The organism is Pseudomonas sp. 2822-15 (assembly GCF_002742515.1).
GTDB classification, from domain to species: domain Bacteria; phylum Pseudomonadota; class Gammaproteobacteria; order Pseudomonadales; family Pseudomonadaceae; genus Aquipseudomonas; species Aquipseudomonas salomonii.
Window position 1 is genome coordinate 54,963 of sequence record NZ_LJRY01000182.1, and the last position, 94,640, is coordinate 149,602.

A 94,640-nucleotide genomic window follows, 5' to 3' on the forward strand; every position below is an offset into this window, starting at 1 on the left:
GAAGTTGGTGTCAGTGCCGGCAAAGGTCTTTGCGTACAACGCCCGCACGCTGCTGCCCTGGTGGGTTTGCCCGCGGGCCTTGCTGGACGAATGCGTGGTGTCCAGGGAAAAGGCGCCGAACGCGGTGTTCCTGCCGGCGCCGATCGACAGCGCACTGTAGTCCTCGCTGGCTTGCAGGCCGACGATGCCGCTGAGGTTGCTGGTCAAGCCATACGCCAGCGTACCGCTGAGAAAACGCGGGCTGCCCAGGCCGTCGGCATTGCTTTTGAACGTGCCCGCCGAGAGGCTGTACTTGACCTGACCTTCACGCACCATGATCGGCAAACTGGAGAATGCCTGCATCGTCACCCGCCGGCTGCCGTCGGCTTCGATCACGGTGATTTGCAAGTCGCCGTTGGAGCCGCTGGGGTAGATGTCGTTGATCTCGAACGGGCCGGGCGCGACGTTGGCGGTGTAAAGGATGTAGTCGTTCTGGCGGATCTCTACGGTCGCGTTGGTCTGCGCCACGCCACGGATCACCGGCGCGTAGCCGCGCTCGCTGTCGGCGCGCATGCCGTCGTCGGAGGCCAGTTTGAGGCCGCGATAGCGCACGCTGTCGAACAGGTCGGTGTCGGAGAAAATCTCACCGGCGCTGAACTGGCCCTTGATCGCGGTCATGTCGTGCTGGACGTAGGTGCGGTTGCTGGTGAAGGTGTTCGAGCGGTCGGTGCCGCTGCTCATGTTCGATTCGTTGCGCAGGCGCCAGGCGCCCAGGTTGATGCCGTTGCGCAGCCCGAGGTTATTGGCGATGCGGGTTTTATAGTCGCCGGCGGTGCGGCTGCTGTTGAGCTGGTAGTTGATGAACGCGGCCGGCACGCCGTCGTCCCACAACTGCGGGTCGACATACCCGCGCAGGCCGCGCTGCATGGCCACTTGCGGAATGCTCGCCAACAGGCGCAGGCGGCTGCTGTCGTAACGCACGCTGGCGTCTTCGATCATGTCCGCGAGGGCATAGCACGCCTGCGGTTGCTGCGGGTCGAGTTTGCCTTCGGCTTGCAAACGGCTCATGTCGACGCCCAGCTGCTTGAGCAGGTCGAGGGTCAGGCAGGCTTCGACCCGGCCGTTTTTCGGGTTGCGCTTGAAGTCGATATCACGGCGGCCCACCAGCACTTCGTTGCTGTACAGGTCGACCCGGTAATTGCCCGGCAGCACGCTGTTGGCCGAGAGCAGTTGCTGCAAATCGACCGGCGACTGCGAGCCCTGCAGGAACGTGGTGTTGAAGCTTTGCGCAGCGTCATCGGCCACCGCCCAGGTCGGCAGGCTGGCAGCCATCGCGAGCGACAGCGTCTTCAACTTCAGTACGCCACGTGCGGGCCTGTTGCTGGAAAGAAAAGACATGCGAGGACCTATGACATCCCTGATTGACGGACAGCCGGGCACGCAAACACGCACGCGAAGTGAGCCTGTAGGTAGGCGAAAGTGCTTAGGGTTTCAGGCGCGATTCAGTCGCGTGCGCAGGTAGCGCAGCGCCGCTGGACAGAGGCGCGCTGTAGTGGTTTTGCGCGCCATAGTCATTGATGCTGGAAAACGACAGCTGCACCGGGCCGTTGGCAATTGCCGCGCTCAGCGGGAACTGTTTTTGTTCGCCGGGCGCAATCATGGTGGAATCGCTGGCCAGCACCGCCTGCACTTTTATGTCGGCCATGGACACGTGGTACAGCGTTGGGTTTTTCACCTGCAACAGGGTTTGGCCGGCGTGTTTGGCCAGTGTCCACTCCAGTTGCGCAGGGGCTTGCAGCGCGCTGCCGGTGAGGCCGGCAGGGCGGTAAAAAATCTTGATGCGCTGGCGGATAGCCAACTGCAAGGTGTTCTCGGCGGCGCTGGCCTTGGGGATTTCCTGCACGTTAAGCCACACCACCGATTCGCGGTCCGTGGGCATGCCTTTGCCTTCGTACAGAATGCGCAGCAATTGCTGTTCCTTGGCGAATACCCGCGCCAGCGGTGGCGTGACGGCAAACGGCGCGCGACTGGCGCTGGCGTCGTTCATGTCGACCCAGGATTGAATCAACACATCCTGGTTGCCGTTGCGCACGGTGATATTGGCTTCCTTGTGGTCGCCATCAAACACGATGCGGGTGGCATTCAACGAAATGCTGGCGGCGGCCTGGGTAGCCATAAGCATGCCCAGCAGCGCGAGGCTCGCGGCGATAGAACGAGGCGGCATGAAGGTTATCCGGTGTAATCAAAAGACAATGGCGAGGCCGCAGGGCCTCGCGCGTTCGGTGCCGGGGGCGCCGAGTTATTCGTATTGCAGGATGAACGGCAGGGTGGCATCACCGCGACCGGCGGTGGACGAACCGGCGGCTGCGGTGGTGACGTAGGCGGCCGCGAAGCTCAGGGTGGCGTCGCCGCCAGTCGTGCCGGCGCCGTGCATGGTGCTTTCGATGCGCGCGGTGCTGGAAGAGCTGAGGTCGATCAGGCTGCCTTTGCTGTCGAGCAGGGCGATACCGACGTTCTGTGCAGTGGCCGAACCCGGGTTCAGGGCCAGGACTTTTTTGCCGGTGACCAGGCCCGAACCGCCGTTGTTGGCGTCGAAGATCATCGCGACTTTGGTGCCCTGGTTGCAGTTGACGTTCAGGTTGAAGTCTTTGGCGGTGACACGGCCTGCGGTTGGGTTTTCGGCGGTGCCCATGTCCTTGATCGACACGTTGCCCATGTCCACCGAAATGGTGCGGTCGGAGTTGGCGCCGTCGACGGAGCAGGCGTCGTTGTTGATCACGCCGGTGAAGGTGATTTTACCGCTGCCGCCCAGGGTCGGCGTGGGTGCCGGGTCGGCGGCAAACGCACTGCCGGAAGCGGCGATAATGGCCGAGGCGATAACAGCCAGGGAAAACTTCTTCATGATGATGTCCGTTAGTGTTAGTTGGAAAGTGCTGTTGTTGAACTGCGAGAGGAGAATAAGCGGCGAGGGCGGGCGAGCGAATAAGACGATTCTTATAAGTCAGGAAGCAGGCGGTTTAGAACGGCTGGAGGGCGCGTGAATACCCGGAAAATAAAGGGCGAAGCCATTGTTTAAATGGCTTGCTAGTGGTGGGTTAGTTGAAAATATTGCGCGCCAGGCAATAAGCGAGCAGGTCCTGATCGCTGCTCACTTCAAGTTTGCGCATGGCCGATATTTTTTGCGCGCTGATGGTCTTTGAACTGCGGTTCTGACGGCGAGCTATATCACTGACGCTCATGCCGGAAATAAATAAACGCAGGATCTCGAACTCTTTGGGCGACAAACTGGTAAAGCGCTCGTCAATAGCCGTAAGGGTCTCGACCACCGAGGTTTTTGGCGGTTCCAGGCTGCGATAGGCGCTCTGCTGGGCGATCGCCTTGAGCGCCAGTTGAATCTCGGTGTGCAACTGGCTTTTCTGGATGATGCCGACCACACCCAGCTCTTGCAGGCGGGTGAGGATCAGGTGATTGGAAATCATCGTCAGGATCAGGATCTGCACCTGCGGAAAATGCCGCTTCAGGTACTCCACCAATTTGAGCCCGTCGCCGTAGGGCGAGTCGCCCGGCATGTTGTAGTCGGTGATCACGATGTCGGCACCCTGGTGCTGCAACAGCTCGATCAGGCCGGCCGAACACACAGCCTCGCCGACCACCTGGAAGCGTGTGTCGCGCTCCACCAACTCGCGAACACCCAGCAATACGATCGGGTGATCGTCCGCGATTACCACGTTGAATTTTTTCATAGAGGGCCGTCCGTAGTGCCAGTTCAAGTGAGTGAAGAGTGCCCGGGCTGGAGAGTCTCCAGAACGGCCGACAGACGCCGCATCACAGCCTTCACCTTGAGCTCAAGCGTTGTGTCGAGGCTGCCGCGGTTAAGTGCGCTTTCCAGTTCGATGCATGCCTGGGCCAGGCTGAGCGCCTGGACTGCGCCCAGGGCGCCGGCGACCGAATGCAGCAATTGGCCCAGGCCGTGGGCATCACGTTGCACCAGCGCGGCATCGATACGCTGCAAGTCCTGCTGCACGCTGCTGATGAACAGCGGGCGCATCTTGTCCGACAGCTGCACGCTATCGTCGCAGGCCGCAGTGGCAGGTTCCGGCGGCGGCTTGACCTTGCACAGCTTGATCAGCTGACCACGCAGGGTTTGCAGGCTTAACGGCTTGACGATCCAGGCGTTCATGCCGACCGCCAGGCAGCGCACGCCTTCCTCGCGCATGGCATTGGCGGTCACGCCGATAATCGGCAGGTGCGGGTCGTGCTCGCGCAGGGTCCTGGCCAGTTCATAGCCATTCATCAGCGGCATATTCACGTCGGTCAGCACCAGGTCAAAGGCCTGCGGTTGCCACAGTTGCAGCGCCTGCTCGCCGTTGGCGGCCAGGCTCACCGAACAGCCGAGCGCTTCGAGCTGTTCCTTGATGATCGCCTGGTTGACCGGGTTGTCCTCGGCCACCAGGATGCGCAACCCCAGCTGCCCGGCGCTTCGTGGTCGCGCGGCTGCGGGTTGCTCATGCTTGCCGTGCTGCGCCAGGGACACGGTGCTGGCGATGCTGCGCACATCGTGCAGATCGACCACCCAGCCTTGCGCCGTGTGCAGCGGCGGGCTGTGCGCGCCCGGCAGGCACAGCACGCGCTGGCCGGGCCATGGCTTGGGGGGCTCGCTGGGCAGCAGGTCCACCAGCACCGCGTGGCGGCTGTCTGGTTCCTGAGCGGAAGCTGCCAGCGCCGCCGCGATGCCCAGGCGGTTGAGCCAGTCACTCATCGACTGCGCCAGTTCGCGCACCGGCGCCTGCACATACACCGGCGTCGGGCTGGGCTCGATCAGCGGCAAGTTGGTCAGCGCGCCGCAGCACAGCGGCAGGCGCATTTTCAGGGTGAAGCTGCTGCCCAGCCCCGGCTCACTGACCACGCGGATTTCGCCGTCCATCATCTGCGCCAGCCAGCGGCAAATCGGCAACCCCAGCCCGGCGCCGCCTTCGCCGGCAGTGTCCGGCGCCTGGTAGAACAGGTCGAACAGCTTGGCCTGCTGCGCTTCGGGAATGCCGACGCCGGAGTCGGTGACCTGCCATTCCAGGTCGACATGCTCGGCGTCCAGCGCCATGACCCGGGCACGAATCACCACACGCCCGATGTCGGTGAACTTGATCGCGTTGCTCACCAGGTTATTGAGGATCTGGCGGATGCGCATCGGGTCGCCCATCAGGCAGTCCGGTAAGCGCGGATCGATGCAGCTGTAGAGCTGCAAACCCTTGCGCTGGGCGAAAGCGGCGTAGGTGTGCAGGGTGTCTTCGAGCATGTCCAACGGGCAGAAGTCCACGGCTTCTATCGCCATTTGCCCGGACTCGATCTTCGACACATCCAGCACATCGCTGATCAGCTGGAACAACGTGGCCGACGAGCGCTGGATGGTGTGCAGGTAGGTTTTCTGAGGCGCGTCCAGGTCGGTCAGGCCAAGCAGTTCCAGGGTGCCGAGCACGCCATACAGCGGCGTGCGGATCTCGTGGCTCATGGTCGCCAGGAACAACGTCTTGGCCTCGTTGGCGGTATCGGCGGCGTGACGTGCCTCTTCCAGCGCCTGGGCGTCTTCGATGTGCCGGGTAATGTCGTTGAAGGCATACAGGCGCACGTTCTCGGCCTGATAGCGGGTCGACACAAAACCGATTTGCAAGTGCCGGCCTTCGATCTCCAAGTGGCTTTCGCCGCTCTCGACGCTGTCATGTTGACCGGCCATGGCCGCCACCAGGCGTGCGGTGCCCGGCCATTGCTGGGCGCGCTGGTTTTCGATCAGTACCTTGCCGTCGCTGCGGCGCACCACGCACAAGCCGGTGGGCGCGGTGTCGATGATCACGCGGCTGAACGCCACGCTTTCGGCGATGCGCTCGTGGGCCAGGCGCGCCGGGGTGATGACTTGGCGCCGATACCAGCGGCTGCCGGCCCAGCCCAGGGTTATCAGGCTGACCAGCAGCAGCGCCAGGGTGCTTAGCGGCCACAAAGCCGAGTGGAAGAAGTGCGAGTAGTTCAGGCCATAGACCGCGCTCCAGGGCTGGTCGCCGGGCTGGGTAATCTTGAATTCAAAGCCATTGGCCGTGAAGTGCACGCCATCGCTGAGCGACGCCTCGGTGGCTGGCCCGACCAAACGGGGGCCGTCGGGTGCAAACAGGGTGAAGCGATCAAAGGCCGAGTGATCCAGCGCGCGCTGCACATCGTCGACCTGCGACAGGTCGAGCAGAGTGCCGATCACCGTCTGGCCCTGGCCGTCGAGTGACAGGCCGATGTAGGCCAGCAAATGTTCGGGCTCCGGCCCTGCTTTCCAGTGCACCCACTCCTGCTCCAGCGGCTGCGGCGTCTGCGCGAGGGTTTGCTGCACAGCGTTGACCAGCGCCACCTGGTTGCCGGTCTCTTCAGTGTTTTCGCGACGCTGATAGCCCACGGAGGGAATGGTGATGGTGTAGTTCGTTTGACGATTGAACAGATACGTTTGCGGCGCCTCATACGGCGACGAGGACCAGAAGGCGCTGTAGTAGCTGGTCAGGTGCGCGCCCAGGGCAAAAATCGGTGGTCGGGCAGCAACGCCGACCTGTTGCTCATCGAACTTGACGTCAAACGGCACCGAAAACGAGTACTTCTGACCTTCGTATAACGTGCGGCGGTTCTCGACCATGCGGCTCTTGAGGCTGACCTGCACGTGGGTGGCCCGCAGCAATTCGGCCTGGATGCCTGGGTGTGTCAGGCTCTTGAGATAGGTCTGCTGCTCGCTGAGGTTTTCCATCAGCCGCGCAAAATGAAAGCGCGTGGCGCCATAACGGGTTTCGATCCCGCGTTGCAGTGACCAGTAGTTGGTGAGGAGCAGCAGCAACGCGATTCCAATCAGCACCATCAGGCCCTTGTTCAGGCGTACGGAACTGCGGGTAAAGGCTTCGAGTATCGCGTTGTTGTGCTTCATCAGGGGTTTCCGCAGGCGCAGGACAAATCGGCACTGGATAGAGCTTGCTCCTTGTAAAAGAGCAAATAATCCGGGGCCTCCAGCTAGTGAGATGTCGCGGGGCCATCATTGTTCAGTAGCTGCTGAAATTGGTCCGAAGAGACCGCGTGGGAAATCAGGAAGCCTTGCACCTGATTGCAGTCGATTTTGCGCAGTAACGCCAATTGTTGAGGCGTTTCCACGCCTTCGGCGACCACCGTGAGGCCGAGCTTGCGGCCCAGTGCGATGATGCTCGCCAACGCCTGGGCGATGCCTTCGTTGTCGTGGCTGCCCTGCACCAGCGCCTGGTCGATCTTCAGTTCGGTAAACGGTGTGGAGACCAGGTTGAGGTACGAGCTGTAGCCCTTGCCGAAATCATCCTGGGACAAGCCGAAGCCTTTGATGCGCAAGCGGCAGGCGCCGGCGTAGAAGTTGCTGATGTCTTGGGGCACCGAGCATTCCATCAACTCGAAGCAGATCATCCCTGGGATGCCGTCGTGGTGCAGCACGAACTCCAGCAAGCGGTCCGCCAGGTCATGGCTGTTGAGCAGGTGGGTGGGCAGGTTGATCGCCACTGGGATTTCATAGCCGCGCTGGCGCCACTGCTCCTGGGCGTGAATCGCCTGTTTGAGCACCAGCCACAACAGCCGTTCTTCCAGCTCGAAGGCCTTGATCGCCGGCAGGAACGCGGCCGGCAGCATCACGCCTTGCTCGGGGTGCATCCAGCGCACCAGGGCTTCGGCGGCGACGATACGCCCGTTGGCGAGGGATTTTTTCGGCTGGAACCAGGCTTGCAACTGGCCACTGCTCATGGCCTGCACCAGCGTCTGGCGGTCGATGTCCAGGTGTTCGGGCAGTTCGGGGGAGGGCTTGCGCACGGTGTTCCTGAGCTGATCGACCAGGTTGCGTAACGCCTCGGCGTTAACCGGCTTGGAGATCAGCCCGATCACTTGCACATCAAGGTTTTTCGCCACCAGGCTGGCGGCCATCAGCATGCGCCGCGAGGCGGCGCTCATGATCGCCAGGGCCGGCTTGCAGCGCAGGTTGGCCAGGCACTGGATAAATTGCACGCCGTCCATGCCGGGCATCAGCAGGTCGGTCAGTACCAGGTCGAAATCGCGCTGGCGCAAACGCTCCAGCGCTTGCTTGCCGTCCTCGGCGCTTTCCAGCCTGAAATCCCCCAACTCACTGAGCAAGTGCTGCAGGTAGATGTGCTGCAGGGGGTGGTCCTCAACAATCAAAATACTAAGGGGCTTCATGGGTGATCCGTGCATAAGGCGCCAGGGAGTTGAATAGAGCCCGCAACGCAAAGGGTTTGACCAGGCAATGGTTCATGCCGGCGGCCAGGCACAGGTCGGCCTCGCCGCGCATGGCGTTGGCGGTGGCCCCGATAATCGGCAACGGGCAGCCTTGGCGGCGCAGTTCGCGGGCCAATTCATAGCCGTTGATGTGGGGCATGTTCACGTCCGTCAACACCACGTCGAAGTTACCGGCGGTGTACAGCTGCAACGCTTCCTGACCATCGGCCGCCAGCTCCACGGTGCAGCCGAGTTCTTCGAGTTGGTCACGCAAAATCAGCTGGTTGATGATGTTGTCTTCGGCCACCAGCAGGTGCAGGTTGAGTTTGTTCAGGTCGCGCTGGCGCGTGTGCTCATCGGCACGGGCCACCCACAGCCCTTGCGCCTGGCTCACGGCCTGATGAATCGCACCCAGATGGTTGAGGTTGACGTGCCAGGCACCGCCTTCGGCCTCCACGCTGGTGCAGGCATTGCTGCTCACGTGAATCACCGGCCCCGGCCATTCGGGCGCGAGCAGCGGGTCGACGCTGCCGGGGTGCACTTGCAGCAGCAGGTGGGTGTCCGGCAACGTCGGCAGGCCGGCCTGGGCCCTGGCGCCCCAGCGGCGCAGCCAGCCGCTGACCGAGTTGGCCAGTTCCGGGATCGGCGACGCCACGTAAATGGTCTCGGGCAACAGCGCGGTCATCGGCGTGGTCGGCGCTTCTTCCAGCGGCAGGATCAGGCTGAAACTGCTGCCCAGGCCCAGTTCACTGACCATGCGGATGTTGCCGTTCATCAATTCGGTCAGGCGCTGACAGATCGGCAGGCCCAGGCCGGTGCCGGCGACCACATTGGTGTTGCCTTCACTCTGGTAAAACGGCTCGAAAATCATCGCCTGGTCTTCCTGGGCGATGCCTTTGCCGGTGTCCGAGACCTGCCACAGCAGGCTGGAGCGTTCACCGTCGCGGCCCAGCACCTTGACCCGCAACACCACGCGGCCGTAGTCGGTGAACTTCACCGCGTTATTGAGCAAGTTATTCAGAATCTGGCGAATGCGCGTCACGTCGCCGATCAGCCGTTCGGGCAGCTTCGGGTCGAAGCAGGCATACAGCTGCAAGCCTTTGCCCTGGGCGGCAGCGGCATAGCCCTGAATGATTTCATGCACCAGCTCCAGCGCTGAAAACTCGCTCATTTCCAACGCCAGCTGCCCGGCTTCGATCTTCGACACATCGAGCACGTCGCAGATCAACTGCAACAAGGTCGACGATGAGCCTTCGATGGCGTGCAGGTAGTCCCTTTGCTGCGCATCCAGCTGTGTGCGCGCCAGCAGTTCGAGGGTGCCGAGCACGCCATACAGCGGCGTGCGGATTTCATGGCTCATGGTCGCCAGGAACAGGGTCTTGGCGGCGTTGGCGGCGTCCGCCGACTGGCGTGCTTCTTCCAGCGCGGCTTCGACCTGCTTGCGCGCACTGATATCGCTGAATGCGCAAAACAGCACGTCTTCGCCTTTATAACGGGTGGGCGCACTGCTCAGGTACAGGTGGCGGCCATCAATGGTTTCAAAGTAATCACTGCGTTCGCACGGGCCTTGGGCGAAGGCTTGCTCGATCCAGCCGGCCCGCAATGCCTCGCGTTCCGGGCCGTTGCCCAGCCATTGCTGGGCTAGGGTATTTTCCAGCACCACCTGGCCGTCGGTGCGGCGCAGCACGCAAAGGGCCACGGGCGCGATCTGGATCACGTCGCGGCCAAAGGCTTCGCTTTCGATCAACGCCTGGATGCGATGAATCGACGGAATAATGAAACGCTGGTCGACGCGGCGCATCACCAGCCAGATCAGCGTGAGGCTCATCAGGCAGAACAACAGCGAGCCGAGCAGCTGTTTCCACAGGCCGGTGACCACCGCGCGCAGGTCGATGGAATACATCAACTGCCATTCCGAGGACTTCAAGTGTTTGCGGATCACCAAGTGGTCGGGCAGCAAGCCGTTGCCGACAAAGCCGAAAAAGCTTTCTTCGCCGGGCCTTAAATGTTGCTGTTTGAGCTGCGTGTCGGTGCTGTTGGTGAACACCAGCATGCCTTGGGAGTTGAGCATCATGAACTCACCGGCACTCTGGTCGCTGAGGGTGATGGACACTTCACGGCTCTCCATCTCCAGGCCCAGCCAGCCGGAGTCGGGGTCGTGTTCGTCGAGGCGGCTGAAGAGGTACAGGTGCGAATGGCCTTCGGTGTTGTCGCTCAGCCACAACTCGTTGAGCGTGGCGGTGTCGTTGTGCTGCAAGGCCTTGAGGCGGTTGAGCATGCATTTGGAAATCGGCAGCACCTGTGGGGTGGCGTCATACAGCCGCGTCACCTGTGGGCTGGGGCCGGCGTTCACATACAGCAGGTTAAGTTGCTTGGCCTTGAGGTAGTCGCGCATGCGTGCGGTCAGCCAGATGCTCCACTGGTTGCCGGGTGTGCTGCCCAGCTCCAGGTGTTGTTCTTCCGCGGAGGAAGGGTAGACCCTGGACTGCTTGCGCACCGCCGACAGGCTCAGGCTTTGCAGCAGGGCCTCGCGGTTAGTGAAAAAGGTGTGGGCTTCGGCGATGGCGCTGCTCATGTAGCCGCGGCGCTGGGAAATGTCGTTGTTGAAGGTCGACAGCAGAAAGGTATAGACCCCGCTCAAGATGCCCACCAGCAGCACGCTCGCAAAAATACGAAGCAGCCTTCTGGCTGCTTCGGGTCGGGAGAGGACGGGGTTGATCTGGAGCAGATAACTTTTCAATCGCATCGGCGCAGAGTAGTGGCATATCGATGCCAACGGCATAAGACGATCCTTAAAGTCGTCGGCTACTTGTAAAACATGTCCACCACCACCGCGGCGTCGAAGGCCCCTGGAATCGGCAGGGTGCGCCAGCTCAGGTCGGCGCGAAAATCATTGCGTGCCTGGCCGGAGCCCATCAGTGTCTGCAACGTAAACCAGTCATTGAAGGGCAGGCGCTGATCGCTGTCGGCGCGCGACAATGAGATGCCCACCGAGCTGTTGTTGGCCGGCACCAGCAAGCCGTTGATGACACTGCCGCCCCCCGGGGTGGTGGCGAAGCGTGCATTGACGGTGTAGGGCGTGTCACAGACTTTGCGCAGGCTGAGGTTGAAGTTCGCGGTGCTGGCCACGGCGCCGACCTGCGCCTTGCGTGATGGGGTGGGGAAGTTGACCACACTGGGGGTAATGGTCAGTTCGGGGGCGCAGGGCACGAAGCGGATGTCGTTCATGCCGGTGACGATGTAGTTGAGGTTGCTGTTGGGGTTGGTGTTGAGCCCGCGTACGCCGTCGAGCTGGAACACGCGATATTGCGCCAGGGTGCTGGCTTGACCGCTGGGCGGCGTCTTGCCGTATTTTTCGATGAATACACTGAAGTTCAGGGTAAAGCGTGCCTTGTCCCAGCCTGTGCAATTGGACCAGTTGCAACCGCGGTCGGAGTAAAAACCGGTGCCGACCTTGCCGGTGCTTTGGGTGATGGGCGCGTTGTTGTAACGGATGCCTACGCGGATGCCTTGGCCGATGCTGACGTTGGCCGGGTTGACGTAGAAATACACTTCTTCGCGGCCGTGATTGCGGTCGTCCTTGCACAACACATTCGTGGAGCGTGGGCCCGACTCCCAGATGATCGTGCCGTCCGGTGCGTCAGCCGCGACCGCCAGGGAGGTGCCAAGCGGGTTGATATCGACATAGGCGCCGCTGCCATCTTCCACGCACGACAGCGCATAGCTTGTGGCAGGGAGGGCCGCGCAGCCGCACAGCAGCAGGGGCAGTAAACGTTTGGTGAGAGACATAAATGCAGGTTTCCCGCGATTGATCACTTGAGCACCGCGCTATGGCGGGCCTGTAAACCGATATCGTTGATGCTGGTGAAGTGAAGGGTGGACCCGGCAGGCAAGGCGGTCGCTGTACTCAGGCGCTTGCTCTCATGGGGTTTGAGCAGCAGGTAGTCGCTGAGCGGCTGGGTGTCCGTTTGCACATTGATCAACGACAGGTGGAATGCGCTTGGGTTGTGGGCGATGACGCTGTGATCATCGCGGCTCCACACCAACTGTTGCAGCGCCTCGGCCGAGCCACCCTTGAGCGCGGGTGGCCGATAGAACAGCTTGAGCCGTTGGCGTATCGCAAACTGCACGCTGTTGGGGTCGGCGGATTTGAGCGGAATCTCCATGATATTGAGCCAGAACAGCGATTCGCGATCGGCGGGCAGGCCTTCACCGGCATACAAAATGCGCAGCCTGTGATGCTCGCCGGCGCCCAATTGCACCAAGGGTTCGGTGGCAACAAACGGCACAGGGCTGCCAGGCGATTCGTCTTCAGCGGTGATCCAGGTTTGCACCACCACTTGCTGTGAGGCCGGGTTGACCACGCTGATGCCGGCGGCCTTGTCCTGGCCGTAATAAATCAGGCGTGTGCCTTCGATCTTCAGCGCCGCACTGGCCGGCGGGGGCGCGAGCACCAGCAGCCCGCCGGCCAGCAACATCATTCTGAGTAAAAACATGAACACAAAAATTCCATGGCAGCGTGTGGGAACGCAGCCATGGTAGGGGCGGGTGAGTGCGAGGGCTTTGAGGCGATTCTTAAAAGTGCACAGTTGCCGTTTCAGAATCGCCTTAAAGGCATGTTCGCGCCCCGACAGTTACCGTGTTCGACGTTGAATGATCGACGCTGATGCCCAACTGTCAGGTTTACCCTATGTCCAATAAAGCCTTACGCCTTTTGATTGCCGATGCAGACCTGCTGCAGCGGATCAAGCTGGAGAAAATGCTCAACCAGCTGGGCTACCACCGCATCGCCCCCTTGAGTTCGTTCGACGAATTGCAGGCGTTGACGCGCTCCGGTTGCGTGGCGTTCGACCTGTTGATCATCAACACCGCGCTGGTGCGTTCGCGGCAGGTCAACCTGTTGAAGTACTGCCATGACAACCCATTGATTCGCCATACGCTGATCTACGACGGGCAATGCGCACAGAGCTCGGTGGTGTCGGTGTCGGTGAGCCAGACCTTGCACCTGTCACTGTCGCAATCGCCGGACTTCAACTCGCTGCGCCGCTGCATGGAGATTGTCGACCCCCAGCATAGCCTGCCGACGGTTGAGCGACCGATGTTGCGCGCCGTCGACAGCCGGGTCGCTGCACCCACGACGGCTGCGCGTAGCGTTTACCTGGGCGACCCGGCAGTGATGGCGTGCGCCGTCGGGTTATCGCCCAAGCGCTGAGCCGGCCTCAGGTGCGCCACACCGGCAGCTTGTCGTGGGCCAGTGCCCAATGCGGCAGGCCAGGCTTGAGGCACACGCCGCCGACCCAGCGCTCATGCCCGGCGTGGTCCAACCAATAAGCCTCGCCGCCCAGCACTCGATGCCCCAATGGTGTCAGCGCCAACTCGCGGCGCGGCCAGTCGCGCTCGGTTGCGGTTTCTATCAGCAAGGGGTTCGGTCCGTCTATCAATGGCCGCAGCAGCGCATGGAACATCATGTCGCCCAGGAACGGCAGCGGCTCACGCTTGGCCATCAATTCAGCGAACACCCGGCCGAACGGCACCGGCCCGGTCTCGGCGATGTAGCGCAGCGACAAGCGTTCAGTCAGTGACAGGCCATCTTCAATGCCCGGCAATTCCTGTAGCTGACGCAGTAGCGCCGGGGCGAGAAGGGGCAGGGCCGGGTGGTTGCCGTGAGCCAATTGCGCAAGCGTGACCGGCGAGCTGTCGCAGTAAGCCGACCAGGCCTGTCGGGCCAATTGCACCGCTGCGTCGTCGATCAAGCGGCGCTGCGGCCATAACCACGCCAAGACATCGGGCGCCAGTTGGCCGATGCCGATAAAGCGTTCGACTCCCGGAATACGGTCAACCTCGATCAGCTCGAGCTTTTTCGGCGCGCGCTCAAGACCGGCCAGCGCGCGGACCAGAAACAGCTGATCATAGGCGTCCGCTTCGCACCACAACACGCTGTGATCGGCGCTGGCCAGGGCGTGCAGGTGGTTGTATTCATCATCGACGCGGTGGGTCACTTCAGCCGCGTTCAGTGCAAACGCCTGGCTGATAAAGGCACTGCGCATCGCGCGGAAATCTTCACTGGGCAAATCGCGTACCGGCCCCATGCACAACGGATCGGTGAGCATGCGCAACTGCCCCTTGAACCCGGCCAGTTGCAGGCTGTGGGCAATGTCGCTGCCGCAGCGCCAGTGGGTGGTGCGGGCTTCATCGCTGGCTGCAAAGTCGGGGTGGCGGGCGGCGAAGTCGATGGCGTCGACATGCGCCTTGAGCTTGGGCCAACTGCTGAAGCCCAGCTGTTTGGCGACCTGCCATTGGGCCTGGGACAAGGTGGCGAGCGGGTCGAGGGTTTTCAGCTGCGACAACAATTCCTTGGCGCGCTTGCGCTGCTGCTCAAGGTTGAGGCGGCCGTCGGTAGTCGAGGATGAGAGGCGTGGCGACATACGATCTCCTTGCACAAACCTTTTCCGCTTTCAGGTCGGGAGTCGTAGAAATGTGATATTCAGTCAGGATCCTGGGCGCAGCCCTTTCCGCGGAAGGTGGCGTGGAGTGCGCCAGGCACGAAATATAGGCAGTGGAGTTGTGGATTGCAAGCCGTCAAGCCGAGTACCGAGTTGATGACAGACACCGTATTGATTGAAACCTGCGCCCTCACGCGCAGAGACGAGCGGCGCCAAGTGGCGTTGCTGCAACCCACGGATTTCAGCCTGAAGCGCGCCGACCGCGTGTCCATCACCGGCTCCTCCGGCTCGGGTAAAAGTGTGTTCCTGCGCGCGCTGGCGTTGCTGGATGCGCCCACGTCGGGGCAGATCCTGTGGAACCACCAGCCGATTGCGAATGCGCAGATTCCCCACTACCGCAGCCGCATCAGCTACCTGTCGCAACGCCCGGCACTGCTTGAGGGCACGGTGGAGGACAACCTGCGCTTGCCATTCAGCCTCAAGACCCTGCGCACGCGCCGCTTCGACCTGCAAGCGGTGACCAAGCTGCTGGAGCATGCCGGTAAAAGCCCGGACTTCCTGGGCAAAAACGCCGGCGACCTGTCCGGCGGAGAGTCCCAGGTGGTGTCATTGATCCGCACCTTGCAACTGAACCCCGAAGTGCTGTTGCTGGATGAACCGACGGCCGCCCTCGACCCCACGTCCTCCCGTGATGTCGAGGCACTGATCAGCGCCTGGTATGCCGCCGACAACGCCCGCGCCTATATCTGGGTATCCCATGACCTCGACCAGGCCCGGCGCATGAGCGATATCCACCTGCACATGAGCGCCGGCGTTTTGAGCGGAGCGGCCCAGCCATGAATTATCAAAACCTCACCGCGCTCGACATGGGCATCGCCGCCTCGCTGATTCTTATCAACGGCGCGCTGTCGCTGTTGCTGCGTCTGGGCCTTGGCCGCCAATTGCTGTGGGCGGCCGTGCGTACCGTGGTGCAATTGCTGGCCATCGGTTACCTGCTGGGCTGGGTGTTCGCGTTCGCTTACTGGTATGTGGTGCTGCCGCTGATGTGTGCGATGACCCTGATCGCCGGGCTCTCGGCGGCGGGGCGCGGGCGCCGCACCTACCGTGGGCAACGGGTCGACAGCATTCTGTCGGTGTGGGGCAGTTCGTGGCTGGTCACGGCGGTGGGGTTGTTTGCGGTGATCCGTATCCACCCGTGGTACGAGCCGCAGTATGCGATTCCGATCCTCGGCATGATCCTCGGCAATACCCTCACCGGCGTGTCCTTGGGCATTGAGCGCATGACCCAGGAACTGACCTCGGGGCGCAACACCATCGAGATGATCCTGGCACTTGGCGGTTCACGCTGGGAAGCCGCCCAGGAGGCGATCCGTCAGGCCGTGCGCGCCGGGATGATCCCGACGCTGAACCAGATGACCGTGGTCGGCATCGTCAGCCTGCCCGGCATGATGACCGGCCAGGTGCTGGCCGGTGAGAGCCCGGTGGACGCGGTGCGTTACCAGATCGTGATCATGTTTCTGATCGCCGCCTCCTCGGCCTTGGGCACGGTAGGTGCGGTGCTGCTCACCTACCGTCGGTTGTTTTCCAACAGCCACCGGTTCTTGCGCGATCGGCTAGAGGAACGCGCTTGAACCTCAGGTGTTGTTGCAACCCTTGGCAATCGAGTCTTCATTGGAGGTGTACGGCCGCGACGCGCCATCCATGGCGCGGGGCGGCTAAACCGGCATCCCTGCCGGTTTACCCCCCAAATCACTGTCAGATTCCGGCCATCGTGTTTAACGGGGCGATTTCAGATCAAGATCAAGATCACAAGCGCAGATCAAAAGACCGCTGACTTCGTCATCGAAAAGGATGTAAGGGCCAGAGCAACAGCAACAGCAAAGCCATACTCGGTCAACTGTGGGAGCTGGCTTGCCTGCGATGGCATCAACTCGGTGAGCCTGATATACCGAGGTGTCCGCATCGCAGGCAAGCCAGCTCCCACATTTAACCGAGTAAGACCAGGGCGATGGAGGTTACTCCACGACCTCACCCTGCCCAAACGCCGCCACAACTGCGGCCAAGCTCAGTCGGTCACACCAAAATCCAGCACCACTTTCATCGCCTGGGTCTTGTCCGCCGCCAGTTCAAACGCCTGCACCGCCTGCTCAAACGGCACGGTATGGGAGATCACCGGCTTCACATCGATGATCCCGCGATTGAGCAAATCCACGGCCTGGGCAAACTCACTGTGAAAGCGGAAGGTGCCGCGCAAGTCGATCTCGCGACTGACCAGCAGGTTCAACGGCAACGACACATCGCCGCCGAGTCCGACCGTCACCAGCACACCCCGTGGCGCGATGCATTCCAGGCCATTGCGCAAGGCCTGGGCACTGCCGGAGACTTCGAACATCACCTCGAAATAGCCTTTTTCGGCGGTGTAGCGCTTGAGCGCATCCGCGCCGTCGGCAATGTTGTGGGTGCGCGTGGCGCCCATTTTTTCGGCGCAGGCGAGGGCGCTGGCGGACAGGTCCACGGCGACGATTTCACCGGCACCGGCGGCGCGCAGGCTGCCGATCAGCAGGTTGCCGATGGGGCCGCAACCGGTCACCAACACGCGTTTGCCGAACACCGCGCCGGCGCGTTGAATCGCGTGCAAACCCACCGACAGCGGCTCGGCCAGCGCACCTTCGGCCAGGCTCACGTGGTCGGCCAGCCGATGTGCCTGATGCGTCTCGATCACCAGGCTCTGGCGAAACGCGCCCTGAATATGCGGAAACGGCATCGCACTGCCGTAGAAACGCATGTTCAGGCAATGATTCGGCAGGCCTTGATGGCAGTAACGGCAACTGCCGCACGGGCGCGACGGCGATACGCTGATGCGCTGGCCAACCTTGAACAACCCGGCATCCGCACCCACGGCGTCGATCACCGCCGACACCTCATGGCCGAGCACCATCGGCTCGCGCAGGCGCACGGTGCCGAAGCCGCCGTGCTGGTAGTAATGCAGGTCCGAGCCGCAGATACCGCCACGGGCGATGCGCACGCGCAGTTGATCGGGGGCGAGGGGTTGCGGTTCGTCCTGGGGGTCGACCCGCAGGTCTTTGGAGGCGTGACAGACGATAGCGTGCATACAATTCTCCGGTTTACAGCGACGCGGTGATACCACCGTCGACGTACAGAATATGGCCGTTGACGAAGCTGGCGGCGTCACTGGCAAGGAACACGGCGGCACCGGCCAGTTCGGCCACGTCGCCCCAACGACGACTCGGCGTGCGTTGCACCAGCCAGTCGCTGAACTCGGGGTTGGCCACCAGGTTGGCGTTCAACTCCGTCTTGAAATAGCCGGGGCCGATGCCATTGACCGTCAAGCCATGGGGGCCCCAATCGATGGCCATGCCCTTGGTGAGCATCTTCAACGCGCCTTTGCTGGCCGCGTACGGCGCGATGCCGGGGCGGCCCAGCTCACTTTGTACCGAACAGATATTGATAATGCGCCCGCGCTTGCGCGGGATCATCGCCCGCGCCACGGCCTGCCCAACCAGAAAGGCACTGTCCAGGTTCGTGCTGATCAACTCGCGCCAGTGTTGCTCGCTGTAGTCCTCCAGCGGCCCACGCCGTTGCATGCCGGCGTTGTTCACCAGAATCTCCAGCGGGCCGAGGCGCGCTTCGATGTCCGCCACGGCGGCCTGGATCGCCGCGCTGTCGGTTACATCAAACGCCTGGGTGTGCACCGTCAACCCTTCGGCCGCCAGCAGCGCCGCCGCATCGCGCAAGGTGCTGCGGTTGCGCCCGTTGAGCACCACCTGCGCCCCGGCCTGGGCCAGGCCGCGGGCAATCGCCAGGCCGATACCGGCACTGGAACCGGTGACCAGCGCCAGCCGGCCATCAAGGCGGAAGTTGTCTAGAACGCTTTGCATGAGCTACCTCTCCTAACGCTTCACACTACCAACGACAGCAGCATGATGAACTCCAGGGCGACAAAGGGATGGACCTTGAGGTGGGTGATCAACAATATCTATCCGATAATCGTAACCCGCGCGACCAGCAGCCGATACGTGGGGTCCTTGTTCGGATTGTTATAGGCCACGCCCCGTCATATCGTGTATGAATTGGGCTTACTTCACCCCAGGCGCTGGGCAGCGTCCAATTTTCATTTGTGATCGGGTGATCACTCTTTGTGATAACCATTGCTGATAGCTGAGAGAATTTAATGGAGTTAAAGCACTTGCGCGCCTTCGTGGTGCTCGCCCAGGAGCTGCATTTCGGCCGGGCGGCGGCGCAGTTGTCGATCGTGCAGCCGGCGTTGAGCATGCAAATCAAGGGGCTGGAAAGCGGCCTGGGCGTGCGCCTGCTGGACCGTAACCGCCACTCGGTCACACTGACCGACGCGGGCCGTGCGTTCCTGCCTGAAGCCCAGGCCACCTTGCACCAGGCCGCTCGGGCGGCAGAGGCGGCGCGGGCGTCCAGCCGCGGTGAAATCGGCCGGGTGCGCCTGGGGTTTGTGTCATCGGTGCTCCCGCAATTGCTGCCGCAACTGATCCGTGCCGTGCACCAGCGTTACCCGCGCATCGAACTGGAACTCAAGGACATGCCCGGCCCCGACCAAGCCGCGGCGTTAAAAAATGGCCAGTTGGATTTCGGCCTGATGCGCCTGCCGGCCGCCCACCCCGGCGTGCAGACCCGGGCGGTATTGCGTGAGCGTTTCTGCGTGGCGCTGCCGATGGATCACCCTTTGGCGGCCCTGGAATCCATCCAGCCTGCCGACCTGCTCGCGTTGCCGGTGTATATCCTCGCCAGGCGTTACGCGCCGGGGTTCTACGATGAGTTTATCCAGGCGGTCGGCATGCCCTTGGACATCGCCAGCGAGCTGGGCGAGTTCACCACTATGCTCGCGCTGGTCTCGGCCGGGTTGGGCATCGGCGTATTGCCGCAGCAGGCGGCGCGGGCGTTGCCGGTCAATTGCGTGTCGCGGCCTTTGCAATTGGGCGGGTTTGAGGCCAGCACCGGGTTGGCCTGGGCCGAGTTGGACAGTGCAGTGAAGACCACCTTGTTCAACCTGATCGTGGAATTGTTTGGCGAGTGATTGTTTCATTGGGTGAAATGCTCGATTGTAAAGTCTGGTGATTCCATCGATCCGGGCAGCGGTGGAGTATGCGTGGTGTCAACCCCACCACTTTGGAGCCTCTGATGTCCCAGCCTGCGATCAAGCTGTATGGTTTCCCCTTGTCCGGCCATTCCCACCGGGTCGAGCTGATGTTGTCGCTGCTGGGTTTGCCCAGTGAATTTATCCTGATCGACCTCAAGCAGGGCGCGCAGAAAGCGCCGGACTTTATTGCCAACCTCAACCGCTTCGGCCAGGTGCCGGTGATAGACGATAACGGCACGGTGTTGGCCGACTCCAACGCGATTCTGCTGTACCTCGCCAACCAATATGGCCACGGCCAATGGCTGCCGAGTGACCCCGTCGGCCAGGCTCGCGTGCAGCGCTGGCTGTCGGCGGCTGCCGGCCCACTGCACGCCGGGCCCGCTGCTGCGCGGCTGGCGCTGGTCTTTGGTGCCGACGTCGATACCGTCACGGCCATCAGCCGTTCCCATGCGCTGCTCAAGCGGGTGGAGGAACAACTGAGCCAAAGCCGCTTTTTGGTCGGCGAGCGGCCGAGCATTGCCGATGTGGCGTTCTACACCTACGTGGCCCATGCACCGGAAGGCAATGTGTCGCTGGCCGACTACCCTCATGTGCGTGCCTGGCTTGCCGGCATCGAGGCATTGCCGGGGTTTGTCGGCATGCCGCGCAGTGCCGTGGGTCTGCAATCAAAGTAGTGTTCAAGAGGCATGCCGATGGATCGATTTCATGAGATGCAAGTGTTCGTGGCGGTGGCCGAGGAAGAGGGTTTCGCCGCAGCTGCGCGGCGCCTGAACACCTCGCCGCCCAGCGTGACCCGAGCGATTGCCGCCATGGAACAACGTATCGGCACGCAGTTGCTGGCACGCACCACCCGCAGCCTGCACCTGACCGAAGCCGGCCAGCGTTACCTGGAAGATTGCCGCCGTATCCTCGCCGAGCTCGATGAGGCCGAGGAAGCGGCGGCGGGCAGCTACGCCATTCCCGCTGGGCACTTGACGGTGACCGCGCCGGTGCTGTTCGGCGAGCTGTATGTGGCGCCGGTGCTGGGGGATTACCTGGACCGCTTTCCCTTGGTGAATATCAACGCCTTGCTGGTCGACCGCGTGGTCAACATGGCCGACGAAGGCGTTGACGTGGCCGTGCGCATCGGCCATCTGCAGGCGCCGGGGCAGCAGGCGATAAAGGTCGGAGAAGTGCGCCGGGTGGTGTGTGCATCGCCCGGTTACCTCGACCAGCATGGTCGGCCGCAGCGGCCCGAGCAATTGCGTGAGGCCAGGATCGTCACCTCATCATCCAGCCAACTGGTGAGTGAATGGGCCTTCGTCGACGCCGGGCGGCCATTGACGGTGCCCATCGAGCCGCGTCTGGTGGTCACGGCGAATAACGCGGCGATCAACCTGGCGCGCCTCGGCTGGGGCATGACGCGGGTGCTGTCTTATCAGGTGGCGGCCGCGGTGGCGGCGGGGGAGTTGGAGGTTGTGCTGGAGGATTTTGAAGCGCCTCCGCTGCCGATCCAGGTGGTGTTCCAAAAAAGCGGCCGTGTGCCGGCCAAGGTCCACACCTTTGTGGATTTCCTCACCCATCGCCTCGGGCAGGACGCCGCCCTGAACCCGGCGATGAAGCGGCGCGGCTGATGCAACGCTATCGCGACATGCAGCTGTTTGCCGCGCTGGCCGATCAGCCCAGCCTGGCTTCGGCGGCGCGCCAGGCCCAAGTCTCCGGGCCGACCCTGATCCGCGCAGTCGCGCGCCTGGAGACCCGCCTGCGGGTGCCGTTACTGCAACGCAGCACACGCGGCGTGAGCCTGACAGCAGCGGGCAGCGCCTATCTGGCTGACTGTGTGCGGTTGCTGGCAGCCGTCGATACCGCCGAGGCTTCGGCCAAAGGCTTGCACGTGCAGGCCCAGGGCAACTTGCAGGTGTACTTGCCGTTTCTGTTCAGCCGTTATGTGATGGCGCCGATATTGGCCGGCTACATGGACAGTTACCCCGACGTGCGCCTGGTGGCGCGCTACCACGACGACTACCCGAACCTGCACGAAGCGGGGCTGGATGTGGCGATTCTGGTCGGCGAATTGCCCAATTCATCGCTGATCGCCCGGCCGGTGGGGCAGGTGCGGCATATCCTGTGTGCCAGCCCCGATTACCTCGCCACCCACGGCGAACCCCGGCATCCGGTTGAGCTTAAACAGCATCGGCTGATTGCCGGTGCCGACCCGGTGGCCTGGGATTTTCAAGGCTTGCAGCTCAAGGCCCGTGCGCGCTTGAGCTGCACCACCGCGCAAGGTGAAATCAACGCGGCGGTGCAGGGTGCGGGGGTGACTCGTTGCCTGAGTTACCCGGTTCACCAGCACTTGCTGGACGGCCAGTTGCGCCGTGTGTTGCGTGACTTCGAACCGCCGCCGTTACCGGTGCATGTGGTGTACCGCGAGGGACGCAACGCACCGATGCGCGTGCGCAGTTTTGTCGACCATTGCGTGGCGGCGCTGCGTGAGCATCCGGCATTTCAGTTGGTGAAATAGTGGATTGCCCAGTGTGGGCATTCTCACCCTGGCAGGCAGGGCGCAGCATGGGCACCTCCAACCTGAGGTGCTCACCATGAACCCAGTCGAACAATCCCCGTGGCACGCCGGCGAACGGCACGTGCAGGCAAGCGCCGGCGCGGCTGAGCGTATGGCCGTGGTCGGGCCCAAAGTCATTCGCGATCACTTGCCGGAGCAGCATCGGGACTTTTACCCGCTGTTGCCCTACCTGATACTCGGCGTGGTGGATGCCCAGGGTGTTCCGTGGGCAACGATGCTTGAAGGTGCGCCGGGCTTTGCACATTCACCCGACCCACACACCTTGCAGGTCGACTGCTTGCCGTCCAAAAGCGACCCGGCGCTTGCCGCCTTGCACACCGGCGCCAGCGTAGGCTTGCTCGGCATTGACCTGAATACCCGGCGCCGCAACCGTATGAACGGCCGCCTTGGCAGCCTGGACCACGAAGGCTTTTCGGTCGACGTGGTACACACCTATGGCAACTGCCCCAAATACATCCAACTGCGCCCCGTTGACGGTATCGCCCGCAAGCCCGGCACCACGCTCGAGCGCCTCAACGGCCTGGACGCTGCGGCCCAAACACTGATCCGCAAGGCCGACACCTTCTTCGTCGCCAGTTACGCCGACGTGGACGGCGCACGCTCGGTGGACGTTTCACACAGAGGCGGCAATACCGGGTTTGTGCGGGTTGAAGGCAACGTGCTGACCATCCCGGATTTTGCCGGCAACCTGTTCTTTAATACCCTGGGCAATTTGCAGCTCAACCCGGTGGCGGGTTTGCTGTTTATTGATTTTGAGTCGGGCGATGTGTTGCAGGTTGCCGGGCGTACTTCGCTGATGCTTGAGGGGCCCGAGGTCGCCCGTTTCGAGGGTGCGCAGCGCTTGTGGACGGTAACGGTGGAGCAGGTCATACGCCGCCCGGCAGCATTGGCGTTGCGCTGGCAGAACTGATCGTTCCCACGCTCTGCGTGGGAATGCCGCCCCGGACGCTCCGCGTCCCGATGTCTGCGCATAGCTGAGCCTTGCGCAGTGTGACGCGGAGCGTGGGAACGATCGGTCCGCCGAAATGTTGCTGGATGTTGAATTACCAGATTGAGCAGCATCCCTGGGTTAGCTTTGTTTGCCTACCGACAACAAGGACAGGTCATGCAACGCAAAGTCATCAATCCCACCTCCGTGTTCAACTCCCTGCAATACGGCTTCAGCCAGGCCCTCGAAGTGCCGCCTGGCCGGCGCATCATGCTCTCCGGACAAGTGGGGGTGGATGTCGAGGAGCGTACCATCGGCCCAGGCATCGCCGAGCAGACCACCACCGCCTTGGATAATATCGAAAAGGTGCTGGCCGAGGTCGGCGGCAATCTGGCCGATGTGATCATGCTGCGTCTGTACATCGTCGAGTCCGTCCGTGAGCAGCAGGAGCCCATAGCCCAGGCGCTGCGTGAGCGCTTCCCGCACAACCCGCCGCCGTCTTCGTGGATTATCGTCAGCGGGCTGTCGTTGCCTGAGTGGTTGATCGAGATCGAGGCGGAAGCGGTGATTTGAAGACGGTTTTTCGAATGGCGAGCGGTGTTGCTCGTCAGCAGTAGTCAAACCGCGAATGCCCCCGTACCATTCGCCCCCTCGCAGTGACGCGAGGTGCAGCGCCAGGAAGGCTCATCCTATGTTTGCCCTGACCGCCTGCAGTTATTTTTTTGCCCGTGTTCAGGATCCGACATGTTTTGTTTCCCCAGGCCCCAGGCCTTGTTCTTAATGGCATTAGCCCTGACGGGGTGTGGCACTCAGTCCGCGTCGCTGGTCAGTCAACCGTTGCAACCTGGCCCTCAGGAACCGGTGGCTTATCTGGTCGGGTCAATCGGCCCACAGAACTTCAACGCTTCCCCCGCACCTAACCAGCGCCTGCTGTTTCGCAAGCGCGGTTCTGAGTTCGGCGCTGCGGCGGTATGGGTCGGTATGGGGCAGCAAACGCCTCAGGATGTGAAAGACGCAGCCGGTGCCGCCAGCGTGTTCGTGCTGGCGCTCAAACCTGGAGATTATGAATTTTACGATTTTCAGTTCTTCTCCAGTAACTATTCCCCCACCCTTGGCACCACCTACACCTCGGTCCAGGCGCGAGAAAAGTTCAACCTGCCGCTGCGCTTGCAGGCCGGCAAGGCCTATTACCTCGGAGAGTTTCGTTCGCTGTGCCTCGGTGCTTCCCTGTGCGCCTTTCGCTGGCGCGATCAACAAGGCCGCGATGAACCCCTCGCGCGCCAGTACGTTCCGGGCTTGCCGAGCCTGAAGGTACTGGCCCTGGATTATCGCAGCGCCGCCCCTTATATCATCGCGCCGTTACCTGTCGGCGCGGACCAGAACACCCTGCACGAGACTCGTCCATGAGCCGCCTTGTTACCCTCAGCGCCGTGGCGCTGCTGACGGGGTGTGCAACCACCCACACGCTGCCTGAACGGGCTTTGCCTGACGGCAAGGAATACCTCAAGCCGATCCACGTCATGATCGATGACCCGCTCAATGCTGCGCAATTTCGTAACCAACTGCGCGAAACCGGGGTGTTTCGCACTGTCGAAAGTGGCCGGGGCAACCCCGAGGACTACTCGGTGTGGGTCCGGTTCAATGTTCAGCGCGACATGCCGCCTTTTCCTCTGGTACTGCTGAGCGCGGCAACCCTGTTCCTGCTGCCCTTGTCGGTTAGCGTCGACACCACCACTGAGTTTTCCCTGCAACATAATGGCAAGCAGCTCAAGCAATACAGTTACCGCAACGTCACCCATAAATACTCTTGGCTGCTGGATGGCCCCGGCGCAATGGAGCAGCAAAACGTCCACCGCGTCGCACGCGCCTTTGCCGAAGATGTACAGCGCGACGGCCTGCTGCCTGAGGAGCATGCACAATGATCAGAGCTTCTGTGTTGGCTGTCGTGCTGGTGCTTGGCGGTTGCAGCACCGCCCTCAAACCATTGGATTACAAGGCCGAGCGCGCCTATGTACCGATGAGCGTCACTATGCCATCGCCCGCGTCGCGGTTTGAGCAGCAACAGCAGCGCGAAGTCATACAGCGCTTGCGTGATACCGGTGCCTTCAGCTTCCTTGATGGCGGCTTCAGCAAGACCGGCTACAGCCTGTTGGTGGATCAGGGCGGCGGTAAAGGGGCCGGCGTGCTACCGGCACTGCTCGGTGCGTTAACGCTGCTGACCGTGCCTGTGCCTTACACCTACGAGCGTCAGTTGCACGGCTCGTTGTACAAGGACGGTCAGCTGTTGAAGACCTACGCCTACAAGCGTGGTGGTTGGACGGCTACGACCTGGTACATCCCCATGACCGAGCCGCGCAGCGAAAGTGAAATGCTCAGTGAAATGATGCGCGACCTGGATCGGGATCGCCTTATTCCCTACCAGTAATAACCGGTCACTCGCGCCCACACCCGAACAACGGCGGCGTATTTCAGCCGGCTTTTCCTTCGTTATGCGCAGGTGCCACCGGGGAAATATCGGCTGCGGCAGTCGGGCTTGGGTAGACGCTCCAGGCGCCGCCCAGTGCCGTGTACAGGTTGACCTTCGCGACCCGTTGCGCCAGCCGATCGACGATCAGCGCCTGCTGCGAACTGAATAACGAACGCTGTGCATCCAGGAACGTCAGGTTGCTGTCCACGCCGCTGCGGTAACGGTGCCGGTCAGATCGCCCGGTACTTTCTGTCGCTTGCCGGCGCAGCGGGCCGCTGGTACTCGGGGATCAGCGAGCAACCGCCGAGCATCCAGGCCATGCCAAGGGTGGAAAGGGTGGCTTTTTTCATCAGGCGCCAACCATCCATTTGGCCAGGCCATGGCGCCCACTCACGCCGAGCTTGGCGGCGGCGCGCTTGAGGTAGGTCTCGATCGAGCTGTTTTTAACACTGAGCTTTTCCGCCATTTGCGGCACGGTGCCGCCGGTCAACAGGCCCAGGCACACCTCCTGTTCACGCGCCGACAGGGTGATATCGCTGAGGGACAGACGCTTGTAGAACTCGCGTTGTAAATGTGACTGTTCCAGCTGGCTGTGGTCCGGTTCGGCCTGGCTGTGGGGGGCCTGGCGCACAATCTGCGCGTGCCGTTCCAGCAAAGGCAACAGGGTGTCCGACAAGCACTTGAGAAACGACAACTCAGCCAGTGAAAAGCCTTGTTGGGTCGGCGGGCGGTAAAACGAAATCACGCAGCGTCGGTTGCCCTGGCGCGACACCAGGTTGCACTGGTGCGAGGTGCCGCGCGGGTGCGCGCCGTTCGCCTTGGCCTTCATCTGGATCAGCAACGGGTCTTGCATGCGCAGCATTTCCCGCAGCAGCGGGTGGTCATTGAGCGCATGCACCGGCTGGGGCGCCGGCAGGTGTTTTTTCAACCCGGCGCTGCCCAGCAACTGGATATCGACCGCGCTGTCACGTAGTTCGTCCAGGGTCCACTCACTCAGGTCGACCAAGTGGATCGGTACCCATTTATCCACCAGATGCAGCATGTTGGCGGCGAAATGTTCCTGGCCGCTGTTTGAAATCAATTCACCCATTTCGGCGTAGAACTGCGGGCTGTGGGCGCCGCCAATAGTAGAAGTCAGACTCATAGCCATCTCATCCTTGATGTCGAAAACCGTCATCGGGTGCCCTGGGTCTGTGTGGGGCGGCCCGTACTCCTTGAACGTGACTTTTCTTTAACGTCATTCGGCGTTCGAGATTTCATTTAGCCATAGCGATTTGTCCTACGTATGTAGCGGAAACGAGGGACACAAGCTGCCATAAAATCCACGTCATTAATTCGACGCTTCAGACGAAGTATTCCGCCTACGAAGAGCCGTGACTCAATATTAGATTTATTTAAGCTATTGATATTCAAAGTAAATATTAATTATTGCGACAGGCCTGGAAGAACTGGCCACGGCCAGATGTAGCCAATTTCCTACAGCGCTTTAATCGTTTCAGCCGTCAACCATCAGCCAAGCCCGTTTCTATCCATTTGAATGTCCGGGTTTCTGGGGTCAGACACCCTCAGAGCTGCATGCTCAAATCCGGCAATTTTGGCGAAATGGGCCCGTGCACGGCCGTGCCTGACTCCTATTGAGAAGGATCTTATGAAGCATTCCCCAAGCTTCCCCCTCACTGCCGCCCAGCAGGACATCTGGCTCGACCAACTGCGAGCGGGCGACTCACCGCTGTACAACATTGGCGGCTATGTCGATTTTGCCGGGCCCGTGGTGCCGGAACTGATCCAGCGCGCCGTCGAGTTGCTGGTGGCCAGGCACGATGCCTTGCGCACCCAGCTGCACAGCGATGCCGATGGCTTGCCGCGACAGACCTTCGACGCTGCGCTGACGGTGCAGGTACAACGGCACGACTTCTGTGCGCTGCAAGACCCACAGGCGGCAAGCCAGGCGCTGATGCAGGCGCAAATGGCCCGGCCCTACGCAATGAGTGGCGAACCGCTGTTCCGGTTTTTCCTGGTCAAGCTCGATGACGATCACTACCGCCTCGGCACCCAGGCCCATCACCTGATCCTCGATGGCTGGGGCTTTGGCCAGATGCTGCAGTCCCTGGCCCGGCTGTACACCGACCTTGAGCAGGGGCGGCAACCGGAGCCGTACGCGCCGTCGTATATCGACTTTATCGACACCGACCAGCGTTACCAGGAGTCGGCCCGTTACGCCCGGGATCGCGCTTACTGGCTGGACAAATACCAGGTGTTGCCCGAGCCGTTACTGACGCCGCGCCACAACGCCCCGGCGCCGAGCAACACCTGGGTGGAGCCGTTTGCGGTGACGCTGCTCAATCGCATGGAACAAGTCGCCAACCGTTACCAGGCTTCGGCCTTCCATGTGCTGCTGGCGGCGCTGTACGTGTATTTCACCCGCACCAGCCAGCGTGATGCATGGGTGGTGGGGCTGCCGATCCTCAACCGTTCCAACGCACGTTTTCGTTCCACCGTGGGCTTGTTCACCCAGGTCAGTGCGGTGCGCTTTCAGTTCGCCGCGCACTTGCCGTTCAGCGCGCTGGTGCGCGGTGTGCGTGACCAGCTCAAGCAGGACTTTCGCCACCAGCGTTTTCCCCTGAGCGAGATGAACCGAGAGCTGGGCCTGCGCCGTACCGATCGCGGCCAGTTGTTTGATTTGTCGGTGTCCTTTGAGCAGGACGATCACGACCTGCGCTTCGGCCAGGTCCAGGCCCGCGCGATCAAGGTTTCCAACCACCACGAGTTGCTGCCGATTGCCTTCCACCTGCGCAGCAACCGTTATCAGGACACCGCGTGCCTGCACTGTGTGTACAACGAAGCGTGGTTTCGCGAGGACGAGGTGCAGGCGTTGGCGCAGCGCTTCACCTGGCTGCTGGAGCAGGGGTTGGCCAATACCGCGTTGCCGCTGGCTGAATTCGCCCTGGTGACGCCGGCCGAACAGCTCCGGTTGCAGCAATGGAATGCCACCGCACACGCGCATGCCGGTACGCAAACCCTGCATCGACGCATCGAGGCGCAGGCGGTGCGCACGCCCGACGCCATCGCGGTGGCGCATCTGGGCCGGCAATTGACCTACGCCCAGCTCGATCAGCAGGCCAATGCCCTGGCCCACCAACTGCTCGAACATGGCGTGCAGGCGGATGACCGCGTGGCCATTGTGGCGCGGCGCGGGCTCGACACCGTGGCCGGGTTGCTGGCGATCCTCAAGGCCGGCGCCTGCTACGTGCCGGTGGACCCGGCCCATCCGGCCGAGCGCCTGCACTACCTGTTGCACGACAGTTCACCGGTGGCGGTGCTGACCCAGCACGACTTGCTGGCGCGCCTGCCGATGCTCGACGTGCCGATAATCCGTCTGGACCTGCCGACCCATGGCCGCAGCGACAGCCCACCGGTGGCGGTCACGCCGTCGAACCTTGCGTATGTGATCTACACCTCAGGCTCCACCGGTTTGCCCAAAGGCGTGATGGTCGAGCACCACACCGTGTCCAACCTGGTGGACTGGCACTGCCGCGCCTTCAACCTGCACGCGGGCAGCCATACGGCCAGCGTCGCCGGCTTCGGTTTTGACGCGATGGCCTGGGAGGTCTGGCCGGCGTTGTGCGTGGGCGCGACCTTGCACCTGGCGCCCGTCCAGGACGATGCCCAGGACATTGATGCGCTGCTCAGCTGGTGGCGTGCGCAGCCGTTGGACGTGTGCTTCCTGCCGACCCCGGTGGCCGAGTACGCCTTCAGCCAGCGCCTGCCACACCCGACCTTGCACACCCTGCTGATCGGCGGCGACCGCCTGCGCAGCTTCAGCCGCGCGCAAACCTATGACGTGATCAACAACTACGGCCCCACCGAAGCCACGGTGGTCGCCACTTCCGGGCGTGTCGCGGCAGGCCAGGCGCTGCACATCGGCGCGCCCATCGACAATGCCACGGTGTACGTGCTGGATGAACAGCGGCGCCCGGTGCCGATTGGCGTGGCGGGGGGGCTGTATATCGGCGGCAAGGGTGTGGCGCGGGGTTACCTGAACCAGCCTGAACTGAGCGCCGAGCGCTTTGTGGATGACCCGTTCAACGCGGGCCGGATGTACCGCACCGGCGATTTGGCGCGCTGGCTGCCCGAGGGCAACCTTGAGTACCTGGGCCGCAATGACGACCAGGTGAAAATCCGTGGCGTGCGCATCGAACTGGGGGAAATCGAAACCGCGCTGGCCAGCCATCCGGCGGTCCAGGAAGCCGTGGTGCAGTGTCGCGAAGGCCAACTGCTGGCCTGGTTTGTCGCCCGGCACAGCGTCGAAATCGAAGCGTTGCGTGCTCATCTGCACGCTTCGCTACCCGATTACATGCTGCCGGCGGCCTATGTGCGTTTGCACGCGTTGCCCCTGACCGCCAACGGCAAGCTCGACCGCAAGGCGCTTCCCGCGCCCACGCCACACGCCTTTGTCACGCGGCTGTTCGAGGCGCCGCACGAGGGCGCGGAAACCCTTCTGGCGCAGGTCTGGGCTGAGTTATTGCAGGTGCAGCAAGTGGGGCGCCACGACCATTTCTTCGAACTGGGCGGCCACTCGCTGTTGGCGGTGCAGTTGGTGCAGCGCATGCGCCAGGTGGGCTTGCATGCCGATGTGCAGGTGTTGTTCGGCCAGCCGACGCTTGCCGCGCTGGCGGCGGTCAGTGGCGGCAGCGAGGTCCAGGTGCCGGGCAATCGTATTGCGCCAGGTTGCAGCCACATCACCCCGGACATGCTCGCACTGGCCGAACTCGACCAGCCGAGCCTGGACCGTATCGTCGCCGGTATCCCCGCAGGCGCGGCCAATGTGCAGGAAATCTACCCGCTGGCGCCGTTGCAGGAGGGCTTGCTGTACCACCACCTCACGGACGAGCGCGACCCCTACCAGCAACATGCGCTGTTCAGTTTTGCCCGTCGCGAACAGTTGGAGGCGTTTGCCCAGGCGTTGCAGCAGGTGATCAACCGTCACGACATCCTGCGCACCAGCCTCGTGTGGGATGCGCTGGAACAACCGATGCAAGTGGTGTGGCGCCAGGCGCAGTTGCGCGTCGAACCGCTGCACGATCAACACGCACCGCTGGATTTGCGCCAGGCGCCGCTGATGGCGCTCGATTACGCCGAGGAGCCGCACAACCAGCGTTGGGTCGCCAAGTTGCGCTTCCATCACCTGGTCAATGACGCCACCTCGACCACCGTGCTGGTGGATGAAATTCGCGCTCACCTGCTGGGCCAACAGGCGCAATTGCCGGAACCGGTGCCTTACCGCAACGTGGTCGCGCAGACCCGTTCGGCAGCGCGCCAGGCGGCCCATGAAGCGTTCTTTCGCGAGCGCCTGGCCGACGTTGACGAGCCGACCCTGGCGTTCGGCTTGCAGGAGCGCCAGGCCAATCGCGCCGACATCGAAGCGGCCGAACGGCCCCTGACCGACGCCCTCAACCGGCGCCTGCGCGCCCAGGCGCGGGCGCTGGGGGTCAGTGCCGCGAGCCTGTTTCACCTGGCCTGGGCCCAGGTGCTCAGCCGGGTGGCGGGCCGCGATGATGTGGTATTCGGCACCGTGTTGCTCGGCCGTTTGCAAGCCGGCGAAGGCGCTGATCGAGCCCTCGGCATGTTCATCAACACCTTGCCGCTGCGCCTGCGCCTGGCCGGGCAAAGCGTGGTCGCTGCGCTGGCAGACACCCATGCGCAACTGAGCGCGCTGGTCGCCCATGAACAGGCCTCCCTGGCGCTGGCCCAGCGTTGCAGCGGCACATCGCCGTTGTTCAACAGCCTGCTTAACTATCGGCACACGGCGGCAGACCGAGACCTGAACCTGGTGCCGGGCATTGCCCTGCTCAGCAGTGAAGACATCCTCAGCTACCCGCTGATGCTCACGGTCGACGACATCGCCAGCGGCTTTCGCCTCACGGCCAAGGCGCCGCGCAAGGTCGGTGCCGAGCGGTTGCTGGGTTATCTCGAGACGGTGTTGCATGGCCTGGCGGATGCCCTTGAACAGGCGCCGACCACACCCCTGCGCGAAGTACAGGTGCTGCCGGCCAGCGAACTGAAAAGGTTGTTGCTGGACTTTAATGCGACCCACACCGACTACCCCGAAACCCTCACCGTCCAAGCCCTGTTTGAAGCCCATGCGCGGCAGATTCCCAATGCCATTGCGGTGCAGGCCGGCGAACGGCAATTGACCTACCGCGAGCTCAATGAGCGCGCCAACCAGCTCGCCTTTCACCTGCGCGAGCGCGGCGTCCGGCCGGATTCGCGTGTGGCGCTGTGCGTCGAGCGCGGGCTGGAGCTGGTGGTGGGTTTGCTGGCGATCCTCAAGGCGGGTGGCGCCTATGTGCCGCTGGACCCGGGCTATCCGCGCGAACGCCTGGCCTACATGCTCAGCGACAGTCAGCCCGTGGCGTTACTGGTGCACGCGGCCACCCGTGACTTGCCCGGCGAGGTGTCGATGCCCGTGATCGACTTCGACCGCTGCGCCTGGAACCAGGCACCTGTCGGCAACCCGTTGGTGCCCGGTTTGAGCGTCGCCAACCTGGCCTACGTGATGTACACCTCCGGCTCTACCGGCACGCCCAAAGGCGTGATGATCGAGCATCGCGGCTTAAGCAACCTCATGCACTGGGGCTCCCGGCTGTGCCCGCATGCCCAGGGCGGCGCCTTGTTGCAACGTGCGCCGTTCAGCTTCGATGGCTCGGTGTGGGAGCTGTTCTGGCCGTTGACCAATGGCATGCGCCTGGTGCTCGCACGGCCCGATGGGCACCGTGAACCGGCGTACCTGGCCCAGGTGATCCGCGAGCAACAGATCAGCGTGATCAAGTTTGTGCCGGCGATGTTGCAGCAGTTTCTGGAACTGGAAGCGTCGGCGCTGTGCACCAGCCTCACCGATGTGCTGTGTGGCGGCGGCGAACTCACGCAAGCCCTGGCCCGAGGCGTGCAGGCGCGGCTGCCCAACGTGCGCTTGCATAACGTCTATGGCCCCACCGAAGCCACGGTGGACAGCAGCGCCTGGACCCTGGAACCCGGCGCCGCCGTGCCGGCCGTGCAATTGCCGATTGGTCGGGCGATCAACAACACCCGCCTGTATGTGCTGGATGAACATGACACGCCGGTGCCCATGGGCGTCAGCGGCCAACTGCACATCGGCGGCGTCGGCGTTGCGCGGGGTTATCTGGGCCTGGAACAGATGACCGCCGAGCGCTTTATAGACAGCCCGTTTGTGGCCGGTGATCGGCTGTACCGCAGCGGCGATCTGGTGCGCTACTTGCCCGATGGCAACCTTGAGTTCCTGGGGCGCAATGACTTTCAGGTCAAGCTGCGGGGCGTGCGCCTGGAACTGGGCGAAATCGAATCACGCCTGGCCGCGCACCCGGCGCTGCGGGACGTGGCGGTGCTGATGCGTGATGAGCGTTTGGTGGCGTACTTTACCTTGCGTGGGCAAACGCCCGGCCTGGAAGCCCTGCGTGCGTATGTGCTGGAACAGTTGCCCGAGTACATGGTGCCGGCAGCGTTTGTGCAGCTTGATCAATGGCCGCTTAACCCGGCCGGCAAACTCGACCGCAAGGCTCTGCCGGCGCCTGGGTTGGAGGCGGTGGTGAGTCGCGCCTATGAGCCACCGGTGGGTGAGGTGGAAACCCTGATGGCGGGCATCTGGGCCGACGTGTTGAAGCTTGCACGAGTAGGGCGTCACGACCACTTCTTCGAGCTGGGCGGGCATTCATTGTTGGCGGTGACCCTGGTGGCGCGGATGCGCAAGGCAGGGTTGGAAGTGGATGCGCGCACCCTGTTCAGCCAGCCCACGTTGGCGCAATTGGCGGCCTGCACCACTGCGCAAGTGGAGCGCGTGGAGGTGCCGCAAACCGCGATCCCCCAACTCAACCGCCGCCGGCGGATCTGAAGCCTGGAGGCGGGCAGTGTGGGAGCCAGCTCCCACACTTTTAGACCACAGTCAGGCAGTTGTTTTTGAAGGATTCAGGCACTCGATAGAGCGGTCCACCGTGGTCTTGGCCACCTCAAGCAAATGCCACACCGCCAGAATCTTCGCCCGCTGGGGGCTGGCCAGCAGATCACCGCAATTGAGCGCGGTCGCTGAAGCGCTGTCGAGCAAGCTGGCGGTGTAGAGCAGGGCATCTTCGAAGCTCAGGTCTTCGATTTGAACACCTTTGGAGGGCAGGTAATGGTCGATGGCGCGATTGAAAGCGGCGCGGTCTTTGGCGGAATTGCGGGGTGGGTCGGGGACGACTTTTTTCATGGTGTAACTCCGTGATGATTAGGAGTCGACACCCGTCGCGACTAAGCGAATGGGTGGCGACTGTGCGCAGGTTAGTCGACCGGTCATCACGAAACCCGGCGCACCCGAAGGCGCCCCACGCACAGCCACCATAAAAATCGGCGGAAGACCGTGCGCGTGATGTTAGCGGGCGACTAAACCCGATCACTGATAAGCAGTGACGGATCGCAGACTAGCCATCGATTCCAACAGGCACAAGGCGGCAGGGATTGTCTAGGAAACGTCCTGCAATTAAAAGGGACACGCCTTGCTGGCCTTTTACAAACCATGACCAAAGGCCATCAACCGCAGGTTTCGATTTGATCGTTCCCACGCTCCGCGTGGGGATGCAGCCCGCGACGCTCCGCGTCGCACGTGCGCAATGGGGGCGGGACGCGGAGCGTCCCAAGAGGTGTTCCTTTGCTGCGCGTGGGGAACGATCACCAAAGGCCATCAACCGCAGGTTTCGATGGAACCTTTTGCGCCGTCGCCACCAACACACTGTGCAGTTTCGCCTGAAACGTCAGCCCTTCGACGCTGTTGGATTTTGATGGACAACGTGGCTCATGACCCCAACGCTTGGACACTTTCAGCCTTTCATACAGGCGCGCTTGCCGACGTTGCCTGCTCCTCGCACGGAGGCCGACACCTCCAGCCTGCCGACGCGCGGGCAAACACGGCCGGCGGACGATCTGCGCTCAGCCACGCAAATCTACAAGGACAACCCCATGCTGGGCACGGGCATCATGTCACGCGCCTTTGGCTGGAACCCGCAAAGGCGTCAGCGCCAAACCCGATTGATCACCCACTTGAAGCGACAGGTGGGCGACTTTACCGCCGCCAACCCAGACCCGGTGTCACGTGCCAACGCCATGTATCGCCTGGCGCGGGTGATCCACCACATTGACAACGACCCCTGCCTGCGCCGGGTCAAAGGCAGTTTTCCAGGTGATGGGCACCTGGACGTGCAGGGTGTGAAGGGGTTTGCGTCCGAGGTGGACCGCCTGACTCAATTCGCCGAGCAAGGTTACCGCGTGCTCGGGGAGGGCGGTCGCGGGGTCATCTGGCCAAGGCCTTCCCCCCACGGTCGCGCAGCAGGTAACCGACGCTCGGTGCAGGCAATCACGGTGAATCCCTTGTTCAAGGCACTTGATAACGTGCTCGACGCGAACGAACGGCTCGCCTTCAAAGTGCTCGTAGGCGGTGACTGGAACGACCCCCGGTTACCCGCCGATGTGCGCGCAGCCAGTGCCGCGAAGGCTGAACACGTCCTTGAATTCATTGACCAGCAAGGCGGCGCCCATTCCACTGCCAGTAACGGCGAAATAGACGGAAAGGTGGAAGACGTTCCTGATCTTCCTGCGCCTTACCTGACGCGCGAGCATTTCACGTACCCCGGTTCCGAAGCACGGCGGTTGTCGGATTTTGCTTATGTCGGTTATGCCGTGTTTGAGAAGCGCTAGCGGCATTCCAGCCAGGGTGACGCCGATAATGCCGTCAGCCGGGCGTTGGAACAAACGCCACACTGCCCCCCGAACGCTTCTGGAACAACCGCTCGCCATTGTCCGGCTGCGTGGTAATCACCCTGTGATCCGCGCCCAGGTAGGCCAGCGGCGTCGGGTCTTCCTTGGAATACTGCGCGACGATAATGGTGCGTTGCGGGTCGAAGCCCTGGCCGCTGGTTTTTTCCAGCCAGGCCATGAATGCCGCGCTGTCGCCCTGGCGGGGGAAGTCCTGGGTTTCGCTGACGTAGTAGAACGGCTTGCCGCCATTTTGCAGGTACATCGGCACCTTGTTGTCGACTTCTACCATCACCATCTGCCAGTGAGCCCACGGCGCAGTTTTGACCGCTTCGGCCTGTACATCATCGGCGAAGCGGGTCACGCCGCCATTGCCGGTGACCCAGGGATAGATGCCGCCGAGTACCAGCAACAGCAAGCCTGCCGTTAAGCCGAAACCTTTTTGCCAACGCGGCCAGCTGGCGGTTTTTTGCTCCAGGCGTTCGCTCAACCACCAGGCGGCCAGGAGTTGGGCAAAAGGCACCAGCGGCAACACGTAGTAGCTGCGCCGGCTGCCGCTGGCGGTGAAGAACACGAACAGCAGGCCCAGGCCCCACACCAGCCAGCGTACGTTCGGCGGCGTTTGGCGCCAGTTGCGCAGTGCCAGCCACAGGCCCAGCAACCAGCAAGGTGCCCAAGGCAAGGTGTAGGCGGGCAGGTAGATCAGGTAGGTGTAGATCGGCCCCATGTGGTCGAACGGGTCGAAGAAGCGCACCACGTTTTCCTTGAACACCAGTTCAAGGCCACTCTCGCCGTAAGTCGGCGCGCCGTAGAGGTGGGACAGCACGAAGGGAATCGCATAAAACGCCGCTGCAATCAGCATGGCCAGCAGCAGGCGCAGGTTGAGGTGGCGCTTGTAGCGCTGCTCGCTGAGCAGGTGCGGCAGCAGCACCAGGCCCGGCAGCACAAAACCGATCAGGCCTTTGAACAGCGAAGTGGCCGCCAGCAGCAGGAAAAATACCGTGTAACGCCCCAGCCGCGTGTCGTCCGGCCCGCGCCAATACCACCACACCGCCGCCAGCACGCCGCACACGGTGAGGATATCGGCCGTGGCCACGCGAGCCCAGAAGAGAAAGTAGAAGGTGGTGGCGAGCATCCAGCCGGCAATCAGCCCGGTGCCTTTGCGAAACAGGCGTTCGCCAATCAGGTACACCAGCCAGATGCTCAGCCACGCCGCAATCACCGACGACAAACGCAGCGACCAGGGGCCAAGCCCGCCCATCAGGTTGGCAAAGCCGGTGATCAGCCAGTAGGAGGGCAGGGGTTTGTCGTAGTAGGGCGCGCCCTTGAGGTAGGGGTCGAAGTAGTCACCGCTTTGCAGCATCTGCAACGCGATGTTGGCCCAGCGGGTTTCCGGCCCCCACAAGTCGCGGCTGCCCAGGCCCAGCAGCAGGAGCAGCGCCGAGACGCCCAGCAGCAGCACCAGGGCGCCGCGTTCGGTTTTTAAAACACTCATGGGCGGCTCTCAAGGCAGACGTAACGTTAGGGAAGCTGCGGATAGATAATCAAGAGCAGGGCGCCTTTGCGATAGCGTTTGCCACCCGGTGGCAGTTGCCCTTCTTCGCGGTGTTCGCTGGTGCTGCGCACGCGCATCAGCACGCCGACCGAGCCTTGCTGCCGCGCCTGCGCAAGCCAGCTCTGCACGCTGTCCAGGTCGACCTTGCGGTGCACCGAGTCGGCGTACTGGAGGCCATAACGCAGCTCGCCTTCGGTGTCGTAAAACGCCACTTCCGTGCGGCCCAGGCGCCAGGACAAGGCCGACGCCGAGCCCAGCTCGTTGCTGATCAAAGCATGGGTTTGTTGCAATTCATCCAGATGCTCAAGCACGAACTGGTCGGGCATTTCGGTATCGGTGATCATCGCCGGCATGCCCGCCGGCAGTAACGCCACCAGCAAGCCGATGCCCAGCGCCGGCATTGCCCACAGGGTCAGCGGGCGCAGCGCTTGCAGCAGGTTGGCAAGGATCCAGGCCAGCAATACGATAAACGCCAGGGACAGGCTGAACATCTCCGCGTGGCTGTTGCCGTACATCGGGTTGCAGATTTGCAGGTAGATCAACGCCACCATCGCCGCCAGGCCAATCACGGCGTTGACCAGCCCGTTGATCAGGATCGCGCGGGCCTTGCCTTGCCGGATCAAGTCGATCAGCGCATGGCCCATCAACAAGGCCAGCGGCAGCAGGCACGGCATGATATAGGTGGGTAATTTGCCGCGGCTCATGCTGAAGAAGGCCAGGGGCAACAGCAGCCACAGGGCCAGGAACACGATGGCCGGCTGGGCTTTGTCTTTCCAGGTCTTGATCAGTGTGGCCGGCAGCAACGCCGCCCAGGGCAGGCAGGCGACCACCATGATCGGCAGGAAGAACCACCAGGCCCGCGCATGCTGGGCATTGGCGGAAGAGAAGCGACGGATATGCTCGTGCCAGAAGAAGAAGCGCCAGTAATCGGGCTCCTGCACGTGAATGGCCAAGGCCCACGGCACACACACGATGGCGGCGACCACAATCGCCAACGGGCCGTAGCGCAACAGTTCACCCAGGCGGCGCTGCCAGAGGATGTAGGGCACGGCGATCAGCACGGGCAACAGCCAGGCCAGAAAGCCCTTGGTCATAAAGCCCATGCCGCAGGCCACGCCCAGCACTGCCCAGGCACCCAGACGAGCACGCGCCGTGCGGCTGTCGAGGGCAAACCACAGCGCCACCAGGCTGAGGTTGACCCAGAAGGTGAATTGCGGATCGAGGTTGGAATACCCCGCTTGCCCGGCCACCAGCCCGAAGCTCATGTAGAGCAGGGCGCAGGCGAAACTTTTGCGCGGGTCGTTCCACAAGCGGCGGGCGATGAGGTAGGCCAGCACCACGCTCAGGCCGGTGGTCAAGGCCGACGCCACACGTACGCCGAACAGGTTTTCGCCGAATACCGCCTGCCCGAGGGCGATCAGCCAATAGCCGGCGGCGGGTTTTTCGAAATAGCGCACACCCATGAAGTGCGGTGCGACCCAATTGCCGCTCTGTAGCATTTCCTGGCTGATCTGGGCATAGCGGGTTTCATCCGGGATCCATAAACCGTGCAGGCCCATGGGCAGTAGATAGAACACCGCGAAGGCCAATAGCAATAGAGGTAAGGGTTTAAGCAGTCGAGTCATGAAAACGTCACTCCTTGACGTTTAATGGTGAAGTAAGCAGATATGTAAAAGTTTGTAGGAAAAATCACAAAGTTCACTAAGTCGATGAAAAAAATCATGACGTCCAATAGTAGCGGGCGTAGTTGAACATGCCAGAAGAGGGCTGTCGTTTTGCTGAACATGAAGAAAGTTATAGGTAAAAAAGTGTCTATAGCTTTTTAAGTACGGCGGACCAGGCGGGGCCTTTCATGATGCCAAGCGTCTCGAATTTACCATTGCCCAGTACGCGCACGAACAGGGCACTGCCGTACTCGGCAAACGTTGCGCGGGGGTAGCCCAGGGCGCTTTCGAAGTCGGCAATACAGCCACTGTGGGTGACAAAAACGAGGTTGCGACCAGACCGTTTGCGGCTGAGCAGTTCTTCATCGATGTCCTCGCCGCAGATTGTCTTTTCCCCTGGGGTCAGCTCGGCTTTGCCGAACATGAAGTGCGAGGTCTGTACCGTGCGCAAGGCCGGGCTGGCAACGATGTCGGTGTTTTCCAGGCCCAGTAGTTTGAAGGCCTTGCCCACTTCTTCGGCGCGCTGGGTGCCGACGGTCGTCAGGCCTTCAGGTGCGCCGAAGCAGGCATTGGCCGAGCGGTCGCAGCGCTCTTCGTGACGCACCAGCACGATCAGGTCGCCATCGCGCCAGGCCGGCAGCACTTGTGAGGTCAGCAGGCGGTTATCGACGCTCAGGTCGCGCGGCGAGAACGGCCAAAACAGGAAACCGGCGAGCAGCAAGCCGATAACGGCAAGGCCCGCCCACCACTTTCGCAGGCGCTTGAGATAGCCCCGGCGTGAGCGCGGCTTGGTCAGGGTAAGGTCAACCACATCATTCACCATGGGCACTGTCTTCAGTGTTTTATTCAAATAGGCGTAACGCACTGACGGATGCCCGTAGTTGAAGCGGAGCGTGTCATAGCGCTGCTGTCTTTTGGCTGAACATCCAGCCGTTAGAAGTTGCCGTGGGCGGCAACTAACAAGTTGCCGACTATCGATACTGGGGGGCAATTTAGAGGGGTGAGGGTGGGCAAGCAGTGAAATCGATGTGAAAAATTTGCATGGGGTCGTCAACCAGCCGTTATGCTCGTTTGCAGTCCTTTAAACGAGCGTGTTTATGTTGCAGGTGCAAGGTGTTGTTAAGAGCTACGCCACCCCGCAAGGTCCACTGCCGGTGCTGGCGGGTGTCGACCTGTACCTGGGGGAACGTAGCAGCCTGGCGCTGATGGGCGAGTCGGGCAGTGGCAAAAGCACGTTGTTGCATCTGGTCGCCGGGCTCGACCGCGTGGACAGCGGGACTGTCCAGGTGGGCGAGCAGCGCCTGGACCAACTGAGCGAGGCGCAACTGGCCCATTGGCGGCGTACCCAAATCGGCCTGGTGTTCCAGCAGTTCAACCTGATCGGCAGCTTGCGTGTCGACGACAACCTGGCGTTCCAGGCCCGCCTGGCCGGGCGCTTCGACCCGCAATGGCAGGCGCAGCTGGTTGAGCGCCTGGGCCTGGGCGACTTGCTCAAGCGTTACCCCGAACAACTCTCCGGCGGCCAACAGCAGCGGGTTGCGGTGGGCCGCGCGTTGGCCTCTCGCCCCGGCTTGTTGCTGGCGGATGAACCCACCGGCAACCTCGACGAGGCCACCAGCGATGACGTGCTGCAATTGCTGCTGGACCTGCTGCGAGACAGCCCCACCAGCCTGTTGATGGTGACCCACAGCCCGCGCATCGCCGCGCGCCTGGACCACCAGGTGGTGTTGCGGCATGGCCGTGTGGTCGCGTGAGATGAGGGTATTTTATTGGGCACTGCGCGCACTGTTGAGCCATTGGCGGCGGCACCCGGTGCAGTTTTTCAGCGTGCTCACCGGCTTGTGGCTGGCCACCGCACTGTTGACCGGCGTGCAAGCCCTTAACAGCCAGGCGCGCGACAGCTATGCACGTGCCAGCCAATTGATCGGCGGTGAACCCCAAGCCAGCCTGAGTGCGCCGGACGGTGCGAGTTTCCCGCAGGCGCTGTTTGCCGAACTGCGCCGTGCCGGCTGGCCGGTGTCGCCGGTGGTGCAGGGGCGGCTGCTGCTCAAGGGGCATGAAGAGCTGCGCCTGCAATTGATGGGCATCGAGCCGTTGTCGTTACCCGGTGGCAGCGCGGTGGCGGGGCAGCGCTTGAGCCAGGCGCAGATGCTCGGGTTTTTCAACCCGCCGGGGCAAACCTGGATCGCTGCGCAAACCTTGCAGGCGTTGGGGTTGCAGGCCGGTGAGCAACCGCTGACAACCAGCGGGCAACGGCTGCCGCCGTTACAGGTTCAGCCCGACATGGCGCCCGGCCTGTTGCTGACCGATATCGGCTTCGCCCAACCGTTGTTGGATATGCCGGGGCGCCTGTCGCGCCTGCTGGTGGACAAGGCCTTCGCCGCCACCCATCCCACGCCGCCCGCCGCGCTGCAACTCAAGCAAGGCGAGGACAATAACCTCTCGCGCCTCACCGAAAGCTTTCACCTGAACCTCGATGCCTTGGGCTTTTTATCCTTTGTGGTCGGCCTGTTTATTGTCCACGCCGCCATCGGCCTGGCCCTGGAGCAACGTCGTGGTTTGCTGCGCACCTTGCGTGCCTGCGGGGTCAGCGCGCGCCTGCTGATCGTCAGCCTGGCGGTTGAGCTGGGGGTGTTGTCGTTGCTGGGCGGCGTGCTGGGGGTGATCAGTGGTTACCTGCTGGCCAGTCTGTTGCTGCCGGATGTGGCCGCCAGCCTGCGCGGCCTGTATGGCGCCGAAGTGGCGGGCCAGTTGAGCCTCAGCCCGTGGTGGTGGCTGGCCGGCTTGGGCTTGAGCCTGCTCGGCGCCCTGCTGGCGGGTGCCAGCAGCCTGTGGCGCGCGGCGCGTTTGCCCTTGCTGGCGCTGGCCAATGCCCAGGCCTGGCACGAGGCGCACCGGCGTTGGCTGCGACGTCAGGGTTGGGTGGCGGCTACAGCGTTGGCGATTGCAGTGCTGGCGCTGTGGTGGGGCAACAGCCTCACTGCCGGGTTTGTGCTGATGGCCGCCTTGCTGCTGGGCGCGGCGCTCGGCTTGCCGGTGGTGCTCAATGGCCTGTTGACGGCGGTGCTGGGACGTAGCCGCTCAGTATTGGGCCAGTGGTTCCTTGCCGACTGCCGCCAGCAGTTGCCGGCCTTGAGCCTGGCGTTGATGGCGTTGCTGTTGGCGCTGGCGGCGAACATCGGCGCGGGCTCCATGACTTCGGGGTTTCGCCAGACGTTCAATAACTGGCTGGAACAACGCCTTACCGCCGAGCTGTACCTCAACCCGCAGAATCCGGCCCAGGCCGAGCAGCTTTCCAGCTGGTTGGCGCAGCAACCGCTGGTGCAGGCGGTGCTGCCGACCTGGCAGGTGGCGGTGCAATTGCAGGGCTGGCCGGCAGATGTGTTCGGTGTGGTCGATGACCCGACCTATCGCCAGCACTGGCCGTTGCTGCAAGCGGCGAGTGCGCCTTGGGACCAACTGTTGCAGGGCGATAGCGTGATGCTCAGCGAGCAATTGGCACGCCGCCTGAATGTGGGGCTTGGCGATGCCATCCAGCTTCCCGCGCCGCAAGGCGTCTGGTCGCCAAAAGTAGTGGGGGTTTACGCCGACTACGGCAACCCCAAGGGCCATCTGTTGGTTAATTCGCAACACCTGCTGGCGCACTGGCCGGGCCTGGCACCGGCACGCTTCAACCTGCGCGTACTGCCCGGCAATGTACCGGCGCTGGTGCAGGAGGTGCGGCGCGCCTTTGCCCTGGAGGACAGCCGCATCGTCGATCAGCAGCAGCTCAAAGGCTGGTCGAGCCAGGTGTTCGAACGCACCTTCGCCGCCACTGCCGCACTCAACAGCCTGACGTTGGGTGTCGCCGGTGTGGCGCTGTTTATCAGCCTGCTGACCCAGAGCCAAAGCCGCCTTGGCCAACTCGCACCGCTGTGGGCGCTGGGCGTGACGCGCCGGCAACTGATGCTGCTCAACCTCGGCCAAACCTGGCTGCTGGCGGTGTTGACGCTGGTACTCGCCTTGCCCTTGGGCCTGCTGCTGGCATGGTGCCTGGACGCGGTGATCAATGTGCAGGCGTTCGGCTGGCGCCTGCCCTTGCAAGTGTTTCCGTGGCAGCTGGCGCAATTGTTGGGGCTGGCCATGCTTGCCACGCTGCTGGCCTCGGCCTGGCCACTGTGGCAGTTGTACCGCAGTCGCCCGGCGGATTTGCTGAGGACCTTTGCCAATGAAGATTAACTCCTGGTGCTGGGCCGCCGTATTGCTGTTAACGGCCTGCGACAAAGCCCCCGCGCCGCCGGAAAGCTTCGCCGGCCTTGGCAGCGAGGCGGCGGATTTTGCCCAGGTGGTGCCTGGCAAGGTCTTCAGCTTTCCCGAAGACCACGGCCCGCATCCAGGCTTTCGCATCGAATGGTGGTACGTCACCGCCAACCTCAAGGATGCCCAAGGCCGTGTGTTTGGCGTGCAATGGACGCTGTTTCGCAACGCGTTGAAGGCCGGGCCGGTGCTCGCGGGCTGGCGCGACTCGACGATCTGGCTGGGCCATGCCGCCGTCACGTCTGCCACTCGCCATTACGCTGCCGAGCGCTACGCCCGTGGCGGCGTTGGCCAGGCCGGCGCCCAGGCAGCGCCGTTCACGGCCTGGCTCGACGACTGGAGTTTCGCCACCCGGCCCGGTGCCGCCAGCGCCTTGGCCGATATGCAACTCAAGGCCACCGGCCCGCAGTTTGCCTACGATTTGCACCTGACCTCCAGCCGCCCATTGGTGTTGCAGGGTGATAACGGCTACAGCCGCAAATCCGATCAAGGCCAGGCGTCCTACTACTACAGCCAGCCGTTTTTCACGGCGACGGGCAGCGTCCGTATCGACGGCACCACCTACCAGGTCAGCGGCCCGGCCTGGCTCGACCGCGAATGGAGCAGCCAGCCGCTGGCCGCCAGCCAGACCGGCTGGGACTGGTTCTCCCTGCACCTGGACCGTGGCGAGCAGTTGATGCTGTTTCGCGTGCGGCAAAAGGACGGCGCGGGTTACCTGACCGGCACCTGGATCGACCAGCAAGGGCACACCCAGACCCTGCATAACGCCGATATTCAACTCACACCGCTGGCCACCACCGACATTGACGGGCGCACTGTCCCCACGCGCTGGTCATTGAAAATTCCCGGCAAACAACTGGACATCACGCCCCAGGCCGTCAACCCGAAGGCATGGATGAACCTCAGTATTCCGTACTGGGAAGGGCCGGTGCAGTTTGACGGTGGTGTGGGGTATCTGGAGATGACCGGGTATTGATCGCGGTTTTTTGTAGGCGATTTTTCTCTGCCGAGTAGGCAACTTCCCAAATGTGATTTCCCGCGCCCGCCCTTGTGTGCGGGGCGAATGCGCTTGCCTATATTCCGACGCCATCTTCATTGCATCCGGGATGGAAGGCATGGCGCAGGGATTTATCAATGACCGCACAACGGACTACAACAGTCTGAAATCCAGGGCGATGGGCGGGGCGCCAAATCGTCAGCGTTCTGATCACTTTGACGTGTTGAACCGGCACTTGGGTCTTGGCCTGGTGACGCCGGGGCAGTTGGTGGTTATCCCTGACGACTTCAGCTTCAGCTGTCGCAGTGAAGAAGCCTGGTTGATGCGTTACGGCGAGCAGATCCGCTGGCGGCTGGAGCCATCGGCCGGCTCGGCGGTGATCAATAACTACGACTTGCTGCAGAGCTTACTGACAAATGGCTCGATCGGTATCGGCAGCGCCACGTCGGCGTGGTCGCGGCATCTGGATGAAGTGGCGCAAACGCTGGAGGCGATTGAGCGCTTGCATCAGCGGTTGAAGGCTGGTGGGTTGGACCGGGAGGAGTTTGCTCGTCAGCGCCACGGGCTGTTTCGGCAGCTGGATGGGCAACTACAAGGCGCGGCGCGGCTTGGCACGGGGTTGCGGGGCAATCAATCGTTGAAGAAGGTGCTGGGGATATCGACCAAAAGCTTTCTGCATAAGGGTGAGATTGCAGGGTATGCGCAGCGGGTCGGGGACGTGGCGCAAGTGTCGAAGTGGTTGGGGAAGGGGACTTATGTGGGGTTGGCCATGGATGTGGGGGTGACAGGATTGGAGGTCAAGGAGGCGTGTGTGACCGGTAGGGGGCGCAGTGTAGAAGGGCGAAGTATGTGGAGCCAGCGAAGTTGCTGGGCAGTGTTGCAGGCGCTGCGCGCGGCGGTGCCTTGGGGGCAAAGGTGACACGCCGTGTATGTTCGATGGTCATGGGGATCGCGCTCAAAGGGAGAGGCGAACTGATTTGTGGGGTTCTCGGGGGCGCTGCCGGAGGTGCTGTGGGTGGGAGCATAGGTGGGCTCGGAGGCGAAATGGTCGGCGATCTGATTTAGCAACCGGAGAGTATATGAGCACGATCCTCTACACGGTGTGCGTGATTGTTCTCGCAGTATCACCAGGCGTTTCATACGGCCTAATGGTATTCGTCGAGAACACAAAGCTAGATGAACTGGAGAGCTGTTTCAGCGCCAACACGATGGTATGTGACAACAAGCGTTATTGGTGGCGAAATCGCGCCAGAGACAGGTTCAAGCGCACGAGCCTGATCGTAGGCTTTTTGTTCTTGCCAAATCTGTGCGTGAGGAGGGGCTATGTCACCCGGGCAGAGCTGGCTGCAGTTCCCTTGAGCTTGAAGCGTTGGGCGCTTTGGCCCTATTTGTCTGGAATGGTTTGGTTTTTCAGTGCGACCGCCTGGTGTATTTGGATGAAATGGTAGAGCACGAAAATTTGCCTAAAAATCACTGTACATACATACAGTATTGTTCTACATTCCATCCCAGGTGACCGGATGTCACCGATCACCTGAAGCTTCAATTTTTTAACTATGGATGGATAAAAAATGAAATCAACCAAAGCCCTTATGCTGGGCGCGGCCATGATGGCCTCCTGCTTTATCTCGGCCTCTGCCCTGGCCGATCTTACCCTCCCCAAACTCACCCCTGGCACAGTCAGCCAAAGCGAGATTGACGCGCTCAAACCTGGCGGCACGCTCACTGCGGTGCCGATTTCGGAGGCGCTGCGGCAAAAGCTGCTGGGTGCGCGGGACGGCAAGGCCAAGTCGGTCACTAAAGCGGCCAGATCCGCACCGTTCAACACTGTTATCGGCGCGTTGAAAAAGCCGAGTCAGGACACGCTGAAAAGTGCCGCAGTCGCCGACTTTGTTCCGCTGTTTCCGACCCTGGATATCAACACCCTCTACACCATCAGCGAAGTGCAAACGGGCCAGGATTTCCCTTACCACTTCAACCTGCCAAAAAGCGCGCGGGTGCTGGTGCAGTTGATCAACCAGAGTGCCGGCGCCGACATGTCGCTGAGCCTGTTCCGCGATGACGGCCAAGGCAACCTGCAACTGCTGGCCACCGCCGATAACGCCGGCAATGCCGATGAATACATCGACGGTGTACTGCCGGCCGGTGACTACTACTGGTACATGGTGGCCAAGACCGCAACCAATGCGCAGTTCAGTTTTGGCGTGGCGGCAGACACCAACATCGATGCCTTCGAGCCCAACGACACGGCGCAAGATGCTTTTGCGCTGCCGGACACCATGAACAAGGTGAGCGGCAACCTCGACAACGCCAACGACGTCGATTACTTCGACTTCAAGGCCGTGCGTGGCCAGGCCGTGAGCATGTACCTGGCAGGCGATGACAGTGGCAGCCGTAACCAGTGGATCTTCGAGCGCTTTGATGGCGTCAACTGGATCGTCGTGCCAGCCGGCTCTACCTCCACTTACCCGAGCGTCACGCCGGGTACGACCGTCAAGGTGCGTGTGCGGGCCAACCCGGCCGTGACGCAGGACCCGAGCAAGTACTACAAACTGAGCCTCGGCTCTGCGCCACGCCTGAATAGCTCGCAGGTAACCGGTGACAACATCGTGCGGGTGCCGGCATCGATATTCTGGATGGCGACTCAGGCGGGGCGCACATTGAACTGGACCACCAACTGGTCCGATTCCACAGGCGCGCCACTGCTGGGCGTCACACCTGTGCTGCGTGTCGACAAGCGCTTTGAGGGCACCGAGTTCCACTGGACCGACTTCAAGGCCACCACCAACAGTGCCGGCACATCCCAGGCCAGTGCCGCGCTCGGTACCTGCTTTGGCGATAACCGCGTGCAGTATCCGGACAGCAGCACCGGCGTGCAGTACACCTGGGACACCACCTTCAACTTCGGCGGCTGGCGTATCGAGCTGGACGAGTTCCCGGGCGTGGGTGTCGGCGGTGATAACGTGCAGTATGTGACCTTTGGGCACATCTGCACCCAAAACATCATCCATTGATACCGTGATGTAAATCAGAGGGGGCAGACTGAACAGGCTGCCCCTTTTTGTTATTCGCCGGCCAGCGCCAGCTTCAACGGCAGGCGCGCCATGCTGGTGCTCGTGAGCGAGCCCAGGTACAACCAGTCGCCGTATTCGCGTGCGGTAGTGACCGGCGAGTAATTGCCCGCACTGCCATCCTGCAAGTTGGCGATGACCTTGCCATCGGTGTCCAGCCCCAGCACAAAGGCTTTGCGCTCGATGGGCTTGGGCACCACCATCAGTGCGCGCACCATCACTTTGCGTAACAGTGGGTAGCCGGCGAAACCGTCAAGCAACGGGTTGCGTGGCGAATACAGGGCGACCCAGAAGCGATCGCGCCCTTTGAAACTGAGGTTGTCCGGCAGGCCCGGCAGGTTGTCGATAAACAGGTCATGGGTGCCGCTGCGCTCGCCCTTAAGCCAGTAACGGCTGATGCGGTAGGCGCCGGTTTCATTCACCAGTACGTAGTTTTCATTCGGGCCCAGGGCCACGCCATTGGCAAATTGCAGCCGGTCCAGTAACACCTCGGTGCGGCCGTTGCTGAAGTCATAGCGCAGCAACCGGCCGTCGCCGCCATGCTCGATCACCGCTGTGCCGTCCTGGCCGTAGCCCCAGCGGCTCGATGCGTCGCTGAAGTAGGCATAGTGCCCGCCGGCGTCGACGGTCACATCGTCGGTGAGACCAAAGGGCACGCCGTCAGCGCTGCTGCTCAACAGTTTGAGTTGACGGTTGGCATCCAAGGCAAGCAACCCCTTGACCCCATCGGCAATGATCAAGCGCCCATCGGGGTGCAACGCCAGCCCCAGGGGGCGGCCGCCCGTGTTGGCGAGCACCTCCAGGGTGTGGCTGTTTGGCGAGGTGCGGATGATGCGCCCGTCCTGCAAGCCGCTGATCAGAAAACCCTGGGGGTCGAGCAGCAAGGCTTCGGGGCCGGCGATGTCCTGGGCGCCGATTTTTTCAATGCCCTTGAGCCGCTGGTTCTCGGCGTAGGCGCCGTCTTTTACCGAGGGCGCTTTGGGCGGCGACCAGTTCACCGGTTGCACTTTGGTCGGCATCAGCAGCAGAAAAGCGATGACTGCAAGCAGCAGTACGAACAGCAAGTGGCGCAATTTTTTGGGACGGGTACTCATGACTATTCCTGGTTGTCGTGGGCGTTCGGTTCCCAGTGCAGGGTGCCGAACAGGTAATCCATCAGCGGTAGGACGATATTGAAATTGCGCCCCTGCATCAGCTCACGGCGATGGTGCAGGGCGTGCAACTGATGCATCTGGCGAATCCATGGCAGGCGCGCCACCGGGTGCTCGGCGGGCAGGTGTTCGCAGGCGTGAAACACTTCGTAAAGTAAATACCCAAGGATCATGCACCCGGCAAACAGCCCGGCGACGTTGGGGCTCAATTGTTTGAGCAGCCACCACGCGGGCAGGGTGATCGCCAGGCTGTGCAGCACGATCAGCCAGGCAGGGAACAGAATCACGCGCCAGTCTCGGGGGCTGTCGTAGGTCATGTGGCCGGGGGTGAAAAAACTGTGGTGGTCACCTGTGTGGCGCGCATAGAACAGCCGGGCCAGGCTGTGTTTGTGATGGCCGAGGTGGCGGTGTACGAGGTAGATGCACAGGTTGAAGAACACCAGCGTCAGCGGCACGGTCAGCCACTGGCGCGCGGTGATGTGCGCGGTGGAGGACCAGGCCAGGGCGATGCAGATGATGCCGTAGCCGAGCACGAAACCGGCGTGCAGCCAGGGGTTGTAACGGGCGCTCACGGCGGCGCGGTAGCGGGCGCGGAAGGTCTCGGTAGGATGGGCCATGGCGGCAAGCTCTGGTTTTTTTGTTGGAGCCTGAGCTTAGTTGTTACGCGCAATAGTGCGAGTTTTTGCGCAGTACGCGGTTCAAGTGTGGGAGCTGGCTTGTGTGGAAACAGGCTTTTGTGGGAGCTGGCTTGCCTGCGATGCAGACACCTCGGTGTGTCAGGTAGAGCGAGTAGATGCTATCGCAGGCAAGCCAGCTCCCACACTTGAACCGCGGGCGACCAACGGGGGCTTGCACAGCCCCCATTTACTTGTTAGCTTCTCGCAAAATGTTAACGATAACATTTGCTCTAAAAATAAAAACAAAACAGAGAACCACGCCATGAAAATGCTCCCGAAAACCCTGTGTTTACTGGCTGTCAGCATCACCCTCGGCGCCACCACTACAGCCTTTGCCGACGCCGCCAAACCGATCCGCATCGGCGCCTCCTTCCAGGAAATCAACAACCCCTATTTCGTCACTATGAAAAACGCCCTGGAAGAAGCCGGCGCGACTATCGGTGCGAAGCTGATCATCACCGATGCCCGCCATGACGTGTCCAAGCAGGTCAGCGATGTCGAAGACATGCTGCAAAAAGGCATCGATATCCTGCTGATCAACCCCACCGACTCGGTCGGCGTGCAATCGGCGGTCAAATCTGCCCACGCTGCGGGTGTAGTCGTGGTCGCAGTGGACGCCCAGGCCGACGGCCCGTTGGACTCCTTCGTCGGTTCGAAAAACTTCGACGCCGGCTTCCAGGCCTGCGAATACCTGGCCAAGAACATCGGCGACAAAGGTAATATCGCGATCCTCGACGGCATCGCCGTGGTGCCGATCCTTGAGCGTGTGCGCGGCTGCAAAGAGGCGGTGGCCAAGCACCCGGACATCAAGATTGTCAGTATCCAGAACGGCAAGCAGGAACGTGACCAGGCGCTGACCGTCACCGAAAACATGCTGCAGGCCCAGCCGGGTCTCAAGGGTATTTTCAGCGTGAATGACAACGGCTCCCTCGGCGCCCTGTCGGCCATCGAAGCCAGCGGCCTGGACGTGAAACTGGTCAGCGTCGACGGCGCGCCGGAAGCCATCAAGGCGATCCAGAAGCCCGGCAGCAAGTTCATCGCCACCTCTGCGCAATACCCGCGCGACCAGATCCGCCTGGCCCTGGGCATCGCCCTGGCCAAGAAGTGGGGCTCGCAAGTACCGGCCACCATTCCCGTCGACATCACTTTGATCGACCAGGCCAAGGCCAAGGATTTCAGCTGGTAAATCGCCCCGGCCCCACGTGAACCGTGGGGCTTGAGGTCTCCTTCTGAATACGAGGTCGGCGGTATGAGCAGTCTTCTGAAGCTGGAAAATATCTGTAAGCGCTACCCGGGCGTACAGGCCCTCAAGTCCATCAACCTGCAGGTCGAGCGCGGCGAAATCCATGCGTTGCTGGGTGAAAATGGCGCGGGCAAGTCGACCCTGATGAAGATCCTCGGCGGCGTCGAGCATCAGGATGAAGGGCAGATTTTGATTGATGGCCAGGCGCAAAAGTTTGCCACTTACCGCGACGCGATCGCCGCCGGTATCGGCATCGTGTTCCAGGAATTCAGCCTGATTCCCTATCTCACGGCGGTGGAAAACATTTTCCTCGGCCATGAACTCAGCAACCGCTTCGGCCTGCTGCGCAAGCGCGAAATGGTCGAAGCCAGCGAAGCCTTGTTCAAGCGCCTCGGTGTGAGCATCGACCTGCAATGCGCGGTCAAGCACCTGAGCGTGGCCGAGCAGCAATTTGTCGAAATCGCCAAGGCCCTGGCCCTGGATGCGCGCCTGTTGGTACTCGATGAACCGACCGCCACCCTTACGCCCAGTGAAGCCGAGTTGCTGTTCGAGATCATGCGCGAACTCAAGCGCCAGGGCGTGGCGGTGATTTTTATCTCTCACCACCTGGAGGAGATTTTCCAGGTGTGCGACCGCATCAGCGTATTGCGCGATGGCGGTAACGTCGGCGTGACCGATGTGGCCGACAGTGATATCGACCGGCTCGTCGAAATGATGGTCGGCCGGCGCCTGGAAAACAGTTTTCCACCCAAACCCACGAAAGACCGTGGCCCGCTGTTGCTGGAGGTCAAGGACATCCAGTTGGTACGCAATGGCCCGCACAACAGCTTCCAGCTGCACAAGGGCGAGATCCTCGGCTTTGCCGGGCTGGTCGGCTCCGGTCGTACCGAGCTGGCGCTGGGCATGATGGGCGCGCTGCCGTCGGTGAGCAAAGACGTGTGGTTGCGCGGCGAGAAAGTCACCCTCGATGACCCGGCGCAGGCTCTGGCCCACGGCATCGGCCTGCTGCCGGAAAGCCGCAAGAGCGAAGGGCTGATCACCGATTTCAGCATTCGCGAAAACATCTCCCTGAACAACCTGCCCAAGTACCAGAACGCCTCGGGCCTGATCGACAAGGCCAAGGAATGCGCGAGCGTCGACGCGCTGATGCGCCAGCTGTCGATCAAGGCGCCCAGCGGCGAAAGCCGGGTGTTCAACCTCAGCGGCGGCAACCAGCAAAAGGTCGTGATCGCACGCTGGATCAACCACCACTGCGACGTGCTGGTGTTCGACGAACCCACACGCGGCATCGACGTTGGCGCCAAGGCGCAGATCTACGCCCTGATGCGCAGCCTTACCGAACAAGGCTACGCGATCATCATGATTTCTTCCGAACTGCCCGAAGTCATCGGCATGTGCGACCGCGTCGCCGTGTTTCACAAGGGCGCCATCGTCAAGCTGCTGGAAGCGGCCGCCGTCAACCCACAAGAGGTCATGCGCCATGCAACAGGGGGCTCAAGTGAATAGGTCCATTAATACCGGCGACACCAGCCGACTGCGCCTGAACCTGGCGCGGCTGGTGCGCTCGCCGGCGTTTTATCCCTTTGTGGGGTTGGTGGTGGTGACCCTGGTGATGATCTTCGCCAGCGATAACTTCCTCACCACCAGCAACCTGTCGAACATTGCGCGCCAGGTGTCGATCAACGCGATTATCGCGGTGGGCATGACCTGCGTGATTCTCACCGGTGGCATCGACCTGTCGGTGGGGCCGGTGATGGCGCTGTCGGGCACCTTGACCGCAGGCCTTATGGTCGCGGGCCTCCCGCCGGGCCTGGCGATTGGCGCCGGCCTGCTGATCGGTGTGGCCTTCGGCATCGGCAATGGCGTGTTCGTCGCCTACCTGCACATGCCGCCGATCATCGTCACCCTGGCGACCATGGGCATCGCCCGTGGCCTGGGCCTGATGTACACCGACGGCTACCCGATTTCGGGATTGCCGGAGTGGTTCGGTTTCTTCGGCCGCCAGAGCCTGTTCGGCGTCGACGTGCCGATCCTGATCATGCTGGTCACCTACTTTGCCGCCTATGTGTTGCTGCAACACACGCGCATCGGCCGCTACATCTATGCCATCGGCGGCAATGAAGAAGCGGTGCGTTTGTCGGGCGTGCGGGCGGCGCGCTTCAAGTTGCTGGTGTACGGCATCAGCGGCCTGACCGCAGCGATTGCCGGGCTGGTGCTCACCTCACGCTTGATGAGCGGCCAGCCGAATGCCGGTGTGTCGTTCGAGCTGGATGCGATTGCGGCCGTGGTACTCGGCGGTGCGTCGATTGCCGGCGGGCGCGGGGTGATTGTCGGCACCTTGCTCGGCGCCATGCTGCTGGGCGTACTCAATAACGGTTTGAACATGCTCGGGGTCTCGCCCTACGTCCAGAGCGTGATCAAGGGCGGGATCATTTTGCTGGCGATTTTCATCAGCCGTCAGCGCCATAAATAAACACCTGACAAGAAAGGACCGAACACATGGACAAGCACACCGAGATGCAAGCCGTCGTCTGCCACGGCCCCAAAGACTACCGCCTGGAGCGCATCGGCAAACCCAAGGCGCGCCCCAATGAACTGGTGATCCGCATTGCCGCCTGCGGCATCTGCGCCAGTGACTGCAAGTGCCACTCCGGCGCGGCGATGTTCTGGGGCGGCGACAACCCGTGGGTCAAGGCGCCGGTGGTGCCGGGCCACGAGTTTTTCGGCTACGTGGAAGAAGTGGGCGAGGGCGCCGGCGAGCACTTTGAAGTGGCGGTGGGCGACAAGGTGATCGCCGAGCAGATCGTGCCGTGCGGCAAATGCCGCTTCTGCAAGTCGGGCAAGTACTGGATGTGCGAAGTGCACAACATCTTCGGCTTCCAGCGTGAAGTCGCCGAAGGCGGCATGGCCCAGTACATGCGCATTCCCAAGACCGCCATCGTGCACAAGATTCCTGAGTCGGTGTCGCTGGAAGACTCGGCGCTGGTGGAGCCGATGGCGTGTTCGATCCACACCGTCAACCGTGGCGAAATCCAGCTCGACGACGTGGTGGTGATCGCCGGTGCCGGGACGCTGGGGCTGTGCATGGTTCAGGTCGCCGCGCTGAAAACCCCGAAAAAACTGGTGGTGATCGACATGGTCGACGAGCGCCTGGAACTGGCCAAGCAGTTCGGCGCCGACGTGGTGATCAACCCGTCCCGCGACAATGCCCGCGAGATCATCAACGGCCTCACCGATAACTATGGCTGCGACGTGTACATCGAAACCACCGGCGTGCCGGCGGGCGTGACCCAAGGCCTGGACCTTATCCGCAAGCTCGGGCGGTTTGTCGAGTTCAGTGTGTTTGGCGCCGAAACCAGCGTCGACTGGTCGATCATCGGCGACCGCAAGGAGCTGGACGTGCGCGGCGCGCATCTGGGCCCGTATTGCTACCCGATCGCTATCGACCTGTTCGAGCGCGGCCTGGTGACGTCCAAGGGCATCGTGACCCATGACTTCCCGCTGGATGATTTTGCCGAGGCCTTCGCGTTGGCCAACTCAACCAAATCGATCAAGGTGCTGTTGAAGCCGGTGATTTGATCTATGAACTACGTAATGGGTGTCGATATAGGAACCCAGAGCACCAAGGCGCTGCTGGTGGATGGTCAAGGTACGATCATTGCCCAGCACAGCCAGGGGTATCGCGTCGATACCCCGAAAGTGCGCTGGGCCGAGCAATGGCCGCAGGTGTGGCTGGAGGCGGTGGAGGCGTGTGTGGCGCAGTGCATGGCCAAGTCCGGCGTGGCGGCCGGGCAGGTCAAGGCGCTGTGCATCAGCAGCCTGTACGGCGGTTCGGGGATTGCCGTGGACGCGCAGATGACGCCGCTGCACCCGTGCCTGATCTGGATGGACCGCCGCGCGGGCGAGCAGGTGGCGTGGGTGCGTGAGCACCTGGATCTGGAGCGCTTGTTCGAAATCACCGGCAACTCGGTGGACAGCTACTACGGCTTCACCAAGATGCTCTGGCTCAAGCAGCATCAGCCGCAGGTGTGGGCTGACACGCGCTACCTGCTGCCGTCCAACAGCTATATCAACTGGTGCCTTACCGGCGAATTGGCGGTGGACCATAGCAGCGCCGGCAATATCGGTGGGGTTTACGACGTGAAAGCGCGCGGCTGGTCCGCCGAGATGCTCGATGCACTGGGCATTCCACAGGCCATGATGCCCGAGCGATTGGTGTATTCCGGTGAGGTGGTGGGCGGTTTGCTCGAAAGCTGGGCCACGCGCCTGGGCTTGCAGGCCGGTACGCCAATCCTGGCCGGCGGTGTGGATGCAGCCATGGCGACGCTGGCGGCGGGTGTTACGCAGCCGGGCAACCATGTGGCGATGATCGGTACCAGCATGTGCTGGGGTTACTTGAACCAGCACGTGGACGCACACCACGGGTTAGTGAGCATGCCGCATGTCTACAACGGCCGTCGGGACCTGTACATCTTTGGCGGCGCGATCACCGCCGGGGCGTCGGTCAGCTGGTTTCGCGAGCAGTTCTGCCAGGCCGAAGAACAGCAGGCCCAGGCCAGCGGCCAGGACAGCCTGGTGTTGCTGGAACAGAGCGCCACCCAGGTGCCGGCGGGCAGCGAAGGTTTGTTGTTTTTGCCGTACCTGATGGGCGAACGCAGCCCGGTGTGGGATGACCGCGCCAGTGGCAGTTTCGTCGGGCTGAACCTGTACCACAGCCGTATTCACCTGTACCGCGCGGTGCTTGAGGGCGTGAGTTTTGCCCTGCGCCACAACATTGAAGCCGGTACCCAGGGCGCACATTCACTGGACCCACGCTTGATTGTGGTGGGCGGCGCGAGCCATTCGGATTTGTGGATGCAGATTATTGCCGATGTCACCCGCTACCCGGTTTACACCATCGTGCAGGAGGTGGAAGCGGCCTTGGGCGCGGCGTTGCTGGCGGCGCATACGGTGGGGTTGGTGAGTGATGACCAGATGGACAAAGGCTGGGTGCAGTTGGAACTGCGGGCGCAGCCCAAACGCGAGAATGTCATGACGTATGACCGGGCGTTTGCCGAGTACTTGAAGCTGTATCCAGCCCTCAAACCGATCATGCACAGCCTGCAAACCAACTGACTCAACACAGATCAAAAATGTGGGAGCCGGCTTGCCTGCGATAGCGGTGTATCAGTGAAAAATGAGCTGACTGACCCACCGTTTTCGCAGGCAAGCCAGCTCCCACAGGGATCTTCATTGTTTATCGAGAAGTGACCATGACCACCACCTTCAACTTCACCCGCCAGCGCATCCTCGTCACCGGCGCCAGCAGCGGCATCGGTCGCGAAATCGCTCAACAGCTGATTGCCGCCGGTGCCGAGGTGTTCGCCCTCGGCCGCGACGCGCAAGCCTTGGCACAGCTGGGCTGCAACAGCTTATGCGTGGATATCGCCGACAGCATCGGCCTGGATAAAGCCCTGGCCGACTTGCCGCCACTGCATGGCCTGGTCAACTGCGCCGGCATCTCACGCCTGGAACCCGCCGCTGCCATCAGTGCGCAGGCGTTCGATCAGGTCATGCAGGTCAACGCCCGCGCCGCCGCACAAGTCGCCAGCCGAGTGGCGGCAAAAATGATCGAAGCCAATATCTCCGGCAGCATCGTCAATGTCTCAAGCCAGGCCTCGCTGGTGGCGCTGGACGATCACCTCGGCTACTGCGCGTCCAAGGCCGCACTGGACGCGATCACCCGCGTGCAGTGCGCCGAGTGGGGGCGCTTTGGCATTCGTGTGAACAGCGTCAACCCCACGGTCACACTCACGCCCATGGCGACCAAGGCCTGGTCTGACCCGGCCAAACGCGACCCGGCGCTGGCGGCCATTCCGCTGGGGCGTTTCGCACAAACCGTGGAAGTCGCGCTGCCGGTGCTGTTCCTGCTCAGCGATGCCGCCAGCATGATCAGCGGCGTGAGCCTGCCGATCGATGGGGGCTACACCAGCCGCTAGCCGTTTTCCAGCACGCCGGCGATCACCACTTTGTCCCGTGGCTTGTGCGGGTCCTGCAAGCGGTCAAGCAGCAGGCGTACCGCGCTGCTGCCGGCGAGTGAGGCGTCATGGGCCACGCAGGCGATCGGCACGCCGAAGATATCGGCGAAGGGCAGGCGGTCGATGCCGCAGATGGTCAGGCTGTCGTGGGCGATGTTGTGCATGCGCAAGGCACGCAGGGCGCCGAGGGTGATCAGCTGGTTAAAACCCATGATCGCATCGGGCGCGGCCTGCTCGGCCAGGTAATCGAGGGTGTGCAGGTAAGACGGCATCAGCGTGTAGTCGCCGGCCTGCACTTCGACCTGAATATGGGGGTGCTCAGCCAGCACTTCGCGCAGGCCCTTGAGGCGTTCCACGGTGATACGTGAATGCTCCGGGCCGGTCAGTACCAGCAGACGTTTAAGGTCGGGTGTCTGGCGCAACAGGTAGTGCGCGGCCTGGATGCCGCTGTGGTAGTTGTCGAGCACCACGCGGCTGAATGGGCTGTCGTGGAGCGTGCGGTCGAGCAGCACCACCGGGGTTTTGCCGTTGCCCAGGCGCTCCAGGTAGTCGGGTTGGTAGCTGGGCTCGTCGGAGACCGGCGACAAGATGATGCCCGCCACGCGATAGCCCAGCAGAGTATCGACGGCTTTGCTTTCGAGCTCTTCCAGCTCATCGGTGTCCACCAGCATGATGGTGTAGCCGTGCTTTTTCGCCTCGCGGGAAATCGCCTTGATCATCTCACTGTAAAACGGGTTGTCGACCGACGCAGTGATCACGCCGATGATCAGGCTCTCACTGCGCTTGAGCCCGCGTGCGAAGGCATTGGGCACGTAGTCCAGCTCACGCGCGACCTCGAGAATGCGCGCCAGGGTGGCGGGCTTGACCAGGTCGGGCTTGCTCAGTGCGCGGGACACCGTGATGGTGGTCATGCCCACCCGTTTGGCGATGTCGCTGATGGTGACGGACTTTTTCTTGTTCATCGGTAAGGCTGCGCTGGGAAACATCCGCAGGCTAGCATGCGCGCGGGCGTAGGGTGATTCAAATCAGCGGGTCCCAGCGTTGTGACCAGTCGCTTTCGACCTTGACCACTTCGCGCAGCAGCCCCAGCGCCTGCTGCAGTACCGCCGAATCCCGCGCCCGTGAGTAGACCAGATAGGTCGGGAAGCTGAATTCCGGCGCTTTCGGGACGCGCTGCATGACGCCGCTGTCCAGGTAGCTTTGCACCACCCGCGTGCGAAAGTACCCGGCGCCGCCGTTCTCCAGGATGTACTGCAAGGCCAGCGGCCCGAGGTTGAAACTCAGCGCGGCACGGGCCTTGTCGGGCAGCGCGGCGTCGTGTTGCTGGCGAAAGCCCTGGCCCCAGTCGATATACACGTAAGGGGCGGGTTTGCTGGTTAACTGCACCAGGATCAGTTTTTCTTCCAGCACTTGTTCGACCTGCAGGCCCGGCCAGTATTGCGGCTGGAATACCAGCGCGGCATCGAGTACGCCCAGTTCCAGTTGGCGTAACAGGTATTCACCCTCACGCACTTCGGTGCGCAGCGCATGGCCGGGGATCTGTTCGCGCAAGGCCTTGGCCCAGCCGAGCATCAATGGGTTGCACAGGCTGACTTCGCCGCCAATATGCAGCACATTGCGGTAGCCATCGGGCAGCGGCAGGTCGCGCTTGGCGGCTTCCCAGGTTTGCAGCAATTGGTTGGCGTACACCACAAACGCCTCGCCATCGGCGGTCAGCCTGGCGCCTGCGCGGTTGCGCACAAACAGCGTACTGCCCAACTGGCTCTCCAGGCTTTTGACCCGTGCGGTGATGGCGGTCTGGGTGACGTGCAGTTTCTCGGCAGCCGCGGCCAGGCTGCCGCAGCGGGTGATTTCGAGGAAAGTGCGTGCCAGTTCGATGTCCATGAAGCCCCCGGGGATGAATGGGGGACAGTGTAATGGAATGTGCTTGGAACTAGGGTGTGTGGGTTTGTTGGGGTGCTGGGTGTATACGCCGGGTTAGCCGCGCTGGGCCAAGGATGGCCCATCGCGACGGCCCACGGATTCAAGCCGGAGTGCGGCCATCGTGGTTGACGGGGCGGCTCAGATCAAAAGCCAGATCAAGTGCAAAGCAAAAGCCTATCTACCTGATGCAACTCGGTTTAAATGTGGGAGCGGGCTTGCTCGCGAATGCGGTATGTCAGTTATAGATGAATTGACTGACCCACCGCATTCGCGAGCAAGCCCGCTCCCACAATTGATGATTGCATTTCAGCTCAAGGCAGGCCGAACCCTAGTGAATACCGATGGACCAACTTTGCGTGGTCTGGTCTTCGTGCCGCTGCTCCAGGTCATCCTCATACTGACAACGCGGCCCCTTGCACTTGTACTCGAACGTCACCGGCGCCTGTGTCTGAACCGGAAACAGCGATTTGGCCGTCGCCGGTGCATCGTGTGGCACTGCCTCAAGCTCAGGCGCTTCGTAGCTCAAGTCCAACGCTGTGGCATGGACCATGGCCGGCAAGACGGCGAGCACTGCACTCGCCAGAAAAGTCCTTGTAAATCGCATCTGAAACAATCCGCGCAACAAAAAATGAAGCGCGGATTATAAGCCCGATGCCACCGCACATGCACGGTTCAGAGCCCGCGCGGCGCTTCAAGGTGTTCGGTAGGGAAGGCGTTGGCATAGGCCTGACACACCCTCAACACCTGCTCATCCGCAAACCGCGCACCCACCACATGCAAGCCCACCGGCAAGCCATTCGCCGCTAACCCGCAGGGCACCGACGCCGCCGGTTGTTGGGTCAAATTGAACGGATAAGTAAACGGCGTCCACTCCATCCACTCTGTCATCGAAGAACCCGGCGGCACATTGTGCCCAGCCTCGAAGGCGGTAATCGGCATCATCGGCGAGACCAATAGGTCGTAGTGCTCATGAAACGCCGCCATCCTCGCCACCAACGCCGCGCGTGCTTCAAGGGCATCGTTGAAAGCGCCGAGGCTCAACTGCTGGCCGCGTTGGGCAATACGCAGCAAACCGGGGTCCAGCAATTGTTTTTGCGCATCACTCATCGAGCCCGTCAGGCGCGCCGCACCGGCTGCCCACAAGGTGCTGAACACCTCCAGCGGGTCGCTGAAGCCTGGGTCGATCTGCTCGACATGCGCCCCCAGCTGTACCAGACCCTCAACCGCCTGGGCAACCACGTTGGCCACTTGCGGGTCCACGTCCACATAGCCGAACGTGGGGCTGTAGGCCACGCGCAACCCCTTCAAATCCATAGCGCCCGACAACCACGGCGTATGGCGCGGCGCGCCGATCAGGCCATCGCGCGCATCCGGTTGCGCCACGGTTTGCAGCATCAGTACCGTGTCTTCCACCGTGCGGGTCATCGGCCCCAGGTGCGACAAAATCGTCATGGAACTGGCCGGCCACTGCGGCACATACCCGAAAGTTGGCTTGATGCCGAACGTACCGGTGAACGCACAGGGAATGCGGATTGAACCCCCGGCATCGCTGCCCTGGTGCAGCACGCCCAGGTTCAGCGCCGCCGCCGCACCGGCGCCACCCGACGAACCACCCGCCGTGGTGCGCGTGTCCCACGGGTTGCGTGTGATGCCGTACAGCGGGTTATCGGTGACGCCTTTCCAGCCGAATTCCGGCGTGGTGGTTTTACCCAGCAACACCGCGCCTGCCTTGCGCATAAAGGCCGAGAAGGGCGCATCCACATCCCACGGGCCTTCGCCAGATGTGGTGCGCGAACCCTTGCGGGTGGGCATGCCGACGGTCAGCGTCAGGTCTTTGATCGAGGCCGGTACGCCGTCCAGGGCACCGCAGGGTTGGCCCTTGAGCCAACGTTGTTCCGAGGCCCGCGCCGCGTTCAACGCGCCTTGCGGGTCGACATGGCAGTAGGCGTTCACCACCGGGTTATAGCGCTCGATCCGCAGCAAAGCGTCTTCAGTGACGTCTACCGGTGACAAGGTCTTGTCGCGAAAATGCTGCAGCAGTTGCACCGCCGTCAGTTGGCCAATCTCACTCATGCCGCTTCTCCCTGCGCCGCGTTGACCATGGCGCGCAGCAACACGGCGCAGCCCGCTGCCAGGTCATCCGGCGCGGCGTTTTCGATTTCGTTATGGCTGATGCCGCCTTCGCACGGCACAAAGATCATCCCGGCCGGGCCGAGTTCGGCGACAAAAATCGCGTCATGCCCGGCGCCGCTGACAATGTCCATATGGCTCAAGCCCAGCGCCTGCGCACCGTCACGCACGGCGTTGACGCAGGCGGGGTTGAAGTCCAGCGGCGGAAAGTCCGCAGTGGGCGTCAGTTCAAAGGTCAAGCCGTGCCGGGCAGACGTGGCTTCGATCACGCCGCGCACTTCATCGACCATCGCTTGCAACTTGTTGGCCTGCAGGTGACGCAGGTCGATGGTCATGTGCACCTGGCCTGGAATCACATTGCGCGAACCGGGGTGCAGGTTCAGACAGCCAACCGTGCCGCAGGCGTGGGGTTGCTGTTGATGGGCGATGCGGTTGACCGCGCTGATCACCTCGGCGGCGCCCACCAGGGCGTCCTTGCGCAGGTGCATGGGCGTCGGGCCGGCGTGGGCTTCGACGCCGGTAAGGGTCAGGTCGAACCATTTCTGGCCGAGGCAACCCATGACCACACCGATGGTGGTGGCGCGGTCTTCCAGCACCGGGCCTTGCTCGATATGCGCCTCGAAATACGCGCCGACCGGGTGGCCGAGCACCGCGCGCGAACCGGCGTAGCCGATGCGCTGCAATTCGGCGCCTACCGACAGGCCCTGGTCATCGAGTTTGTCGAGGGTGTCCTGCAAGTCGAACTTGCCGGCAAACACCCCGGAACCCATCATGCACGGCGGGAAGCGCGAGCCTTCTTCGTTGGTCCACACCACCACCTCAATGGGGGCTTGGGTCTGGATATTCAGGTCATTCAAGGTGCGGATCACTTCCAGCCCGGCCATCACGCCGTAGCAGCCATCGAACTTGCCGCCGGTGGGCTGCGTGTCGATATGGCTGCCGGTCATCACCGGCGCCAGCGTCGGATCAAGCCCTGGACGCCGCGCAAAAATATTGCCGATGGCATCGACACTGACGCTGCACCCGGCGGCCTCGCACCATTGCACAAATAGGTCACGGGCCTGGCGGTCGAGGTCGGTAAGGGCCAGGCGGCACACGCCGCCTTTGGCCGTAGCGCCAAGCTGGGCCAGGTCCATCAACGATTGCCACAAGCGGTCGCGGTTGATCAGCGGGGCATTGCTCTTGAGCGGTTGCGCAAAACTATTCATGTGCAAATCTCCGGTCAGGCACTCAGGGCCAGGTAGCGGTTCTTGATGCTCGGGTCGGCGCGGAAGTCAGCGGCGCTGCCCTCGTACACCACGCGGCCCTGTTCGAGCACGTAATGGCGGTCGGCAAGCTTGTCGCAGACCATCAGGTTCTGCTCCACCAGCAACACCGGCAGGCCGTCGTCCTTGACCTTGCACAGGATCTTCACCAGCTCGTCGACGATCACCGGCGCGAGGCCTTCGGTGGGCTCGTCGAGGATCAGCAGCTTGGGGTCGTTGAGCAGCGCACGGGCGATGGCGAGCATCTGTTGCTCGCCGCCGGACAACGCGTGGCCGGCGTTTTTACGCCGTTCCTTGAGGCGCGGGAACATGCCGTACACGTCTTCAAGCTGCCAGCGGCTGGTCTTGCGCACGGCGATACGCAGGTTTTCCTCAACGGTCAGCAGGCGGAAAATCCCGCGATTCTCCGGCACCAGCGCCAAACCCTGACGGGCGATCTCAAAGATCTTCTGGCCCACCAGCGCCTGGCCATTGAAGTGAATCTGGCCCTGGCTCGGGCAGATAATCCCGAGGATGCTGCGCAGCGTGGTGGTCTTGCCGGCGCCGTTACGGCCGAGCAGCGTCACCAGTTCACCGGGATTGACCGTGAGCGACACGCCTTCGAGCACATGGCTCTTGTCGTAGTAGGAATGGATATTCTCGACAATCAGCATCAGGCAGCCTCCCCAAGATAAGCCGTACGCACACGCTCATCGGCACGCACAAACTCCGGCGTGCCTTCCACCAGGATCTGCCCGTGACTCATCACGGTGATGCGTTGGCTGATGGACATGACAATGCTCATGTTGTGTTCGATCAACAGCACCGTGTGGTCGCGGCCGAGGTCGCTGATCAGATGGGTCATGATCGGAATGTCATCGATGCCCATGCCCGAAGTGGGTTCGTCGAGCATCAGCAGTTTGGGTTTGGAGCAGATCGACATGCCGACTTCCAGCACCCGTTGCTGGCCGTGAGACAACTCGCCCGCCAGGGTGTCGGCGCGACGGGTGAGTTGCAGGCGCTCCAACACTTGATCGGCCATCTCCAGATGCTCGCGCTTGCTGTCGACGCGACGCCAGAAGTTCAGCGCCCGCGCGCCGTCGCGGCCTTGGGCGGCCAGGCGCAGGTTTTCGCGCACGCTGAGGTTCTGGAACAGGCTGGTGAGCTGGAACGAGCGCGCCATGCCCAGGCCGACGCGGCCGTGTGCCGGTTTGCGCATCAGGTTCTTGCCGTCAAAATGAATCGCTCCGGCGGTGGCCTGGCGCTCGCCGGTGAGGCAGTGAAACAGGCTGGTCTTGCCCGCGCCGTTGGGGCCGATAATGGTGTGAATGGTGCCGGCTTCGACCTTGAGGTTGACGCCGTTGACCGCATGGAACGCGCCATAGGCCAGTTCCAGGTCCTTGGTTTCCAGCAGGATGCTCATAGCCCTTCCTCCTTGGCGACGGCGGCGCTCTTGCGGCTGCCGCGTACCCGTTCGAACAACGACGCGAGGCCGCCCCACAAACCGCCGCGCATGAAGATCACCACGAAGATCAGGATCACGCCGAGCAACATCAGCCAGCGCGGCCACAGATCGGAGAGGAAATCCCCCAAGAGCACGATGGAACCTGCGCCTAGCAATGAGCCGAACAGCGAGCCGGTGCCGCCGACGATGGTCATGATCAGAATGTTCTCGGACATCGCCAGGTCGATGTTCGACAGCGGCACAAAGTGCAGCAGCATGGCGTACAGCGCGCCGGCGATGCCGGTGACCGCGCCGGACAACACGAACACCAGGATCCTGAAATGCCGCGTGTCATAGCCGATGGCCGAGGCGCGGGTTTCGTTTTCGCGGATCGCCATCAAGGTGCTGCCGAACGGCGAGGCGATCACCCGGCGCGCGCCGATAAAGATCAGCAGGAACAGCACCGCGACAAAGCCATAGAACACTCGGGCATCGGCCAGCGACAGCAGCACGGTGTCACCGATACGGATCTCCGGGCGCGGCACGCTGAGCAGGCCGTTGTCGCCGCCGGTCCAGTCGCTCAAGGTGTAGGCGACAAAGTAGGCCATCTGGCTGAACGCCAACGTGAGCATCACGAAGTAGATGCCGGTGCGCCGGATCGCCAGCGCACCGACCAGAAACGCCAGGAAACCACCGGCAAGGGCCGCGCCGAGCAATGCGCTGAACAAGCCCAGTTGCAGGTGGATCATCAGCAGCGCTGCGCAATACGCACCGGCCCCAAAGAAGATGCCTTGGCCGAACGACAACAGCCCGGTGTAGCCCAGCAACAGGTTGCAGGCCAGCGCGGCGAGGGCAAAGATCAGGATCTCGGTGGCCAGGGTCGCCGAGGGCAGAATCAAGGGCAAGCCGATCAGCACCGCCAGCACCCACAGCAACATGGCCTTGGATTGGGTCTTGGCAAACGGCAGGGGGTTTTTCTCGCTCATGTCAGGCTCTCCCGAACAGGCCGTAAGGGCGTACCAGAATCACCACGGCCATCGCGCCGTAGATCATCAGGCTCGCGCCTTGGGGCCAGAGTGTGGTCATCAGGCTTTGCACCACGCCCACCAGTAAACCGCCGACCAGCGCACCGCTGAACGAGCCCATGCCGCCGATCACCACCACCACGAAGGCCACCCCGAGGATCTCCGGGCCGACAAAGGGTTGCGCGCCGCGCAAGGGCGCAAACAGCACACCCGCGACACCGGCCAGGGCCACGCCGAGGGCAAAGGTCATGGAAAACAGCCGGAAGATATTGGTGCCCAGCAGCGACACGGTTTCGGTGCTTTCACTGCCGGCGCGCACCAGGGCGCCGAAGCGCGTGCGCTCCAGCAGCAGCCACAAGGCCAGGCCGATCAGCGCGGAAAATACGATGAGGAACAGGCGGTAGTAGGGGTAGACGAAGTCACCCACCACCAGTACCCCGCGCAACAGTTCCGGCACGGCGACGCTTTTACCCACCGGGCCCCAGATCATCACGCTGGCTTCCTGGATGATCAGCGCGATCCCCAGGGTCACCAGGATCTGGAACATGTGCGGCAAGTGGTAAATCCGCTGGATCAATAGTCGCTCGATCACCCACGCCAGCGCGGCCACCACCAGCGGTGCAATGAGCAGCGCCAGCCAGAAGTTGCCGGTGAGGCTTACGGCGGTGTAGCAGATGTACGCACCCAGCAGAAAGAATGCGCCGTGGGCGAAGTTGACGAAGTTGAGCAGGCCGAAAATGATCGTCAGCCCGACCGCGATCAGGAAATAGATCATCCCCAACCCTAGGCCGTTGAGGATCTGGAACAGGTAAAGATTAAGCATGCAGTAACCCTCGGCAGGCAGCCGCTCGCGCGGCCCTGCGCTAAGCAATTCAGAGGATCAGGCGAGCGTGCAGCCCGTCGCCTCGACCGGCGGGAACGATTGCCCGGCGCTGAGCACCTTGGCCAGGTCGTCCTTGTCGGCCATGTCGCCGGCGGCTTTGCCGATCAGCAGGTAGTAATCCTTGATCACCTGATGGTCGCCGGCGCGGATTGACTCCTTGCCGGTCGGGCCTTCGTAGCTCAGGCCTTGCAGGGCGTTGGCCACGGTCGGGCCGTCGAAGCTGGCGGTGCTGATGATGGTTTCCAGCATGACTTTGGTGCTGATGTAATCAGCCGCCAGCGGGTAGGTGGGGTTGATGCCGTATTTGGCCTGGGTGAGCTTGACCAGTTCACGGTTGAGCGGGGTGTCGACCTGGTGCCAATACTGGGCGCCGAGGTACACGCCTTCGAGCACGTCGCTGCCCAGTTCCTGGAACTGGTCGAGCCCGGCGGACCATACCAGCAGCACTTTCATGCGCTCCTTGATTCCGAAGTTCACCGCCTGGCGCAGGGTGTTGGACGACTGGCTGCCGAAGTTGAGCAGCACCAGTACATCGGGCCTGGCGGCGATGGCGTTGGTCAGGTAGCCGGAGAATTCCTGTTCCTGCAGCGAGTGATAGCTGTTGCCGACATGTTCCAGGCCATTGTCCTTGAGCACGGTTTTTGCGCCTTCGAGCAAGGCTTCGCCAAACACGTATTGCGGCGTGATGGTGTACCAGCGCTTGGCGTCGGGCAGCAGCTTGATCAGCGGCAGCATGGTTTCGCGGATCGCGCCGTAGGTGGGCACCGACCAGCGGAAGGTCGCCTTGTTGCAGTCTTTGCCGGTGACTTCATCGGCGCCCACCGGGGTCATGAATACGCCGCCGACCTTGTCGACTTCCTTGGCCACCGCCAGTGCCGAGGACGACAGCGTGCAGCCCTGGAAGAACCGTGCGCCGTCCTGCTGGATCGCCTCCTGGACCTTGCGCACGGCTTTGCCGGCATTGCCTTCGGTGTCGATGACCTTGTAGTTGAGCGGGCGGCCGAGAATCTCGGGGTGCTGTTCCACCGCCAGGCGCGAACCCATGTCGGCAAACTTGCCATAGCTGGCAAACGCGCCGGACATGGACTTGAGGCCGTAAAAGGTAAAAGGCTCGGCGGCGAATGCAGAGCGCACACTCAGCGGAAGGCTGAGCGCGGCGGCGGCGGTGAGACTGGCTTTCAACAACGTACGACGCTGCATGGGGTGACTCCCTGGTTTAGTTATTGGCAGGAGCGGCAAGGGCGATACGGTGGAGCAAGGGCCTGTGGGCAGGCCTGTTATTGAATTGAGTGAAACGGTCTAACGCTTGGAACCGGGTCAAAATGTGGGAGCTGGCTTGCCTGCGATGGCATCAGCCAGGTTCAACTGATACACCGAGGCGCCCGCATCGCAGGCAAGCCAGCTCCCACATTGATTGGGTTTTCATATTGGGATGGGGTGCGCCTCAGCTATGGTCGAACTCCAGCAAAAAGTGCGGGCTGACCTCGCCTTCCAGCGCCGTCATGTGGTGTTCGGCGTCGCACATATGTTCATGCATCAGGTTGCGCACGGCGGTTTCATCCCCGGCGCGAAAGGCCAGCAGCAACTGCTTGTGGTAATCGAGGTTGGCCGCGTCGAACTGTTTGCGCTTGGGCTTGTAGGCTTTTTTCAGCACCACCAGGTCGCGTAGCAGGTCGTTGAGAAACTGCGCCATAAAGCTCAGCAGCGGGTTGGGGCAGGCCTTGGCCAGCAGGTTGTGAAATTCCAACTCGGCCAGGCGCTGTTCGCGTTGGCCGGCTTCGCTGTCTTCGGGGGCGCTGCAAAAATCCACGTTGTCTTGCAGGGCTTGATAGTCGTCTTCGCTCAAGCGCCCCAGCACCGACACTGCCAACTCCACCTCGATGACCTTGCGCAGTTGGTACACCTGCTCGCCATCCAGGTGCTGGAAGTGCAGGTAGTTACGCAACGCGCGGCTGGCCGGTTCAGTGCCGGCCTGGTTCAGGTACGCGCCACCACTGGGGCCGGTGCGTGTGCTCACCAAGCCTTCCACTTCCAGGGCCTTGAGTGCTTCACGGGCCGAGCCTTTGGAGCACTGGAAACTTTCCATCAACTCGCGCTCGGTAGGCAGGCGGTCGCCGGGCTTGAGCGCGTCGGTGACGATCGAGCGTTTGACCGACTCGACAATCACATCGGACAGCTTCTGGCGTTTGCGTCGTAGCGGGCGGCTGAGCATGTTGTTCTATTGATCCTATTAATGCGGATTAATAGCACTTAATAACGATTGAGCCGGAGCGTCAACGCAAGGTGTCGTTTTCGGCCTGAAGTGGTCGCAAATACGCGGGTTATTCCCAACTGCCGAGGTCGAGGCAACGTGTGGAAGCAGGCGGCTGTTTCCCGAATACGAGAAAATCGCCGACCCAGCGGTTGATGCACCCGGCGCCGGTGCCAGGGCGGGCCGGCTCCTTGAGCAGCAATTGCTCGATGCCGGCGGCGACCGGCTCGGCCTGCTCGGCATTGACCAGCACCATGCGTGCGACGCGCTCGGGAAACAGCGCGGCATAACGACTGCCAAGGCGGGTGGCCAACGCGTTGCCGAGGTAATTGAGTTGGGCCTCGCCGAGTTGGGCACGCACATACTCCATGTCGAGCGCCGCTTGCTCAACGCCATTGGCTTGGCTCAGGTCACGGGGGCTCAGTTCGATCACGTCATAGCGGTTGGTCAGGGTGCGATAGGCCTGGGTTGAATAGGACTCCCAGCGGCTGGTCAGGTGCAGGGCGAAGGTTGCGCCCTGGCCCTTTGGCGGCTCGCCACCCTGGATAAACACCACACCTTCACGGCTGAGCGGCTGGCGGGCGCCCACGCGGGTCAGGGCCAGGCGCACGCTGCCGCGTTTGGGCGCGGCATGGTCGCGTGGCACGCTCACACTGGCGCATTGGGTGCGTTCCAGCACCTCGGGGTCCGGGCGCTCCTGGGCGGGGAAGGGGCAATCCAGCAGCCAGTCGATCGCGGTGGGCGCGATCAGCGGCTCGGCCAACGCCTGGCCCGCGAGCAGCCAGAGGCCGATACACGCCAGGTTTTTTACCAGAACGCTGGGTTTCATCAAGAGGGTCCGGGCTGCCGTGTGAGGGCGGCTTTTTTACCAAGGACCCAGGGTCAAAGAATGTAGGGCGAATAAACGCTTTGTGTAGGAGTTTACAGTTTTATTGTCGGATATCCGTATTCCAGCCGCCGCCCAGCGCTTTGTACAAGGCAATGCTGGCTTGCAGCCGTGACAGCCGCAACTGCACGTTCAAGTCCTGGGCGGCGTACAAGGTGCGTTGGGTTTCCAACACCGTCAGCAAGTCCTCGGCGCCTGCCTGGTAGCGGCTCTCGGAGATCTGGAAGGCGGCCTGGGCCTGTTGCAGTTCTTCGGCCTGCCATTGGCGTTGCTGGTCCAGGCGCGTGATGCTGCTGAGGGCTTTCTCCACATCGGCAAAGCCGTTGATGATGGCGCCGCGATAGGCTTGCAGCAGCTCGTCCTGGCGGGCGCGGGCCTTGTCGCGTTCGGCGCTTAAACGGCCATTGTTGAAGATCGGCGCCACCAGCCCCGAGGTCAGGGTGTAGAACGGGCTGCGCAGGATATCTTCAGCTTTATAGGCGCCGGAGCCGACTGTCGCGCCCAAGGTCACGCTGGGCAGCATCGCCGCGCGTGCCACGGTGACGTCGGCACTGGCCGCCGCCAGTTGCGCCTCGGCGCGGGCCAGGTCGGGGCGGCGACTGAGCAATTGGCTCGGCACGCCGGGGCCGATGGTTGGCCAGGTCAGCGCCTGGAACGGCTCGGCGCCCAGGTCCAGGGCTTGTACCGGCTGACCGAGCAGGGCGGCGAGGGTGATCCGCGATTCTTCGGCCACCTGCGCAATCAGCGGCAATTGCCGTTGCTGGCCGGCCACCAGGCTTTTCTGTTGGGCCAGCTCCAGGGCGGTGGCTGCGCCTGCGTCGTAGCGGGTTTGCACCAGGTTCAACACACTGCGCGCATTCGCCAGGTTCAGCTCGGCGATCTGCTGGCGTTGCTGCGCGGCGAGGGTTTGCGCGTAGCGGTCGGCGACGTTGCCGAGCAGGGTCAGCTCCACGGTGGCCTGGTCAAACTCACTGGCGCGCAGGCTTTGCAGGGCGCTGTCGCGGGCGGCAACGCGGCCGCCCCAGAAGTCCAGTTCATAGCTGGCGGTGAGGTTGGCACCGAAACTGTCGACGGTCTTGTTGCTGTCGGTGGCGTCCAATGAGGCATTGCCGCTGCCGCGCAGCAGCTTTTCACGGCTGGCGGTGAGGTTGAACTTGACCTCAGGCAGCAACGGCGCCCCGGCAATTACCGCACTCGCCTGGGCCTGGCGCACCCGTGCCATGGCGGCGGCCACGTCATAACTGTCGCGTCGCGCCTGATCGATCAGGTGGTTGAGCGGCGGGCTGGCGAAGTGTGTCCACCAGCGTTGGTTGGTCGCCTGGTTGGCATCGCGTTCGGCGTACTGCCAGGCGGGCGGCGGTGCGAGGCCGCTATCTACGGTTGGCGGGTTGCCGGTACAGGCGTTGAGCAACAGGCACACGCCCAGCAGGGAAGATCGTTTATTCACTGGTCAACGCCTTAACCGGATCGAGCCGGGCAGCTTTACGGGCCGGCATAAAGCCGAATACGACACCGGTGACCAGCGCACAGCCAAACGCGCCAAACACCGCCACCAGGGAAAACTGCACCGCCACCTCGGCCAGTATGAGTACGCCGCCCACCAGCAGCGCGAGGGCGATGCCGAACAAGCCGCCGACCACCGAGAGCATCACCGCCTCGGTGAGGAACTGGCGCAGGATGTCGCGCTGGCGCGCGCCGGTGGCCATGCGAATGCCGATTTCGCGGGTGCGCTCGCGCACGGTCATCAGCATGATGTTCATCACACCGATCCCGCCCACCAGCAGGGAAATCGCCGCAATCGAACCGAGCATCAGCGACAGCGTGTTGGCCGTGCGGGCTTCGGCCTGGATCATCGCGGCGTTGTTGGTCAACTGGTAGTCACGCTTACCGTTGTGCAGCTTGAGCATCAGTTGATCAATGGCCATTTCAGCTTCATGGACCTTGCGTGCATCGGCGGCGGCGATCGCCACGTATTCGGGGTTGTACGTGCCGAACAGGCGCACGCTGGCGGCGGTGTAGGGGATCGCTACGCGGTCGTCGCTGTCTTTATTGCCGGAGGCGGAGCCTTTTTCGGCGAGCACGCCGATGACCTGGAAGGGCACGTTTTCGATCAGGATGTATTGGCCGATCGGGCTGGCGACGTTTTTGAACAGCTTTTCGCGGATACGGTGGCCGATCACCGCGACGGTCGCCCCGGCGCGCTCGTCTTCCTGGGTGAAATAGCTACCCTCGACCACCGGCCAGTTGAAAATCTCGGGGAAGTTGACGTCGTTGCCGCCCACATAGGCCAGGTAGTCCAGATTGCCAAAGCGAACCCCGGCGTCGTTGCCGTTGACCGGCATGATGCGCTTGACCTGGGGCAGCATCGCCAGCGCCGCGACATCGTTAAGGGTCACGATACCCGGCGGCGTGCGCGGGTTGGGCGAGGAGCCGCTGAGGTAGATGATATTGGAGCCGAACGCGCCCATCTGCGCCATCACCTGGCGCTTGCTGCCTTCGCCGACGGCCAGCATCACCACCACGGACGCCACGCCAATCACAATCCCCAGCAGCGTCAGCGCGGTGCGAAAGCGATTGATCCACATCACCCGCCAGGCTGCGCGTATGGCATCGAGCAGTTCGGCTTTCCAGGCACCATTGTGCTCGGCCCCGTCGGCCAGGCGCTGGCGCAGGTCGACGGCTTGCAGGGCGTCGCTGTTGGCGGTGACCGGCACATGGGTGTCACTGTGCGCCGAGTCGCTGATGATCAGGCCGTCGCGGATCTCGATGATGCGGTTGGCCCGCGCCGCCACTTCGCGGTCGTGGGTAATCAGGATCACCACATGGCCCTGGTTCGCCAGTTCGTCCAGCAGGGTCATCACCTCGGCGCCGCTGTGGCTGTCGAGGGCACCGGTGGGTTCGTCGGCGAGGATGATATGCCCGCCGTTCATCAGCGCGCGGGCGATCGACACCCGTTGCTGCTGGCCGCCGGAGAGTTGGTGCGGGCGGTTGGCGGTGCGGTCGGCCAGGCCCAGGCGCGTGAGCAGGGCTTTGGCGCGAGCATGCCGCTCGGTGGCACTGATACCGGCATAGATCGCCGGCATTTCGACGTTTTCCTGGGCCGAACCGGACGGAATCAGGTGGTAGCCCTGGAACACAAAGCCAAAGGCTTCGCGGCGCAGCCAGGCCAGTTCGTCGCTGCCCAGGTGCGCGACGTTTTCGCCGGCGAACAGGTAGTCGCCTTCGGAAGGGCGGTCGAGGCAGCCGAGGATGTTCATCAGCGTGGATTTGCCCGAGCCGGAAGCGCCGACGATGGCGACGAATTCCCCGGCATGGATCGACAGGTCGATCCCGCGCAGCACGTCGACCTGCGGGCTGTCGCCGCCGCCGTAGGATTTTCGGATGTTTTTGAGTTCAATCAGCGGCGTGGTCAACTCAACCCCCGTTGCCGTCGGCTGGGCCGATCAACACGTGATCGCCCTCGCTGAGGCCGTCCAGCACTTCGACGCGCAAACGGTCACTGATGCCCAGGCGCACGTCGCGCGCTTCGATCGAGCCGTTTTTTGCCACCACGCGGGCGGTTTGCTTGTCGGTGCCGTGGCTGCCGAGCAAGGCCGCGACCGGCACGGTGAGCACATTCTTGACCTGGCTGGCGACAAAAAACACCTGGGTGGTCATCTCGGCCATCAGGGCATTGTCGGTGTTGTCCACATCCAGCAGCACCGTGTACAGCACCACACGGCCGCTCCCGCTTTTGCTGGTGCTGCTGGGGCTGCCGTTGCCCTGGCTGGTTTCATTCAGGGGCTTGGGCGGGATCGGCAGGATCTGGCGCACGGTGCTGGTCCAGCGCCGGCCGCCGCCGCTGAGCGTGGTGAAGTAGGCGGTCATGCCGGGTTTGACGTGGCCGATGTCGGCTTCGGAAACCTCGGCCCATACAGTCATCGGCGACAACTTGGCGATGCGCAGGATCAGCGGGGTCTGCTGCTGGGCGTTGAGGGTCTGGCCGACGCGTGCGTCTACCGCCACCACCGTGCCGCTCATCGGCGCGAAAATGCGCGTATAGCCCAGTTCGGCCTCGTCGCTGCGCAGGCTGGCCTGGGCCTGGCGGATCTGCGCCTGGAACATGTCGACCCGTGCCTGGGTGGCGCTCAGCTCGGCCTTGGCGGTTTGCACGTCTTCTTCGCGGGTGGCGTTACCGGCCACCAGGCGCTGCTGGCGCTGGTATTTCTGGCGCGCCAGTTCGTGCTGGGCTTTCTGCTCCTGCAACTGGGCCTTGAGGTTGTCGATGGCATAGCGGCTGGCGTCAAGCTTGGCCTGTTGCGTGGCGGGGTCGATTTCTACCAGCAACTGGCCTTCTTTGACCTGGTCACCGGCCTCGACATGGATCTTGCGGATTTGCCCGGATGCCTGTGCGCCCACGTCGACATAGCGGCGTGGTTGCAGGGTGCCCAGCGCCGTGACGCTGTTTTCGATATTGCCACGGGTGACGGTGACGGTGGCGAGGCTGTCGCGGCCCGGCGGCAGTATCTGCCAGGCCGCCAGTGCAGCGATGGGAATCAGGCACGCGACAACCAGCAGGGCGCGTCGGGCGGGGCGAGGGCGTTTCATGCGTTGTTTCCAGCCGGGAATGTGGGCCGCAGTTGCGGAGGGCTGACAGTTATACGAGAAAATTGCCCGACGATTTAGGCGCTTACATAGGTAGTAACAGCTCTGTCGAATAAAAAAATCGACGGTTGATGCAAGACTTGTTTAAAAGTAGATGAGAATTACTATAAATTGCACGCACTCAAACTGCCATCATCCATGGCCTGTCGTCGTTAGCACTCAAGGAACTGATGCCGTCCCCCCAGGACGGTCGGGAGTCATGTTGGAAAACTACTATCGCGAGCTGGTGTGTTTCCTCAACGCCAAGCTGGGCAACCGTCAGGTGGCCGAAGATGTGGTGCATGACGCCTATGTGCGGGTGCTGGAGCGCGCCAGCGATACGCCGATCGAACAGCCGCGCGCATTTTTGTACCGTACTGCGCTGAACCTGGTGATCGACGGCCATCGGCGCAATGCCTTGCGCCAGTCCGAGTCCCTGGAGGTGCTGGACAGTGAAGAGCGCTTCGCCACCTGTTCGCCCCACGCCAGTCACGATCAGGCCCAGCGCCTGGCCCTGCTCGAACGAGCCCTGGCCGAGCTGCCCAGCGCCTGCCGCGACAGCTTCCTGCTGCGCAAGCTCGACGGCCTTTCTCACCTGCAAATCGCCGAGCGCCTGAGCATTTCCCGCAGCCTGGTGGAAAAACATATCGTTAATGCCATGAAGCATTGCCGGGTGCGCATGCGCGAGTGGGACGCGCACTGATCGCAGATTAGTTAAATTTTATTTCATTGTCCTCGTTTCCTATCAACACATGGCCTGTTGTTCAGGCTTTGCAGGTATTCCCGCCCCACCGCCAAGGGGCTTATCCAGAGGACACTGGAATGACACAGGCAATTGCTTCGCCCGCGGTTCACGACCTGATCGGGATCGGTTTCGGCCCTTCGAACCTGGCGCTGGCCATCGCCCTGCAGGAGCGTGAAAAAGCCCAGGGCAAACTGGACGTGGTGTTTCTCGACAAGCAGGCCGACTACCGCTGGCACGGCAATACCCTGGTGACCCAGAGCGAACTGCAGATTTCGTTCCTCAAGGATCTGGTGACGCTGCGCAACCCCACCAGCCCGTACTCGTTCGTCAATTACCTGAAGGCCCACGACCGCCTGGTGGATTTCATCAACCTGGGCACCTTTTACCCGTGCCGCATGGAGTACAACGACTACCTGCGCTGGGTCGCCGGGCAGTTCCAGGCCCAGGCGCGGTATGGCGAGGAAGTGCTGGCCATCGAGCCGATCCTGCACCAGCAGCAGGTTGAAGCGCTGCGCGTGATCTCCCGTGATGCCCAGGGCGAACAGCATGTGCGCACCACCCGCTCGGTGGTGGTCAGCGCCGGCGGCACGCCACGTGTGCCGGAGGCGTTCAACGCGCTCAAGGAAGACGGCCGAGTGTTCCACCATTCCCAATACCTCGAGCGCATGGCCCGGCAGCCGTGCGTGGACGGCAAGCCTATGCGCATTGCCATCATCGGCGGCGGGCAGAGCGCGGCCGAAGCCTTTATCGACCTCAACGACAGCTTCCCGTCGGTGCAGGTGGACATGATCCTGCGCGGTTCGGCGCTCAAACCGGCGGATGACAGCCCATTCGTCAACGAAGTGTTCTCGCCGGCCTTTACCGACCTGGTGTTCCAGCAAGTCGGCGCCGAGCGTGAGCGCCTGGTGGCCGAGTACCAGAACACCAACTATTCGGTGGTCGACCTGGACCTGATCGAGCGCATCTACGGGATTTTCTACCGCCAGAAAGTCTCCGGCATCAACCGCCAGGCCTTCCGCACCATGACCGTGGTCGAGAAAGCCACGGCCGGGCCGCTGGGCATCGAACTGGTATTGCGCAACAATGCCACCGGCGACACCAGCGTCAGCCATTACGACGCGGTGATCCTGGCCACCGGCTACGAGCGCCAGATGCACCGCGAGCTGCTGGCGCCCCTGCAAGCCTATATGGGCGACTTCGAAGTGGCGCGCGACTATCGGATCGTCACCGACGAGCGCTGCAAGGCCGGTATCTATATCCAGGGCTTCAGCCAGGCCAGCCATGGGTTGAGCGACACCTTGCTGTCGGTACTGCCGATTCGGGCCGATGAAATTGCCGCCTCGCTGTATGAAAACGATCGTCACCGTGGCAAGGCACGCTCGGTGCAGGATTTGCTGTTGGCCACGGCCAGCTGACAAGCTGTACTTGTGACTGGTGGGGCTGCCTGATACTGTACAAAAAACCAGTATCGGTAGCCCTTCATGCAGTTGATCGAAAAACTCAGCATCCTCGCCGACGCCGCCAAGTACGACGCCTCATGCGCCAGCAGCGGTGCGCCCAAGCGCAGCTCCGAGGGCAAGGCCGGGCTGGGTTCTACCGATGGCATGGGCATTTGCCACAGCTACACGCCGGACGGGCGGTGTGTGTCGTTGCTCAAGGTCTTGCTCACCAACTTCTGCCTGTACGACTGCCAATACTGCGTCAACCGCCGCTCCAGCGACGTGCCTCGTGCCCGTTTCAGCCCGGAGGAGGTGGTTACCCTGACCCTGGACTTTTACAAACGCAATTGCGTCAGCGGGCTGTTTCTGAGCTCCGGCATCATTCGTTCGGCCGACTACACCATGGAGCAGTTGGTTCGGGTCGCCAAACTGTTGCGCGAAGAGCATGACTTTCGCGGTTACATCCACCTCAAGACCATTCCCGAAGCCGACCCTGCGCTGATCGCCGAAGCCGGGCGTTATGCCGATCGCCTTAGCGTGAACATCGAGTTGCCCACCGACGCCAGCCTGCAAACCCTGGCGCCGGAGAAGCAGATCGGCTCGATCAAGCAAGCCATGCAGACCATCTACACCGGCGAGCAGACGGTGTTCAACGAACCGCGCGCACCGCGTTTTGCGCCGGCGGGGCAGAGCACGCAGATGATCGTCGGCGCCGATGACACCGACGACAGCACCATCCTGCACGGCGCCGAGGCGCTGTATGGCAATTACAAACTGCGGCGCGTGTATTACTCGGCGTTCAGCCCCATCCCCAACAGCCCTAAAAGTGTGCCGCTGGCCGCACCGCCGCTGATGCGTGAACACCGCCTGTACCAGGCCGACTTTCTGCTGCGCAGTTACGGTTTCAGCGCCAATGAACTGTTCGAAGGCCCCGGCCATCTGGCCCTGGATATCGACCCGAAGCTGGCCTGGGCGCTGGAGCACCGCGAGGTGTTCCCGTTGGACCTGAACCGCGCCGAACCCACACTTATCGCGCGTATCCCCGGCATTGGCCTGCGCACCACCCAGCGCCTGGTCGATCTGCGCCGCGAACGCAAGATCCGTTTCGAAGACCTGGCCCGCATGCGCTGCGTGCTGGCCAAGGCCAAGCCGTTTTTCATCACCAGCGACTACCACCCGCAACAGGCGGACAGCACCAGCGTGCTGCTGCGCGAGCAACTGCGCGACCGCCCGCAGCCGCAACAGATGGGGCTGTGGGGATGATCAGCCTGGAATGCGACAACCTCTTCAGCACCTGGCGCGAGCAGGCGCGCTGGCTGCTCAGCCATCAGGTCGACCCCAGCCAGGTGAGCTGGGGCGAGGCCGAGGTGGCGGACCTGTTTGCCACGGACGAGCCTGTACCTGAACAGCTCGGGCCGTTTCAGGCGCGAATCCCCAAGGCGTTGCTGGAGTTGTTGGAATCGGCCGCCTGTTACCACGGTGATCAGCGCTGGAGCCTGTTGTACGAGGTGTTGTGGCGTGTCAGCCACGGCGACCGCACTGCGATGCTGGCCGGGGACAAGCTGGGCAGTGAGTTGCAACGGCGCATCAAGCAGGTCAGCCGCGAGGCCCATCACCTGCATGCGTTTGTGCGGTTTATTGCTCTACCTGCGCAGGCTGGGCCACAGCTGCCGGAGTATGTGGCGTGGCATGAGCCGGCCCATGACATCTTGAAGTCCGCCAGCCAGCATTTTGTCGGACGCATGGGCCGCCATCGCTGGATGATCGCAACACCCCTGGACGGTGTGTATTACGACGGAGAACAGTTGATTCATCAACGCCAGTGCCCTGAGGCCTGGCAACAATTGGCGCAGAATGTCGAAGACCCCCACAGCGCGATGTGGCTGACCTATTACAGCCATATCTTCAACCCGGCGCGGTTGAACCCCAAGGTGATGGAAGGGCATTTGCCCAGCCGGTTCTGGAAGAATCTGCCGGAGGGCAAGTTGATACCGGGGCTGATCAGCGAGGCGCGCACGGGCAAGCAGAAGGATGGGCAGGCGAAGCTGATCGGGGCCAGGCCGGGCAAGAAAATCTCAAGCGGGCACGCTTGAAAAATGTGGGAGCTGGCTCGATGATCGTTCCCACGCTCTGCGTGGGAATGCCGCCCTGGACGCTCCGCGTCCGCTTTGACGTCGTGACGCGGAGCGTCACTGGATGCATTCCCACGCGGAGCGTGGGAACGATCTATCGCTCTATGCCAGTTCGGTCGCGGTGTTTTTGACCACCGCCAACTCCGGGTGCGCCACCAACTTATCAATGTGCAACTCATCATTATTCAGCCAGGTCTCCGTCAGCACCCGGTAATGCTCCATATCCCGGCAACGCATGCGCAGGCTGTAGTCGAACGGCCCGCTGATCAGTTGGCACTCGAACACCTGGGGGCACGCTTTCACGCAGGCCTCAAAGGCCTTCTGCGCCGAGCGCCCGCTCTGATTGGACAAGGCCACCAGCACCAGCAGCGACAGCCCCGGCGAGACCATCTGCACATCGATGATCGCCCCATAACCACGGATCACCCCGCGTCGCTCCAGCTTGCGCACCCGCTCCAGGCACGGCCTGGGTGTCAGGTGCACCAGAGATGAAAGCTTTTCGTAGGTGATACGCCCCTGGTGACGCAACACGTCGATGATGGCTTCATCGATGCGGTCCAGCGAGGGGGAAGAATGGGGTCCGTGGGCCTTGGTATCCATGAGTTCACTTCAGACGGTTGGAAAGAAATTGCTGCAAGCGTTCGCTGTTGGGGTGGTCGAGAATCTCGGCGCCGCCTTGTTCCTCGACCCGGCCCTGGTGCAAAAACAGCACTTGGCTGGACACCTGGCGGGCAAAGCCCATTTCGTGGGTGACCATCAGCATGGTACGACCTTCCTCGGCCAACGTCTGTATGACTTTGAGCACTTCCCCTACAAGTTCCGGGTCCAGCGCCGAGGTCGGTTCATCGAACAGAATAATTTCCGGTTCCATCGCCAATGCCCGTGCGATGGCCACACGCTGTTGCTGGCCGCCGGACAGAAACGCCGGGTATTGATCGGCCACGCGGCCGGGCAGGCCGACCTTGTCCAGATACAGGCGTGCGCGTTTTTCCGCTTCGGCCGCGCTGAGGCCCAACACTCGGCGCGGCGTCATGGTGATGTTTTCCAGCACAGTCATGTGGCTCCACAGGTTGAAGTGCTGGAACACCATGGCCAGGCGCGTGCGCAGGTTTTGCAGCTGCTCTTGATGGGGTGCACGGACCCCGCCGCGGCCCTGGCGCATTTCGATGCTGATGCCGTCCAGGGTGATCACCCCGGCATCCGGCTGTTCGAGAAAGTTGATGCAGCGCAGCATCGTGCTTTTGCCCGAGCCGCTGGCGCCGATCAGGCTGATGACGTCGCCGTTGCGTGCGTTGAGGGACACGCCCTTGAGCACTTCGTGGTCGCCGTAACGTTTGTGGATGCCTTCGACTTGAAGCTTGATCGCAGCGCTTGCCGGTTGGGCAACGGGTTCGTCGACAGGGTAAGCGGCCAGGGCCTGCGCGGACTGATTCATGGGTTAGCCTCGGGTAGGAACAAGAAAACGCATCCAGCGACGTTCGGCCAGTCGGAACAGGCCCACCAGTGCAAAGGACAGCAGAATGTAGAGCAGGGCGGCGATGCCAAAAGCCTGGAACGTGAGGAACGTTTCGGCGTTGGCGTCACGGGCCACTTTGAGGATATCGGCGACGGTGGCGGTAAACGCCAGCGAAGTGGCGTGCAACATCAGGATCATTTCATTGCTGTAGGCCGGCAGCGCACGGCGCAGCGCGGCGGGCACCACCACAAACAGGTTGAGGCGCCAGCCGTGCAGGCCGTAGGCGCGCGCCGCTTCGATTTCGCCGTGGGGAATATTGCGGATCGCCCCGGCGAAGATTTCCACGGTGTAGGCGCAGGTGTTGAGCACAAACGCCAGCAACGTGCAGTTGAGCGCATTTCGGAAAAACTGGTTGAGCAGCGCGTTGTCCTGCACCACCTCCAGGCTGTACAGCCCGGTGTAGCAAATCAGCAACTGGATATACAGCGGCGTGCCACGAAACAGATAGGTGTAGACCTCCACCGGCCAGCGCAACCACACGTGCTGCGAGACGCGCGCCAGCGCCAGTGGAATCGACAGCACAAAGCCTGCGACCACCGAGATGATAAACAGCCACAACGTCATGGCGACCCCGGACAACCCTGAGCCATCGCTGAACAGGTAGGCCAGGCCGTATTGCTGGAACAGTTCGATCATCGCGCCATCCCCTTGATGCCGAGGTTGTAGCGCCGTTCGAGGCGCTTGAAGAGGCGGTTGGAGAGGGTGGTGATCAGCAGGTACACCAGGCCCGCGAGGATCAGGAAGTACAGGGGCTCATTGGTGGTCTTGCCGGCGTTTTGCGCAGCCTTGACCAGGTCCGACAGGCCGATGATCGACACCAGCGCCGTGGACTTGAGCAGCACCAGCCAGTTGTTGCCCAGGCCCGGCAAGGCAAAGCGCATCAGTTGCGGGAACAGCACCAGGTGAAAGCGCTGCCAGCGGCTCAGGCCGTAGGCGGTGGCGGCTTCCAGTTGCCCGGCCGGCACACTGAGAATGGCACCGCGAAAGTTCTCGGTGAAATACGCGCCGTAGATAAACCCCAGGGTGATCACCCCGGCGGTAAACGGGTCGATTTCAAAGTAATTCCAGCCGAACACTTCGCTCAGGTCGTTGAGCCACAGTTGCAGGCTGTAGAAGATCAACAGGATCAGCACCAGGTCCGGCACGCTGCGTATCAGTGTGGTGTAGAGGGTGGCGGACACGCGCAGCCATTTGACGCTCGAAAGCTTGGCACCGGCGGCGATCAGGCCCAGGGCGAGGCTCAGGGCCAGCGCCAGCAACGCCAGCTTGAGCGTCATCCAGGCACCCTGGGCCAGCATCGGGCCATAGCCTTGCAGGTTGAGGAGTTCGTTCATTGAGGGGATCTCGATCAAGCACAGAGATTAACTGTGGGAGCTGGCTTGTGTGGGAGCAGGCAAGCCAGCTCCCACAGGGGCCGGGGTGGGCCTATTCGTTGTAGATATCCTGATCGCCGAAGTACTTCTTCTGGATCTGTGCGTAGGTGCCATCGGCCTGCACGGCGGCGATGCCTTTATTGATCAGCGCGCGCAGTTCAGCGTCGTTCTTGCGCAGCCCCATGGCGATATCCAGCGGCAAGGTCGGGTCCTTGAAGGCCGGGCCGGTCTTGAAGTCGGCGCCTTCAGGCTTGGACAGAAAGTTGAGCTGGGCTTCGAGCTTGTCGGTCAGGGTGGCGTCGAGGCGGCCGTTTTGCAGGTCGGCGTAGTTCTGCTCCTGGGACTGGTACGCCTTGATCTGCGCGCCGAGCCTGGCCAGGTGGGCACGTGCATAGGCTTCCTGCAGCGAACCTTGGAGCACGCCCACCTGCTTGCCTTTGAGCGACTCCGGCGTGTCGCCGAAGTCGGCGTTTTTACGGGTGATCACCGAGGTGGGGCTGAGAAACAGGCGGTCGCTGAAGTCGATGACTTTCTCACGCGACGGGGTTACGGCCATGGACGACATGATCGCGTCGAACTTGCGCGCGCGCAGGGCCGGGATCATGCCGTCGAATTCGTTGTGCACCCAGGTGCATTTGACTTCAAGCCTGGCGCAGATGGCGTTGCCCAGTTCGATATCAAAACCTTGCAGGCTGCCGTCGGCGGCGACGGACTCAAAGGGCGGGTACTCGGGGAATACGCCGAAGCGGATTTCTTTCCAGTCCTGGGCGTGGGCGGCGCTGGCGCACAGTGGCAACAGCAACGCGGCGAAGAGTGATCGCAATGGAGTCATGTGACAGTCCCTATATTTTGTAATTGATGTCAGGGCAGTGAATCGCTGGGAGCAGAGAATGCTTCATGGTGGTGCGTTTTTTGTGTCGTTTACCCCGTGCATAAAGCGCAAATTGCGCTGTTAAAAAGCGCAATGCAGCGGAATCGGCTGCGCCACCCGCGAAATCGGCTTTTCAGTGATGAAAGTCTGGCCCGCCCTCAGCGCAAAGCGGCAGGCCAGAGCGGTTTCAAGCGCGCTTTTTGTGCTGCGCGCGGGGCTGTTGGGCCAGGCGTGCAAACAGGTCTTTCGGGTCGGCGAGGTCCGGCACCAGTTCAAGTGTGCTGCCCACATCCAGCGCCTTGGCCACGTCCAGCACGTAGCGCAGGGCCGAGTAGTCTTCGATGGCAAAGCCCACCGAGTCGAACAGCGTGACTTGGCGCGGGTTCTCGCGGCCGGGCTGCTGGCCATTGATGACCTGCCAGAGTTCGGTAACCGGCGAATCGTGCGGCATGTGCTGGATTTCACCTTCGATACGGCTTTGCGGTTCGTACTCGACGATTACCCGGGCGCGCTCGACGATGCGGCGGTCCAGCTCGGTTTTACCGGGGCAGTCGCCACCCACGGCATTCAGGTGCATGCCCGGTTCGATCATGTCGTCGGTGAGGATGGTGGCGTACGCCTTGTCGGCGGTCACGGTGGTGACAATGTCCGCGCCTTTGACCGCTTCGGCCACGCTGGCGGCCAGGATCACCTTGATCGCCGGGAACGCCTTGAGGTTGGCCGCCAGTTTGGCAGTGGCCTTGGCGTCGATATCGAACAGGCGGATTTCGGTGATGCCAAGCATGGCGTGGAAGGCCAGGGCCTGGAACTCGCTTTGCGAGCCGTTGCCGATCAACGCCATGCTGCGGCTGTTGTCGCGCGCCAGGTAGCGGGCCACCAGGGCGGAGGTGGCGGCGGTACGAATCGCGGTGGTGAGGGTCATTTCGGCCAGCAGCACCGGCTTGCCCGTGTCGACGTCGCCCAGGGCGCCGAAAGCCATCACCGTGAGCATACCGGCCAGGGTGTTTTTCGGGTGGCCGTTAACGTATTTGAAGGCGTACAGCGAGGCATCCGATACCGGCATCAACTCGATCACGCCGTCCGGCGAATGGTTGGCCAGGCGCGCGCATTTTTCGAAGTCCTGCCAGCGCAGGTAGTCGGCGCGGATGTATTCGGCCATCTCGCTGATGCAGGTTTGCAGGCCTTTTTGTGACACCAGGTAGCTGAGGTCGTTGACGTCGATGTAACGGGTCATGGCAAGACTCCTTATTGAAATGAGGCGCGGGCGGGCAGGTGTACTTCCGCCAGCATGCAGCGGGCACTGCCGCCGCCGATGCGTTCGATGTTGTCGATGTTCACCACCACCGGGCGGGTGTGGCGTTCTACATGCGTGCGCTGGGCCGGGTGCAGGGCGCTCCAGGCGCTGGCTGACATCACCAGCAGCGGTTGGCCGTCACGGTCGTGGACTTCGAGCATGTTGCCGGCGAAGGCTTCAAGTTGGTCGAAGTCGAGGGCGAGGATGTCTTTGCCGGTGTCGCGCAGCGAGCGTTCCAGGGCCTGGCGTTCGCTGGCATCGGGCAGGGCTTGCAGACACACCACCGAGAGGTCGCGGCCGACACTCATCATCACGTTGCTGTGGTAGATCGGCGCGTGGTGGCGGTCGACGGCGTGGAAGACGCAGAGTTGGTAGTCGAGGCGTTCGGCAAACTGACGCAAGGCGTCCTGGTGGGTACGCCCGGAGTGGCAGGCATAGCTGATGCGGTGCTGGCGGTCGAGCACCATGCTGCCGGTGCCTTCGAGGAAGATGTTCTGTTGTTCGAGGTGGCTCAGGTCGATGGTGCTATGGATCGCGAAACGCTGCTCCAGTACTTGCAGCACGCCTTTGTTGCGCTCCAGTCGTCGGTTCCGGCCTTCCATCGGGTACAGCACCAGGCTCCCATCGGCGTGGCTGCTCCACCAGTTGTTGGGGAAGATCGAGTCGGGCGTGTGCGGGGCCGGAGTGTCCTGTACCACCAGCACTTCCACGCCATGTTGGCGCAGGGTGTCGACATAACCGTCGAACTCTTGCAGCGCTTTTTGCTGCGCGCTCAGTGGATCGAGTGGCTGGCGTTGGAAGCGGTTGTTGATCGCGGTGTCCGGGTTGAAGGCAAAGCGCGCCGGGCGAATCATCAAGACGGTGTTGGTGGTTTGCATGGGGGCACGAATCCATGGGGTGAGCTGTGGGGCTATTTTGTGCGCTGTGGTGGGTGAATCCCGGCTGATATGGCAGGGCGGCTCAGCCGGGAAAGCTGAAAAGTGAGGTGGCGCAGCCGAATCGGCTGGCGAGTTGAAATGCAATCAAACTGTGGGAGCCGGCTTGCCTGCGATGGCGGTCTATCCGTGCCAGATGCGCTGACTGACAGACCGCTATCGCAGGCAAGCCAGCTCCCACATTAGTATGGTGGCGGTCGTGAAACCCGAGCCAGGAAGGAGAATGCATGTCTACCGCTGTTCGTCTTGCCCAACCCACCGATGCCGAGGGCATCAGCCAGGTTATCCTGGCGGCCTTGCACAGCAGCAATGCGCGGGACTACCCGGCGGATGTGATTGCTCGGGTTGCCAGCAACTTTACGCCCGACGCCGTACTGGCGTTGCTGCAGCGCCGGGTGGTGCTGGTGGCGATTCAGGATCAGGTGATCGTCGCCACCGCCGCCCTCGATGGCAATGTGGTGCGCTCGGTGTTCGTCAACCCGGCGTTGCAAGGGCAGGGAATCGGTCGGCTGCTGATGATCGAGGTTGAACTGCGTGCCGTTGAAGCCGGGGTGACGGTCCTGAGCGTGCCGTCCTCGCTGACGGCCGAGCCGTTTTATACCAAGCTGGGTTTTCACACGGTGCGCGACGTCTACCATGGCAATGAGCGCACGCTGGTGATGGAAAAGGCCTTGTTATCGCGCCATCCCATTGGGCCGTATCGCGATCGTCCGCACCGATCCCAGGTGGTAGCGTTGTGGCAGCAGGCGTTTGGCTATGACACTGCGCATAACCTGCCAAGCCTGGCAATCGACAAAAAACTCGCGGTCAACGATGGGCTGTTCTTTGTCGCGACGGATAAAAAGGCCGTGATCGGCACCATTCTGGCCGGCTATGACGGGCATCGCGGCTGGCTGTATTCGGTGGCGGTGCACAGCGATTATCGCCGGCAGGGCCTGGGTGCTTCGCTGGTGCGTTATGCCGAGCAGGCGTTGACTGCGTTGGGCTGTATGAAGATCAACCTGCAGATTACGGGCGGCAATGACGCGGTGGTGGGGTTCTACGAGGCGTTGGGGTATGGGGTGGAGCCGAGGATCAGTATGGGCAAGAAGATTGGGGTGAATATTCCCAAGGACGTGTGAGCACACCGAAATCAAATGTGGGAGCTGGCTTGCCTGCGATACTGCCACCTCGGTGTGTCAGACACACCTGGGTGATGCTATCGCAGGCAAGCCCGCTCCCACACAAGCCCGCTCCCACATTGGGTTTTGCGTTTGCTGAGTCAGACCTTGACGATCCAACCCGCTGGCGCTTCAACGTCGCCGGTCTGCACGCCGGTCAGCTCTTTGTAGAGCGCCTGGGTGATCGGGCCCACTTCGGTTTCGCTGTGGAACACGTGCAGCTTGCCGTCGTACTGGATGCCGCCGATTGGCGAGATCACAGCAGCGGTGCCGCAGGCGCCGGCTTCCTTGAACTGGTCCAGTTTGTCGATGAACACGTCGCCCTCGACCACTTTCAGGCCCAGGCGGGTCTCGGCCAGTTCGATCAGCGACAGGCGGGTGATGCCTGGCAGTACCGAAGGCGACTTCGGCGTGATGAACTGGTTGTCGCGGGTGATACCAAAGAAGTTGGCCGAACCGACTTCCTCGATTTTCGAGTGGGTCATCGGGTCCAGGTAGATCGCGTCGGCGAAACCGGATGTCCGTGCTTCAGCGCCCGGCATCAGGCTGGCGGCATAGTTGCCACCGACCTTGGCGGCACCGGTGCCTTGTGGCGCGGCGCGGTCGAACGTGGAGATCTGGAAGTTGTGTGGCACCAGGCCGCCCTTGAAGTAGGCGCCGACCGGGATGGCGAATACCGAGAAGATAAATTCCGGTGCGCTACGCACGCCGATGTTTTCACCGGTGCCGATCACGAACGGGCGCAGGTACAGCGCGCCGCCACTGCCGTACGGCGGGATGAACCGCTCGTTGGCCTTGACCACTTGTTTGCAGGCTTCGATGAAGTCTTCGGTGGTCACATGCGGCATCAGCAAGCGTGCGCAGCTGCGTTGCATACGGGCGGCGTTCTGGTCCGGACGGAACAGGTTGATCGAGCCGTCCTTGCAGCGGTAGGCCTTGAGGCCTTCAAAGCATTGCTGGCCATAGTGCAGGGCGGTCGAGCCCTCGCTGATGTGCAGCACGTTGTCGTCGGTCAGGGTGCCCGCTTGCCACTCGCCGTTTTTCCAGGTTTGGAGAAACCGCTTGTCGGTCTTGATGTAGTCAAAACCCAGCTTGTCCCAATTGATGCTTTCGTTACCCATGACACCCTCTATCTCTGGTCAACCGCCTGGTCGAAGGCAGGCTTGTCGGTTTTTTACTGGATGGGCGCAACAATACTTCATTCTTGCTTTATGTGGGAGCGGCAGTTTACAGGTGCAACGCGTGGCCCAATGCTCTTAAAGCCGCTTCCTGAACCGCTTCGCCGAGGGTCGGATGCGCATGAATGGTGCCCGCCACATCTTCCAGGCGCGAACCCATCTCCAGGCTCAGGCCAAAGGCCGTAGACAACTCAGACACACCAGCGCCCACCGCTTGCCAGCCGACAATCAGGTGGTTGTCACGCCGTGCTACCACGCGCACAAAGCCGGTTTTCGACTCCAGGGTCATCGCTCGGCCATTGGCCGCAAACGGGAAGCTCGACACGATGCAGTCCAGGCCGGCCGCCTTGGCTTCGTCCGGGGTCTTGCCGACCACCACCAGTTCCGGGTCGGTGAAGCACACCGCCGGGATGGCGGCCGGGTTGAATTCGCGGTGTTTGCCGCTGATCAGTTCGGCGACCATCTCGCCCTGGGCCATGGCCCGGTGCGCGAGCATCGGCTCGCCGCTCAGGTCGCCGATGGCGTACACGTTGCGCATGCTGGTCTGGCAACGGTTGTCGATCTTGATCGCCGCACCGTTCATCGCCAGGTTCAGCGCTTCGAGGTTCCAGCCCTGGGTGTTGGGTTTGCGGCCCACGGCCACCAGCACCTGATCGGTTTCCAGCGACAGCGTCTCCCCATTCGGGTCACGTACCTGCAGGCGGTTGTTTTCGAAACCGGTGACGCTGTGGCTGAGGTACAGCTTGACCCCCAGCTGCTTGAGCGATTCGGCCACCGGCAGCGTCAGCTCGCCGTCGTAGGCGGGCAGGATGCGCTCCTGCGCCTCGACCACACTGACTTCGGCGCCGAGCTTGCGGTAGGCAATGCCCAGCTCCAGGCCGATGTAACCGCCACCCACCACAATCAGGCGTTTGGGCACGCGGGTCGGCGCCAGCGCTTCGGTTGACGAGATGATCGGCCCGCCAATCGGCAGCATTGGCAGGTTGACGCTTTTCGAACCGGTGGCCAGCAGCAGGTGCTCGCACTGAATGCGCTGGTCGCCGACGTCGACGGTCTTGCCGTCGACCACCTTGGCCCAGCCATGGATCACCTGCACTTTGTGCTTTTTGAGCAAGGCGGCCACGCCGGTGGTCAGGCGGTCAACAATGCCGTCTTTCCATTCCACGCTCTTGCGGATGTCCAGGGTCGGCACATCCACTTCAATGCCCAGTTGCGACCCTTGACTGTGATGCACGGTTTGCTGGAACTGTTCGGCCACATGGATCAAGGCTTTGGAGGGAATGCAGCCGATGTTCAGGCAGGTGCCGCCCAGCGCCTGGCCCTCGACCAGAATGGTCGGGATGCCCAGTTGGCCGGCACGAATCGCCGCCACATAACCGCCAGGGCCACCGCCGATAATCAGCAGCGTGGTGTTCAATGTCTGAGGCATGCCTTACTCCAAAAACAGGCTGGCGGGTTGTTCGAGCAAGCCACGAATGGCCTGGATGAATTGCGCCGCGTCCATGCCGTCGACCACACGGTGATCGAAGGAACTGGAGAGGTTCATCATTTTGCGCACCACGATCTGGCCTTTGATCACCATCGGCCGTTCAACGATGCGGTTGACGCCGACAATCGCGACTTCCGGCAGGTTCAGCACCGGCGTGCTGACGATGCCGCCCAAGGCACCCAGGCTGGTGAGGGTGATGGTCGAGCCCGACAGCTCATCACGACTGGCCTTGCCATTGCGCGCGGCGCTGGCCAAACGTGCGATTTCCTCGGCGTTGCCCCACAGGCTGCGGGCTTCGGCGTGACGTACCACCGGCACCATCAGGCCCACATCGCTTTGGGTGGCGACGCCCACATGCACCGCGCCCAGGCGGGTGATGACTTGGGCTTCGTCGTCGTAACGGGCGTTGATCTGCGGGAACTCGCGCAACGCCACGACCATGGCGCGCACGATAAACGGCAGCAAGGTCAGCTTGCCGCGGGTGGCGCCGTGCTTCTCATTGAGGTGCACGCGCAACTCGTCCAGCGCCGTGACGTCGATTTCTTCCACATAGCTGAAATGCGCAGCGCGGCGGGTGGCGTCCTGCATGCGCTGGGCGATCTTGCGGCGCATGCCGATCACCGGGATCTGTTCTTCGCTGTTGCGTTCGGCGTAAGGGTTGGCGGTGCCCGAAGGCTGGGCTGCACCTTGTTGCAGGTAAGCGTCCAGATCTTCGTGTAGCACCCGACCCGCCGGGCCAGTACCTTGCACCAGACGCAATTGAATACCGGCATCCAGCGCGTGCTTGCGCACGGCAGGTGAAGCCAATGGGCGTTCATCGGCGGCACGGGCTACCGGAGCAGCAGCGGGCTTGGCTGCCGGCTTTGTTTCAACCACCGGCGCTGGTTTGGCTTCAACCACGGGGGCTGCTTTCACCGGCTCAGCCACCACCGGCGCATCCTTGGCATTCCCGGCGCCTTCGACTTCAATGCTGATCAAAATACTACCCACCGCCATGACCTCGCCGGGCTCGCCGCCCAGAGAAATCACTTTGCCGTGCACCGGCGAGGGAATGTCCACCATCGCCTTGTCGGTCATCACATCCGCCAGCACCTGGTCTTCAACCACCAGGTCGCCGACCTTTACATGCCATACCGACAGTTCAACTTCTGCGATGCCTTCGCCAATGTCCGGCATCTTGATAACGTGCGTGCCCATTCAGACCTCCATGACCCGTTTCAACGCCGCACCCACACGGGACGGCCCTGGGAAATACGCCCACTCTTGCGCGTGCGGGTAGGGTGTGTCCCAACCGGTGACGCGTTCGATCGGCGCTTCCAGGTGATGGAAGCAATGCTCTTGCACCAGCGACACCAACTCGGCACCAAAGCCGCAGGTGCGAGTGGCTTCGTGCACCACCACGCAACGGCCGGTCTTTTTCACGGAGTTGACGATGGTTTCCAGGTCCAGCGGCCACAGGCTGCGCAGGTCGATGACCTCGGCGTCGATGCCGGTTTCTTCGGCGGCGACTTGCGATACATACACAGTGGTGCCGTAGGTCAGCACCGTCACGGCCGAGCCTGGGCGCACGATGGCGGCCACATCCAGCGGCACGGTGTAGTAACCGTCCGGCACTTGCGCTTGCGGGTGTTTGGACCAGGGTGTAACCGGGCGATCGTGGTGGCCATCGAACGGGCCGTTGTACAGGCGTTTAGGTTCGAGGAAGATCACCGGGTCGTCGTTTTCGATCGAGGCGATCAACAGGCCCTTGGCGTCATACGGGTTGGACGGCATCACCGTGCGCAGGCCGCAGACCTGGGTGAACACCGCTTCAATACTCTGGCTGTGGGTCTGGCCGCCGTAGATGCCGCCGCCGCACGGCATGCGCATGGTCAAGGGCGCGGTGAACTGGCCGGCCGAGCGATAACGCAGGCGGGCGGCTTCGGAGATGATCTGGTCGGTGGCCGGGTACACGTAGTCGGCGAATTGAATCTCGGCGACCGGGCGCAGGCCATACGCGCCCATGCCCACGGCAACGCCGACGATGCCGCTTTCGGAGATCGGCGCGTCAAACACCCGCGAGCTGCCGTACTTGGTCTGCAAACCTTCGGTGCAACGGAACACGCCGCCGAAGTAGCCGACGTCCTGGCCGAACACCACCACGTTATCGTCACGCTCAAGCATCACATCCATGGCCGAGCGCAGGGCCTGGATCATGGTCATGGTGGTGGTGGTCATGGCGGTTTCCAATTCGATGCTGTTGTTGTGATCGTTCATGTCAGACCCCCAACTCTTGACGCTGGCGCTTCAAGTGCTCCGGCATCTCTTTATAAACGTCTTCGAACATGGTCGCGGCGCTTGGAATCTGGCCGCCGGCCAGGGTGCCGTACTGTTCGGCTTCTTTCTGCGCCTTGACCACTTCGGCCTCAAGCTCGGCACTGACCGCCGTGTGCTCCTCTTCGGACCACTGGCCAATCTTGATCAGGTGCTGTTTGAGGCGCGCGATGGGGTCGCCGAGCGGGAAGTGGCTCCAGTCATCGGCCGGGCGGTATTTGGACGGATCGTCCGAGGTGGAGTGCGGGCCGGCGCGGTAGGTGACCCACTCGATCAGGGTTGGCCCAAGGTTACGGCGCGCACGCTCGGCGGCCCAGGCAGACGCCGCATACACGGCGATAAAGTCGTTGCCGTCCACACGCAGGGAAGCGATGCCGCAACCCACGCCGCGTCCGGCGAAGGTCGTGGCTTCACCGCCGGCGATGGCCTGGAAGGTGGAGATGGCCCACTGGTTGTTGACCACGTTGAGAATCACCGGCGCGCGGTACACGTGGGCGAAGGTGAGGGCGGTGTGGAAGTCCGATTCGGCGGTGGCGCCGTCGCCGATCCAGGCCGAGGCAATCTTGGTGTCGCCCTTGATCGCCGAGGCCATGCCCCAGCCCACGCCTTGCACGAATTGGGTGGCGAGGTTGCCGGAAATGGTGAAGAAACCAGCGTCCTTGACCGAATACATGATTGGCAACTGACGGCCTTTGAGCGGGTCGCGCTCGTTGGACAGCAGTTGGCAGATCAGGTCCACCAGCGGCACTTCGCGGGCCATCAGGATGCTTTGCTGGCGGTAGGTGGGGAAGCACATGTCGTCAATGTTCAAGGCCAGGGCCTGGGCGCTGCCGATGGCTTCTTCCCCAAGGCTTTGCATGTAGAACGACATTTTTTTCTGACGCTGGGCGACCACCATGCGGTTGTCGAAGATGCGCGTCTTGAGCATGGCGCGCATGCCTTTGCGCATGATCTCGGCGGATACGCCTTCAGCCCACGGACCAAGGGCCTGGCCCTGGTCGTCGAGCACGCGGATCAAGCCTTTGGCGAGGTCGGCGGTGTCGGCGGGTTCTACGTCGATGGCGGGTTTGCGCACCGTACCTGCGTCAGTCAGGCGCAGGTAGGTAAAGTCGGTCTTGCAGCCTGGGCGGCCCGAGGGTTCGGGAACGTGCAGGCGCAATGGTGCATACGGTTGGTTCATGGCTTTCTACGCTCGATCTTGTGAATTTCTTGTAGTGGGCGCGCTAGCTGACAGTCAGTCTCCGGATAGGAGAAATCTTGTCCTACAAACATCATAGGCGTGGCGTAGAAGAATATTTATCTGTGTTTCATTGCGCTCACGACCATTTGCGGATAAAAAAACTGCATAAACATAATAAACAGGTGATTTTGTCTCATGCGCAAACTGGACCGTACCGATATCGGCATTCTCAACGCCCTGCAGGAGAACGCCCGTATCACCAACGCCGACCTGGCCCGCTCGGTCAACCTGTCGCCCACGCCGTGCTTCAACCGGGTTAAGGCCATGGAGGAATTGGGGCTTATCCGTGATCAGGTCACCTTGCTGGACGCCGACCTGCTGGGGCTGCACGTGAATGTGTTCATCCACGTGAGCCTGGAAAAGCAGAACGAGCTGGCATTGCAGCAGTTCGAGGGCGCGATCTCGGACCGGCCGGAAGTGATGGAGTGTTACTTGATGGCGGGCGACCCGGATTATCTGATTCGGGTACTGGTGCCGACGATCCAGTCGCTGGAGCGTTTCATGATGGACTTTCTGACCAAGGTGCCGGGCGTGGCCAATATCCGCTCAAGCTTTGCGCTCAAGCAGGTGCGCTACAAGACCGCGCTGCCGTTGCCGGCCAATGGCATCAGCCTGGGCAACTGAATCACACCAACCCATGTGGGAGCAGGCAAGCCAGCTCCCACATGGAAGTCGGCGTTTTTACAGTTGGTTAAGGGGAATCTTCAGATACGTCACGCCGTTTTCCTCCGCCGGCGGCATATTCCCCGCCCGCACATTCACCTGAATCGCCGGCAGCAACAGCGTCGGCATTCCCAACCCGGCATCGCGCTGGGTGCGCATCTGCACAAACGCCGCCTCATCCACCCCGTCATGCACATGAATATTGCCCGCACGCTGCTCGGCGACCGTGGTCAGGCATTTGGCCTCGCGACCTTCAGGCGGGTAGTCATGGCATACATACAGCTCAGTCTCCAATGGAAAGGCCAACAGCTTGCGCATCGACGCATACAACTGCCGCGCATCGCCGCCGGGGAAATCGCAACGCGCGGTACCCACATCCGGCATGAACAGCGTGTCGCCCACCAGGATCAAGCGACCGTCGATCAGGTACGCCATGTCGGCGGGAGTGTGGCCGGGCACGTGCAGCGCCTGGGCCTTCAAGTTACCGATATGAAAGATTTCATCCGGCGCAAACAGGTGATCGAACTGCGAGCCGTCGACGCGAAATTCCGGCTCCAGGTTGAACAGGCGCTTGAACACATCCTGCACCTTGCTGATGGATTGGCCGATGGCGATTTTGCCGCCGAGCGTGCGGCGCAGGTAAGGCGCAGCGGACAAGTGATCGGCATGCGCGTGGGTTTCCAGCAGCCACTGCACCTGCAAACCGTGCTCACGCACGAACGCGATGACTTTATCGGCCTGGGTGGTTTCAGTGCGTCCGGACGCGGGGTCGTAATTGAGTACCGAATCGACGATGGCGCACGGGCCGCCCTCGTGTTCATAAATGACGTAGGTGAAGGTCGACGATGCCTCGTCCAGAAAGGCTTGAATCAACGCTGGCATGGCGGCGGTCCCCGGAAGCGAAAAAAGTGGTTACAATCAGTTTACGTTTACACATAATGTTTTGAGCTTAAGTGACGTAAAGGACCCAAGGCAAATGGAATCTACACTGAGTGAAGGCGAAGTCGCCCAATTGCGCGCATCGGCGTCCAAGGCGTGTTCCTTGCTCAAGGCACTGGCCAATGAGGACCGCCTGTTGATCCTGTGCCAGTTGACCCAGGGCGAGCGCAATGTCGGCGAATTGGAAACCATGACCGGCGTGCGTCAGCCCACCCTGTCACAACAGTTGGGCATTTTGCGTGACGAAGGGTTGGTCGCCACCCGTCGGGAAGGTAAATACATTTTCTACGGGCTGGCCAGCCACGAAGTGATTCAAGTGATGAAGACCTTGTCCGGCTTGTACTGCGGAGCGGTCATAAAAAGCTGGGCGTGACGCCATACGGCAGCGACCCTTGTGTGCAATGACGATAAAAGGCAAAAGACCATGACCGAGCAACACTGTGGACCGACCATCAGTGGCGACATCGTAGTCATCGGCGGCGGCTCGGCGGGCATCGGCCTGCTGGCCAGCCTGCTCAAACGCGACCCGCAGCTGAACATCACCCTCATCGAACCTAACGACTACCACTGCTATCAGCCGGCCTGGACGCTGGTCGGTGGTGGCGCCTACGACCTGAAAAAGACCCGACGGCCGTTGGCCGACGTACTGCCCAATGGCGTCGCCTGGGTGCAGGCCGCTGTCGCCGAGTTGCTGCCCGACGAGCAAACCCTGGTGCTCGACAACGGCCAGCGCGTGACCTGGAACAACCTGATCGTGTGCCCTGGCCTGCGGCTGGCCTGGGAAAAAATCGACGGCCTGGAACAGACCCTCGGCCAGAACGGCGTCACCTCCAACTACAGCTACGAACACGCGGCCTACACCTGGCAGTTGGTACAGCAGCTCAAGAGCGGCAAGGCGATTTTTACCCAGCCGGCCATGCCGATCAAATGCGCAGGCGCGCCGCAAAAGGCCATGTACCTGTCTTGCGATCACTGGCTCAAGCAGGGCAACCTGAAAAATATCGACGTCGAATTCAACCTGGCCGGCGCTGCGCTGTTTGGCGTCGCGACCTTTGTGCCGCCGTTGATGAAGTACGTGGAGAAATACAACGCCCGCCTGGCGTTCAATGCCAACCTGGTCAGGGTCGATGGCCCGGCGCGCAAAGCCTGGTTTGAAGTCAAAGACGCCGAAGGCAAGGCCACTGTCGAAGAAAAGTCCTTCGACCTGCTGCACGTGGTCCCGCCGCAAGTGGCCCCGGATTTTATCCGCCAGAGCCCATTGGCAGACCCTGCCGGTTGGTGCGAGGTGAACCCGCACAGCCTGCAACACCTGCGCTACCCGCACATCTTCGGCCTCGGCGATGTGTGCGGCACCACCAATGCCAAGACCGCTGCCGCCGTGCGTAAGCAGATCGTGGTGGTGGCCGAAAACCTGTTGGCCCTGCGCAAACAGGCACCGCTGCCGCTCAAGTACGACGGCTATGGTTCCTGCCCGTTGACGGTGGAGAAGGGCAAGGTGGTGCTGGCCGAGTTCGGCTATGGCGGCAAGCTGCTGCCTACCTTCCCGCTGGACCCGACCCAGGCACGCCGCTCGATGTGGTTCCTCAAGGCCACGCTGCTGCCGTGGTTCTACTGGAACGGCATGCTCAAAGGCCGCGAGTGGCTGACCCGCCTGAGCAAGGTGGATTAAATGCTGCTGGCAAGTCTGTTGGGTTTATTGATGGGCCTGGTCATGGGCCTCACCGGCGCGGGCGGCGGCATTCTCGGAGTGCCGGCGTTGGTGCTGGGGCTGGGCTTGACCATGACCCAGGCCGCCCCGGTGTCGTTGCTCGCCGTGGGCGCAGCGGCGGCGGTCGGCGCCATTGACGGGCTACGCCATGGCCTGGTGCGCTACCGCGCCGCGTTATTGATAGCGCTGCTGGGTGCGCTGTTTTCGCCGCTGGGCGTATTTATTGCCCACCAGTTACCCGAACACCTGCTGATGGGCCTGTTCAGCGCCTTGATGGTGCTGGTGGCCTGGCGCATGTTGCAACGCGAAAAGGTCGAGGCCGGGCCGAGCGACCATGGCGCCGCGTCCTGGGGCCAGAAAAACTGCATGCTCAACCAGCAGACCGGACGCCTGGCCTGGACCGCCAAGTGCAGTGCCACGTTAGCGGCTTTGGGGGCCGTGACTGGCGCGGTGTCGGGCTTGCTCGGCGTGGGCGGTGGCTTCCTGATCGTGCCGGCGTTCAAGCAACTGACCGATGTGCAGATGCGCGGGATTGTCGCCACCTCGCTCATGGTGATCAGCCTGATTTCACTAATCGGCGTGGCCGGGTCGATGCAGGCCGGTGTGAGCATCGAGCCGATGGGCTGGGTGTTTATCGGTGCGAGTATTGTCGGCATGATGGCCGGTCGGCGTTTGTGTTCGGTGATCCCGGCGCGGGCGTTGCAGGTGGGCTTTGCCAGCTTGTGTGTGGTGGTGGCTGCGGGGATGCTGGTCAAGGCTGCGCTCTGATGCTGATGTGCAACACAGTCCAACTGTGGGAGCTGGCTTGCCTGCGATGGCGGTCTTTTGGTGGTGTACATATCCGTTGCTGCGGTAACGGCTGAGTAGGGTTCCGCTCTTACAGCGGGTCACTTTTGTAAAGACACAAAAGTAACCAAAAAGTCTTCGCCGGTATGACTCACCCACATGGGTTACAAATCAGTTCACGCACATAGGTAACAGTTTTTAACTGGCAGGGTCGATTTCG

At 62.2% G+C, this 94,640-nt stretch carries 81 protein-coding genes and 2 pseudogenes (1 of these 83 only partly in view); 35 read left to right on the plus strand and 48 right to left on the minus strand.

Annotated elements, in window-relative coordinates:
• The 9 genes from AOA59_RS11730 to AOA59_RS11770 form a co-directional block, all read right to left on the minus strand.
• A protein-coding gene (locus AOA59_RS11730; protein WP_099487452.1) for a fimbria/pilus outer membrane usher protein crosses the window boundary here: on the minus strand, nt 1-1,377 show its 5' portion. Its footprint begins 1,134 nt before the window's first position; 1,377 of the gene's 2,511 nt are visible here — the first part of the coding sequence; the start codon lies at nt 1,375-1,377; the stop codon falls past the left edge of the window.
• Between the two features lie 85 nt (nt 1,378-1,462).
• The gene (locus tag AOA59_RS11735; protein WP_065911891.1) at nt 1,463-2,203 is read right to left on the minus strand and encodes a molecular chaperone; all 741 of its coding nucleotides are present in this window, start codon (nt 2,201-2,203) and stop codon (nt 1,463-1,465) included.
• A gap of 75 nt (nt 2,204-2,278) precedes the next feature.
• Nucleotides 2,279-2,881, minus strand: coding sequence for a fimbrial protein (locus AOA59_RS11740; RefSeq protein WP_065911892.1), 603 nt, complete (start codon nt 2,879-2,881; stop codon nt 2,279-2,281).
• Between the two features lie 193 nt (nt 2,882-3,074).
• Nucleotides 3,075-3,722 carry a response regulator gene (locus tag AOA59_RS11745; protein WP_099487454.1) on the minus strand — a complete coding sequence of 216 codons (648 nt, stop codon included), beginning with the start codon at nt 3,720-3,722 and terminating at the stop codon, nt 3,075-3,077.
• 23 nt (nt 3,723-3,745) lie between these two features.
• Nucleotides 3,746-6,919 carry a hybrid sensor histidine kinase/response regulator gene (locus AOA59_RS11750; protein ID WP_099487456.1) on the minus strand — a complete coding sequence of 1,058 codons (3,174 nt, stop codon included), beginning with the start codon at nt 6,917-6,919 and terminating at the stop codon, nt 3,746-3,748.
• A gap of 83 nt (nt 6,920-7,002) precedes the next feature.
• On the minus strand, nt 7,003-8,196 hold the full coding sequence (locus tag AOA59_RS11755) for an EAL domain-containing protein (RefSeq protein WP_065911898.1): 1,194 nt from the start codon (nt 8,194-8,196) through the stop codon (nt 7,003-7,005).
• Nucleotides 8,183-10,981 carry an ATP-binding protein gene (locus tag AOA59_RS11760; protein ID WP_099487544.1) on the minus strand — a complete coding sequence of 933 codons (2,799 nt, stop codon included), beginning with the start codon at nt 10,979-10,981 and terminating at the stop codon, nt 8,183-8,185. The genes AOA59_RS11755 and AOA59_RS11760 overlap by 14 nt, the downstream gene beginning before the upstream one ends.
• 59 nt (nt 10,982-11,040) lie before the next feature.
• The gene (locus tag AOA59_RS11765; protein ID WP_099487457.1) at nt 11,041-12,024 is read right to left on the minus strand and encodes a fimbrial protein; all 984 of its coding nucleotides are present in this window, start codon (nt 12,022-12,024) and stop codon (nt 11,041-11,043) included.
• A 23-nt stretch (nt 12,025-12,047) separates the two neighbouring features.
• Entirely contained in the window at nt 12,048-12,731 is a 684-nt protein-coding gene (locus tag AOA59_RS11770) for a molecular chaperone (protein ID WP_256593043.1), read from the minus strand.
• Between the two features lie 194 nt (nt 12,732-12,925).
• Between AOA59_RS11770 and AOA59_RS11775 the strand changes: the two genes are divergently transcribed.
• Nucleotides 12,926-13,447, plus strand: coding sequence for a hypothetical protein (locus AOA59_RS11775; RefSeq protein WP_065911901.1), 522 nt, complete (start codon nt 12,926-12,928; stop codon nt 13,445-13,447).
• Nucleotides 13,448-13,454: 7 nt separating this feature from the next.
• On the opposite strand, the gene AOA59_RS11780 is transcribed toward AOA59_RS11775, so the two are convergent.
• A complete protein-coding gene (locus AOA59_RS11780) occupies nt 13,455-14,660 on the minus strand; it encodes a DUF1835 domain-containing protein (RefSeq protein ID WP_099487461.1) in 1,206 nt (401 codons plus the stop codon).
• A gap of 174 nt (nt 14,661-14,834) precedes the next feature.
• Between AOA59_RS11780 and AOA59_RS11785 the strand changes: the two genes are divergently transcribed.
• The gene (locus tag AOA59_RS11785; RefSeq protein WP_099487546.1) at nt 14,835-15,518 is read left to right on the plus strand and encodes an ATP-binding cassette domain-containing protein; all 684 of its coding nucleotides are present in this window, start codon (nt 14,835-14,837) and stop codon (nt 15,516-15,518) included.
• Nucleotides 15,515-16,309: an iron export ABC transporter permease subunit FetB gene (fetB, locus tag AOA59_RS11790; protein WP_099487463.1), complete on the plus strand. Its 795-nt coding sequence runs from the start codon at nt 15,515-15,517 to the stop codon at nt 16,307-16,309. Before AOA59_RS11785 ends, fetB begins: the two co-directional genes overlap by 4 nt.
• 434 nt (nt 16,310-16,743) lie before the next feature.
• Here fetB and AOA59_RS11795 read toward each other — a convergent pair whose 3' ends face one another.
• Nucleotides 16,744-17,790: an L-idonate 5-dehydrogenase gene (locus tag AOA59_RS11795; protein WP_099487465.1), complete on the minus strand. Its 1,047-nt coding sequence runs from the start codon at nt 17,788-17,790 to the stop codon at nt 16,744-16,746.
• Between the two features lie 13 nt (nt 17,791-17,803).
• Entirely contained in the window at nt 17,804-18,577 is a 774-nt protein-coding gene (locus AOA59_RS11800; protein WP_099487467.1) for a glucose 1-dehydrogenase, read from the minus strand.
• Between the two features lie 293 nt (nt 18,578-18,870).
• On the opposite strand from AOA59_RS11800, the gene AOA59_RS11805 reads away from it, so the two are divergent.
• The 9 genes from AOA59_RS11805 (at nt 18,871) to AOA59_RS11845 (ending at nt 25,719) form a co-directional block, all read left to right on the plus strand.
• Nucleotides 18,871-19,743, plus strand: coding sequence for a LysR family transcriptional regulator (locus AOA59_RS11805; RefSeq protein ID WP_099487468.1), 873 nt, complete (start codon nt 18,871-18,873; stop codon nt 19,741-19,743).
• Nucleotides 19,744-19,847: 104 nt separating this feature from the next.
• Entirely contained in the window at nt 19,848-20,480 is a 633-nt protein-coding gene (locus AOA59_RS11810) for a glutathione S-transferase family protein (protein ID WP_099487470.1), read from the plus strand.
• An 18-nt stretch (nt 20,481-20,498) separates the two neighbouring features.
• Entirely contained in the window at nt 20,499-21,419 is a 921-nt protein-coding gene (locus tag AOA59_RS11815) for a LysR family transcriptional regulator (protein WP_099487472.1), read from the plus strand.
• Entirely contained in the window at nt 21,419-22,306 is an 888-nt protein-coding gene (locus tag AOA59_RS11820) for a LysR family transcriptional regulator (RefSeq protein ID WP_099487474.1), read from the plus strand. Before AOA59_RS11815 ends, AOA59_RS11820 begins: the two co-directional genes overlap by 1 nt.
• Nucleotides 22,307-22,382: 76 nt before the next feature.
• The gene (locus AOA59_RS11825; RefSeq protein WP_099487475.1) at nt 22,383-23,276 is read left to right on the plus strand and encodes a pyridoxamine 5'-phosphate oxidase family protein; all 894 of its coding nucleotides are present in this window, start codon (nt 22,383-22,385) and stop codon (nt 23,274-23,276) included.
• A gap of 195 nt (nt 23,277-23,471) precedes the next feature.
• The gene (locus AOA59_RS11830) at nt 23,472-23,867 is read left to right on the plus strand and encodes a Rid family hydrolase (RefSeq protein WP_099487477.1); all 396 of its coding nucleotides are present in this window, start codon (nt 23,472-23,474) and stop codon (nt 23,865-23,867) included.
• Nucleotides 23,868-24,074: 207 nt separating this feature from the next.
• Nucleotides 24,075-24,701, plus strand: coding sequence for a hypothetical protein (locus AOA59_RS11835; RefSeq protein WP_256593044.1), 627 nt, complete (start codon nt 24,075-24,077; stop codon nt 24,699-24,701).
• Entirely contained in the window at nt 24,698-25,216 is a 519-nt protein-coding gene (locus AOA59_RS11840; RefSeq protein WP_099487481.1) for a hypothetical protein, read from the plus strand. The genes AOA59_RS11835 and AOA59_RS11840 overlap by 4 nt, the downstream gene beginning before the upstream one ends.
• On the plus strand, nt 25,213-25,719 hold the full coding sequence (locus tag AOA59_RS11845; RefSeq protein ID WP_065931176.1) for a hypothetical protein: 507 nt from the start codon (nt 25,213-25,215) through the stop codon (nt 25,717-25,719). Before AOA59_RS11840 ends, AOA59_RS11845 begins: the two co-directional genes overlap by 4 nt.
• 43 nt (nt 25,720-25,762) lie before the next feature.
• Here AOA59_RS11845 and AOA59_RS11850 read toward each other — a convergent pair.
• Both AOA59_RS11850 and AOA59_RS11855 read right to left on the minus strand, forming a co-directional pair.
• Nucleotides 25,763-25,990, minus strand: a pseudogene (locus AOA59_RS11850) (multidrug transporter); the annotation flags it as partial.
• A 120-nt stretch (nt 25,991-26,110) separates the two neighbouring features.
• Complete coding sequence (locus AOA59_RS11855) at nt 26,111-26,905, minus strand: helix-turn-helix transcriptional regulator (RefSeq protein ID WP_069788348.1); 795 nt, start codon at nt 26,903-26,905, stop codon at nt 26,111-26,113.
• 504 nt (nt 26,906-27,409) lie between these two features.
• On the opposite strand from AOA59_RS11855, the gene AOA59_RS11860 reads away from it, so the two are divergent.
• Nucleotides 27,410-33,667 (plus strand): non-ribosomal peptide synthetase, encoded by a 6,258-nt coding sequence (locus AOA59_RS11860; RefSeq protein WP_099487482.1) that lies wholly within the window; start codon nt 27,410-27,412, stop codon nt 33,665-33,667.
• Nucleotides 33,668-33,718: 51 nt separating this feature from the next.
• Here AOA59_RS11860 and AOA59_RS11865 read toward each other — a convergent pair whose 3' ends face one another.
• Nucleotides 33,719-34,021, minus strand: a complete 303-nt coding sequence (locus AOA59_RS11865; protein WP_099487484.1) for a DUF6124 family protein — start codon at nt 34,019-34,021, stop codon at nt 33,719-33,721.
• 584 nt (nt 34,022-34,605) lie between these two features.
• Here AOA59_RS11865 and AOA59_RS11870 point away from each other — a divergent pair.
• Nucleotides 34,606-35,502, plus strand: coding sequence for a hypothetical protein (locus AOA59_RS11870; protein WP_143522780.1), 897 nt, complete (start codon nt 34,606-34,608; stop codon nt 35,500-35,502).
• Between the two features lie 34 nt (nt 35,503-35,536).
• Here the strand turns inward: AOA59_RS11870 and AOA59_RS11875 are convergent, their stop codons facing one another.
• The 3 genes from AOA59_RS11875 to AOA59_RS11885 all read right to left on the minus strand — a co-directional run bounded on the left by AOA59_RS11875 (nt 35,537) and on the right by AOA59_RS11885 (nt 39,601).
• Entirely contained in the window at nt 35,537-37,054 is a 1,518-nt protein-coding gene (locus AOA59_RS11875) for a glycosyltransferase family 39 protein (RefSeq protein WP_099487488.1), read from the minus strand.
• Between the two features lie 26 nt (nt 37,055-37,080).
• Nucleotides 37,081-38,739 carry a lipid IV(A) 4-amino-4-deoxy-L-arabinosyltransferase gene (arnT, locus tag AOA59_RS11880; protein WP_099487490.1) on the minus strand — a complete coding sequence of 553 codons (1,659 nt, stop codon included), beginning with the start codon at nt 38,737-38,739 and terminating at the stop codon, nt 37,081-37,083.
• Between the two features lie 187 nt (nt 38,740-38,926).
• On the minus strand, nt 38,927-39,601 hold the full coding sequence (locus AOA59_RS11885) for a histidine phosphatase family protein (RefSeq protein ID WP_065931169.1): 675 nt from the start codon (nt 39,599-39,601) through the stop codon (nt 38,927-38,929).
• A 274-nt stretch (nt 39,602-39,875) separates the two neighbouring features.
• Between AOA59_RS11885 and AOA59_RS11890 the strand changes: the two genes are divergently transcribed.
• The 6 genes and pseudogenes from AOA59_RS11890 (at nt 39,876) to AOA59_RS11915 (ending at nt 47,085) form a co-directional block, all read left to right on the plus strand.
• The gene (locus AOA59_RS11890; RefSeq protein ID WP_099487491.1) at nt 39,876-40,532 is read left to right on the plus strand and encodes an ABC transporter ATP-binding protein; all 657 of its coding nucleotides are present in this window, start codon (nt 39,876-39,878) and stop codon (nt 40,530-40,532) included.
• A 1-nt stretch (nt 40,533) separates the two neighbouring features.
• Nucleotides 40,534-42,996: an FtsX-like permease family protein gene (locus tag AOA59_RS11895; RefSeq protein WP_099487548.1), complete on the plus strand. Its 2,463-nt coding sequence runs from the start codon at nt 40,534-40,536 to the stop codon at nt 42,994-42,996.
• On the plus strand, nt 42,986-44,050 hold the full coding sequence (locus AOA59_RS11900; protein ID WP_099487493.1) for a lipocalin-like domain-containing protein: 1,065 nt from the start codon (nt 42,986-42,988) through the stop codon (nt 44,048-44,050). Before AOA59_RS11895 ends, AOA59_RS11900 begins: the two co-directional genes overlap by 11 nt.
• 139 nt (nt 44,051-44,189) lie before the next feature.
• Nucleotides 44,190-45,136 (plus strand): annotated as a pseudogene (locus tag AOA59_RS11905) (hypothetical protein).
• A 14-nt stretch (nt 45,137-45,150) separates the two neighbouring features.
• Nucleotides 45,151-45,519: a hypothetical protein gene (locus tag AOA59_RS11910; RefSeq protein ID WP_099487495.1), complete on the plus strand. Its 369-nt coding sequence runs from the start codon at nt 45,151-45,153 to the stop codon at nt 45,517-45,519.
• A gap of 123 nt (nt 45,520-45,642) precedes the next feature.
• Nucleotides 45,643-47,085: a hypothetical protein gene (locus tag AOA59_RS11915; protein WP_099487497.1), complete on the plus strand. Its 1,443-nt coding sequence runs from the start codon at nt 45,643-45,645 to the stop codon at nt 47,083-47,085.
• Nucleotides 47,086-47,135: 50 nt separating this feature from the next.
• Here the strand turns inward: AOA59_RS11915 and AOA59_RS11920 are convergent, their stop codons facing one another.
• Together AOA59_RS11920 and AOA59_RS11925 are read right to left on the minus strand one after the other, a co-directional pair.
• Entirely contained in the window at nt 47,136-48,236 is a 1,101-nt protein-coding gene (locus AOA59_RS11920) for an SMP-30/gluconolactonase/LRE family protein (protein ID WP_099487499.1), read from the minus strand.
• Between the two features lie 2 nt (nt 48,237-48,238).
• The gene (locus AOA59_RS11925; protein WP_099487501.1) at nt 48,239-48,910 is read right to left on the minus strand and encodes a sterol desaturase family protein; all 672 of its coding nucleotides are present in this window, start codon (nt 48,908-48,910) and stop codon (nt 48,239-48,241) included.
• Between the two features lie 322 nt (nt 48,911-49,232).
• Here AOA59_RS11925 and AOA59_RS11930 point away from each other — a divergent pair, with 322 nt between their 5' ends.
• The 6 genes from AOA59_RS11930 (at nt 49,233) to AOA59_RS11955 (ending at nt 56,191) form a co-directional block, all read left to right on the plus strand.
• Nucleotides 49,233-50,156, plus strand: a complete 924-nt coding sequence (locus AOA59_RS11930) for a substrate-binding domain-containing protein (protein WP_056861330.1) — start codon at nt 49,233-49,235, stop codon at nt 50,154-50,156.
• Nucleotides 50,157-50,219: 63 nt separating this feature from the next.
• Nucleotides 50,220-51,719 carry a sugar ABC transporter ATP-binding protein gene (locus AOA59_RS11935; protein WP_099487503.1) on the plus strand — a complete coding sequence of 500 codons (1,500 nt, stop codon included), beginning with the start codon at nt 50,220-50,222 and terminating at the stop codon, nt 51,717-51,719.
• Nucleotides 51,694-52,686, plus strand: coding sequence for an ABC transporter permease (locus tag AOA59_RS11940; protein ID WP_099487549.1), 993 nt, complete (start codon nt 51,694-51,696; stop codon nt 52,684-52,686). Before AOA59_RS11935 ends, AOA59_RS11940 begins: the two co-directional genes overlap by 26 nt.
• A 26-nt stretch (nt 52,687-52,712) precedes the next feature.
• Nucleotides 52,713-53,792 carry an alcohol dehydrogenase catalytic domain-containing protein gene (locus tag AOA59_RS11945; protein ID WP_056861332.1) on the plus strand — a complete coding sequence of 360 codons (1,080 nt, stop codon included), beginning with the start codon at nt 52,713-52,715 and terminating at the stop codon, nt 53,790-53,792.
• A 3-nt stretch (nt 53,793-53,795) separates the two neighbouring features.
• Nucleotides 53,796-55,328 carry an FGGY-family carbohydrate kinase gene (locus AOA59_RS11950; protein ID WP_099487505.1) on the plus strand — a complete coding sequence of 511 codons (1,533 nt, stop codon included), beginning with the start codon at nt 53,796-53,798 and terminating at the stop codon, nt 55,326-55,328.
• 137 nt (nt 55,329-55,465) lie between these two features.
• The gene (locus AOA59_RS11955; protein WP_099487507.1) at nt 55,466-56,191 is read left to right on the plus strand and encodes an SDR family oxidoreductase; all 726 of its coding nucleotides are present in this window, start codon (nt 55,466-55,468) and stop codon (nt 56,189-56,191) included.
• Here AOA59_RS11955 and AOA59_RS11960 read toward each other — a convergent pair.
• From AOA59_RS11960 to AOA59_RS12030, 15 genes are all read right to left on the minus strand, one after another.
• Nucleotides 56,188-57,192, minus strand: a complete 1,005-nt coding sequence (locus AOA59_RS11960; protein ID WP_065931190.1) for a LacI family DNA-binding transcriptional regulator — start codon at nt 57,190-57,192, stop codon at nt 56,188-56,190. The genes AOA59_RS11955 and AOA59_RS11960 overlap by 4 nt on opposite strands.
• Before the next feature lie 58 nt (nt 57,193-57,250).
• Nucleotides 57,251-58,114, minus strand: coding sequence for a LysR family transcriptional regulator (locus AOA59_RS11965; RefSeq protein WP_099487508.1), 864 nt, complete (start codon nt 58,112-58,114; stop codon nt 57,251-57,253).
• Between the two features lie 367 nt (nt 58,115-58,481).
• Nucleotides 58,482-58,724 carry a hypothetical protein gene (locus AOA59_RS11970; protein WP_178076260.1) on the minus strand — a complete coding sequence of 81 codons (243 nt, stop codon included), beginning with the start codon at nt 58,722-58,724 and terminating at the stop codon, nt 58,482-58,484.
• Nucleotides 58,725-58,825: 101 nt separating this feature from the next.
• Nucleotides 58,826-60,226 (minus strand): amidase, encoded by a 1,401-nt coding sequence (locus tag AOA59_RS11975; RefSeq protein WP_099487510.1) that lies wholly within the window; start codon nt 60,224-60,226, stop codon nt 58,826-58,828.
• The gene (locus tag AOA59_RS11980; RefSeq protein WP_099487512.1) at nt 60,223-61,491 is read right to left on the minus strand and encodes a Zn-dependent hydrolase; all 1,269 of its coding nucleotides are present in this window, start codon (nt 61,489-61,491) and stop codon (nt 60,223-60,225) included. The genes AOA59_RS11975 and AOA59_RS11980 overlap by 4 nt, the downstream gene beginning before the upstream one ends.
• Before the next feature lie 14 nt (nt 61,492-61,505).
• A complete protein-coding gene (locus AOA59_RS11985; RefSeq protein WP_099487514.1) occupies nt 61,506-62,201 on the minus strand; it encodes an ABC transporter ATP-binding protein in 696 nt (231 codons plus the stop codon).
• Nucleotides 62,201-62,950 carry an ABC transporter ATP-binding protein gene (locus AOA59_RS11990; protein ID WP_099487516.1) on the minus strand — a complete coding sequence of 250 codons (750 nt, stop codon included), beginning with the start codon at nt 62,948-62,950 and terminating at the stop codon, nt 62,201-62,203. Before AOA59_RS11990 ends, AOA59_RS11985 begins: the two co-directional genes overlap by 1 nt.
• A complete protein-coding gene (locus tag AOA59_RS11995; RefSeq protein ID WP_099487518.1) occupies nt 62,947-63,957 on the minus strand; it encodes a branched-chain amino acid ABC transporter permease in 1,011 nt (336 codons plus the stop codon). Before AOA59_RS11995 ends, AOA59_RS11990 begins: the two co-directional genes overlap by 4 nt.
• A gap of 1 nt (nt 63,958) precedes the next feature.
• On the minus strand, nt 63,959-64,819 hold the full coding sequence (locus AOA59_RS12000; RefSeq protein ID WP_056861341.1) for a branched-chain amino acid ABC transporter permease: 861 nt from the start codon (nt 64,817-64,819) through the stop codon (nt 63,959-63,961).
• A gap of 57 nt (nt 64,820-64,876) precedes the next feature.
• Nucleotides 64,877-66,079, minus strand: coding sequence for an ABC transporter substrate-binding protein (locus tag AOA59_RS12005; RefSeq protein ID WP_099487519.1), 1,203 nt, complete (start codon nt 66,077-66,079; stop codon nt 64,877-64,879).
• Nucleotides 66,080-66,323: 244 nt separating this feature from the next.
• Nucleotides 66,324-67,091 (minus strand): FadR/GntR family transcriptional regulator, encoded by a 768-nt coding sequence (locus tag AOA59_RS12010; RefSeq protein ID WP_017136273.1) that lies wholly within the window; start codon nt 67,089-67,091, stop codon nt 66,324-66,326.
• A 109-nt stretch (nt 67,092-67,200) separates the two neighbouring features.
• A complete protein-coding gene (locus AOA59_RS12015) occupies nt 67,201-67,959 on the minus strand; it encodes an alpha/beta fold hydrolase (protein ID WP_065931150.1) in 759 nt (252 codons plus the stop codon).
• Nucleotides 67,960-68,059: 100 nt separating this feature from the next.
• Nucleotides 68,060-69,463, minus strand: a complete 1,404-nt coding sequence (locus AOA59_RS12020; RefSeq protein WP_099487521.1) for an efflux transporter outer membrane subunit — start codon at nt 69,461-69,463, stop codon at nt 68,060-68,062.
• Nucleotides 69,456-71,429 carry a MacB family efflux pump subunit gene (locus AOA59_RS12025; protein ID WP_058422322.1) on the minus strand — a complete coding sequence of 658 codons (1,974 nt, stop codon included), beginning with the start codon at nt 71,427-71,429 and terminating at the stop codon, nt 69,456-69,458. The genes AOA59_RS12020 and AOA59_RS12025 overlap by 8 nt, the downstream gene beginning before the upstream one ends.
• Nucleotide 71,430: 1 nt before the next feature.
• Nucleotides 71,431-72,603, minus strand: a complete 1,173-nt coding sequence (locus tag AOA59_RS12030) for an efflux RND transporter periplasmic adaptor subunit (RefSeq protein ID WP_099487523.1) — start codon at nt 72,601-72,603, stop codon at nt 71,431-71,433.
• 256 nt (nt 72,604-72,859) lie between these two features.
• On the opposite strand from AOA59_RS12030, the gene AOA59_RS12035 reads away from it, so the two are divergent.
• From AOA59_RS12035 to AOA59_RS12050, 4 genes are all read left to right on the plus strand, one after another.
• Nucleotides 72,860-73,342 (plus strand): sigma-70 family RNA polymerase sigma factor, encoded by a 483-nt coding sequence (locus AOA59_RS12035; protein WP_065931146.1) that lies wholly within the window; start codon nt 72,860-72,862, stop codon nt 73,340-73,342.
• Nucleotides 73,343-73,461: 119 nt separating this feature from the next.
• Nucleotides 73,462-74,799: a lysine N(6)-hydroxylase/L-ornithine N(5)-oxygenase family protein gene (locus AOA59_RS12040; protein WP_099487524.1), complete on the plus strand. Its 1,338-nt coding sequence runs from the start codon at nt 73,462-73,464 to the stop codon at nt 74,797-74,799.
• A 66-nt stretch (nt 74,800-74,865) separates the two neighbouring features.
• Entirely contained in the window at nt 74,866-76,086 is a 1,221-nt protein-coding gene (locus tag AOA59_RS12045) for a putative DNA modification/repair radical SAM protein (RefSeq protein ID WP_056861349.1), read from the plus strand.
• The gene (locus tag AOA59_RS12050) at nt 76,083-76,916 is read left to right on the plus strand and encodes a TIGR03915 family putative DNA repair protein (protein WP_099487526.1); all 834 of its coding nucleotides are present in this window, start codon (nt 76,083-76,085) and stop codon (nt 76,914-76,916) included. The genes AOA59_RS12045 and AOA59_RS12050 overlap by 4 nt, the downstream gene beginning before the upstream one ends.
• A gap of 141 nt (nt 76,917-77,057) precedes the next feature.
• Here AOA59_RS12050 and AOA59_RS12055 read toward each other — a convergent pair whose 3' ends face one another.
• The 7 genes from AOA59_RS12055 to ctlX form a co-directional block, all read right to left on the minus strand.
• On the minus strand, nt 77,058-77,555 hold the full coding sequence (locus tag AOA59_RS12055) for an Lrp/AsnC family transcriptional regulator (RefSeq protein ID WP_056861351.1): 498 nt from the start codon (nt 77,553-77,555) through the stop codon (nt 77,058-77,060).
• Nucleotides 77,556-77,559: 4 nt separating this feature from the next.
• The gene (locus AOA59_RS12060) at nt 77,560-78,390 is read right to left on the minus strand and encodes an ABC transporter ATP-binding protein (RefSeq protein ID WP_178076261.1); all 831 of its coding nucleotides are present in this window, start codon (nt 78,388-78,390) and stop codon (nt 77,560-77,562) included.
• A gap of 3 nt (nt 78,391-78,393) precedes the next feature.
• Nucleotides 78,394-79,107 carry an ABC transporter permease gene (locus tag AOA59_RS12065; RefSeq protein WP_099487528.1) on the minus strand — a complete coding sequence of 238 codons (714 nt, stop codon included), beginning with the start codon at nt 79,105-79,107 and terminating at the stop codon, nt 78,394-78,396.
• Nucleotides 79,104-79,805: an ABC transporter permease gene (locus tag AOA59_RS12070; RefSeq protein ID WP_099487530.1), complete on the minus strand. Its 702-nt coding sequence runs from the start codon at nt 79,803-79,805 to the stop codon at nt 79,104-79,106. Before AOA59_RS12070 ends, AOA59_RS12065 begins: the two co-directional genes overlap by 4 nt.
• A gap of 91 nt (nt 79,806-79,896) precedes the next feature.
• Nucleotides 79,897-80,676 (minus strand): ABC transporter substrate-binding protein, encoded by a 780-nt coding sequence (locus tag AOA59_RS12075; RefSeq protein WP_069788314.1) that lies wholly within the window; start codon nt 80,674-80,676, stop codon nt 79,897-79,899.
• 226 nt (nt 80,677-80,902) lie between these two features.
• Nucleotides 80,903-81,949, minus strand: coding sequence for an ornithine cyclodeaminase (locus AOA59_RS12080; RefSeq protein ID WP_065931140.1), 1,047 nt, complete (start codon nt 81,947-81,949; stop codon nt 80,903-80,905).
• Nucleotides 81,950-81,960: 11 nt separating this feature from the next.
• Nucleotides 81,961-82,887 carry a citrulline utilization hydrolase CtlX gene (gene ctlX, locus AOA59_RS12085; RefSeq protein ID WP_099487532.1) on the minus strand — a complete coding sequence of 309 codons (927 nt, stop codon included), beginning with the start codon at nt 82,885-82,887 and terminating at the stop codon, nt 81,961-81,963.
• Between the two features lie 284 nt (nt 82,888-83,171).
• Between ctlX and AOA59_RS12090 the strand changes: the two genes are divergently transcribed.
• On the plus strand, nt 83,172-84,065 hold the full coding sequence (locus AOA59_RS12090; RefSeq protein WP_083221777.1) for a GNAT family acetyltransferase: 894 nt from the start codon (nt 83,172-83,174) through the stop codon (nt 84,063-84,065).
• A gap of 140 nt (nt 84,066-84,205) precedes the next feature.
• Here the strand turns inward: AOA59_RS12090 and AOA59_RS12095 are convergent, their stop codons facing one another.
• The 5 genes from AOA59_RS12095 to AOA59_RS12115 all read right to left on the minus strand — a co-directional run bounded on the left by AOA59_RS12095 (nt 84,206) and on the right by AOA59_RS12115 (nt 90,264).
• Nucleotides 84,206-85,225, minus strand: coding sequence for a branched-chain amino acid aminotransferase (locus tag AOA59_RS12095; protein WP_065931138.1), 1,020 nt, complete (start codon nt 85,223-85,225; stop codon nt 84,206-84,208).
• 106 nt (nt 85,226-85,331) lie between these two features.
• The gene (lpdA, locus tag AOA59_RS12100) at nt 85,332-86,711 is read right to left on the minus strand and encodes a dihydrolipoyl dehydrogenase (RefSeq protein ID WP_099487534.1); all 1,380 of its coding nucleotides are present in this window, start codon (nt 86,709-86,711) and stop codon (nt 85,332-85,334) included.
• 3 nt (nt 86,712-86,714) lie between these two features.
• Complete coding sequence (locus AOA59_RS12105) at nt 86,715-87,968, minus strand: dihydrolipoamide acetyltransferase family protein (RefSeq protein ID WP_069788311.1); 1,254 nt, start codon at nt 87,966-87,968, stop codon at nt 86,715-86,717.
• Nucleotides 87,969-89,027: an alpha-ketoacid dehydrogenase subunit beta gene (locus AOA59_RS12110; protein WP_017136257.1), complete on the minus strand. Its 1,059-nt coding sequence runs from the start codon at nt 89,025-89,027 to the stop codon at nt 87,969-87,971.
• 1 nt (nt 89,028) lies between these two features.
• A complete protein-coding gene (locus tag AOA59_RS12115) occupies nt 89,029-90,264 on the minus strand; it encodes a 3-methyl-2-oxobutanoate dehydrogenase (2-methylpropanoyl-transferring) subunit alpha (protein WP_017136256.1) in 1,236 nt (411 codons plus the stop codon).
• A 195-nt stretch (nt 90,265-90,459) separates the two neighbouring features.
• On the opposite strand from AOA59_RS12115, the gene bkdR reads away from it, so the two are divergent.
• Nucleotides 90,460-90,948 (plus strand): Bkd operon transcriptional regulator BkdR, encoded by a 489-nt coding sequence (gene bkdR, locus AOA59_RS12120; RefSeq protein WP_056861361.1) that lies wholly within the window; start codon nt 90,460-90,462, stop codon nt 90,946-90,948.
• 57 nt (nt 90,949-91,005) lie between these two features.
• Here the strand turns inward: bkdR and AOA59_RS12125 are convergent, their stop codons facing one another.
• A complete protein-coding gene (locus AOA59_RS12125; protein ID WP_069788310.1) occupies nt 91,006-91,869 on the minus strand; it encodes an MBL fold metallo-hydrolase in 864 nt (287 codons plus the stop codon).
• A gap of 94 nt (nt 91,870-91,963) precedes the next feature.
• Between AOA59_RS12125 and AOA59_RS12130 the strand changes: the two genes are divergently transcribed.
• From AOA59_RS12130 to AOA59_RS12140, 3 genes are read left to right on the plus strand one after another with little or no spacing between them, the layout of a single operon-like run.
• Complete coding sequence (locus AOA59_RS12130) at nt 91,964-92,299, plus strand: helix-turn-helix transcriptional regulator (RefSeq protein ID WP_017136253.1); 336 nt, start codon at nt 91,964-91,966, stop codon at nt 92,297-92,299.
• Nucleotides 92,300-92,350: 51 nt separating this feature from the next.
• Nucleotides 92,351-93,595, plus strand: a complete 1,245-nt coding sequence (locus tag AOA59_RS12135) for an FAD/NAD(P)-binding oxidoreductase (protein ID WP_099487536.1) — start codon at nt 92,351-92,353, stop codon at nt 93,593-93,595.
• Entirely contained in the window at nt 93,596-94,402 is an 807-nt protein-coding gene (locus tag AOA59_RS12140) for a sulfite exporter TauE/SafE family protein (protein ID WP_099487538.1), read from the plus strand. It abuts the gene before it with no gap.
• Nucleotides 94,403-94,640: the final 238 nt, after the last annotated feature.

Excerpts from the sequence above, each read along its gene's own strand:
- AOA59_RS12000 (WP_056861341.1), bottom strand. The coding sequence starts at position 64,819 with ATGCTTAATCTTTACCTGTTCCAGATCCTCAACGGCCTAGGGTTGGGG.
- AOA59_RS11795 (WP_099487465.1), bottom strand. The coding sequence starts at position 17,790 with ATGCACGCTATCGTCTGTCACGCCTCCAAAGACCTGCGGGTCGACCCC.
- AOA59_RS11910 (WP_099487495.1), top strand. The coding sequence starts at position 45,151 with ATGAGCACGATCCTCTACACGGTGTGCGTGATTGTTCTCGCAGTATCA.
- AOA59_RS12015 (WP_065931150.1), bottom strand. The coding sequence starts at position 67,959 with ATGAAACCCAGCGTTCTGGTAAAAAACCTGGCGTGTATCGGCCTCTGG.
- fetB (WP_099487463.1), top strand. The coding sequence starts at position 15,515 with ATGAATTATCAAAACCTCACCGCGCTCGACATGGGCATCGCCGCCTCG.
- AOA59_RS12070 (WP_099487530.1), bottom strand. The coding sequence starts at position 79,805 with ATGAACGAACTCCTCAACCTGCAAGGCTATGGCCCGATGCTGGCCCAG.
- AOA59_RS11805 (WP_099487468.1), top strand. The coding sequence starts at position 18,871 with ATGGAGTTAAAGCACTTGCGCGCCTTCGTGGTGCTCGCCCAGGAGCTG.
- AOA59_RS11965 (WP_099487508.1), bottom strand. The coding sequence starts at position 58,114 with ATGGACATCGAACTGGCACGCACTTTCCTCGAAATCACCCGCTGCGGC.
- AOA59_RS11835 (WP_256593044.1), top strand. The coding sequence starts at position 24,075 with ATGGCATTAGCCCTGACGGGGTGTGGCACTCAGTCCGCGTCGCTGGTC.
- AOA59_RS11785 (WP_099487546.1), top strand. The coding sequence starts at position 14,835 with ATGACAGACACCGTATTGATTGAAACCTGCGCCCTCACGCGCAGAGAC.
- AOA59_RS12035 (WP_065931146.1), top strand. The coding sequence starts at position 72,860 with ATGTTGGAAAACTACTATCGCGAGCTGGTGTGTTTCCTCAACGCCAAG.
- AOA59_RS12045 (WP_056861349.1), top strand. The coding sequence starts at position 74,866 with ATGCAGTTGATCGAAAAACTCAGCATCCTCGCCGACGCCGCCAAGTAC.
- AOA59_RS11915 (WP_099487497.1), top strand. The coding sequence starts at position 45,643 with ATGAAATCAACCAAAGCCCTTATGCTGGGCGCGGCCATGATGGCCTCC.
- AOA59_RS11990 (WP_099487516.1), bottom strand. The coding sequence starts at position 62,950 with ATGAGCATCCTGCTGGAAACCAAGGACCTGGAACTGGCCTATGGCGCG.
- AOA59_RS11870 (WP_143522780.1), top strand. The coding sequence starts at position 34,606 with ATGACCCCAACGCTTGGACACTTTCAGCCTTTCATACAGGCGCGCTTG.
- AOA59_RS11885 (WP_065931169.1), bottom strand. The coding sequence starts at position 39,601 with ATGGTGAATGATGTGGTTGACCTTACCCTGACCAAGCCGCGCTCACGC.
- AOA59_RS11980 (WP_099487512.1), bottom strand. The coding sequence starts at position 61,491 with ATGAATAGTTTTGCGCAACCGCTCAAGAGCAATGCCCCGCTGATCAAC.
- AOA59_RS11920 (WP_099487499.1), bottom strand. The coding sequence starts at position 48,236 with ATGAGTACCCGTCCCAAAAAATTGCGCCACTTGCTGTTCGTACTGCTG.
- AOA59_RS11780 (WP_099487461.1), bottom strand. The coding sequence starts at position 14,660 with ATGTCGCCACGCCTCTCATCCTCGACTACCGACGGCCGCCTCAACCTT.
- AOA59_RS12080 (WP_065931140.1), bottom strand. The coding sequence starts at position 81,949 with ATGACCCGTTACATCGACGTCAACGACCTCAGCTACCTGGTGTCACAA.
- AOA59_RS11840 (WP_099487481.1), top strand. The coding sequence starts at position 24,698 with ATGAGCCGCCTTGTTACCCTCAGCGCCGTGGCGCTGCTGACGGGGTGT.
- AOA59_RS12005 (WP_099487519.1), bottom strand. The coding sequence starts at position 66,079 with ATGCAGCGTCGTACGTTGTTGAAAGCCAGTCTCACCGCCGCCGCCGCG.
- AOA59_RS12060 (WP_178076261.1), bottom strand. The coding sequence starts at position 78,390 with ATGAATCAGTCCGCGCAGGCCCTGGCCGCTTACCCTGTCGACGAACCC.
- AOA59_RS11865 (WP_099487484.1), bottom strand. The coding sequence starts at position 34,021 with ATGAAAAAAGTCGTCCCCGACCCACCCCGCAATTCCGCCAAAGACCGC.
- AOA59_RS12010 (WP_017136273.1), bottom strand. The coding sequence starts at position 67,091 with ATGCTCAGCCGCCCGCTACGACGCAAACGCCAGAAGCTGTCCGATGTG.
- AOA59_RS12140 (WP_099487538.1), top strand. The coding sequence starts at position 93,596 with ATGCTGCTGGCAAGTCTGTTGGGTTTATTGATGGGCCTGGTCATGGGC.
- AOA59_RS11975 (WP_099487510.1), bottom strand. The coding sequence starts at position 60,226 with ATGAGTGAGATTGGCCAACTGACGGCGGTGCAACTGCTGCAGCATTTT.
- bkdR (WP_056861361.1), top strand. The coding sequence starts at position 90,460 with ATGCGCAAACTGGACCGTACCGATATCGGCATTCTCAACGCCCTGCAG.
- AOA59_RS11960 (WP_065931190.1), bottom strand. The coding sequence starts at position 57,192 with ATGAACAAGAAAAAGTCCGTCACCATCAGCGACATCGCCAAACGGGTG.
- AOA59_RS12110 (WP_017136257.1), bottom strand. The coding sequence starts at position 89,027 with ATGAACGATCACAACAACAGCATCGAATTGGAAACCGCCATGACCACC.
- AOA59_RS11775 (WP_065911901.1), top strand. The coding sequence starts at position 12,926 with ATGTCCAATAAAGCCTTACGCCTTTTGATTGCCGATGCAGACCTGCTG.
- AOA59_RS11735 (WP_065911891.1), bottom strand. The coding sequence starts at position 2,203 with ATGCCGCCTCGTTCTATCGCCGCGAGCCTCGCGCTGCTGGGCATGCTT.
- AOA59_RS11760 (WP_099487544.1), bottom strand. The coding sequence starts at position 10,981 with ATGCGATTGAAAAGTTATCTGCTCCAGATCAACCCCGTCCTCTCCCGA.
- lpdA (WP_099487534.1), bottom strand. The coding sequence starts at position 86,711 with ATGCCTCAGACATTGAACACCACGCTGCTGATTATCGGCGGTGGCCCT.
- AOA59_RS11895 (WP_099487548.1), top strand. The coding sequence starts at position 40,534 with ATGAGGGTATTTTATTGGGCACTGCGCGCACTGTTGAGCCATTGGCGG.
- AOA59_RS11900 (WP_099487493.1), top strand. The coding sequence starts at position 42,986 with ATGAAGATTAACTCCTGGTGCTGGGCCGCCGTATTGCTGTTAACGGCC.
- AOA59_RS11955 (WP_099487507.1), top strand. The coding sequence starts at position 55,466 with ATGACCACCACCTTCAACTTCACCCGCCAGCGCATCCTCGTCACCGGC.
- AOA59_RS11740 (WP_065911892.1), bottom strand. The coding sequence starts at position 2,881 with ATGAAGAAGTTTTCCCTGGCTGTTATCGCCTCGGCCATTATCGCCGCT.
- AOA59_RS12095 (WP_065931138.1), bottom strand. The coding sequence starts at position 85,225 with ATGGGTAACGAAAGCATCAATTGGGACAAGCTGGGTTTTGACTACATC.
- AOA59_RS11950 (WP_099487505.1), top strand. The coding sequence starts at position 53,796 with ATGAACTACGTAATGGGTGTCGATATAGGAACCCAGAGCACCAAGGCG.
- AOA59_RS11825 (WP_099487475.1), top strand. The coding sequence starts at position 22,383 with ATGAACCCAGTCGAACAATCCCCGTGGCACGCCGGCGAACGGCACGTG.
- AOA59_RS11925 (WP_099487501.1), bottom strand. The coding sequence starts at position 48,910 with ATGGCCCATCCTACCGAGACCTTCCGCGCCCGCTACCGCGCCGCCGTG.
- AOA59_RS12055 (WP_056861351.1), bottom strand. The coding sequence starts at position 77,555 with ATGGATACCAAGGCCCACGGACCCCATTCTTCCCCCTCGCTGGACCGC.
- AOA59_RS11985 (WP_099487514.1), bottom strand. The coding sequence starts at position 62,201 with ATGCTGATTGTCGAGAATATCCATTCCTACTACGACAAGAGCCATGTG.
- AOA59_RS11745 (WP_099487454.1), bottom strand. The coding sequence starts at position 3,722 with ATGAAAAAATTCAACGTGGTAATCGCGGACGATCACCCGATCGTATTG.
- AOA59_RS12065 (WP_099487528.1), bottom strand. The coding sequence starts at position 79,107 with ATGATCGAACTGTTCCAGCAATACGGCCTGGCCTACCTGTTCAGCGAT.
- AOA59_RS12135 (WP_099487536.1), top strand. The coding sequence starts at position 92,351 with ATGACCGAGCAACACTGTGGACCGACCATCAGTGGCGACATCGTAGTC.
- AOA59_RS12105 (WP_069788311.1), bottom strand. The coding sequence starts at position 87,968 with ATGGGCACGCACGTTATCAAGATGCCGGACATTGGCGAAGGCATCGCA.
- AOA59_RS12030 (WP_099487523.1), bottom strand. The coding sequence starts at position 72,603 with ATGAAACGCCCTCGCCCCGCCCGACGCGCCCTGCTGGTTGTCGCGTGC.
- AOA59_RS11815 (WP_099487472.1), top strand. The coding sequence starts at position 20,499 with ATGGATCGATTTCATGAGATGCAAGTGTTCGTGGCGGTGGCCGAGGAA.
- AOA59_RS11800 (WP_099487467.1), bottom strand. The coding sequence starts at position 18,577 with ATGCAAAGCGTTCTAGACAACTTCCGCCTTGATGGCCGGCTGGCGCTG.
- AOA59_RS11890 (WP_099487491.1), top strand. The coding sequence starts at position 39,876 with ATGTTGCAGGTGCAAGGTGTTGTTAAGAGCTACGCCACCCCGCAAGGT.
- AOA59_RS11770 (WP_256593043.1), bottom strand. The coding sequence starts at position 12,731 with ATGTTTTTACTCAGAATGATGTTGCTGGCCGGCGGGCTGCTGGTGCTC.
- AOA59_RS11995 (WP_099487518.1), bottom strand. The coding sequence starts at position 63,957 with ATGAGCGAGAAAAACCCCCTGCCGTTTGCCAAGACCCAATCCAAGGCC.
- AOA59_RS12115 (WP_017136256.1), bottom strand. The coding sequence starts at position 90,264 with ATGAACCAACCGTATGCACCATTGCGCCTGCACGTTCCCGAACCCTCG.
- AOA59_RS11820 (WP_099487474.1), top strand. The coding sequence starts at position 21,419 with ATGCAACGCTATCGCGACATGCAGCTGTTTGCCGCGCTGGCCGATCAG.
- AOA59_RS11930 (WP_056861330.1), top strand. The coding sequence starts at position 49,233 with ATGAAAATGCTCCCGAAAACCCTGTGTTTACTGGCTGTCAGCATCACC.
- AOA59_RS11765 (WP_099487457.1), bottom strand. The coding sequence starts at position 12,024 with ATGTCTCTCACCAAACGTTTACTGCCCCTGCTGCTGTGCGGCTGCGCG.
- AOA59_RS12125 (WP_069788310.1), bottom strand. The coding sequence starts at position 91,869 with ATGCCAGCGTTGATTCAAGCCTTTCTGGACGAGGCATCGTCGACCTTC.
- AOA59_RS11830 (WP_099487477.1), top strand. The coding sequence starts at position 23,472 with ATGCAACGCAAAGTCATCAATCCCACCTCCGTGTTCAACTCCCTGCAA.
- ctlX (WP_099487532.1), bottom strand. The coding sequence starts at position 82,887 with ATGCAAACCACCAACACCGTCTTGATGATTCGCCCGGCGCGCTTTGCC.
- AOA59_RS11750 (WP_099487456.1), bottom strand. The coding sequence starts at position 6,919 with ATGAAGCACAACAACGCGATACTCGAAGCCTTTACCCGCAGTTCCGTA.
- AOA59_RS11935 (WP_099487503.1), top strand. The coding sequence starts at position 50,220 with ATGAGCAGTCTTCTGAAGCTGGAAAATATCTGTAAGCGCTACCCGGGC.
- arnT (WP_099487490.1), bottom strand. The coding sequence starts at position 38,739 with ATGACTCGACTGCTTAAACCCTTACCTCTATTGCTATTGGCCTTCGCG.
- AOA59_RS12090 (WP_083221777.1), top strand. The coding sequence starts at position 83,172 with ATGTCTACCGCTGTTCGTCTTGCCCAACCCACCGATGCCGAGGGCATC.
- AOA59_RS12130 (WP_017136253.1), top strand. The coding sequence starts at position 91,964 with ATGGAATCTACACTGAGTGAAGGCGAAGTCGCCCAATTGCGCGCATCG.
- AOA59_RS11860 (WP_099487482.1), top strand. The coding sequence starts at position 27,410 with ATGAAGCATTCCCCAAGCTTCCCCCTCACTGCCGCCCAGCAGGACATC.
- AOA59_RS12050 (WP_099487526.1), top strand. The coding sequence starts at position 76,083 with ATGATCAGCCTGGAATGCGACAACCTCTTCAGCACCTGGCGCGAGCAG.
- AOA59_RS12075 (WP_069788314.1), bottom strand. The coding sequence starts at position 80,676 with ATGACTCCATTGCGATCACTCTTCGCCGCGTTGCTGTTGCCACTGTGC.
- AOA59_RS11810 (WP_099487470.1), top strand. The coding sequence starts at position 19,848 with ATGTCCCAGCCTGCGATCAAGCTGTATGGTTTCCCCTTGTCCGGCCAT.
- AOA59_RS11855 (WP_069788348.1), bottom strand. The coding sequence starts at position 26,905 with ATGAGTCTGACTTCTACTATTGGCGGCGCCCACAGCCCGCAGTTCTAC.
- AOA59_RS12040 (WP_099487524.1), top strand. The coding sequence starts at position 73,462 with ATGACACAGGCAATTGCTTCGCCCGCGGTTCACGACCTGATCGGGATC.
- AOA59_RS11945 (WP_056861332.1), top strand. The coding sequence starts at position 52,713 with ATGGACAAGCACACCGAGATGCAAGCCGTCGTCTGCCACGGCCCCAAA.
- AOA59_RS11940 (WP_099487549.1), top strand. The coding sequence starts at position 51,694 with ATGCAACAGGGGGCTCAAGTGAATAGGTCCATTAATACCGGCGACACC.
- AOA59_RS11755 (WP_065911898.1), bottom strand. The coding sequence starts at position 8,196 with ATGAAGCCCCTTAGTATTTTGATTGTTGAGGACCACCCCCTGCAGCAC.
- AOA59_RS11875 (WP_099487488.1), bottom strand. The coding sequence starts at position 37,054 with ATGAGTGTTTTAAAAACCGAACGCGGCGCCCTGGTGCTGCTGCTGGGC.
- AOA59_RS11845 (WP_065931176.1), top strand. The coding sequence starts at position 25,213 with ATGATCAGAGCTTCTGTGTTGGCTGTCGTGCTGGTGCTTGGCGGTTGC.